95 protein-coding genes, 1 pseudogene and 1 riboswitch (2 of these 97 cut by a window edge) are annotated in these 115343 nt (G+C 74.0%); of the genes and pseudogenes, 64 read left to right on the top strand and 32 right to left on the bottom strand.

Translation table 11 applies throughout. The features are described 5' to 3' along the window. The 3 genes from PVK74_RS07775 to PVK74_RS07765 form a co-directional block, all read left to right on the top strand. Window positions 1-197, top strand: the end of a protein-coding gene (locus PVK74_RS07775; RefSeq protein WP_043323591.1) for a DUF5995 family protein. 574 nt of this gene lie to the left of the window's left edge; the window shows 197 of its 771 coding nt (coding positions 575-771); the start codon falls outside the window, past its left edge; it ends in the stop codon at window positions 195-197. A 96-nt stretch (window positions 198-293) separates the two neighbouring features. Further along, window positions 294-704, top strand: a complete 411-nt coding sequence (locus tag PVK74_RS07770; protein ID WP_069088544.1) for a hypothetical protein — start codon at window positions 294-296, stop codon at window positions 702-704. A gap of 65 nt (window positions 705-769) precedes the next feature. Further along, window positions 770-2866: an APC family permease gene (locus PVK74_RS07765; RefSeq protein ID WP_043323594.1), complete on the top strand. Its 2097-nt coding sequence runs from the start codon at window positions 770-772 to the stop codon at window positions 2864-2866. Window positions 2867-2874: 8 nt separating this feature from the next. Here PVK74_RS07765 and PVK74_RS07760 read toward each other — a convergent pair whose 3' ends face one another. The 6 genes from PVK74_RS07760 to PVK74_RS07735 form a co-directional block, all read right to left on the bottom strand. Then, complete coding sequence (locus PVK74_RS07760) at window positions 2875-3837, bottom strand: TIGR03557 family F420-dependent LLM class oxidoreductase (RefSeq protein ID WP_166455926.1); 963 nt, start codon at window positions 3835-3837, stop codon at window positions 2875-2877. A gap of 168 nt (window positions 3838-4005) precedes the next feature. Continuing rightward, a complete protein-coding gene (locus tag PVK74_RS07755) occupies window positions 4006-4212 on the bottom strand; it encodes a hypothetical protein (RefSeq protein ID WP_030504423.1) in 207 nt (68 codons plus the stop codon). Between the two features lie 121 nt (window positions 4213-4333). Beyond that, window positions 4334-5533 (bottom strand): low temperature requirement protein A, encoded by a 1200-nt coding sequence (locus tag PVK74_RS07750; RefSeq protein WP_210886108.1) that lies wholly within the window; start codon window positions 5531-5533, stop codon window positions 4334-4336. Window positions 5534-5753: 220 nt separating this feature from the next. After that, window positions 5754-6740, bottom strand: coding sequence for a helix-hairpin-helix domain-containing protein (locus tag PVK74_RS07745; protein ID WP_274478653.1), 987 nt, complete (start codon window positions 6738-6740; stop codon window positions 5754-5756). 243 nt (window positions 6741-6983) lie between these two features. After that, the gene (locus PVK74_RS07740; protein WP_030504426.1) at window positions 6984-7331 is read right to left on the bottom strand and encodes a TcmI family type II polyketide cyclase; all 348 of its coding nucleotides are present in this window, start codon (window positions 7329-7331) and stop codon (window positions 6984-6986) included. A 63-nt stretch (window positions 7332-7394) separates the two neighbouring features. After that, window positions 7395-8195, bottom strand: coding sequence for an AfsR/SARP family transcriptional regulator (locus PVK74_RS07735; protein ID WP_104115211.1), 801 nt, complete (start codon window positions 8193-8195; stop codon window positions 7395-7397). 429 nt (window positions 8196-8624) lie between these two features. Between PVK74_RS07735 and PVK74_RS07730 the strand changes: the two genes are divergently transcribed. The 21 genes from PVK74_RS07730 (at window position 8625) to PVK74_RS07630 (ending at window position 29468) form a co-directional block, all read left to right on the top strand. Continuing rightward, entirely contained in the window at window positions 8625-8978 is a 354-nt protein-coding gene (locus PVK74_RS07730) for a TcmI family type II polyketide cyclase (protein ID WP_043323608.1), read from the top strand. Beyond that, window positions 8975-10699 (top strand): acetyl-CoA carboxylase carboxyltransferase subunit alpha, encoded by a 1725-nt coding sequence (locus tag PVK74_RS07725; RefSeq protein ID WP_064445759.1) that lies wholly within the window; start codon window positions 8975-8977, stop codon window positions 10697-10699. Before PVK74_RS07730 ends, PVK74_RS07725 begins: the two co-directional genes overlap by 4 nt. Further along, window positions 10699-11178 carry an acetyl-CoA carboxylase biotin carboxyl carrier protein gene (accB, locus tag PVK74_RS07720; protein ID WP_043323610.1) on the top strand — a complete coding sequence of 160 codons (480 nt, stop codon included), beginning with the start codon at window positions 10699-10701 and terminating at the stop codon, window positions 11176-11178. Before PVK74_RS07725 ends, accB begins: the two co-directional genes overlap by 1 nt. Next, window positions 11178-12743 carry an acetyl-CoA carboxylase biotin carboxylase subunit gene (locus PVK74_RS07715; RefSeq protein WP_187693846.1) on the top strand — a complete coding sequence of 522 codons (1566 nt, stop codon included), beginning with the start codon at window positions 11178-11180 and terminating at the stop codon, window positions 12741-12743. Before accB ends, PVK74_RS07715 begins: the two co-directional genes overlap by 1 nt. Further along, entirely contained in the window at window positions 12740-13447 is a 708-nt protein-coding gene (locus PVK74_RS07710; RefSeq protein ID WP_274478651.1) for an SRPBCC family protein, read from the top strand. Before PVK74_RS07715 ends, PVK74_RS07710 begins: the two co-directional genes overlap by 4 nt. Further along, window positions 13444-13854: a cupin domain-containing protein gene (locus PVK74_RS07705; RefSeq protein ID WP_104115207.1), complete on the top strand. Its 411-nt coding sequence runs from the start codon at window positions 13444-13446 to the stop codon at window positions 13852-13854. The genes PVK74_RS07710 and PVK74_RS07705 overlap by 4 nt, the downstream gene beginning before the upstream one ends. Then, window positions 13851-15122: a beta-ketoacyl-[acyl-carrier-protein] synthase family protein gene (locus tag PVK74_RS07700; RefSeq protein ID WP_043323617.1), complete on the top strand. Its 1272-nt coding sequence runs from the start codon at window positions 13851-13853 to the stop codon at window positions 15120-15122. Before PVK74_RS07705 ends, PVK74_RS07700 begins: the two co-directional genes overlap by 4 nt. Further along, window positions 15119-16366 (top strand): beta-ketoacyl synthase N-terminal-like domain-containing protein, encoded by a 1248-nt coding sequence (locus PVK74_RS07695; protein ID WP_274478648.1) that lies wholly within the window; start codon window positions 15119-15121, stop codon window positions 16364-16366. The genes PVK74_RS07700 and PVK74_RS07695 overlap by 4 nt, the downstream gene beginning before the upstream one ends. A gap of 264 nt (window positions 16367-16630) precedes the next feature. Further along, window positions 16631-18028, top strand: coding sequence for a class I adenylate-forming enzyme family protein (locus PVK74_RS07690; protein ID WP_064446474.1), 1398 nt, complete (start codon window positions 16631-16633; stop codon window positions 18026-18028). Window positions 18029-18208: 180 nt separating this feature from the next. Beyond that, on the top strand, window positions 18209-18472 hold the full coding sequence (locus PVK74_RS07685; RefSeq protein WP_043323623.1) for an acyl carrier protein: 264 nt from the start codon (window positions 18209-18211) through the stop codon (window positions 18470-18472). Further along, window positions 18472-18717 (top strand): hypothetical protein, encoded by a 246-nt coding sequence (locus PVK74_RS07680; RefSeq protein WP_043323626.1) that lies wholly within the window; start codon window positions 18472-18474, stop codon window positions 18715-18717. The genes PVK74_RS07685 and PVK74_RS07680 overlap by 1 nt, the downstream gene beginning before the upstream one ends. Continuing rightward, window positions 18710-19840: a beta-ketoacyl-[acyl-carrier-protein] synthase family protein gene (locus tag PVK74_RS07675; RefSeq protein ID WP_209962127.1), complete on the top strand. Its 1131-nt coding sequence runs from the start codon at window positions 18710-18712 to the stop codon at window positions 19838-19840. The genes PVK74_RS07680 and PVK74_RS07675 overlap by 8 nt, the downstream gene beginning before the upstream one ends. A 146-nt stretch (window positions 19841-19986) precedes the next feature. After that, entirely contained in the window at window positions 19987-20427 is a 441-nt protein-coding gene (locus PVK74_RS07670; RefSeq protein ID WP_274478647.1) for a beta-ketoacyl synthase chain length factor, read from the top strand. Further along, window positions 20424-22043, top strand: coding sequence for a class I adenylate-forming enzyme family protein (locus PVK74_RS07665; protein ID WP_069088553.1), 1620 nt, complete (start codon window positions 20424-20426; stop codon window positions 22041-22043). Before PVK74_RS07670 ends, PVK74_RS07665 begins: the two co-directional genes overlap by 4 nt. Beyond that, on the top strand, window positions 22040-23302 hold the full coding sequence (locus PVK74_RS07660) for a beta-ketoacyl-[acyl-carrier-protein] synthase family protein (RefSeq protein ID WP_043323632.1): 1263 nt from the start codon (window positions 22040-22042) through the stop codon (window positions 23300-23302). Before PVK74_RS07665 ends, PVK74_RS07660 begins: the two co-directional genes overlap by 4 nt. Window positions 23303-23364: 62 nt before the next feature. After that, window positions 23365-24462, top strand: a complete 1098-nt coding sequence (hppD, locus tag PVK74_RS07655) for a 4-hydroxyphenylpyruvate dioxygenase (protein ID WP_274478645.1) — start codon at window positions 23365-23367, stop codon at window positions 24460-24462. Then, window positions 24459-25382 carry a phytanoyl-CoA dioxygenase family protein gene (locus PVK74_RS07650; RefSeq protein ID WP_166455917.1) on the top strand — a complete coding sequence of 308 codons (924 nt, stop codon included), beginning with the start codon at window positions 24459-24461 and terminating at the stop codon, window positions 25380-25382. Before hppD ends, PVK74_RS07650 begins: the two co-directional genes overlap by 4 nt. Before the next feature lie 2 nt (window positions 25383-25384). Continuing rightward, on the top strand, window positions 25385-26182 hold the full coding sequence (locus PVK74_RS07645; RefSeq protein WP_043323637.1) for a DUF3050 domain-containing protein: 798 nt from the start codon (window positions 25385-25387) through the stop codon (window positions 26180-26182). After that, complete coding sequence (locus PVK74_RS07640) at window positions 26179-27150, top strand: thiamine pyrophosphate-dependent dehydrogenase E1 component subunit alpha (RefSeq protein ID WP_104115197.1); 972 nt, start codon at window positions 26179-26181, stop codon at window positions 27148-27150. The genes PVK74_RS07645 and PVK74_RS07640 overlap by 4 nt, the downstream gene beginning before the upstream one ends. Continuing rightward, window positions 27150-28115: an alpha-ketoacid dehydrogenase subunit beta gene (locus tag PVK74_RS07635; RefSeq protein WP_064445768.1), complete on the top strand. Its 966-nt coding sequence runs from the start codon at window positions 27150-27152 to the stop codon at window positions 28113-28115. The genes PVK74_RS07640 and PVK74_RS07635 overlap by 1 nt, the downstream gene beginning before the upstream one ends. 3 nt (window positions 28116-28118) lie before the next feature. After that, a complete protein-coding gene (locus PVK74_RS07630) occupies window positions 28119-29468 on the top strand; it encodes an ATP-grasp domain-containing protein (RefSeq protein ID WP_274478643.1) in 1350 nt (449 codons plus the stop codon). 136 nt (window positions 29469-29604) lie between these two features. On the opposite strand, the gene PVK74_RS07625 is transcribed toward PVK74_RS07630, so the two are convergent. Genes PVK74_RS07625 through PVK74_RS07605 form a run of 5 tightly spaced genes read right to left on the bottom strand, consistent with a single transcriptional unit; the run spans window position 29605 to window position 34176 of the window. After that, a complete protein-coding gene (locus PVK74_RS07625) occupies window positions 29605-30285 on the bottom strand; it encodes an SGNH/GDSL hydrolase family protein (protein WP_043323645.1) in 681 nt (226 codons plus the stop codon). 41 nt (window positions 30286-30326) lie between these two features. Next, window positions 30327-30959: an HAD family hydrolase gene (locus PVK74_RS07620; RefSeq protein ID WP_113972835.1), complete on the bottom strand. Its 633-nt coding sequence runs from the start codon at window positions 30957-30959 to the stop codon at window positions 30327-30329. Next, window positions 30956-31348: an MmcQ/YjbR family DNA-binding protein gene (locus PVK74_RS07615; RefSeq protein WP_064445772.1), complete on the bottom strand. Its 393-nt coding sequence runs from the start codon at window positions 31346-31348 to the stop codon at window positions 30956-30958. Before PVK74_RS07615 ends, PVK74_RS07620 begins: the two co-directional genes overlap by 4 nt. Before the next feature lie 36 nt (window positions 31349-31384). Further along, window positions 31385-32605: an MFS transporter gene (locus PVK74_RS07610; RefSeq protein ID WP_069088558.1), complete on the bottom strand. Its 1221-nt coding sequence runs from the start codon at window positions 32603-32605 to the stop codon at window positions 31385-31387. Next, entirely contained in the window at window positions 32602-34176 is a 1575-nt protein-coding gene (locus PVK74_RS07605; protein WP_210886192.1) for a class I adenylate-forming enzyme family protein, read from the bottom strand. The genes PVK74_RS07610 and PVK74_RS07605 overlap by 4 nt, the downstream gene beginning before the upstream one ends. A gap of 285 nt (window positions 34177-34461) precedes the next feature. On the opposite strand from PVK74_RS07605, the gene PVK74_RS07600 reads away from it, so the two are divergent. From PVK74_RS07600 to PVK74_RS07575, 6 genes are all read left to right on the top strand, one after another. Then, window positions 34462-35772 carry an SGNH/GDSL hydrolase family protein gene (locus tag PVK74_RS07600; protein WP_043323654.1) on the top strand — a complete coding sequence of 437 codons (1311 nt, stop codon included), beginning with the start codon at window positions 34462-34464 and terminating at the stop codon, window positions 35770-35772. Between the two features lie 66 nt (window positions 35773-35838). Beyond that, window positions 35839-37062, top strand: coding sequence for a cytochrome P450 (locus PVK74_RS07595; protein ID WP_210886195.1), 1224 nt, complete (start codon window positions 35839-35841; stop codon window positions 37060-37062). Continuing rightward, the gene (locus PVK74_RS07590) at window positions 37059-38069 is read left to right on the top strand and encodes an alpha/beta hydrolase (RefSeq protein WP_247677534.1); all 1011 of its coding nucleotides are present in this window, start codon (window positions 37059-37061) and stop codon (window positions 38067-38069) included. The genes PVK74_RS07595 and PVK74_RS07590 overlap by 4 nt, the downstream gene beginning before the upstream one ends. Beyond that, window positions 38062-39195: an alpha-hydroxy acid oxidase gene (locus PVK74_RS07585; protein WP_210886198.1), complete on the top strand. Its 1134-nt coding sequence runs from the start codon at window positions 38062-38064 to the stop codon at window positions 39193-39195. The genes PVK74_RS07590 and PVK74_RS07585 overlap by 8 nt, the downstream gene beginning before the upstream one ends. A 1-nt stretch (window position 39196) precedes the next feature. Next, window positions 39197-40540, top strand: a complete 1344-nt coding sequence (locus PVK74_RS07580) for an aminotransferase-like domain-containing protein (protein ID WP_210886201.1) — start codon at window positions 39197-39199, stop codon at window positions 40538-40540. A 27-nt stretch (window positions 40541-40567) separates the two neighbouring features. Further along, a complete protein-coding gene (locus PVK74_RS07575) occupies window positions 40568-40819 on the top strand; it encodes a hypothetical protein (RefSeq protein WP_013286617.1) in 252 nt (83 codons plus the stop codon). A gap of 65 nt (window positions 40820-40884) precedes the next feature. Here the strand turns inward: PVK74_RS07575 and PVK74_RS07570 are convergent, their stop codons facing one another. From PVK74_RS07570 to PVK74_RS07550, 5 genes are all read right to left on the bottom strand, one after another. Beyond that, the gene (locus tag PVK74_RS07570; protein ID WP_030499908.1) at window positions 40885-42321 is read right to left on the bottom strand and encodes a glycine hydroxymethyltransferase; all 1437 of its coding nucleotides are present in this window, start codon (window positions 42319-42321) and stop codon (window positions 40885-40887) included. An 18-nt stretch (window positions 42322-42339) separates the two neighbouring features. Next, a riboswitch (ZMP/ZTP riboswitch) is annotated at window positions 42340-42429 on the bottom strand. Between the two features lie 123 nt (window positions 42430-42552). Continuing rightward, window positions 42553-43053, bottom strand: coding sequence for a hemerythrin domain-containing protein (locus PVK74_RS07565; RefSeq protein ID WP_030499909.1), 501 nt, complete (start codon window positions 43051-43053; stop codon window positions 42553-42555). Between the two features lie 107 nt (window positions 43054-43160). Next, window positions 43161-44645: a S8 family peptidase gene (locus PVK74_RS07560; protein WP_274478631.1), complete on the bottom strand. Its 1485-nt coding sequence runs from the start codon at window positions 44643-44645 to the stop codon at window positions 43161-43163. A 145-nt stretch (window positions 44646-44790) separates the two neighbouring features. Further along, window positions 44791-45654: an NAD(P)H-hydrate dehydratase gene (locus PVK74_RS07555; RefSeq protein WP_043323664.1), complete on the bottom strand. Its 864-nt coding sequence runs from the start codon at window positions 45652-45654 to the stop codon at window positions 44791-44793. Beyond that, the gene (locus tag PVK74_RS07550) at window positions 45638-46369 is read right to left on the bottom strand and encodes a histidine phosphatase family protein (RefSeq protein WP_043323666.1); all 732 of its coding nucleotides are present in this window, start codon (window positions 46367-46369) and stop codon (window positions 45638-45640) included. Before PVK74_RS07550 ends, PVK74_RS07555 begins: the two co-directional genes overlap by 17 nt. Before the next feature lie 135 nt (window positions 46370-46504). On the opposite strand from PVK74_RS07550, the gene PVK74_RS07545 reads away from it, so the two are divergent. The 7 genes from PVK74_RS07545 to PVK74_RS07515 all read left to right on the top strand — a co-directional run bounded on the left by PVK74_RS07545 (window position 46505) and on the right by PVK74_RS07515 (window position 58167). Beyond that, on the top strand, window positions 46505-46834 hold the full coding sequence (locus PVK74_RS07545; RefSeq protein ID WP_043323668.1) for a hypothetical protein: 330 nt from the start codon (window positions 46505-46507) through the stop codon (window positions 46832-46834). Window positions 46835-46901: 67 nt separating this feature from the next. After that, window positions 46902-50585, top strand: a complete 3684-nt coding sequence (locus PVK74_RS07540; protein WP_274478630.1) for a DUF4132 domain-containing protein — start codon at window positions 46902-46904, stop codon at window positions 50583-50585. Then, window positions 50582-51685: an AAA family ATPase gene (locus PVK74_RS07535; protein WP_274478629.1), complete on the top strand. Its 1104-nt coding sequence runs from the start codon at window positions 50582-50584 to the stop codon at window positions 51683-51685. Before PVK74_RS07540 ends, PVK74_RS07535 begins: the two co-directional genes overlap by 4 nt. Next, window positions 51682-53991 carry a DUF5682 family protein gene (locus PVK74_RS07530; protein ID WP_274478628.1) on the top strand — a complete coding sequence of 770 codons (2310 nt, stop codon included), beginning with the start codon at window positions 51682-51684 and terminating at the stop codon, window positions 53989-53991. The genes PVK74_RS07535 and PVK74_RS07530 overlap by 4 nt, the downstream gene beginning before the upstream one ends. After that, window positions 53988-55100 carry a VWA domain-containing protein gene (locus tag PVK74_RS07525; protein ID WP_274478627.1) on the top strand — a complete coding sequence of 371 codons (1113 nt, stop codon included), beginning with the start codon at window positions 53988-53990 and terminating at the stop codon, window positions 55098-55100. The genes PVK74_RS07530 and PVK74_RS07525 overlap by 4 nt, the downstream gene beginning before the upstream one ends. Window positions 55101-55109: 9 nt before the next feature. Further along, window positions 55110-57152 (top strand): hypothetical protein, encoded by a 2043-nt coding sequence (locus PVK74_RS07520; protein ID WP_274478626.1) that lies wholly within the window; start codon window positions 55110-55112, stop codon window positions 57150-57152. A 34-nt stretch (window positions 57153-57186) separates the two neighbouring features. Continuing rightward, window positions 57187-58167 carry a DNA polymerase domain-containing protein gene (locus tag PVK74_RS07515; protein WP_274478625.1) on the top strand — a complete coding sequence of 327 codons (981 nt, stop codon included), beginning with the start codon at window positions 57187-57189 and terminating at the stop codon, window positions 58165-58167. A gap of 5 nt (window positions 58168-58172) precedes the next feature. Here the strand turns inward: PVK74_RS07515 and PVK74_RS07510 are convergent, their stop codons facing one another. Further along, a complete protein-coding gene (locus PVK74_RS07510) occupies window positions 58173-58679 on the bottom strand; it encodes an Lrp/AsnC family transcriptional regulator (protein WP_030499924.1) in 507 nt (168 codons plus the stop codon). 72 nt (window positions 58680-58751) lie between these two features. Between PVK74_RS07510 and pdhA the strand changes: the two genes are divergently transcribed. From pdhA to PVK74_RS07490, 4 genes are all read left to right on the top strand, one after another. Next, complete coding sequence (gene pdhA, locus PVK74_RS07505; RefSeq protein WP_274479257.1) at window positions 58752-59951, top strand: pyruvate dehydrogenase (acetyl-transferring) E1 component subunit alpha; 1200 nt, start codon at window positions 58752-58754, stop codon at window positions 59949-59951. Further along, window positions 59951-60955: an alpha-ketoacid dehydrogenase subunit beta gene (locus tag PVK74_RS07500; protein WP_069088570.1), complete on the top strand. Its 1005-nt coding sequence runs from the start codon at window positions 59951-59953 to the stop codon at window positions 60953-60955. The genes pdhA and PVK74_RS07500 overlap by 1 nt, the downstream gene beginning before the upstream one ends. 110 nt (window positions 60956-61065) lie before the next feature. Then, window positions 61066-62400: a dihydrolipoamide acetyltransferase family protein gene (locus PVK74_RS07495; protein ID WP_043330072.1), complete on the top strand. Its 1335-nt coding sequence runs from the start codon at window positions 61066-61068 to the stop codon at window positions 62398-62400. Window positions 62401-62986: 586 nt separating this feature from the next. After that, window positions 62987-64258 (top strand): L,D-transpeptidase, encoded by a 1272-nt coding sequence (locus tag PVK74_RS07490; RefSeq protein ID WP_064445788.1) that lies wholly within the window; start codon window positions 62987-62989, stop codon window positions 64256-64258. Between the two features lie 29 nt (window positions 64259-64287). On the opposite strand, the gene PVK74_RS07485 is transcribed toward PVK74_RS07490, so the two are convergent. Together PVK74_RS07485 and PVK74_RS07480 are read right to left on the bottom strand one after the other, a co-directional pair. Then, a complete protein-coding gene (locus PVK74_RS07485; RefSeq protein WP_274478623.1) occupies window positions 64288-65088 on the bottom strand; it encodes an SMP-30/gluconolactonase/LRE family protein in 801 nt (266 codons plus the stop codon). A gap of 56 nt (window positions 65089-65144) precedes the next feature. Next, window positions 65145-65306: pseudogene (locus PVK74_RS07480) on the bottom strand (SMP-30/gluconolactonase/LRE family protein); the annotation flags it as partial. 174 nt (window positions 65307-65480) lie between these two features. Between PVK74_RS07480 and PVK74_RS07475 the strand changes: the two are divergent. Then, on the top strand, window positions 65481-65879 hold the full coding sequence (locus PVK74_RS07475) for an STAS domain-containing protein (protein ID WP_083297017.1): 399 nt from the start codon (window positions 65481-65483) through the stop codon (window positions 65877-65879). 74 nt (window positions 65880-65953) lie between these two features. On the opposite strand, the gene PVK74_RS07470 is transcribed toward PVK74_RS07475, so the two are convergent. Both PVK74_RS07470 and PVK74_RS07465 read right to left on the bottom strand, forming a co-directional pair. Beyond that, complete coding sequence (locus PVK74_RS07470) at window positions 65954-66322, bottom strand: FKBP-type peptidyl-prolyl cis-trans isomerase (protein ID WP_030499930.1); 369 nt, start codon at window positions 66320-66322, stop codon at window positions 65954-65956. A 154-nt stretch (window positions 66323-66476) separates the two neighbouring features. After that, the gene (locus tag PVK74_RS07465; protein WP_369799256.1) at window positions 66477-67058 is read right to left on the bottom strand and encodes a hypothetical protein; all 582 of its coding nucleotides are present in this window, start codon (window positions 67056-67058) and stop codon (window positions 66477-66479) included. A 217-nt stretch (window positions 67059-67275) separates the two neighbouring features. Here PVK74_RS07465 and PVK74_RS07460 point away from each other — a divergent pair, with 217 nt between their 5' ends. After that, the gene (locus PVK74_RS07460) at window positions 67276-67974 is read left to right on the top strand and encodes a CBS domain-containing protein (protein ID WP_030499932.1); all 699 of its coding nucleotides are present in this window, start codon (window positions 67276-67278) and stop codon (window positions 67972-67974) included. 14 nt (window positions 67975-67988) lie between these two features. Here the strand turns inward: PVK74_RS07460 and PVK74_RS07455 are convergent, their stop codons facing one another. Together PVK74_RS07455 and PVK74_RS07450 are read right to left on the bottom strand one after the other, a co-directional pair. Beyond that, window positions 67989-68708: a helical backbone metal receptor gene (locus PVK74_RS07455; RefSeq protein WP_274478621.1), complete on the bottom strand. Its 720-nt coding sequence runs from the start codon at window positions 68706-68708 to the stop codon at window positions 67989-67991. Between the two features lie 26 nt (window positions 68709-68734). Next, window positions 68735-69826 (bottom strand): DICT sensory domain-containing protein, encoded by a 1092-nt coding sequence (locus PVK74_RS07450; RefSeq protein ID WP_043323680.1) that lies wholly within the window; start codon window positions 69824-69826, stop codon window positions 68735-68737. Window positions 69827-69957: 131 nt separating this feature from the next. Here PVK74_RS07450 and PVK74_RS07445 point away from each other — a divergent pair, with 131 nt between their 5' ends. Together PVK74_RS07445 and PVK74_RS07440 are read left to right on the top strand one after the other, a co-directional pair. Beyond that, the gene (locus PVK74_RS07445; protein ID WP_274478620.1) at window positions 69958-70824 is read left to right on the top strand and encodes a hypothetical protein; all 867 of its coding nucleotides are present in this window, start codon (window positions 69958-69960) and stop codon (window positions 70822-70824) included. A gap of 270 nt (window positions 70825-71094) precedes the next feature. Further along, window positions 71095-72387 carry a hypothetical protein gene (locus tag PVK74_RS07440; RefSeq protein WP_069088576.1) on the top strand — a complete coding sequence of 431 codons (1293 nt, stop codon included), beginning with the start codon at window positions 71095-71097 and terminating at the stop codon, window positions 72385-72387. Window positions 72388-72621: 234 nt separating this feature from the next. On the opposite strand, the gene PVK74_RS07435 is transcribed toward PVK74_RS07440, so the two are convergent. Continuing rightward, window positions 72622-72969 carry a histone-like nucleoid-structuring protein Lsr2 gene (locus tag PVK74_RS07435; RefSeq protein WP_043330078.1) on the bottom strand — a complete coding sequence of 116 codons (348 nt, stop codon included), beginning with the start codon at window positions 72967-72969 and terminating at the stop codon, window positions 72622-72624. A gap of 245 nt (window positions 72970-73214) precedes the next feature. Here PVK74_RS07435 and lon point away from each other — a divergent pair, with 245 nt between their 5' ends. After that, window positions 73215-75551: an endopeptidase La gene (lon, locus tag PVK74_RS07430; protein ID WP_113972817.1), complete on the top strand. Its 2337-nt coding sequence runs from the start codon at window positions 73215-73217 to the stop codon at window positions 75549-75551. Between the two features lie 60 nt (window positions 75552-75611). On the opposite strand, the gene PVK74_RS07425 is transcribed toward lon, so the two are convergent. After that, on the bottom strand, window positions 75612-77369 hold the full coding sequence (locus tag PVK74_RS07425; protein WP_043323686.1) for a DEAD/DEAH box helicase: 1758 nt from the start codon (window positions 77367-77369) through the stop codon (window positions 75612-75614). Between the two features lie 118 nt (window positions 77370-77487). Then, complete coding sequence (locus PVK74_RS07420; protein WP_274478617.1) at window positions 77488-78315, bottom strand: hypothetical protein; 828 nt, start codon at window positions 78313-78315, stop codon at window positions 77488-77490. Window positions 78316-78447: 132 nt separating this feature from the next. On the opposite strand from PVK74_RS07420, the gene PVK74_RS07415 reads away from it, so the two are divergent. From PVK74_RS07415 to PVK74_RS07405, 3 genes are read left to right on the top strand one after another with little or no spacing between them, the layout of a single operon-like run. Continuing rightward, entirely contained in the window at window positions 78448-79593 is a 1146-nt protein-coding gene (locus tag PVK74_RS07415) for a sensor histidine kinase (RefSeq protein ID WP_064445795.1), read from the top strand. Further along, window positions 79590-80195 carry a response regulator transcription factor gene (locus PVK74_RS07410; RefSeq protein WP_064445796.1) on the top strand — a complete coding sequence of 202 codons (606 nt, stop codon included), beginning with the start codon at window positions 79590-79592 and terminating at the stop codon, window positions 80193-80195. Before PVK74_RS07415 ends, PVK74_RS07410 begins: the two co-directional genes overlap by 4 nt. Window positions 80196-80239: 44 nt before the next feature. Beyond that, window positions 80240-80773 (top strand): 2'-5' RNA ligase family protein, encoded by a 534-nt coding sequence (locus PVK74_RS07405; protein ID WP_274478616.1) that lies wholly within the window; start codon window positions 80240-80242, stop codon window positions 80771-80773. A 51-nt stretch (window positions 80774-80824) separates the two neighbouring features. On the opposite strand, the gene PVK74_RS07400 is transcribed toward PVK74_RS07405, so the two are convergent. Beyond that, a complete protein-coding gene (locus PVK74_RS07400; RefSeq protein WP_227457181.1) occupies window positions 80825-82843 on the bottom strand; it encodes a tachylectin-related carbohydrate-binding protein in 2019 nt (672 codons plus the stop codon). A 575-nt stretch (window positions 82844-83418) separates the two neighbouring features. On the opposite strand from PVK74_RS07400, the gene PVK74_RS07395 reads away from it, so the two are divergent. Further along, on the top strand, window positions 83419-93312 hold the full coding sequence (locus PVK74_RS07395; RefSeq protein WP_274478615.1) for a LamG-like jellyroll fold domain-containing protein: 9894 nt from the start codon (window positions 83419-83421) through the stop codon (window positions 93310-93312). 1052 nt (window positions 93313-94364) lie between these two features. Here PVK74_RS07395 and PVK74_RS07390 read toward each other — a convergent pair. Continuing rightward, window positions 94365-96176, bottom strand: coding sequence for a family 43 glycosylhydrolase (locus PVK74_RS07390; protein WP_274478614.1), 1812 nt, complete (start codon window positions 96174-96176; stop codon window positions 94365-94367). A 42-nt stretch (window positions 96177-96218) separates the two neighbouring features. Continuing rightward, window positions 96219-96548 carry a glycoside hydrolase family protein gene (locus PVK74_RS07385; protein ID WP_227457183.1) on the bottom strand — a complete coding sequence of 110 codons (330 nt, stop codon included), beginning with the start codon at window positions 96546-96548 and terminating at the stop codon, window positions 96219-96221. Window positions 96549-96671: 123 nt separating this feature from the next. Here PVK74_RS07385 and PVK74_RS07380 point away from each other — a divergent pair, with 123 nt between their 5' ends. The 5 genes from PVK74_RS07380 to PVK74_RS07360 all read left to right on the top strand — a co-directional run bounded on the left by PVK74_RS07380 (window position 96672) and on the right by PVK74_RS07360 (window position 101901). Then, window positions 96672-97415 (top strand): ArsR/SmtB family transcription factor, encoded by a 744-nt coding sequence (locus PVK74_RS07380; protein ID WP_274478613.1) that lies wholly within the window; start codon window positions 96672-96674, stop codon window positions 97413-97415. A gap of 55 nt (window positions 97416-97470) precedes the next feature. Continuing rightward, window positions 97471-98433, top strand: coding sequence for a cytochrome P450 (locus PVK74_RS07375; protein ID WP_227457184.1), 963 nt, complete (start codon window positions 97471-97473; stop codon window positions 98431-98433). Continuing rightward, window positions 98430-99224, top strand: coding sequence for an isocitrate lyase/PEP mutase family protein (locus PVK74_RS07370; RefSeq protein ID WP_274478612.1), 795 nt, complete (start codon window positions 98430-98432; stop codon window positions 99222-99224). The genes PVK74_RS07375 and PVK74_RS07370 overlap by 4 nt, the downstream gene beginning before the upstream one ends. 102 nt (window positions 99225-99326) lie before the next feature. After that, on the top strand, window positions 99327-100286 hold the full coding sequence (locus PVK74_RS07365) for a hypothetical protein (protein WP_274478611.1): 960 nt from the start codon (window positions 99327-99329) through the stop codon (window positions 100284-100286). A 4-nt stretch (window positions 100287-100290) separates the two neighbouring features. Beyond that, the gene (locus tag PVK74_RS07360; RefSeq protein WP_274478610.1) at window positions 100291-101901 is read left to right on the top strand and encodes an asparagine synthetase B family protein; all 1611 of its coding nucleotides are present in this window, start codon (window positions 100291-100293) and stop codon (window positions 101899-101901) included. A 6-nt stretch (window positions 101902-101907) separates the two neighbouring features. Here PVK74_RS07360 and PVK74_RS07355 read toward each other — a convergent pair whose 3' ends face one another. After that, window positions 101908-102783 carry a transglutaminase domain-containing protein gene (locus PVK74_RS07355; protein ID WP_274478608.1) on the bottom strand — a complete coding sequence of 292 codons (876 nt, stop codon included), beginning with the start codon at window positions 102781-102783 and terminating at the stop codon, window positions 101908-101910. A 122-nt stretch (window positions 102784-102905) separates the two neighbouring features. Here PVK74_RS07355 and PVK74_RS07350 point away from each other — a divergent pair, with 122 nt between their 5' ends. Both PVK74_RS07350 and PVK74_RS07345 read left to right on the top strand, forming a co-directional pair. Next, the gene (locus PVK74_RS07350; protein ID WP_166455891.1) at window positions 102906-103379 is read left to right on the top strand and encodes a DUF1203 domain-containing protein; all 474 of its coding nucleotides are present in this window, start codon (window positions 102906-102908) and stop codon (window positions 103377-103379) included. Window positions 103380-103427: 48 nt separating this feature from the next. Further along, the gene (locus PVK74_RS07345; RefSeq protein ID WP_069088584.1) at window positions 103428-104420 is read left to right on the top strand and encodes a carcinine hydrolase/isopenicillin-N N-acyltransferase family protein; all 993 of its coding nucleotides are present in this window, start codon (window positions 103428-103430) and stop codon (window positions 104418-104420) included. A gap of 104 nt (window positions 104421-104524) precedes the next feature. On the opposite strand, the gene PVK74_RS07340 is transcribed toward PVK74_RS07345, so the two are convergent. After that, window positions 104525-105967 (bottom strand): LVIVD repeat-containing protein, encoded by a 1443-nt coding sequence (locus tag PVK74_RS07340; RefSeq protein WP_369799352.1) that lies wholly within the window; start codon window positions 105965-105967, stop codon window positions 104525-104527. Window positions 105968-106114: 147 nt separating this feature from the next. On the opposite strand from PVK74_RS07340, the gene PVK74_RS07335 reads away from it, so the two are divergent. The 5 genes from PVK74_RS07335 (at window position 106115) to PVK74_RS07315 (ending at window position 112214) form a co-directional block, all read left to right on the top strand. After that, window positions 106115-106810: a DUF305 domain-containing protein gene (locus PVK74_RS07335; protein WP_274478606.1), complete on the top strand. Its 696-nt coding sequence runs from the start codon at window positions 106115-106117 to the stop codon at window positions 106808-106810. Window positions 106811-106949: 139 nt separating this feature from the next. Then, the gene (locus tag PVK74_RS07330) at window positions 106950-108152 is read left to right on the top strand and encodes a sensor histidine kinase (protein WP_420800517.1); all 1203 of its coding nucleotides are present in this window, start codon (window positions 106950-106952) and stop codon (window positions 108150-108152) included. Beyond that, window positions 108149-108814 (top strand): response regulator, encoded by a 666-nt coding sequence (locus PVK74_RS07325; protein ID WP_043323707.1) that lies wholly within the window; start codon window positions 108149-108151, stop codon window positions 108812-108814. The genes PVK74_RS07330 and PVK74_RS07325 overlap by 4 nt, the downstream gene beginning before the upstream one ends. 200 nt (window positions 108815-109014) lie before the next feature. Beyond that, window positions 109015-109728, top strand: a complete 714-nt coding sequence (locus PVK74_RS07320; protein ID WP_166456103.1) for an ABC transporter ATP-binding protein — start codon at window positions 109015-109017, stop codon at window positions 109726-109728. 5 nt (window positions 109729-109733) lie between these two features. Continuing rightward, window positions 109734-112214, top strand: a complete 2481-nt coding sequence (locus tag PVK74_RS07315; protein ID WP_274478604.1) for an ABC transporter permease — start codon at window positions 109734-109736, stop codon at window positions 112212-112214. A gap of 63 nt (window positions 112215-112277) precedes the next feature. On the opposite strand, the gene PVK74_RS07310 is transcribed toward PVK74_RS07315, so the two are convergent. Continuing rightward, window positions 112278-113660 (bottom strand): serine/threonine-protein kinase, encoded by a 1383-nt coding sequence (locus tag PVK74_RS07310; protein WP_166455887.1) that lies wholly within the window; start codon window positions 113658-113660, stop codon window positions 112278-112280. A 496-nt stretch (window positions 113661-114156) separates the two neighbouring features. Here PVK74_RS07310 and PVK74_RS07305 point away from each other — a divergent pair, with 496 nt between their 5' ends. Continuing rightward, the gene (locus tag PVK74_RS07305; protein WP_069088687.1) at window positions 114157-114792 is read left to right on the top strand and encodes an RNA polymerase sigma factor; all 636 of its coding nucleotides are present in this window, start codon (window positions 114157-114159) and stop codon (window positions 114790-114792) included. Between the two features lie 16 nt (window positions 114793-114808). Next, on the top strand, window positions 114809-115343 hold the 5' portion of the coding sequence (locus PVK74_RS07300; protein ID WP_274478603.1) for a hypothetical protein. 197 nt of this gene lie beyond the right edge of the window; the window shows 535 of its 732 coding nt (coding positions 1-535); it begins with the start codon at window positions 114809-114811; its stop codon lies beyond the right edge, outside the window.

Raw genomic sequence — 115343 nt, 5'->3', positions numbered from 1 at the left:
TGAACGGTGACATCGACGACTGGTACCAGGGCGAACTGGTGGAGTACACCCGGAACGTGGCCTGGCGCAACGCGCAGAAGATCTGGCGCTGCCGCCACGACCCGGAGGCCCGCGAGTGTGAGCGGACGCGGCTGGACGACAACGCCGCGCTGCTCGGCCGGCTGCTGCTGTCGCCCCTCGGGGCGTTCCTGCAGTAGCCGGGACGGGGGGTTCCCGCGTCCCGCCGTCCGGGCGCGGGACGCGGGAACGCCGCCGGCGGGTGTCGGCCCCGCCGGACCGGGTACGTCGCCGCCGTGCCGCGAGACGAACCGACCCGCCGTTTCCCGTTCCGCTTCGACCCGGTCTTCCGGCTGCCCCTGGCGCTGCTCGGGGTACGTCCCGCCACGGCCTGGGTCGACTGGGGCCCGGACGGTCTGCTCGTCCGGTTCGGCCCCTGGCTGCTGCGCACCACCAGGGACAACGTCACCGGCGCCGAGCTGAGCGGGCCGTACCGCTGGTGGCGGGCGATCGGCCCGCACCTGTCGCTGGCCGACGGCGGGGTGACCTTCGGCGCCGGCCTGGCCGCCGGGGTCTGCCTGCGGTTCGCCGAGCCGGTGCCGGCACTGGCGCCCGGTCCGTGGCTGCGGCACCCGGCGGTCACCGTCACCGTGGCCGACCCGGCCGCGCTGCGCGACGCGGTGACCGCCGGCGCAGCGGATCTTTGACCGGTTCGGCCGGGCCACGACCGGGACAACCCCTACCGTCTTTGCCAGGGGACGAAGGGGAACAGATGGGGCAGGCGGGGGACGCGGAACAGCCCAGGCGTACGCGGGAGCGGCGCCGGGAGGCGCACGCCGCCGCGGCCGCCCGGGCCGGCCGGCACGGCGACCACGCCGAGCGGTCCGGTCGTCCCGTGCCGGAGCTGCCGGAACGGGTGGCCGCCCCGGCCCGTCCGGCCCCGCCGCCCGGCCGGCTGCACCGGTGGCTGTTCGCCCACCGCGTCGAACCGGTCGGCCCGGAGGTACGGGAGCACCAGACCCGGTCGCACCCGTGGTGGCAGGTGATGTGCCTGACCGGCGTCGACTACTTCTCCACGCTGTCCTACCTGCCGGGCATCGCGGTCGTGGCGGCCGGCGCGCTCAGTCCGCTGGCCACCCTGCTGATCGTGGCGCTGACCCTGCTCGGGATGCTGCCGATGTACCGCCGCGTGGCCCGGGAGAGCCCGCACGGGCAGGGCTCGGTGGCGATGCTGGAGCGGCTGCTGCCGTTCTGGCGCGGCAAGGTCTTCGTGCTGGTGCTGCTGGGCTTCGTCGCCACCTCGTGGATCATCACGATCACGCTCTCCGCCGCCGACGCCAGCGTGCACCTGCTGGAGAACCCGGCCCTGCCGGCCGCGTTCCCGCACGGCCGGACAGCGGCGGTGCTGGTCACCGTGGCGCTGCTGCTCGTGCTCGGCGGCGTGTTCCTGCTCGGGTTCAGCGAGGCGGTGCAGGTGGCCATCCCGCTGGTGGCGGTGTTCCTGGCGCTGAACGCGGTGGTGGTGGTCGCCGGCGTGGCCGAGCTGGCCGCCGACCCGGCGCCGCTGGCCGACTGGACCGGCCGGCTGGCCGACGCCGGCGGACCCGGGGACGTCCTGGCCACCAGCGCGCTCGCGTTCCCGCTGCTGGTGCTCGGCCTGTCCGGCTTCGAGACCGGGGTGAGCATGATGCCGCTGGTGCGCGGCCGCGGCGCCGATCCGGAGCAGCGGCTGGCCGCCCGCATCCGCAACACCCGCCGGCTGCTCACCGCCGCCGCGCTGATCATGTCGGTCTACCTGATCGCCACCACGTTCGTGACCACCGTGCTGATCCCGCCCGAGGCGTTCGCGCCCGGCGGGCCGGCCAACGGCCGGGCGCTCGCGTTCCTCGCCCACGAGCATCTCGGCCAGGCGTTCGGCACCGTCTACGACATCAGCAGCATCCTCATCCTCTGGTTCGCCGGCGCCTCGGCGATGGCCGGGCTGATCAACATCGTGCCGCGCTACCTGCCGTCGTACGGCATGGCGCCGGAGTGGGGACGTGCGGTCCGCCCGGTGGTGCTGGTCTACACCGCGATCAGCGTCGCCATCACCATCGCGTTCGCCGCCGACGTCAACGCCCAGGCCGGCGCGTACGCCACCGGCATCCTGGCGATGATGGTCTCCGGCGCGATAGCGGTGACCATCGCGGCGCTGCGGGCCGGCAGCCGCGCGGCCGGCGCCGGGTTCGCGCTGCTCACCGCCGTGCTGCTGTACGCGCTGGCGGAGAACGTGGTGGCCAAGCCGGACGGCATCACCATCTCCGGGTTCTTCATCGCCGGGATCGTCGCGGTGTCGCTGATCTCCCGCGTCACCCGGACCACCGAGCTGCGCGCCGAGCGGATCGAGTTCGACGAGGCGGCCCGCCGGTTCGTCGACGAGTCGGTGGCCCGGGACGGGCGGCTGCACCTGATCGCCAACAAGCGGCAGCGCGGGTCGGTCAAGGAGTACCGGGTCAAGGAGCGGGCGCAACGGTCGATGAACCCGGTGCCCGGCGCCGCCGACGTGCTCTTCCTGGAGATCGACGTGAGCGACCCGTCGCAGTTCAGCCAGGTGCTGCGGGTGCACGGGGTGGAGGCCGGCGGCTACCGGATCCTGCGTGCCAGCAGCCCGGCCGCGCCGAACGCGATAGCCGCGATCCTGCTGGCGCTGCGCGACGCCACCGGGGTACGCCCGCACTGCCACTTCGAGTGGTCGGAGGGGAACCCGATCGCGCACCTGCTGCGCTACCTCATCCTCGGCCGGGGCGACACGCCGCCGGTGGTGCGGGAGATCATCCGCAAGTCCGAGCCGGATCCCACCCGCCGTCCCGGCATCCACGTCGGCGGCTGACCCGCCGGCTACGACCCGAGGGCGCGTACCCGGGCCAGCAGGTCGCGGGCGCAGAAGTCGAGGAAGCCGTCCGGGTCCGGGCCGGCGTTCTGCAGCACGATGTGGTCGAAGCCGGCCTCGACGTACGCGCGCGCCTTCTCCACGTGCGGCCCGGCGTCCGGGCCGACGGAGAACTGGCTGCGGATGTGGTGGTCCTCGACCCAGGTGGTGGCGGCGTCGAAGTTCACCGGGTTCGGCAGCTCGCTCATCACCTTCCAGCCGGTGACCGCCCAGCGGCTGGTCTCCTTCGCCGCGCGTACCGCCGACTCCTCGTCGGTGGCCCAGGCCATCGGCACCTCGGCGTAGCGGGGGCCCCGGCCGCCGGCGTTGCGGTACTGGTCGACGATGGACGCCTTCGGCTCGGTGGCGAACAGGCCCGTGCCCAGCTCGGCGGCCAGGCCGGCGGACTCCCGGCCGCTGGCCGCCACGGCGATCACCGGTAGATCGTCGGGCAGGTCCCAGATCCGCGCGTCCTCCAGCTTCAGGTGCCGGCCCTCGTAGGACCGGTAGCCGCCCTGCCAGAGCAACCGGATGATCTCCAGCGCCTCGCGCAGCCGCTCGTGCCGCCCCCGTACGCTGGGGAACCCCTGCCCGACGACGTGCTCGTTGAGCCGCTCGCCGGCGCCGACGCCGAGCGTGAACCGCCCGTCGGAGATCAGCGCCATGGTCGCGGCGGCCTGCGCGACGATCGCCGGGTGGTAGCGGACGGTGGGGCAGGTGACGCCGGTGGCGAGGCCGAGCGTGCTGGTACGGGCGGCGATCGCGCCGAGCGCGCTCCACGTGAAGCAGGAATGCCCCTGCGACTCCAGCCAGGGGTGGTAGTGGTCGCTCATCTCGACGAAGTCGAAGCCGACCTCCTCGGCCCGGATCGCCTGCCGGATGAGTTCCCGGGGCCCGAACGCCTCCGAGGCGAGCTTGTAGCCGATCCGCATGCCCGGTTCTCCGTTTCCGTCGTCGGCGAACCGCTGCCGTTCCCGCCCCTCCGCCGGGCAAACCCCGGCCAAACCCAGCCTCCTAGGACGCCTTAGGGGTGGTGGCGTGCCGCGCCCCGGGCACGGAACGGCCCGCGCTCGCCGGGCGGGCGCGGGCCGGGAGGCGGTCTACTTCGAGGGCTCGGGCAGCTTGCAGTCCACCTTCGGGTTGGCGCCGATGTAGTTCAGCGGGCCGGCCACGATGGTGACCAGGATCGTGCCCGCCTCCGCGCAGTTCGTCTCGTCGTTGCCGTAGTAGCCGCGCTGACCGGCGGCGATGGCACCGATGATGAGCCAGATGACGACCAGGACGCCGAATATCGAGGTGCCGCGCATCAGTTGCCTCCACTGGGGTTGTGGTGGATTCGAGGTGGAGGCCATGTACCCCGGGCGGGTGATCCGCCAAACGGCGCGCTGGTGCCCGGCGCGGCCGATTCCGATTACCGGCGGCGCCCGCTCAGTGCGGCGGCATCGGCTCCTCCGGCGGGCGGCCCCGGCTGCGGCGGTAGTCGGCGGACGCCACCCCGGCCAGCACCAGCATCGCCCCGGCCGAGGCGTAGACCGGCGCGAGGAACAACCCGGCCGGCGCGATCGTGAGCAGCGCCAGCACCCCGCCCGGCCGGGACGACGACACCCGGCTGAACACCTCGTACTCGAAGGCGGCCCGCCCGGTCAGGAACAGCGCCGGCCCGCCGAGGATCACCGCCAGCCAGGCCGGTGGCGTGTGCCCGGTCGGCTCCAGCAGCACCAGGTCGAAGCCCGCCGCGGTGGTCACCACGCCCGCCACCATCATCAGATGCGTGTACGGCGCGGTGTTGAGGAACCGGCTCGGCTGGGCGGCCCGGGCGATGGCGTGCGGCAGCAGCTCACCGGACTTGTGCACGTAGATGCGCCAGAGCAGCAGCGTGGTGGCGAACGCGACGGTGAAGGCGGCCAGGTTCTCCACCTCGGAGTGGTGCAGGCTGAACACGGTGCCGGCGACCAGCACGGCGTCGCCGAGCGCGATGATGAAGAACTGCTGGTACCGCTCGGACAGGTGCTCGGCGGTCACGTTGCGCTGGGAGTCCGGCACCGCGCCCAGGACCGGCACCGGGTACGCCAGCCGGAATCCGAGGTAGTCGATGGCCAGGGCGCCGAACCAGAGCAAAAGCCGTGCGGTGCCGTGCGCGGCCAGCGCGCCGACCAGCCAGGGCACTGCCGACACGGCGAACCAGACGAAGATGCGCAGGGCCCGCTGGTTGCTCTGCGGGTGCCGCCGTACGGCGGGCATGAGGAACAGGCCGCGTCCGAGATGGATCGCCACGTACGTGCCGGCGAACACCAGCCCTCGGGAGCTGAACGCCTCCGGGATGGCGGTGGTCATCAGCAGCGCGCCGAACATCACCGCCACGATCAACAGCTTGATCTCGGTGCGCTGCGGATCGTAGATGTCGGTGACCAGCGTGGTGATCGCCCAGGTCCACCAGATCGCCATCAGCATGACCAGGGACTCGGCGGCCCGCTCCCAGGACACCGACCCGACCAGGTGCCGTGAGATCAACGCGAGCGCGGCCACGTAGACCAGGTCGAAGAAGAGTTCGAGCAGCGTCACCCGGCGCGGCGCCTCCGGATCGCGGACCGGCGGTCGCCGGCCGGGCTCCGGCGCTGCGGTGGGCACGACATGCTCCTGCGGGTGGCGGTTCGTGCGGCGGGCCGTGAGGGCCCCTCACCGACCGTAGCGATGCCTGTCCGCAAGCGGTCAGTTTTCCGACATACCGGTCCGGGTGGGGGTTGATGGTCGCGCGGTGATGTCACCACTTCGGGGTTCTGGTGGGGCGGGAAACGCGCCGGGCCGGTGGCGACGATCGTCACCACCGGCCCGGAACACGGAGGAGCGTCTACTCGGCACCGGCCGGGAGCACCCGATCGGCCTCAGCGCCGGCACCCGCCAGCACCTTCGCCTGCTGCGGCCAGGTGGCCAGACCCGGCGCGGAGCGCAGGCCGGCGGCCTTCACCGTCTGCCGCAGTGCAGCCTCGTCCAGCTCGGCGAGCTGCCGGTAGGTGCGGATCCCGGCGTCCTGCAGGGCGGCGGCCAGCTTCGGCCCGATGCCCTGGATTCGCCGGAAGTCGTCCGACGCGTCGGTGTCCGCCGCGGCCGGGACATTCTCGACCGAAGTACGCGGCGCGGGCACGGCGACCGGCTCGATGGCCTCGACCGGCGCGGCCTCGGTGGCCGGCGCGTCGACGGCCGTGCCGACCGCGGGCTGCTTCTCCGTGGCGGGCTCGTCCTCGGCGAGGGTTGCCGAAGCCGCCACCGGCTCGGCGTCAACGGTGGCCGGAACCGTCACCGAGTCGGAGTCAACGACGGCCGGAGCCGGCTCGGCGTCGGCCACGGGCGCGGCAACCGGCTCGGCGTCGGCCGAGGGCGACACCGGCTCGGCACCGACGGGCTCGGACTCGACCCGCTCGGAGGCAACGGGTGCGGAGGCAACGGGCTCGGAAACGACGGGCTCGGCGCTGACCGGTTCGGACCCGACCGGCTCGGAGGCAGCGGGCTCGGACCCAATGGGCTCGGCGGCGACGGGCTCGGCAGCGACCGACTCAGACACGACGGGCTCGGCGGCAACGGGCTCGGCGGTGGCTACGGCCGGTTCGGCGGTCGCGGACTCGGTGGGGGCGGGCTCGGTCACGGTGGCGGTCGCCGGCGGCTCGTCGACCACGGCGACCGGACGCGGCTCGTCGACGGTGGCGGTCACCGCGGGGGCGCCCTCCACCGTGGGCGTCGCCGGGGCGCCGGGCCGGCGGCCGAAGAGCACCCAGCCGGCGACCAGTCCGATGAGCAGGGCCAGGATCACGAACAGCCACTGCCCGAAGCTCGACGGCATGGCCAACCTCCTTCTATGTACGTGCACGACGGTGGCGAAAGACTCGGGGCAGCTTCGCACACGCGCGCCGACGACGACAGGCAGGCTGGTGCCGGGGCGCGACTGCGGGACGGGTGGTGTCCGCCGGTGGCCGGCGAGTGACCGAGCGTGCGTCGGGAATCGAATGGTGCACGGCCGGGAGGCGCCCCGGAACCTGGGTGCCGTGCGTGGTTCCGGGGCGCCCCGTCCGTCGCCCGTGTCCGGTCAGCGGATCCGGTCGGGCGCAGGGGTGCCGGCGGCGGTCCAGCTGTAGAAGCAGCCGGCCACCGCGTCCCGGGGCGAGTCCCAGGTCGGCAGGTACGGCGAGGTGTGCGCGGACAGCCGCTTGTTCACCTGCTCGTAGAGCGGGTGGTCGCGTAGTTCCGCGGTCAGGTCGGGCGCCACGTCGACGGTCTCCATCAGATGGACGCACAGGTCGTGCAGGTAGTACAGGGACCGGTGCCGCACGCCGGTGAGGTGGGGCAGTTCCGTCGCGTCGGACTCGGCGAAGATCTGCGCCACCCGTCCCTGTGCGCCCGGCACGATCCGGCTGACCACCAACAGTCGACTCATCGTGTGACCCCCTCTGCCGCGCGGTGCTGGGCTCACCGTGCCGGTCGCGCTGTCACCTCGCCGTCACCGCGTACCCCGGGGGATTGATGGCGGTGCCGCCTTGGCGGCCCGGTCCGTGCGGCGCGGCGGCGGCGGTTCCGGGCGGCTGGCCCGCCGGATCGGCGCGAGCGTGTCGTCCAGCAGCGCGGTCATGGCCGGGGACGGTTCCAGGCGCAGTTCGCGCAGGAGCAGGTCACGGTAGACGTAGAAGGAGTGGACCGCCTCGAACGCGTTGCCCTCGGCCAGGTGGATGCGGACCACCAGGCGGTGCGGGGTCTCCCGCAGCGGTTCGGCGGCCATCGCTTCCAGCGCGGCCTCGAGCGCCTCGCCGTGCCGGCCGGCGGTGAGGTGGTTGCCGGCGAGTTCCTCCAGCATGTGCAGGCGCAGCTGGCGCAGCCGTTCGCGTTCCAGCAGCACCCAGTCGTCGTACCAGCCGGGGAGCAGGTCGTGGCGTCCGGCGCCGGCGGCGCCGCGGGGGACTGCGCCTTCGCGTACCCGGGTGGCCGTCTCCACCAGGTCGTCCACGTCGAGGCGGACGGTCGGTCCGAGGCGGACGGTGTCGCCGTCGGTGCGCAGCGGGCAGCACGGGTCCTGCCGCAGCCGCCACAGCGCGGTCCGCAGCGACGACAGCGCTCGCTCCTCGGGGGTCTCGGGCCAGAGCAGACCGGCGAGGTGGCTGCGGGTGGCGGCCGGGCGCAGGCCGATCAGGGCGATGACGCGCTGCAACCCCCGGGGTACGACCACCGGAGTGTCCTCGTGCAGCAACTGGAAACCGCCGAGCAGGTGCAGTGCCACCCGTGGGGCGGGTTCGCCCGCCGTCGGCATCCTCGATCCACCCGACACGGCGCACCCCCCAGCACCGGAACCCTCGTCCCGACCGTCGTCTCCCGGCCCGTCGCCCGCGACGCCGGTGTCGGAACGCCTCCACCACGGTCCGGAACCTCCACCGTGGCCGGGCTGACCGAGACGGAGAATATCAATGCCTGTTACTCTCAGTCAACGGTCGGTCGGCCACCTGACCGTCCGGCGCGGACCCGTAACACGCCTGTGATCTGCGAAAAAGTGTCGCCGCCCGGAATCCGGAAGGTGATCTTCCCATAGCTCACGCACAGCTCCCGTCAACGCAGCGTCACCATGTTTGTGGCGCGATGGGGTGCGGTTGACGCCCGGTAGACGGCCCTGGCGGCACCGTGTGGCAATCCGTGCGGCGCGACCGGTTCGCCGCGCACCGGGACGTACGCAGGGAGGCCGCGAATGGACCGTTCGCTCATCGTCGCCAAGGTGGTGCCCACGGCCGAGGACCGGGTGGCCGAGATCTTCGCCGAGTCCGACGCGACCGAGCTGCCCGGCCTGGTCGGTGTGCGGCACCGCTCGCTGTACCGGCTGCACGATCTCTACGTCCATCTGCTGGAGACGGAGACGCCGGCGCAGGGCGCGGTGGAGGACAACCGCGGGCACCCGGAGTTCATCCGGATCAGCGAGCGGCTGCGGCCGTACATCTCGCCGTACCTGCCGACCTGGCGCTCGCCCCGCGACGCGATGGCGCACTGCTTCTACCGGTACGACGCCCCGGCCCACCTGCACGACGCCGCCGGGCGGCTTCAGTGACCACCACCGCGCCGCGCGACGAGCAGCTGTGGTCCCGGTGCGACGGGTGCGCCTCGCTGCTCTACCGCAAGCGGCTGCGCCGCAACCTGGACGTGTGCCCGGAGTGCGGCTCGCACGCCCGGCTCGACGCGCCGGACCGGGTGGCGCAGCTCGCCGACCCGGACTCGTTCACGCCGCTGCCGGACCGGGCGGTACGCGTCGACCCGATCGAGTTCGTCGACGCGCTGCCGTACCCGCATCGGCTCGGCGCGGCCCGCGCGGCGACCGGCCTGGACGAGGCGGTGCTCTGCGGCACCGCCCGGGTGGGCGGGCACCCGGTGGCGCTGGCGGTGATGGACTTCCGCTTCCTCGGCGGCAGCCTCGGCTGCGCGGTCGGTGAGCTGATCACCCGGACCGCCGAGCGGGCCCTGGCCGACGACGTCCCGCTGGTGCTGGTGACCGCGTCCGGCGGCGCGCGGATGCAGGAGGGCGCGCTGTCGCTGATGCAGATGGCCACCGTCAGCCAGGCCCTCGCGGGGATGCGCGAGGCGGGTCTGCTGACGGTCAGCGTGGTCACCGATCCCACGTACGGCGGGGTGGCCGCCTCCTTCGCCACAAACACCGACCTGGTGCTCGCCGAGAGCGGCGCCCGGCTGGGCTTCGCCGGCCCCCGGGTGATCCGCCAGGTCACCGGCGCCACGCTGCCGGAGGGCTTCCAGACCGCCGAGTACCTGCTGCGCCACGGCCAGGTGGACATGGTGGTGCCCCGGCACGCGCTGCGCGGCCGGCTCGCCGCGCTGCTCGCCGCCGCCCACTCCGGCCGCCGCGCGCCGGCAGGTGCGCCCGCGCCGCGCCCGGCGCCGGCCGTGAGCACCGTGGCCGCCGCGCCGGACCGCGACCCGTGGGAGACGGTACGCACGGCGCGGCACCCGGGCCGCCCGACCACACTGGACTATCTGGAGACCGCGTTCGACGGGTTCGTGGAGCTGCACGGGGACCGGCTCGGCGCGGACTGCCCCGCCGTCGTCGGCGGCATCGCCCGTCTCGACGGCCGGCCGGTGATGGTGATCGGCCACCAGAAGGGGCACACCACCGCCGAGCTGGTGACCCGCAACTTCGGCATGGCCAGCCCGGCCGGTCACCGCAAGGCGCTGCGGTTGATGCGTCTCGCGGCGCGGCTGCGGCTGCCGGTGGTGACGCTCGTGGACACGCCCGGCGCGGATCCGGGGGTGACCGCCGAGCAGCAGGGCCAGGCGGCGGCGATCGCGGAGAACATCCTCGCGCTCACCGTGCTGCCCACGCCGGTGGTGGCGGTGGTCACCGGCGAGGGCGGCAGCGGCGGCGCCCTCGCGCTCGCGGTCGCCGACCGGGTGCTCATGCTGGAACACGCGGTCTACTCGGTGATCAGCCCCGAGGGCTGCGCCGCGATCCTCTGGCCGGACAGCTCGGCGGCGCCGCAGGCGGCCCGCGCGTTACGGCTCACCGGCGCCGACCTGTGTCGCCTCGGCGTGGTCGACGAGCTGGTGCCGGAGCCGCGGCCGGCCGCGCACGCCGACCCGGCCGGCGCGGCCGAGCTGCTGCGCCGGGCGGTCGCGGCGAACCTCGCCCCGTTGCTCACCGTGCCTCCCGCCACGCTGGTCCGCCGACGGCGTCAGCGGTTCCGCCGCTTCGGGGCGGCCCGCTCGGCCACCGCCGGTCCCGCCGCGACGGCGCGCGCCGCCGAGCGGCCGGAGGTGGCGTGATGGCCGACGTGGAGTCCGAGCAGGTGCTCGACGGGCTGCGCCGGCAGGCCCGCAAGCTCGTCGCCGACCTGGCCGGGCCGGTACGCCGGGTGCGGCTGCGCAGCGGCGAGTCGGTGCTGGAGGTCGAGTGGCACGACCCGGCGGCGCCGGCGCCGCGCGCCGGGACCGAACCGGTGGGCGCGCGCATCGAGGAGCCCGCCCGGCAGACGGCGCCGCCGGTCGACCGGCCGGCCGTGCGCTCGCCGGTGGTGGGCACGTTCTACCGGGCTCCCGAGCCCGGGGCGATGCCGTTCGTCGCGGTCGGCGACGTGGTCCGCCCGGGCCAGGTGGTCGGCATCGTCGAGGCCATGAAGCTGATGAACGAGGTGACCGCCGGCCAGGCCGGACGGGTGGTCGAGGTGCTTGTCGACGACGGCAAGCCCGTCGAGTACGACCAGCCGCTGATCGCCCTGGAACCGGTCACCGGACAGGACGGCTGATGTTCGACAAGGTGCTGATCGCCAACCGGGGCGAGATCGCGCTGCGGGTGCTGCGCGCCTGCCGGGAGCTGGGTGTGCGCACCGTGGTGGTGCACTCCAGCGCCGACGCCGACTCGCTGCCGGTGCGGCTGGCCGACGAGGCGGTCCGGATCGGCCCGGCGGCCAGCCGGCGCAGCTACCTCAACGCGGCGGCGATCGTGGAGGCGGCCCGGCAGACCGGCGCGCAGGCGGTCCACCCCGGGTACGGCTTCCTGTCCGAGGACGCCGACTTCGCCGAGATCTGCGCGGAGAACGGGTTGGTCTTCGTCGGCCCGCCGCCGCAGGTGATGGCCGCGCTCGCGGACAAGTCGACGGCGCGGGCGCTGATGAGCGCCGCCGGGCTGCCGCTGCCGCCGGGCAGCGTCCGGACACTGCCCACCGTCGCCGAGGCGCAGGAGGTGGCCGCCGACGTGGGCTACCCGGTGATCGTGAAGGCCGCTGCGGGCGGGGGCGGGCGCGGCATGACTGTGGTGCGCTCGGCCGCGGAGCTGCCCCGCGCGTACGCCCGCACCCGCGCCGCCGCGCAGGTCGCGTTCGGCGACGACCGGGTGTACGTCGAGCGGTACCTCGCCGACGCCCGCCACGTCGAGGTTCAGGTGCTCTGCGACGGCCAGGGCAACGGCGTGCACCTGGGCACCCGGGACTGCTCGGTGCAGCGCCGGCACCAGAAGCTGATCGAGGAGGCGCCCGCGCCCGCGCTGCGGCAGGCCACCCTGGACACCGTCGCCGAGGTGGCGCTGCGCGGCGCGCTGTCGGTCGGCTTCACCGGCGCCGGCACCGTGGAGTTCCTGGTGGACGAGGCGGAACGCTGCCACTTCCTGGAGATCAACTGCCGGATCCAGGTGGAACACCCGGTCACCGAGATGGTCACCGGCGTGGACCTGGTGCAGGAGCAGCTGCACATCGCGTACGGCACCCCGCTGCGCCTGCGTCAGTCCGACGTCCGGCTGACCGGCGTGGCGATCGAGTGCCGGGTCAACGTGGAGGACCCGGACCGCGACTTCGCGCCCGCGCCCGGCCGGCTGGACCGGTTCCGGCCGCCCGGCGGCCCGTTCACCCGGGTCGACACCCACGGGCACACCGGCTACCTGGTCAGCCCGCACTACGACTCGCTGCTGGCGAAGGTGGCGGTCTGGGCGCCGGACCGGGACGCCGCGCTGGACCGGCTCGACCGGGCGCTGGCCGAATTCGACGTGGCCGGTCCGGGTGTGCGTACCACGATTCCGTTCGCCCGGCGGGTGCTGCGCGACCCCGCGTTCCGGGCCGCCCGGCACACCACCGCCCTGGTGGAACGCCTGCTCACCCCGCCCGCCGTGGCCACCGACGGGCCCGTCGGGAGCGCCGCCGACGCCGGGAGCGCCGACAGCGCCCCGGCCGGCGAGCGGGCCGACGGCGCCCACGCCGGCGCCGTCGTACCGCGGCTGCGGTCGGCGGTGCCCGACCCGCGCGCCGAGGCCGACCCGGCCGGCCGTACCCCCGTTCGCGCCGTGCCCGCCGCCGGCCCGACCACCTGGAGGAACCGATGACAGTCGCCCCCGACCGCCCGCTCGCCCGCGAGATCACCGACATCCTGGTCACGCACTGCGGCCTGGACCCGGACGCCGCCGCCAGCACGCCCGCCGCGAGCCTGGAGGAGCTGGGCATGGACTCGCTGGCGCTGCTCGAACTGTCCGCGGTGGTGGCCGACCGGTGGCGGGTGAAGATCCCGGAACAGGCCGGGCAGCTCAGCATCGCCGGCGTCGCCGACCTGGTCGCCCGCAAGGCCGATCCGCCCGGGCACACCGAGAACGCGGTGGAGATCGACGCGCCGCTGCCGCTGGTCTGGGAGATCACCAACGACGTGGCCCGGTGGCCCGAGCTGTTCACCGAGTACGCGGTCGCCGAGATCCTGCACCGCGACGGCGACACGGTCCGCTTCCGGCTCACCATGCACCCCGACGAGAACGGCGTGGCGTGGAGCTGGGTCAGCGAACGTACCGCCGACCCGGCCACCCGCGAGGTGCACGCCCGGCGCGTCGAGACCGGGCCGTTCGAGTACATGCGCATCCACTGGCGGTACGAGGAGATCCCCGACGGCACCCGGATGACGTGGACGCAGGACTTCGCGATGAAGCCCGACGCGCCGGTCGACAACGCCGGCATGACCAACCGGATCAACACCAACAGCGCGATCCAGCTCGCCGTGATCAAGGAAAAGATCGAGCGGGCGTACGCGGGAGGCACGCGATGACCGACACCACCACCGCCCGGGTCTCCGTCCACGACGTACCGGCCGACCGCCGTCGCGGCGGGGAGCTGCGGGTGCTGCTCGGCCCGAAGACGGTCGGCAGCACCTCCGGTTTCATGGGCGTGGCCACGCTCGCGCCGGGGGAGCGGATCGCCGAGCACTACCACCCGTACAGCGAGGAGTTCCTCTACGTCGCCCGCGGCGCGATCACCGTCGACCTGGACGACGTGCCGGTGCCGCTCGCCGCCGGGGAGGCGCTCTACGTACCGAAGGACGTGCGGCACCGGCTGCGCAACACCGGCGACGAGCCCGCCGAGGTGGTGTTCCATCTCGGACCGCTCGCCCCCCGCCCGGAACTCGGCCACGTCGACACCGAGAGCGCGGCCCCGCCGCCACGGGAGCCGTCGTGACCGGCCGGCGCACCGTGGTCACCGGCGTGGGCGTCGTCGCGCCCGGCGGCGCCACCCGGGACCGGTTCTGGAAGACGATCACCGAGGGCCGCACCGCGACCCGGCGGATCAGCTTCTTCGACCCGTCGCCGTTCCGGTCGCAGATCGCCGCCGAGTGCGACTTCGACCCGGACGCCGCCGGGATCACGCTCGCCGAGCGGCAGCGCGCCGACCGGTACGTGCAGTTCGCGCTCGCCTGCTCCGCCGAGGCGCTCGCGGACAGCGGTCTCGTCCTCACCGACGCGCAGCGCGAACGCGCCGGGGTGGTGCTCGGCACCGCCGTCGGCGGGACCATGGCCCTGGAACAGGAGTACGTGCGGGTCAGCGACTCCGGCCGGCACTGGCTGGTCGACCACGCGCTCGGCGGGCCGTACCTCTATCAGGCGCTGGTGCCCAGCAGCCTGGCCGCCGACGTGGCGTGCCGGCACGGCCTGCACGGCCCGGCGCAGGTCATCTCCACCGGCTGCACCTCCGGCATCGACGCGATCGGGTACGCCCACCAGCTCGTCGCCGACGGCGAGGCCGACGTGGTGCTGGCCGGGGCGGCCGACTCGCCGATCTCCCCGGTCACCGTCGCCTCGTTCGACGCGATCGGCGCGACCAGCCCGGACAACGACGACCCGGAGCACGCCTCCCGGCCGTTCGACGCCGACCGGCACGGGTTCGTCCTCGCCGAGGGCGCCGCCGTGCTGGTGCTGGAGGAGGCCGAGCACGCCCGCCGCCGGGGCGCGCACGTGTACTGCGAGGTCGCCGGGTACGCCAGCCGCAGCAACGGCTTCCACATGACCGGGCTGCGCCCGGACGGCGCGGAGATGGCGGTGGCGATCAGCGACGCGCTGCGGCAGGCCCGGCTCGCCCCGTCGGCCGTGTCGTACGTCAGCGCGCACGGCTCCGGCACCCGGCAGAACGACAGGCACGAGACGGCGGCGTTCAAGCGGGCGCTGGGGGAGACCGCGTACCGGGTGCCGATCAGCTCGATCAAGTCGATGGTCGGCCACTCGCTCGGCGCGATCGGCTCGATCGAGATGGCCGCCTGCGCGCTGGCCATCGAGTACGGCGTGGTCCCGCCCACGGCGAACTGGACCACCCGCGACCCGGAGTGCGACCTGGACTACGTGCCGAACGAGGCGCGGGAGGTGCCGGTGGACGTGGCGCTGTCGGTGGGCAGCGGATTCGGCGGCTTCCAGTCCGCGATGGTGTTCCGCCGGCTGGCGGCGGTGCCGACATGACCGCGCGGGCCGTGGTGACGGGCATCGGTGTGGTCGCGCCCAGCGGGATCGGCGCCGAGGCGCACTGGAACACCGTGCTGGCCGGCACCCGGCGCATCGGGCCGATCACGCTGTTCGACCCGGAGCGCTACCCGACCCGGGTGGCCGGGGAGATGTCCGACTTCGACCCGGCCGGGTTCAGCGACACCCGGCAGCGGGTGCAGACCGACAGGTGGACCCACCTCGGCTTCGCCGCCACCAAGCTGGCGCTGGCCGACGCCGGGCTGCCCGAGGTGTCGCCCGACCCGTACCAGTGGGCGGTCACGCTCGCCAGTTCCTCCGGCGGCAACCTGTTCGGCCAGCGGGAGCTGCAGCGGCTGTGGGGCGGGCCGACCCGCACCGTCGGGGCGTACCAGTCGATCGCCTGGTTCTACGCGGCCAGTGTGGGCCAGCTGTCGATCCGCCACCAGTTCAAGGGGCCGTCCGGGGTGACCGTGTCCGAGTCGGCCGGCGGGCTGGACAGCCTCGCGCACGCGGTGCGCACCGTCCGCCGGGGCACGCCGGTGGTGATCGCCGGGGCCACCGAGTGCCCGCTGAGCCCGTACGCGCTCGCCTGCCAGCTGCGCTCCGGCCTGCTCAGCGACGTGTCCGACCCGCAGGCCGCGTACCGGCCGTTCGACGTCGCGGCCAGCGGCTACGTGCCGGCCGAGGGCGGCGCGGTCTTCGTGGTCGAGGAGCTGGGACACGCGCTGGCGCGGGGCGCGCGCGTCTACGGGGAGATCACCGGCTGGGCCGCCACCCACGACGCCGCGCCCACCGACCCGGCCACCGGCCCCGACCCGGCGCACTACGCCCGGGCGCTGCGGCTGGCGCTGGAACGCGCCGGGGTACGCCCGCACGACGTGGACGTGGTCTGGCCGGACGCGCTCGGGGTGCCCGCGTACGACCGGGCCGAGGCGACCGCGTTGCGTGCCGTCTTCGGCGACCGGACCCCGCCGGTGACCACCCAGAAGCCGCTGACCGGCCGGGCGCACCAGGGTGGGTCCGCGCTGGACGCGGCCACCGCGCTGCTGGCGTTCCGCCGCGGGATGCTGCCCGCCTCGGCCGGCCCGGACGAGCCCGCGCCCGGCTGCGAGCTGACGTTCCTGCGGCAGCCCCGCCCGCCGCGCAGCCGGATCGCGCTGGTCGGCGCGCGCGGCTTCGACGGGTTCAACAGCGCGCTGGTGCTGCGCGGCGCCGCGCCCCCACCGGCGGGCGAGCGCTGAGCGGGGCCACCCGGGAGCGTCGTCGCCCGCCGTCCGCGCGGGAGCCCGCGCGCACAGCATCCGGCGGCCGGCGGACTACCTTGCCGGCGTGGCCCCGATCCTGCCTGTCCGATCGAGCCTGAGCAATCCACCCAGCCGCTGTTTTGGATCTAGCCATTTGCATCTGGCGATGCAGAAGAGGGTCGTCGTAGGGTTCCGCCATACCCCGAACGACGTACCCGCTGGGCGGATCCGCCCAGTTCCTCATTGGAACGGTGGCTGGTCGTGACTGCACATCCCGTGGCAGAAGATCCTGCCTCGACGACGGTGGACTGGGTGGACGACATCCTGTTCACCGGCCGCGACACCGACGTCTGCCTGCGCCTGCCCGAACCGGTGGACAAGGGCACGCTGCGCCGGCTCGTCGGCGAGGCGCAGGACCGGCTCGCCGAGGCCGGGCTGCGCGCCGGAGGCGCCGCCGCGCTGCGTCTGCCGCCCTCGCTGGCGTACGTGGCGCACCTGCTCGCCACCTGGCGTACCGGCGCGCAGGCGGTGCTGCTCGACCACCGGCTCACCGACCACGAGGTCGACCAGGCGCTGCGCCGGCTCAGCCCGCAGGTGGTGGTCGCCCCGGTGCGCTCCGGCGGCGGCGCGCTGCGGATCTTCGTCGACGTCACCGCCGGCGTCAGCGCGTACTCCGACCGCCCGGCGGGCAGCCCGCACGCGGTGATCCAGCTCAGCTCCGGCTCCACCGGGCCGTCCAAGGTGATCGGCCGCACCGCCGCCGACCTGGTCGGCGAGGTGCGCCGCTACACCCGCATCGACGGCGTCGCGCTGCCCGGCGAGCGGATCATCCTGCTGCCCAGCATGGTGCACGTGCTCGGCCTGGTCGGCGGCCTGCTCTACGGGCTGCACGCGGGCGTCGAGCTGTGCCCGCCGGAGCGGCTCAGCGGCGACGCGATCCTCGCCGCCGTGGCCGCCCAGGACACCCCGGCCACTGTGCTCGGCGTGCCGTTCCACATCGGGCTGCTCGCCTCCACCACACCGGCCGGGCCGCTGCCGCAGCTCAAACGCATGACCACCGGCGGCGAGCTGGTGAGCGCCGCCGTGGCCAATGCCTTCACCGACCGCTACGGCGTGCCGCTGGGCAACATGTACGGGATGACCGAGGTCGGCGTCATCGGCACCGACCTGTACGGGCGGCACCGCCCCGCCATCGCGCCCGCCCCCGGCATCGAGGTGCGCGAGCGTGACGGCGAGCTGTGGGTCAGCTGCCCCGCCAACCCGTACGTCGGACTGGCCGACCCGACCCGGTGGGCCGACGGCTGGCTGCACACCCGCGACGCCGGGGTGGTCGACCCGGACACCGGCCTGGTCACCATCAAGGGCCGGCTGGACTCGCAGGTGTCGGTGGGCGGCCTGAAGGTCGACCTGACCGAGGTGGAGGCCACAGTGGCCGGGCTGCCCGGCGTCGTCGCCGCGGTGGTGGTCTGGGACGACGGCATCACCGCGTACGTCCAGGCCGACGGCTCGCTGACCGAGGAGACGCTGGACAAGCTCATCGCCGAGCGGCTGGCCGGCTTCAAGCGTCCCCGCACGCTGCGGCTGCTCGACCAGATGCCCCGCACCACCACCGGAAAGCTGGTCCGGTCGGTCCCGGCGCTGCGGGACGCGGCGTCGTGACCGGACCGCTGTACGAGCCGCGCAATCGCCGGACTCCCGCCGGACGTCCGATCCACCCCGATTCCCGACCCGCCCCGGCCGAGCGGCGCGCCACCCGCGCGTCCGAGCCGGCCGGTCCACACGCACACGGTGTCCCGACCGGGCACCGTCAGCCGGTACACGGAGAAGAGGTCTGAACCCATGCGAGACCAGGTCCGCACTTTCGTCGTCGAACAGCTCGCCGACATGAACTACGACGTGGACGAGCTCGACGACGACACCACGCTCGGCCCCTCCGGCGTCGACCTGGAGTCGCTGGCCCTGGCCGACCTCGCGGTCCGCGTCGAGGACCGGTACGGCGTGAAGTTCGCCGACGACGAGTCGGAGAAACTGGCGCTGATGACGGTCGGCGAGTTCACCACGATGGTCGCCGACCGGGTGGCCGCGAACAGCGACAAGTCCTGATGTCCGGTCAGCCCGACCTGGGGCGAGCTGACCTGGTGAGCATGCTCGCCGAACTGACCGCGAAACCCGCCGACCAGGTGCCGGACCGGCTCGGCTCGATGGAGCTGGCCTGGCTGGTGCACATGGTCGAGCAGCGCCACGACCGCCGGCTGGACCTGAGCGACGACGAACTCGCCGGCATCCGCACCGTCGACGACGCGCTCGCGGTGTTCCGCGGCGCGCTGACCGCTCCCGCAGATGGCTGAGCGGGAAACCGTACGGATCACCGGCACGTACGCGCTCAGCGCCCTCGGCAGGGGCGCGGACGCGCTGCTGGCCGGGGTGCTCACCGGCGCCCCGGCGTTCGGACCGGTGCGCCGTTTCGACACCACCGGCCGCCGGGTCACCGTGGCGGCCACAGCGCCGGACGTCGGCACGCTCGCCGACGAGCTGGCCGACGCGATCGACGCCGCCGCCGGGGCCGCCGGACTGGACCGGGCCGGGCGCGCCGGGTCGGCGCTGTTCCTGGCCACCCACGGCGGGCCGCACTCGCTGCCCGTACCGCAGGGGCGGGACGCTCCGACGGTCCCGGCGCTGGCCGGTCACCTGGCCGCGCGGTGCGGCCTCGGCGGGCGGACCCGGATCTACACCACGGCCTGCGTGTCGGCGAGCAGCGCGGTCGCCGACGCCGCCGCGCTGATCCGCCGGGGCGACCTGGAGCGGGTCGTGGTCGCGGCCGGTTACCTGGTCGAACCGGACCAGTACGCGCTGTTCGACGCCGGGCGGGCGCTCGCCGCCGACGGCGCGGTACGCCCGTTCAGCGCCGGCCGCAAGGGCCTGCTGCTGGGCGACGGGGTGGCCGCTGTGGTGCTGGAGTCGGCGAGTGCCGCCGCCCGGCGGGGCGCCGAGACGGTGGCGACGGTGGCCGGGTGGGGGCGGGCGGGGGACGCCTACCACGCGTGCCAGCCGCACCCGGAGGGGCTGGGGCTGGCCCGGGCGGTCGAGGCGGCGCTGCGCCGCGGCGGGCTGCCCCCGGACGCGGTCGGTTACGTCAACGCCAACGCCACCGGCACCCCGTTCAGCGACGCCTCCGAGGCGGCGGCGCTGACCCGGGTGTTCGGCGACGACGCCGGGCGGCTGCCGGTCAGCTCCACCAAGTCGGTGCACGGGCACGCGCTGGAGGCGTCCGGGCTGCTGGAACTGCTGGTCACCGTGCTGGCCCTGCGGCACGGCAAGCTGCCGGTCACCGCCGGCTGGCTCGGCCCGGACCCGCAGTGCCCGCTGGACGTCATCCGCGACGCCCCCCGCCCCGCGCGCACCGCACACGCCCTGACCCTCAACGCCGCCTTCGGCGGCGCCAATACCGCACTCCTGGTGAGCACCTCATGACCGCCTCCACCCCCAGCCCTCCGCGATCTTGCACTTCCGGCCCCGACGAAACGGGCACAACGCCCGCCGAGAGGGCGCCAACCGCAAGATCGCGCAGCGAAGCAGAGGGGCGGTGGCCCGAGGACGGGGATGAGGGGCCGGCGGGGGTGCCGGGGTTTGTGCACTCGGCGTTCGCGCCTCTCGTGGTGGCGGTGGCCGAGCGGTGCCTCGCGCGGCGCTACGGCACCGGGCCGCTGCCGCCGGACAACGGTACGGCGGTGGTGCTGGTCAGCGCCGGCGGGGACACGGCCAGCGCGGCGCACGTCCGGGCCGCGGTGGACGCCGGTGACCGGATCGGGCCGCTGTTCTTCTTCCAGTCGGTGCCGAACAGCGTGGCCGGGCACGTCGCGGCGCGCTGGGGACTGGACGGGCCGGTGGTGTGCCTGAGCCCGACCGGCGACCCGCGGGCCGAGGGGGAGGCCGAGGCGGGCCTGCTGCTGCACGACGGCGACGCCGCACAGGCGTTGCTGATCCTGATCGAACTGGCATCGGACGGTACGCCGGGCGAGGCGACCGCGGTGCTGCTGGGGGAGGGAACACGTCAATGAGGACGAAGGGACTGCGCGGCGCGCTCGCAGCCGACGCGGAACTGGGCGCGGGCAACGTGCTCGCCCGGGTGCTGGCCCACGGCGCCGACCCGGACGGGCCGGGGCTCACGTTCGACACCGAGGTCGACGGCCACCCGGCCGAGACCCCGCTGACCCTGGGCCGGCTCGACCGGATGGTCGCCGCCCGGGCCGCCTGGCTGCACGAACGCGGGGTGAAACCCCGCGACCCGGTCGCCGTCTGGGCCGGTACGGCCGCCGACATGGTGCTGTCGTTCCTGGCGCTGACCCGCCTCGGCGCCATCCCGGCGCTGATGAACGGCAGGCTGCGCCCCGAGATCGCCGCCGAGTACATCCGCCGGCTGCGCGCCGCCGGGGTGCTCGCCGACGCCGCGCACGCGCAGGCGCTGGCCGGGCACGACCTGGGCGCGCCGATGCTCGGCGAGCCCGCGCAGGCCGGGACCGGCGACCCGGACGCCGCGCCCGCGCACTACCGGCACCACCCGGACGACCCGATCGTCATCACCCACACCTCCGGCACCACCGGAGTGCCGAAGGCGGTGCTGCACTCGCACGCCAGCCTGTTCGCCGCGACCCGGCACCTGCTGTCCATGCCGCAGGCGCAGGGCACCACGCGCATCCTCAACGCGCTGCCCGCCCCGCACACCGCCACCGTGCTCATGGTCAACCAGGCGCTCGGCAACCGGGCGGAGATGTTCCTGCTCTCCGAGCAGGGCGGCGAGCGGGTGCTCGACGCGATCCAGCGGTGGCGCCCCGACGGCGTGTTCGGCTTCTCCGTCACCTGGGCCGAGCTGGCCCGCTTCGACCTGTCCGGCTACGACCTGGACTCGGTGCGGCTGTGGTTCAACACCGGCGACTGCTCGCACGAGCCGCACGTACGGCGGCTGGTCGCGGTGGGCTCCCGCGACGTGGTGACCCGTCAGGGCGTGACCCGGGTACCCGGGTCGGTGTTCATCGACGGCCTGGGCTCCAGCGAGATGGGCCACTCGATGTTCCACATCACGCACACCTCCGACACCGACAGGTACGGCCGCTGCGTCGGCCGCCCGTACCGGTTCACCAAGGTCGCCGTGCTCGACACCGACGGCAACGAGCTGCCGCCCGGGCAGGTCGGCTGGCTCGGCATCGACTCGCCGTCGCTGTTCCGCGGCTACTGGAACGACTCGGTCACCACGTACCGGTTCCGGCTGCGCGGCTGGTACCTCACCGGCGACCTGGTGTACGCCGACGAGGACGGCCGCTACTACCACCTGGACCGGGCGGTCGACTCGGTCGAGGCGGGCGACGGCAAACGGTTCTTCACCGCGCTGTCCGAGGAGCGCATCCTGGCCGCCAGCCCCGACGTGACCGACTGCACCGTGGTGATCGTCAAGGCGGACGACGGCACGGTCACCACCGACGTGCTGCTGGAACTGGCCGCCGGCGCCGACCCGGACGCGGACCGCACCGAGCGGATCCGTACCGCGCTGGGCCCGGACGTGGGCGCCACGCTTCGCCGGATCGTCCCGGTGCGCGCCGACGACATCCCGGTCACCGTCACCGGCAAGGTACGCAAGGTGGCGCTGCGCGAGCGCTATCTGACCGAGGCGCCGTCGTGACCGCCGTCGTCACCGGCATGGGCCTGTTCACCCCGGCGGGGCGCGGCGTGGCGGACACGTTCGACGCGCTGCTCACCGGCCGCTCCGGGCTGCGCCGGCCGCCCGAGGGACACCCGGCGGCGGGCAGCCTGGAGGTGGCCGGCGTGCTGCCGGACATCGACCCGCGCAGCGTCGCCTCCGGCCCGGAGACGAAGGTGCTCGACCGGGTGGTGCTGCTGGCCCTGATCACCGCCGCCGAGGCGCTCGCCGACGCGGGCATCGAGGTGGGCCGCGACGTCGACCCGGAGCGCATCGCGGTGATCGTCGGCGGTGTCGGCGGGATGTCCACGCTGGAGGGGCAGGTGCTGGCGCGGGCCGCCCGGGGCCGGGCGGCGGTCAGCCCGTACCTGCTCACCGGCATCCTGCCGAACATGCCGTCGGCGCGGATCGCCATCGCGCACGGCATCCGCGGTTACAGCTCGTCGGTCGGCACGGCCTGCGCCTCCGGCGCCCAGGCGGTCGCCGACGGGGTACGCCTCATCCGCTCCGGCGAGGCCGACGTGGTGGTGTGCGGGGCGAGCGAGGCGCCGCTGTTTCCCACGTTCGCCGACACGTTCGGCAACGCCCGGGCGCTGGCCCGGGGCTGGGACGAACCCACCGAGGCGAGCCGCCCGTTCGACAAGCGGCGCAACGGGTTCGTGCTGGCCGAGGGCGCGGCGCTGCTGGTGCTGGAGCGCGCCGGACACGCCGACGGTCGGGGCGTGCGCGGCTACGCCGAGGTCGCCGGTTTCGGGGCGAACACCGACGCGTACCACCCGACCGCGCCGCGCCCGGACGGCGCGGGAGCGGCCGCGTGCATGCGCCGGGCGCTGGCCGCCGGCGGGATCGGGCCGGGCGACGTCGGGTACGTCAACGCGCACGGCACCGGCACCAAGCTCGGTGACGTCGCCGAGACGATCGCCCTGGCCGAGGTGTTCGGCCTCGGCGGCGTCCCGGTCAGCTCCACCAAGGCGCTCACCGGGCACCTGCTCGGCGCATCAGGGGTGCTGGAGGCCGCCGCCACCGCGCTGGCGCTCGACAGTGGCCTGCTGCCGCCCACCTACCACCTGGACGACCCGGACCCGGAGTGCGAGGCGGACCACGTCCGCGCCGTGCCCCGGCCCACCCGGGCCGACCACGCGCTGACGAACTCGTTCGGGTTCGGCGGCCAGAACGTCAGTCTGCTCCTGCGCCGGCTCTCCGGGCCGGCCCGCCGGGCCGCCACCCCGGCCGCCGGCTGACCGGACTCCAGTCCCGGGCGTCCGTCCGGGTCGCGATCACGGGGGGAACAGGGGAAGCCCATATGACCATCAACGGGATAGATCATCTCGAACTGTACGTGGGAGACGCCCGGCAGGCGGCCTTCTACTTCGACAACGCCGTCGGTTTCCGGCTGCGCGGGCAGGGCGGTCCGGAGACCGGGCTGGACGGGCAGCGGTCGCTGCTGCTGGCCCAGGCCGGCATCCGGCTGCTGCTGACCACCGGGCTGTCCGCCGAGCACCCGGCGGCCACGTACGTGCACCGGCACGGCGACGGCATCGCCGTGGTGGCGCTCGCCGTCGACGACGCCGCCGGGGCGTACGCGGAACTGGTGGAACGCGGCGCGAGCGCGGTGAGCCCGCCGCGCACCTTCACCGGCGCGGACGCCGAGGTGGTGGTCGCCGAGGTCGGCGGTTTCGGCGACGTGGTGCACCGCCTGGTCGAGCGGCGCGGCGACCCGGAGGTGTTCCTGCCCGGGGCGATCGAGCCGGTGGCCGCGCCGGACGGCGACTCGCTGCTGGCCGAGGTGGACCACCTGGCCGTCTGCGTGCCGCCGGGGCAGCTCGACGAGACAGTCGCGCACTACGAGAAGGTGTTCGGCTTCGCCGACATCTTCACCGAGCACATCGAGGTCGCCGGTCAGGCGATGAACTCCAAGGTGGTGCAGAGCCCGTCGGGGAAGGTCACGCTGGTGCTGCTGGAGCCGGACACGAGCGCCCGGCCCGGCCAGATCGAGGACTTCCTGCGCTGGCACGCCGGCGCCGGGGTGCAGCACCTGGGGCTGCGCACCGACGACATCGTCACCGCCGTCGGCGCGCTCGCCGGGCGCGGGGTGCGGTTCGCCAGCACGCCCGGCGCCTACTACGACGGCCTGGAGCAGCGGGTCGGCCGCCTCGACGCGCCGGTGGACCGGCTGCGCGAGCTGAGCATCCTGGTCGACTCCGACCACGACGGGCAGCTGCTGCAGATCTTCACCGAGTCGATGCACGTGCGCCGCACCCTGTTCCTCGAACTCATCGAGCGGCGCGGGGCGCGCACCTTCGGCAGCGGCAACATCAAGGCGCTCTACGAGGCCAAGGAACGCGAGCTGGCCGCGGCGGGGGCGACCCCTGCTGCCGCGGCCGGAGGGGTAGGGGCATGACCACCATCGATCCCGGGCTGACCGCCGAGGAGGAGGCGCTGCTTCCCTCCGACGAGGACGTCCGGCACTACGCCGAGCACGGCTGGTACCTGTCGAAGAAGCTGCTCACCGACGACGAGGTGGACGAGCTGGTCGCCGCCACCGACAGCTACTACGCCGGGGAACGCGACCGGCGGCTGCCGGTCCGGCCGCCGAAGCTGGCCTACTGGGAGCCGGCCAAGGGCGACGTGCAGCGGCACAACGACTACGTCCACCACGAACACGACGGCATCGCGCGCATCCTGCGCAAACCGCTGATCGGGGCGGTCGCCGCCCGGCTGGCGCAGGCCACCGAGATCCGCATCTTCCAGTCCACGCTGATCTGGAAGCCGCCGATCGCCGGTGAGCCGTCGAACATCGTGCCCTGGCACTTCGACAAGCACTACTGGGCGTCCTCGTCGTCGGAGAACATGCTCACCGCGTTCATCCCGTTCCACGACTGCGGCGAGGAGATGGGCACCATCACCATGGTCGACGGCTCCCACCGCTGGCGGGAGATCGGCGCCGACGACACGGTGGTGCGGCACTTCGCCGACCGGGACCGCGACCAGCTCGAGGCGATGCTGGCCGAGAACGCGGCGTACAACGGGGCGACGATCCGCAAGATCCCCATGGTGATCCCCAAGGGACACATGAGTTTCCACCACTGCCGCACCTACCACGGCAGCGGTGCGAACGTCAGCGGACGGCCCCGCCGGGCCATCTCGCTGCACCTGCAGGACGGCGACAACGCCTGGCGGGAGTATCCGCTCTCCGACGGCACGCTCGCCGCGTACAACCACGACGTGCTGGTCCGCCGCACCCACGAGGGCCGGCCGGACTACGCGGACCCCGATTACTGCCCGGTCATCTGGCGCGACCGCGCCCAGCAGGGAGGCTGACAATGTCACGGTACGACTGGGGTAAGACGCACCCGGGCATCGAGCGACTCGAGCGGGCGGTGACCGAGCGCCGCGACGTGGTGGTCAAGCACCCGCTCTACGCCAACCTCGACACCCACGACGCGCTCGTCACGTTCATGGAGCACCACGTCTTCGCGGTCTGGGACTTCATGTCCCTGCTGAAGTCGCTGCAGCGGCAGCTCACCTGCGTCACGGTGCCGTGGATCCCGACCGGCCCGACCGGCAGCCGCCGCCTGATCAACGACATCGTCATGGTCGAGGAGAGCGACGAGCTCGGCGACGGCTACATCAGCCACTTCGAGCTGTACGTGCAGGGCATGACCGAGGCCGGCGCCGACACCACGGCCGTGAACAAGCTCGTCGACCTGCTGCGCGACGGCACGCCGGTCACCGAGGCGCTCGGCGCGGCGGGCGTACCCGCGGCGTCGGCCGCGTTCGCCGGCACCACCTGGCGGATCATCGAGACCACCCCGGTGCACTGCCAGGCCGCGGCGTTCGCGTTCGGCCGCGAGGACCTCATCCCGGAGATGTTCACCCAGGTCGTCGCCGTCAACGAACGCAGCAACCGGCTCAACAAGTTCGTCGACTACCTGGAGCGGCACATCGAGGTCGACGGCGAGCAGCACACCCCGATGGCCATGCAGATGCTGGCCGACCTGTGCGGCGACGACGACACCAAGTGGCAGGAGTGCGCCGACACGGTCAACGCCGCGCTGACCGCCCGCGCCCGACTCTGGGACGACATCCTCGCCGCCGTCAAGGAGGGCCGTCCGGCGTGACCGGCTCCGACCCGCTCCGGCTCTACCGGACGGTCCGGCTGATCCGCCGCTTCGAGGAGCGCGCGATCGAGCTGGTCCGCGCCGGACAGATCGTCGGTGGCATCCACCCGTACCTCGGTCAGGAGGGGATCGCCGCCGGCGTCTGCGCGGCGCTGGACCGCGAGGACCTGGTCACCGGCACCCACCGCGGGCACGGGCACGTGCTCGCCAAGGGCGCCGACCCGGCCCGGATGCTGGCCGAGCTGTGCGGCCGGGTCACCGGGCTCAACCGGGGCCGGGGCGGGTCGATGCACGCCGCCGACTTCGGCGTCGGCGTCCTCGGCGCCAACGCCATCGTCGGAGCCGCCGGCGCGATCCTCACCGGAGCGGTGTGGGAACGCCGGCGGCGCGGCGCCGACATCGTCGGCGTCACCTTCTTCGGCGACGGCGCGGTCAACGAGGGCATGCTGCTGGAGGCGTTCAACCTGGCCGCGCTCTGGCGGGTGCCGGTGCTGTTCGTCTGCGAGAACAACGGCTACGCCACCACCATGCCGGTCGAGGGCGCGGTCGCCGGCACCATCGCCGGGCGGGCCGCCGCCTTCGGCATGCCGGCGGTCGCCGTCGACGGGCAGGACCCCGAAGCGGTACGCGAGGTCACCGCCGCCGCCGTCGCGCGGATGCGCGCCGGCGGCGGCCCCGAGCTGGTCGAGGCCCGCACCTACCGCTTCGACGCCCACCACACGTTCGAACATCAGGTACGCCTCGACTACCGGCCGCCGGAAGAGGTGGCCGAGGGCCGGTCCCGCGATCCCGTCGACATCGCCGGAGCGCGACTCGACCCGGCGGTACGGGCCGAGGTGGACGCCGCCGTCGAGGCGGAACTGGACGCCGCCGTCGAATACGCGCTCGCCGGTCCGCACCCCGACCCGGCGACCGCCCTGGACCACCTGTACGCCAGCGGGCTCACCGCCCGGACCGGAGGTGGCTGATGCCCCGGCTCTCCTACCGCAGGGCGCTCACCCGGGCGCTCGCCGACGAGATGGCCCGCGACGAGTCGGTCGTGGTGCTCGGCGAGGACATCCGGGTGGCCGCCGCGAACGTCACCACCGGCCTGCTGAAGAAGTTCGGCCCGGAACGGGTCCGCGACACCCCGCTGTCCGAGCAGGCGTTCACCAGCTTCGCCACCGGCGCGGCGCTGGCCGGGGCCCGCCCGGTGGTGGAGTTCCAGATCCCGTCGCTGCTGTTCCTGGTCTTCGAACAGATCGTCAACCACGCGCACAAGTTCCCGCTGATGACCGGCGGCCAGTGCGCGGTGCCGGTCACCTACGTGGTGCCCGGCTCCGGCTCCCGCACCGGCTGGGCCGGGCAGCACTCCGACCACCCGTACGCGTTGTTCGCCCACGTCGGGGTGACCACAGTCGTACCGGCCACCCCGGCCGACGCGTACGGGCTGCTGGTCTCCGCGATCCGCTGCGACGACCCGGTGGTGGTCTTCGCCCCGGCCGGCGCGCTGGACCTGCGCGCCGACGTCACCGACCTGACGCCGGTGCCGCTGGGCCGCGGGATCGTCCGCCGCCCCGGCGCCGACGTGACGGTGGTGGCCGTCGGGCACCTGGTGCACGACGCGCTCGCCGTCGCCGAGGAACTCGCCGGGCAGGCGTCGGTGGAGGTCTTCGACCCCCGCACGCTCTACCCCTTCGACTGGGACGGCCTGGTCGAGTCGGTGAGCCGCACCGGGCGGCTGGTGGTAGTCGACGACGGCAACCGCTCCTGCGGCATCGCCGGGGAGATCATCGCCACCGTGGTCGAGCGGGTCCGGCTGGCCGCGCCACCCCGGCGGGTCACCCGCCCCGACGGTGCCGTGCTGCCCTTCGCCCCGGCCCTGGACCGGGCCGTGCAACCCGGCCGCGACCAGCTCACCGCCGCCATCCAACTGACCCTCAAGGACGGATGAACGATGGACCCGAACTACACGTGGCCGCCACTCGGCCAGGCGTGGACCGACCTGCCCGAGTCCACCCGTACCGCGATGGTGACCACCGGCGCCGCGGCCTGGGAGAAGATCTTCCACGGCCGGGCCACGTACAACAAGCAGTGGCGGCTGGCCCGTCCGCCCGTCTTCACCGCCGACGCGTTCGGCGAGCTGAACGAGGTCTGCGACCGCATCGCCCAGCTCATCCTGGAAGCCTGCCGGCGTCGCGCGCGTACCGCCGGTGAGCTGCAACGGCTCCTCGACGTGCCGGAGGGGGAAACCCGGCTGCTCGACCCGGAGGAGGAACTGCACGAGGGGCTGCTCGCCGCGTACCGGCCGGACGTGCTGTTCTCCGGCGGCGTGCCGTGCATCGTCGAGTACAACATCGACAGCAGCCTCGGCGGCGGCTTCGACGCCGACACCGTCATCCAGCGGTACGCCGAGCTGTACCGTACCCATGACCTGCTCGACGGCGCGCGGCCCGCGCCGTCCCTGCTGGACCAGCGGTTCGCCGCCATCCGGGACACGCTCGGCCTGGCCGACGGCGCGCGGGTGGCGCTGCTGATGGACTTCGACGCCGACTACCCGGGACTGGACGACCCGGAGACGTTCATCCGGATCCTGTCCCCGCTGATCGACCAGGCCCGCCCGTTCGGCATCGACCTGGTCATCGCCCCGGTCGCCACCGCCGGTCTGGACGCGCAGAGCCGCCTGGTCGTCGGCGGCGCCCCGGTGGACGCCCTGTTCCGGCTGTTCGTGCCGAACCGGGTCACCCCCAGCCCCGGCCTGGACGCGGTCGCCGGCGCGCTCGCCGCCGGCACGATGCCGATGTTCGTCAGCAGCGCCGCCTGGCTGCTCAGCAACAAGCTCAACTACGCCTGGCTCTGGGAGGATCTGGACCTGCTGCCGGAGGACGACCGGACGCTGATCCGCCGGTACGTGCCGCACACCGTCGCGCTCACCGCCGACCAGCTCGACCGGGCGCTGGCCGAACAGGCCGACCTGGTGGCCAAGCCGGCCGGCGGATCGGCCGGGCACGGGGTGCTGATCGGCCGCGAGATGACGGCTGTCGCGTGGGCGGACGGGGTGCGCGCGGCGATCGCCGAGGGCGGCAACATCCTGCAGCGCTACCACGAGGCGGACCGGGTGGCGATGGACTTCGTGCAGATCGAGACCGGTGAGACGGTCACCGCCGATGTCCCGTACAGCCTCGCCCCGTACCTGTTCGGCCGCACCGGTTCCGGCGCGCTGGCCCGGGTCGGCTACCCGGGCTGCGACGAGGTCCTCAACCTGGCCCGAGGCGTCCTCCTGACCGGCATCCTCCTAACCGACTGACCCCCTCCCCGCCTGCCCGCTTCGTTGATCAAGGAGTTCGTGTCCTCATCGGGGCGCGTCACCGACCCCAAACTCCTTGGTCAACAACGTGGATCCGGGCCGAGGGCGCCGGGCGCGGGCAAGGGGGAGGGCGCGGTCAGGGGTGGGGGAGGTGGGTGGCCAGGACTCTCAGGGTTTCGGCTGTGGCTATCGCGTCGCTGCGGGCGCTGCCGTGCCGCCCGTCGCTGCTGTACAGCGACGGGTCGGCCACCAGCGGATGGTCGGTCAGGTGCACGTGCAGCGTGCCCAGCCGCTCGGCCACGCCCCGGGTGTGCCGCGACAGCCGGCGCATCCGCTCGCCCAGGCCCGCGCGCAGCGTCTCCGGCACCGCCGGGCTGTGCGAGACGTCGAACATGCCCACCGTGATCACGTCCGCGCCGGCTTCCCGCAGCGCGGTGATCATGGCGGTCAGTTCGGCGTCGACCGAGTCCGGGTCGTAGGCGGACCGGAACGCGTCGTTGCCGCCGCACACCACCAGTGCGAGATCCGGCTCGAAGGCCAGCGCGTCGGCGAGCTGAGTGGCCCGCACCTCGTGCGCGCGCAGTCCGCGCCGCCCCAGATTCAGGTACGCCAGCTCCGGCCGGACGGCGCGCAGCTCGGCGGCGATCCGGTCGGCCCACTGGAGGTCCGGGTAGCCGTCGACCGGCTCGCACAGTCCTTCCGCGACGCTGTCGCCGAGCACCACGAACCGGCGCCACGGGTGCCCGCGCAGCAGCTCGGTGGCCTCGCCCGGACGCAGGCACCACGGATCAGTCGCCTCGGTCAACGTCGATGCCATGATCGGCAGGCTAGCCGAGCGCCCGGCGCGGCAAAAGAGGCTCAGCTCAGCAGGGTCAGCAGTTCGCCGGGCCGGGCCAGGTTGAGGTCGGCGGGTTCGGCCGGATCGTACTGATGGCCCCACGCGGCGGCCACCGCCACCGCGCCGCTGCTGCGGGCGGCCCGCAGGTCCAGCGGCGAGTCGCCCACGTACGCGGCCCGGCCGGCCGGCACGCCGAGCCGCCGGCAGGCCACCTCGACGCCCTCGGGCGCCGGTTTGGGGCGGGTGACCTGGTCGCCACCGAGCACGACCCGGAAGTGACCGAGCAGGCCGACCCGGTCGAGCATGATCTCCGCCGCCCGGTGGCTCGCGCCGGTGAACACGCCCACCGGCACCCGGGCGGCGAGGTCGGCGAGCATCTCCGCGACTCCGGGGTAGACGCTCACCCGCCCGGCCGTCGCGGCCAGTTCGGTGTGGTAGCGGTCGAGGTCAGCGGCGGTGGCGGGGCGCCGGAGCAGGTGCGTCAGCAGGTCGGACGGTGAGCCGATCGAGTAGCCGGCGATGACCTCGGCGTCGGTGTACGACGGGCCGCCACCGGCCCGCACCGCCGCCCGGTACGCCGCCGGCACCACCTCGTGCGACTCGATGAGCGTGCCGTCCATGTCGAAGACGACGGCGTCCACCGGGCGGCTCACGCGGCCCCGGCCCGGTGCGCGGCGGCGAGGCGCTTCGGCGCGCGGGCGTGCCACGCCTCGGTGATCAGCTCGGTCAGGTCGTCCACGGCGATCCGGTCGAGCCGGACCAGCACCGCCGGGTAGCCGTCGAGGTGCGGCGTGGTGAAGTAGACCGCCGGGTCGTCGGCGAGCAGCGCCTCCTTGGCGCCCAGGTCGGGCACCCGGGCGCCGAGGATCGGGCCGTCCGGCGCGGCGTCGCCGAGCGCCTCGAGGTCGCTGCGGCGCAGCGGCCGGTCCCAGACGAACATCTTGTCGCGCACCCGCCAGGCGGGCAGGTCGTCGTACGAGCCGCGCTCGGTGGTCTCCGGCAGGGCCAGCGCGATGCGCCGCACGTCGTCCCAGGTCGCCATGGCCCCGACCCTACCGCCGCCCACCGACACCCCGGCTCAGACCGGTGTGGGGGTCGCCGGTTCCGGGGCCGGGCGGTGGGACCCGCGGGTCAGCAGCAGCGGTCCCACGGTCAGCACCAGGCAGACCACCGACATCACCAGCAGCGCCGGGGTGAGGTCGAGCAGCGCCACCGACCAGCCGCCGAGCAGCGCGCCGACGGGCAGGCCGAGGAACGCCACCGACCCGGAGATGCCCAGCACCCGGGTCTGCAGCTCGCCCGGCACCCGCTGGTAGAGCGACGCGCCGAGCAGCGGGTTCACCGCCGCGATGCCGATGCCGGACAGGAACGTCACCACCAGCACCACGACCAGGTCGTCGCTGAGCGCCAGCGCGAGCAGCCGGGGCGCGCCGCTGAGCGTCAGCCCCAGCGCGAACGTCGTCCCGGCGGGCAGCCGGGTGCCGAACATCGTGAACAGCACGTTGCCCAGCAGCGCGCCGCCCGAGAACACACCGAGCAGCAGGCCGAAGCCGGCCGGGTCGCCGAGCACCTGGTTGACCCAGAGCGGGATCCAGACCGCGACGCTGGCGTTGGCGAACATGTTCGACACCGAGACCACGATCAGCATGATCATCAGCGTCCGGTCGGTGCGCAGGTACGCGAAGCCGCCGCGCAGTGCCCGCAGGTAGGGCTCCCGGGGCGCGGGTTGCGTCGGCGCGGGCGGCCGGACCAGCACGCCGATGAGCAGCGCGCAGACCGCGAACGTGGCCGCGTCGATCCAGATGGCCCGGGTCAGCCCGACCCAGTCGATGAGCAGTCCGCCGAGCACCGCGCCGAACAGCGTCATGCCCCGGGCCAGGCCGTCGTAGGCGCTGGTGAGCCGGATCAGCGGCACCCCGGCCCGCTCGGCGGCCGGTTTGAACAGCACGTGCTTGACCCGGTCGCCGATGCCGCGCAGCCCGCCGGCGACCGCCACCAGGACCAGCAGCGTGCCGAACCCGAGCCAGGGGGCCAGCGCCACCACCGCCATCGCGACAGCGCTCGCCGCGTCCACGAACACGGAGGTACGGCGTACCCCGAAGCGGTCCGCCCACGGCGTGGCCAGCGCGCTGGAGAGCATGTACGGCAGCGTCTCCGCCGCCGCGACGAGTCCCATCTTGGTGGGGCTGCCGGTGGTCTCCAGCACCAGCCAGGGGATGGCCACCACGGAGATCCGGGTGCCGAGGTTGGACAGCAGGTCGGCGCCGACCAGGGTGTACAATTCCCGGCGCGGGTTCATGCCGAGCTGCCGATCACGGTGCCCAGCGTGTCGGCGTCGGCGGGATGCGCGGCGGCGTACCGGGCCCGAAGCGCCCGTTTGTCCACCTTCGCGGACCGGTTCAGCGGCAGCGCGTCCACGAACTCCACGGCGCCGGGCGCCCACGTCTCGCTCAGCTCCCGCACCACCAGCGCGATCAGCTCCTCGCCGGTCACCGACGCGCCGGGCGCCGGCACCACGTACGCGTACGGCAGCTCCCCGGCCACCGGGTCCGGCACGCCGATCACGGCGGCGGCCCGCACCTCGGGATGGCCGGCGAGCACGTCCTCGATCGGGCGGGAGTAGATCGGCCAGCTGCGCGCCCGGGTGAGGATCCGGTCCTGCAACCGGTCGACCAGGTAGAGGTAGCCGTCGGCGTCGAGGTGGCCGATGTCGCGGGTGCGGACCCAGCCGTCGACGAGCGTCTCCGCGGTCAGCTCCGGCCGGCCGTGGTAGCCGGCGAAGCTCAGCTTCGTCCGGACCCACACCTCGCCGTCGTCGCCGGGCGGCAGCACCCGGCCGTCGGCGTCGCGGATCTCCACCGTCACGTCGCCGTACGGGCGGCCGCAGGAGCGCAGACGCTCCGGGTGCTCCGGGTCCTCGGTGAGCCCGGGCAGCGCGCAGATGACCACCGCCTCGCTGAGGCCGTACACGATGCGCAGGCACGGGCCGAAGCGGGCGATGGCCTGGCGCAGCCGGGCGGGCGCGGCGGGCCCGGCGCCCACGTTGAACATGAACATGGCGGAGAAGTCGGCGCCCGGCAGGTCGGGGTGGTCGAGCACCTCGTAGAGCATCGGCGGGGTGACGAATGTGGAGGTGAGCCGCTCGGCGTCCACTGTCGCGATGAACGCGGCCGGGTCCCACTGCTCGCGCAGGAACAGCACGCCGCCGGTGAACAGGTTGAACAGCGTGGTGATCTGGCCACTGGCCAGCCACATCGGTGAGTGCGACAGGTGCCGCAGCAGCGGGAACCCGGCGCCCCGGAAGTCGGCGGCCAGGGCGAGGATCTGCCGGTAGAAGCTCTCCCGGTGGTGCACCAGCTTCGGCGTGCCGGTGGTGCCGCTGGTCTGCAGGAACGACTCCGGCGCGGGTGCGTCGGCGGGCAGCTCAGCCGCCGGCTCGCCGGCCGTCGCGGTCAGGTCCGGTCCGGCGCCGCCGGGGCCGAGGCAGAGCACCGGTACGCCGGACAGCCCGGCCGCGATCTGGACCGCCTGCGGGTCGCGCGGGTCGTACACGAACGCCTCCGGCGCGGACAGCGCGACGAACTCGTCGACCTCCCGCCGCGAGGTCACCGGGGCGACCCACATGCTCCGGCAGCCCAGCAGGTGCAGAGCCAGTTGCAGCAGCGGACCCTCGACCGTGTTGCCGAGCATCACCAGCACGGCCGCGCCGGGGCGTACCCCGTGCCGGCGCAGCGCGGCGGCCAGGCCGCGCACCCGCGCGGCGACCTGGGGGTAGGTGAGGCGGCGTCCGCCGCCGACGAGCGCCTCCCGGTCGCCGAAGCCGGCGAAGAGCTCCAGCGCCTCGTGCACATAGTTCGGCCGGTCGGTCATCGGGCAGCCCCCATCATGGTCCGCGAGCGGCGTCCGGCCAGGTCAGGGCCGGGACATGACGGCAGGTGCCAGGTCGGCGACCGCACCGCCGCCAGCTTCCGAGCCTAGGCAGCGGCGGTCCACCGCGGACAGAGCCGATCGTCGCTGCGTCCCGCGACGTGGGCATTTGATCATGTCGATCAGGTTGATTGACGCTCGTCACCGCCGGAAGCTAGTTTCCGGTCCATCGCCCGGGCCGGTGCCGCCGACCGCGTCACGCCCGGGGCTGCCGACCATGGAGGATCGATGCCGACCCCGAAGAGATGGCACGTCATAGCTTCCGCCGTAACGCTGCTGATCGCCGCCACCCCGGCGGTCACCGCGAGCGCCGGCCCGACCGACACCGACCGCGCCGGGCACGGGCGCGCCGAGTGGGCCGGGACCTGGGCCGCGGCGGTGACCCGCGGGAACACCGTGGGCCTGACCGAGACCGGCCTGAACAACCAGAGCATCCGGATGACCGTGCAGACCTCGGTGGGCGGGCCGCGCCTGCGGGTGCGGCTGACCAACCTCTACGGCCAGCAGGCCATCCAGGTCGGCCGCGCCACCATCGCCCGGCCGAACACCGCCACCCCCGACGACCTGTCCGACATCGTCCCGGCCAGCGTCCGTCAGCTGACCTTCTCCGGCGCCGGTTCGGCGACCATCAACAAGGGTGCCGAGCTGCTCAGCGACCCGGTGGCCTTCCCGGTGGCCGAGCAGGAGGACCTGGTGGTCACCCTGTACTTCCCGGTGCTCACCGGGCCGGTCACGTTCCACGGCCAGTCCCGGGTCACCAACTTCATCGGCGCCACCGACCTCACCTCGGCGGCCGACGGCGCCGGCTTCACCATCCGGCCCAACTGCTGCTGGATGTTCCTGTCCGGCATCGACGTGGAGCGCAAGGTGACGCCCGGCTCCGTGGTGGTGCTCGGCGACTCCATCAGCGACGGCAACGGCAGCACCGTCAACGCCGACCGCCGCTGGCCGGACCTGCTCGCCAAGCGGCTGATCGACGCCCGCCCGGAGCCGCGTACGCCGGGCGTGCTCAACCTCAGCCTGGCCGGCAACCGGCTCAACCACGAGGGCACCGAGCCCGGCGCGGGCGACTTCCCCGGCTACTACGAGCTGGGCCCGAACGCGCTGGCCCGGCTCAACGAGGACGTGTTCCCGCAGACCGGGGTGCGTACCGTCATCACCCACCTGGGCATCAACGACATCTGGATGAACGGTGACAGCCCGGAGGCGATCATCGCCTCGCTGCGCCAGCTCAACCGGCAGGTCCAGGCGCGCGGCCTGACCAGCATCGCCGGCACGCTCATGCCGTACGAGGGCAACGGCGGGCCGGGCGTATGGACGCCGGAGAAGGACGCCACCCGGCAGGCCGTCAACACCTGGCTGCGCGGGCCCGGCCGGGCCGAGTTCGACGGCGTCGTCGACTTCGACGCGGTGATGCGCGACCCGGCGCAGCCCAGCCGGCTGCTGCCGGCGTACGACTCGGGTGACCACATCCACCCGAACGACACCGGAGCCGCGGCGATGGCGAACGCGGTGCCGTTGAAGCTGCTCGGACTGTGACACCGGGCGGGGGCGGCGGTCGACACGACGCCGCCCCCGCCGCCGTTTTCCTGGGGAGGAAAGACAGTGGACGTCAGCGAGATCCTGACCGGGCTCTACAGCGAACAGGGCCGGCAGAACCCCTATCCCTTCTACGCGGCCCTGCACGAGCACGGGCCGATAAACGCCGTTCCGGCCCGCGCCGAGCACAGCACCGTCAGCGCGGTGGCCGGCGGGTACGACATGGTGGACCAGATCCTGCGCGATCCCGGCTGGTACAAGGGCTTCCCGCCCGGCTGGGAGGAGCAGGAGATCCTGCGGACGTTCCTGACGTCGATGATGTTCGTCAACCCGCCCGACCACGCCCGGATGCGCGCGGTGTTCGCGAAGACGTTCACCCCGCGCCGGCTGGTCGCGCTGGAGCCGGTGATCGAGCGGGTCGTCGCCGAACGCCTGGACCACCTGGCCGAGGTGGGCGCCGACGGGCACGAGGTGGACTTCGTGGCCGACTTCGCGTACCCGGTCCCGGCGCTGGTGATGGCCGAGTTCATCGGCCTGCCCCCGGCCGACCTGGCCTGGTACCGGCAGCGGGTCGACTGGATCGACGAGTACATGGACGTGTCCGGCAAGACGCCGGAGCGGCTGGCCCGGGCCAACCAGGCCGCCGAGGAGCTGCGCGTCTACTACCGCGACCTGATCGCCCACCGGCGCCGTACGCCCGGTCACGACCTGATCAGCGGGCTGGTCGAGGTGCTCGACGCGGGCGGCGTCGACCTCACCGAGGACGAGTTGATCAGTAACCTGATCGTGCTGTTCAACGCCAGCTTCGTCACCACCGTCTACATGTTCAGCAACGGCCTGCCGCTGCTGCTGGAGCACCCGGACGTGACCGCCGCGCTACCCGGTGACGACGCGCTGGCCCGGGGCTGCGTGGAGGAGGTGCTGCGGATGGAGAGCCCGGTGCACTTCCTGGCCCGCTCCGCGCCCGCCGGCGTCGACCTCGGCGGCGTGCCGGTCGACCGGGACGACAACGTGCTGCTGCTGATCGCCGCCGCCAACCGCGACCCGGCCCGCTTCCCCGACCCGGACCGCTTCGACCCGCGCCGTCCCGGCCCGCCGTCACTGGCCTTCGGCGTCGGGCTGCACTTCTGCCTCGGCTCGGCGGTGTCCCGGCTGGAGGGCCGGCTGGCGCTGCCGCGCCTGTTCGCGCGCTTCCCGCGGCTGGCCGTCACCCAGCCGTACACGTACAGCGGGAGTCTGTTCCTGCGCGGCATCGACAAGCTCTTCGTCACCACAGGGGAGGCCGGATGACACTCGATCCGCAGGTGGTCGCGTGGCGGACCGCGCGGGCCGCCGCCGGGACCGTGCCGCTCTACACCCAGACCCTGGCCGAGGCCCGCGCCGCCGACCTCGCCGCGATCCGTGCCGGCTCCGGCGCGGTCGAGCCGGTCGCCGAGGTACGCGACACGACGGTGCCCGGCCCGGCCGGGCCGCTGCCGGTGCGGATCCACCGGCCGGACGGCGACGGCCCGCTGCCGACGCTCGTCTACTTCTTCGGTGGCGGCTGGACCCTCGGCAGCGTCGACACCGCCGACGGAATCTGCCGGCGGCTGGTCAACCTGACCGGCGCGCAGACCGTGACGGTCGGCTACCGGCTCGCCCCGGAGCACCCGTTCCCGGCGGCGGTGGAGGACTGCCACGCCGCGGTGCGGCACCTCGCCGCGCACGCCGCTGAGTTCCGCGTCGACCCGGACCGGCTGGCGGTCGGCGGGGACAGCGCGGGCGGGAACCTGGCCGCCGCGGTGACGCTGCTGGCCCGCGCCGACGGCGGTCCCCGGCTCGCCGCCCAGCTGCTGGTCTATCCGAACACCGACCAGCGGCCCGGGCACCGCCCCGGCGACGACGAGGACCCGATGCTGTTCAACAGGCACTCGGTGGGCTGGTACCGGAGCCACTACCTGGCCGACCCGGGCGACGCGGCGCACCCGCTGGCGTCTCCGCTGCTCGCCGAGGACCTGGGCGGCCTGCCCCCGGCGCTCGTGATCACCGCCGGGTACGACCCGCTGTGCGCCGAGGGCCTGCGGTACGCCGAGCGGCTGGGCGAGGCCGGCGTGCCCACCGAGACGGCCCACTACCCGGGGATGGTGCACGGGTTCTTCGCCATGCCCGGCGTGTTCGACGCGGGCCGGCAGGCCCAGGAGCGGGCCGCCGCCTTCCTGCGCCGCACGTTCGGGCTCGACCGCACGCCCGGCGCGGGCGAGTCCGCTGCGGGCGTGGACCCGGCCGGGAACACGGTGGGCGCGGGCGGCCATGGCTGACCCGGCACGCGACACGCAGCCGCCCGCCGACGCGGCGGACGGCTTCGTGCCGCCGGTCAGCCTGGCCGACTTCGCCGCGCTGGCCCGGGCGGTGCTGCCGCCCGACGTGTGGGACTTCGTCGACGGCGGCAGCGGCGCCGAGACCGCCCTGGCCGCGAACCGGGCCGCGCTCGATCGGGTGGCGGTGCTGCCCCGGATGCTGGCCGGCGTGGACGACCCGTCCACCGAGGCGGCGCTGCCCGGCGGCCGGGCCGCGTTGCCGGTGGCTGTCGCGCCGATGGCGTACCAGCGGTTGCTGCACCCCGACGGCGAGCCCGCGCTCGCGGCGGCGGCCCGCGCGGCGGGCGTGCCCTACGTGGCCAGCACGCTGGCCAGCACGCCGATCGAGGAGATCGCGGCGACCGGCGCGACGGTGTGGTTCCAGCTGTACTGGCTGCGCGACCGGGCGCTGGTGGCCGACCTGCTCGACCGGGCGTCGGCGGCCGGCTGCGCGGCGGTGATGGTGACTGTGGACGTGCCGGTGCTCGGGCGGCGCCTGCGCGACGCCCGCAACGGGTTCGCGCTGCCGCCGCACGTCACCGCCGCGAACCTGCCCGGCGGCCGGGACGACCTGGCGCACCAGGGCACCCCCGGCGTGTCGGCGGTGGCGGTGCACACCGGCGCGGTCTTCGCCCCGGCGCTGAGCTGGGCGGACCTGGAGTGGCTGCGGGAGCGTACCCGGGTGCCGTTGCTGGTCAAGGGCATCCTGGACGCGCGCGACGCGGTCCGCGCGGCGGACGCCGGCGTGGACGCCGTGGTGGTCTCCAACCACGGCGGACGGCAGCTCGACGCCGCCCCGGCCAGCGCGAGCGTGCTGCCCGAGGTGGTCGAGGCGGTCGACGAGCGGTGCGCGGTGCTGCTGGACAGCGGCGTCCGCGGCGGCGTCGACGTGCTGCGCGCGCTGGCGCTCGGCGCGGACGGCGTGCTGCTGGGCCGGCCGCTGCTCTGGGCCCTGGCCGCCGGTGGCCGGGCCGGCGCCGAGGCGGCGCTCGCGCTGCTCGCGGCGGAACTGCGCGACGCGCTCATCCTCAGCGGCTGCCCGGACCCGGCCTCGGCCCGGCGGCTGCGCACCCGGATCGGAGGCTGACGTGGAACCGGTCGACCTGGCCGTCACGGCGCTGCACGGCAGTGTCGGCGACCCGGCGCTGAACTCGATGAACTTCCTCAACGAGGTGGCGCAGCACTACCCGGACGCGGTGTCGCTGGCGGCCGGGCGGCCGTACGAGGAGTTCTTCGACTCGGCGGTGCTGCACACGTACCTGGACCGCTTCCGCCGCCACCTCGCCGAGGACGTCGGGCTGGACCGGGCCGGCGTGGACCGGACGCTGCTGCAGTACGGCCGGACCAAGGGCGTCGTGCACCACCTGATCGCCCGGCACCTCGCCGTGGACGAGGGGCTCACCGTCGACCCGGAGTCAATAGTGGTGACCGTCGGCTGCCAGGAGGCGATGTTCCTGGTGCTGCGCGCGCTGCGGACCGGCCCGGCGGACGTGCTGTTCGCTGTCGCGCCCACGTACGTCGGGCTCACCGGCGCGGCCCGCCTGGTCGACCTGCCCGTGCGCCCGGTGGCCGGCGGACCGGACGGCGTCGACCTGGCCGACCTGCGCGCCGGGGTGCGCCGCGCCCGCGCGGAAGGGCTGACGCCCCGGGCCTGCTACGTGATGCCCGACTTCGCCAACCCGTCCGGCGTCAGCATGGGCACCGGGCAGCGGCGGCGGCTGCTGGAGCTGGCCGCCGAGGAGGACCTGCTGCTGATCGAGGACAACCCGTACGGCCTGTTCCCGGCCGACGGCACCGCGCGGCGGCCCACGCTCAAGGCGCTGGACACCGCGCGCCGGGTGGTCTACCTCGGCTCGTTCGCCAAGACCGTGCTGCCCGGCGCCCGGGTCGGCTACGTGGTCGCCGACCAGCGGGTGGGAGAGGCCGACGGCACCGTGGTCCCGTTCGCCGACCACCTCGCGAAGATCAAGAGCATGGTCACCGTGAACACGTCACCGATCAGCCAGGCGGTGATCGGCGGCGCGCTGCTGGCGCACGACTGCTCGCTGGTGGCCGCGAACGTGCGGGAACGGGCCGCGTACGCCCGCAACCTGCGCCACCTGGTCGACGGCCTGGCCCGGCGCTTCCCGGCCGGCGGCCCGGTCACCTGGACCGTCCCGGCGGGCGGCTTCTTCGTGGTGGTGAGCGTCCCGTTCCCGGTCGACGACGCGCTGCTGCACCGCTCGGCTCGCGAGTACGGCGTGCTCTGGACGCCGATGGCCCACTTCTACGATGCGGGCACGCCGGTGAATGCGTTGCGGCTGTCGGTGAGCGCTGTCACACCGGAGTCGATCGATCTCGGGCTGGACCGGCTCGCCGCGCTGGTCACGGACACCATGGCCGGCAGCGTGACGCCGGAGTGTCAGGGTTCCGGCACACTACGTGTTTCCTGACGCCGTTCGTCTGTTGATAATGGACCAATGGTTGCCTGGGAGTACGCGTTGCTCGTTCGTCGGTATCAGGGTCAGGGACGCAATTTCCACGTCTCGTTCGTGTGGTACGGCCCGGACGGGTCACGCACCGACGTGACCGCGTACGGCGACACCGCCATCGCGCACCTGAACCGGGTCGGCCGGGAGGGCTGGGAACTGGTCTCCGCCGCCGAGGACGTGAACAACGTGCAGGGCAGCACCGAGGTCCACCGCTACCACCTGAAGCGCCCGCTGCGCTGACCCCGTAACCGCCGGCACCCCGGGAGACTCCTTCTCCCGGGGTGCCGCTTCGTGTTGTCGGGCGCTCAGCCCAGGTCGACCGAAGGGTAGAGCGGGAACGGCGTGAGCAGGTCGGCGGCCTGCTTGCCGACGGACTCGGCGACCGCCGGGTCCAGCACGTACTTCGCCTTCGACGGCGCGCCGTCCGGGCCGGTGCCGGGCGTGGTCTGGCTGAGCACGGTGTGGATCAGCTCGGCGGTGGCGTCCATCTCGGCGGCGCCGAGGCCCCGGGTGGTCAGCGCCGGGGTGCCGATGCGGATGCCGGAGGTGTACCAGGCGCCGTTCGGGTCCTGCGGCACCGAGTTGCGGTTGGTCACGATGCCCGAGTCCAGCAGCGCCTGCTCGGCCTGCCGGCCGGTCAGGCCGTACCCGGACACGTCGATGAGCACCAGGTGGTTGTCGGTGCCGCCGGTGACCAGCGTCGCGCCCCGGCGCAGCAGCCCGTCGGCGAGCGCCTGCGCGTTGTCCACGATCCGCTGGGCGTAGTCGGCGAAGTCGGGGCGTCGCGCCTCGGCCAGCGCGACCGCCTTGGCGGCCATCACGTGCGGCAGCGGCCCGCCGAGCACCATCGGGCAGCCCCGGTCGACCTGGTCGGCCAGTTCCGGGCCGCAGAGCACCATGCCGCCGCGCGGGCCGCGCAGCGACTTGTGCGTGGTGGTGGTGACGATGTGCGCGTGCGGCACCGGGTCGAAGTCGCCGGTGAAGACCTTGCCGGCGACCAGCCCGGCGAAGTGGGCCATGTCGACCATGAAGGTGGCGCCGACCGAGTCGGCGATCTCCCGCATGATCCGGAAGTTCACCTTACGCGGGTACGCGGAGTAACCGGCGACCAGGATCAGCGGCTTGAACTCGCGGGCCGCCTCGGCCACCCGGTCGTAGTCGATCAGGCCGGTGGCCGGGTCGGTGCCGTAGCTGCGCTGGTCGAACATCTTGCCGGAGATGTTCGGCCGGAAGCCGTGGGTGAGGTGCCCGCCGGCATCCAGCGACATGCCCAGCATCCGCTGGTTGCCCAGCTCGCGGCGCAGCGCGAACCAGTCGGCCTCGGTGAGGTCGTTCACCTGCCGGGCCTGCGCCTTGCGCAGCGCGGGGGACTCGACCCGGTCGGCCAGGATCGCCCAGAACGCGACCAGGTTGGCGTCGATGCCCGAGTGCGGCTGCACGTACGCGTGGGACGCGCCGAACAGCTCGCGGGCGTGCTCGGCGGCGAGCGCCTCGACCGTGTCGACGTTCTGGCAGCCGGCGTAGAAGCGGCGCCCGACGGTGCCCTCGGCGTACTTGTCGCTGAACCAGTTGCCCATGGCCAGCAGCGTCGCCGGGGAGGCGTAGTTCTCGCTGGCGATGAGCTTGAGCGACTCGCGCTGGTCGGCCAGTTCCGCGGCGATGGCGTCGGCGACGCGCGGCTCGACGCCGCGGACGACCTCCAGCGCACTGCGGAAGGCGGTGGACTCGGCGTTGCGCGACATGCGACCTCCAGGTGACGTGCGGAAGGCCCAGGCGCTCGGCATGCGTCCTCATGACGAGGCCGCTCCCCGATGGTGCTCCATCTCCACGCGCCAGTCACGGCCCGTGCCGATCCTACCGGCCCGGCCCGGACCTGCGGGGTTGGGCCGCCCGTCCCGGCGACTGAACCCCGCGACGCGAGCGGGACCGCCCCTCTGCCTCGGGGCGGTCCCGCTCGCGTCGCGCGGCCGGTGTCAGGCGACCACGGCATCGAGGGACTTCTTCAGCGCCTTCGGGGCGGTCGGCGTCTTCGGGGCCTTCGGGCGCAGGTCGAGCATCCGCTGGCCGATCTCCTGGAGCTGGTTACGGCCGAGCGCCTCCCGGACCTTCGGGAACCACTCCTGCTCCTCCTCCTCGACGTGGTGCAGCACGTTCTCGATCAGCACCGTCGTCTTGGCGTTGAACCGCTCGTCGTCGGCGTCCATGGTGAACAGCTCGAAGCAGAGCACGTCCGCGACGTGGTGCTCCTCGTACGACTCCAGGATGTCGTCCTCGACGTCGGGCACCAGCTTGCGGACCTCCGGGTACATCACCTCGTTCTCCAGGTAGGTGTGCACCGTCAGCGCCTCGAGGATCTGCTCGACGATCTTCCCGCGCTTGCTCGCCGGTCCCTCCTCGGCCTCCTGGAAGGCCTTGAACAGGCGGCGGATCTCCTTGTGGTCCTCCTTGAGCAGGACGATCGCGTCGGTGGACACCGGTTACCTCCTATAGTCGGCTGACGCTGCCCCCCTACCCGGGGCCCGACCAGGACAAACAGACCGGGCCCGGCGCGTTCGCCGGGCCCGGTCCACGCGGGTACGGGTTACTTCACCGCGTTGTACGCGTCCACGACACCGGCGCCGTAGAACCCGTTGCGCTTCCCGCCGGAGCAGGTCGCGTCGTACGCGTTCGGGCCCGCCGGGATCAGCGGCACCGGGTTGTACACGCCCGCCGGGCAGGACTTCGCCACCGCCGTGCGCTCCAGGAACGAGGAGAGCTGGCCCGGCGTCATGCCCGGGTGCGCGGACAGCGCCAGCGCCGCGACGCCGGCGGCGTGCGGGCCGGACATCGAGGTGCCCTGCTTGTAGCCCCACCCGTTGGTACGGGTGGCGGTGTTGAAGGTGGTGGACAGGATGCCGTCGGTGGACGTCGAGCGCGCGCCCTGGGTCCGGAACCGGGTGTCGCCACCGGGTGCGGTCACGTCGATCACGCCCTGGCCGTACGAGGAGTAGTAGCTCTTGTCACCGGTCGGGCCGACGGCGGCGACGGTCACCACGCCCGGCGCCTCGGCCGGGAGGACCAGGCAGGCGTTGGTGAGGTTCGCGCGCTCCTCCGGCGTGCCGTTGTTCGGGCTGCCGGTGTCGGTGATCTTGTGGGCCAGGTCGAAGTTCGCGTTGCCGGCCGACGCCACGTGCAGCACGCCCTGCGACTGCGAGTAGCGCAGCGCCCGCTGCACGGCCTGCCACACCGGACGCTGGCGGGCGTCGTTGCGGCAGTTCAGCTGCCACGGGTCGATGTAGTAGCTGTTGTTGGTGAGCTGGAAGCCGTGCTCGGCGGCCCACATGAACCCGCAGACCGCGGCCTCCGGGAAGATGTAGCCGTCGTCGTTGACCACCTTGACGGCGGCGACCTTGACGCCCGGGGCGACGCCGGTGACGCCGACGCCGTTGACCGCGGCGGCGATGGTGCCCGCCACGTGGGTGCCGTGGTCGCTGGTGGTCGGGTTCCACGCCGGCTCGGCGGTGTCGGTGACGCCGCCGATGCAGGACGTGCTCTTGTCCTTGGCGATCTGGGTCGCCAGGTCCGGGTGGCTGCTGGAGATGCCGCTGTCCAGCACGCCCACCACGACCGACGGGCTGCCGCCGGTGACCGCGTGGGCCTGCGGGACGCGGATCATGTCCATGTCCCACTGCTGGCCGTACAGCGGCTCGGCGGTCGGGTCGCCCGCGGCGCGGACCACGACGGCGGCCGGGACCTCGACCGTCTCGCCCTCGTCGAGGGCGGTGCCCAGACCGGCGGTGGAGGCGACCGACTCGACGCCGGCACCGGCCACGCGGGTGGCGAAGTCCGGGGCGGAGGAGCGCGCGACGAGCACGCCGATCTTGTCGTACGCGGCCACGACAGTGCCGTCGGCGGCGGCCACCCGCGCGGCGGCCTTGGCGGTGCCGTTGCCCTGCGGGGCGAGGACGAGGTACGACGTCTCCGGTCCGGCGGCCGCCACCGGCGCCGGGACGCCGATCAGGGCGAGACCGGCGCCGAGCGTCACGGCGGACGCGGCGGCGAGTGTCTTGCGACGGAGATTGTTCACATAGACTCCCAGGGGGTTGGTGCGGCCGGGCCGCTCCCTGGACGGGGGTACGGCCCGGTGGAGACGCGCAGGCTGCACGCCTCGCCGCAACAGCGCCCACCGACGGCGGGGTGTTACACGCCTCACCCCGCCGAGCTGTGGATCGTCAGACCGTGGCGATCGTGTACGGGATCTCGTCGAGCAGTTCCCGGGCGAGGAAGCCGATCCGCCCGTACCGGGGGACCAGCCGCTGCCCGCTGACCGCGTGCGCGAACGCCGCCCAGCAGGCGGCCTGCGCCGGGTCGGCGCCCCGGGAGAGCAGGCCCGCGAGCAGCCCGGAGCGCACGTCGCCGCTGCCCGAGGTGCCCAGCCCGGCGTCACCGCTCTCCTCCCGCCAGGCCCGGCCGTCCGGCGTCGCGATGTGCCCGTAGAGCGAGACGACCGCGTCGTACCGGCCGGCCAGTTCCACCGCCTCGGCGTCCAGGTCGTCGCCCGGATCGCGGCCCAGCAGGTGCTTCGCCTCGGTCAGGTTGGGGGTGAGCACCGCCTTGCGGCCGGACCCGGCCAGCAGCTCCGGCGCGTGGCTGAGCGCGCCGAGCGCGTACGCGTCGAGCACCAGCGCGGTCTCCCGGCCGGCCGCGTCCAGGACCAGGCGCAGCAGCTCCCCGGTGGTCTCGATGTCGGTCAGGCCGGGTCCGACCGCCACCACGTCGGCCTCGGCGACCAGGCCGCGGAGCAGGTCGCCCGGGTCGCCGCGGACCGCGCCGTCACCGGTCTCCGGCAGGCCGACCACGAGCGCCTCCGGCACCTGGATGCTCAGCGACGCCGCCGTCGACTCGGCCGCGGCGAGCTGGAGCACGCCGGCCCCGGCGCGCAGCGCGGCCACCCCGGCGAGCAGCACCGCGCCGGGGGTGAACCGGGAGCCGCCGACCACCAGCACGGTGCCGCGCGCCTCCTTGCCGCCGGTGGGCACCGGCAGCGCCCAGTCCCGCAGCAGCGCGGGGGTGATCACGTCAGACCGGCTCGGCATTGACCTCGTCCTCCCTGGTGGGCGTCGCCCCCTGCCGGTGCAGGTGGGCGACGTCGTTGAACACGTCCGGCACGAGCCGGCCGGTGTCGTCGGCGTGCCAGCCGGTGACCGAGCAGTTGGCGATCACGTGCTCGCGGGTCAGCGCCATCAGCTCCGCCTCGGTGAGCCCCTCCACCAGGTAGCGCAGCAGGAAGACCAGCGCGTCGTGGCCGAACAGCAGTACCCGGCCCCCCTCGTGGTCGCGGCGCAGGTCGCCGAGCAGCGCCCGCAGCCGCAGCGCCACGTCGGTCCAGGACTCGCCGCCGGGCGGGCGGTAGTAGAACTTGCCGAGCCGGGTGCGCCGCCGCGCCTCCTCCGGGTAGCGCCGGTTCACGCCGTGGCCGGTGAGCCCGTCGAGGACGCCCAGCTCCCGGTCGCGCAGCCGCTCGTCGACGCTCGCCGGGATCCCGGTGCCGTGCAGCGCCAGCTCGGCCGTGCGCACCGCCCGCAGGTACGGCGACACCACCGCGACGTCCGGCCGTTGCGAGTCCGGCAGCCCGGCCAGCCACCGGCCGGTCGCCCGCGCCTGCTCCTCGCCGGTGGGCGACAGCGGGACGTCCGCGTCCCGGTGGCTGAGGTCGATCAGCTCGGCGCCGGACGTCTCGGCCGCCGTGGCCGCGACGTTCGCCGTGCTCTCGCCGTGCCGGACGATCCAGAGCGATGCCAACTCCGCCATGCGGCTCCCGGTACCCGGGCTCGACCGGGGATAACCGTGCCGGACCGGCCCGGCGCGGGACTGCGCGGCCGTGCATCGACCCGGCACAATGTCCCACGACGCGGGACGGACGGCCCGGGTACGAGGGAGGCGCGCATGGCGACTGTGGTGCGGGGGCTGCGGGAGGCGCTGGTGCTCTTCCTGATCGCGGTCCTGGTGATCGCGGCGGCGGTCGGCATCTGGGTGGCCGTCGGCGGCGGCGACTTCACGCACCGGCTCGGCGTCGCGTTCATGATCGTCGGCGCCGTGATCGGGATGACCGGTGACCTCACGTTGAGCCGCATCGGCATGCTGCCGGCCCGGTCGGCGTTCGGCCTCGCGCCGGAGCGGGAGGACGGCGGCGGCGGGCGGGTGCTCACCGGCGTCGGCATCTTCCTGTTCGTCTCGGTGCCGCTGATCGTCGTCGGGGCGCTGCTGATCACCTGAGCGGTTCTCACGCTGTCGGTGCCGCCGGTTATGGTCCCCGCACACTGCGGGCGATCAAGGAGACGGTGTGCGCAGATTCGAGTTCGTGGGCGGCGGTTCGGCCAAGTTCTGGGAGGTCGGGCAGCGCGACGCGACGGTGACGGTCCGCTATGGATCCCTCGGCGCGCAGGGCCGCACCCAGGTCAAGGAGCTGGGTTCGCCGGCCGAGGCCGCCGCGCACGCCGACCGGCTGATCGCGGAGAAACTGCGCAAGGGGTACGCCGAGGCGACCGCCGCGCCCTCCGCCGGGCACACCGGCGCGCCGGCCGTCGGGCCGGCCGGGCCGAGCCACGAACCGGAGGCGACCGTCGCCGATCCGGCCGGCGCTGGTTCGGCCGGCAGCGACCGGGCCGGGACGCCGTCGGCCGCGTCGCCCGCCGGCGACCTGCCGGACGAGGACGCGTTCGAGGTCCCGGCCGGCTGGCGACGGATGCTGGCCCCGCGCCGGGGCGGCGCACCGGGCCCGGCCCTGCCCAGCGCCGCGAAGGGGCGGGCCGCCGGGCGGAAGGTGCTGGACTCGGTGGCCGACCAGGTCGCCGCCATCGCCCGGGCCACCACCGACCCGGAGCTGGGTCCGGCGCTGCGCGGCTACCTCGACGGCGAGCCCGGTCCGCTGGGCGGTGCCGCGCTGGTGGCGGCGGTGGCCATGGCGCTCGGCTATCACGGGCGCGACCAGCAAGGGCTGGCCCTCGGCGACCTGCTGGCCGCCGATCTCGGTCCGGCCGGTGCGGCCGTCGCCGCGACCGAGCAGATCACCGTGGCTGCCGCCGGGTCGATGTCCCCGCTGCCGCTGAACCGCATCAGGGCGGAGAAGTCGCAGAACTACGGTCACTGGCGGCTGCGCCAGTCCGTGCTGCGCCGGGTCCGCGCCCATCTCGCGGCGGCCGGCGACGACGACTACGCCGCGGCCCGCGCCGCGCTGGTCCCGTACCGGTCCGGGGCGTTGGCGACGCGGGTGGTCACCTCGTTCCTGCTGCCCACCGAGCGGGAGTGGGTGGCCCGGGACGCCGCCGACGTGGCGCGCGACGGGGGCCCGCTGCTCGCCGAGCTGCTGCTCGGCGCGGTCGACGAGGTGGACGCGATCCACGCCCTCAGCGGGCACCTGGCGGTCTACCGGCTGATGTACGACCAGGCGCCGATCGTCACCGCCACCGCGGCGGTCGGGTCGCCGATCGCGCCGCTGCTGACCGAATGGTTCGACCACGAGCACGCCGGCGCGGACGCGCGGCAGCGGCTGGCGTCGCTGCTGGCGGCCCTGCCCGGCGACGAGCCGATGGCGGCGCTGCTCGACCGGCTGGACCGTAGGTACGTGCCGCCCGCGGTGACGGAGATGCTGCGCCGCTTCCCGGTGCGCGGCGTGCGCCTGCTGTCCGCCGCCGCCGAGGGGCGCAGCCCGGCTGCGCGGGAGGCAGCCACGTTGCTGCGCGCCCACGTGCTGGCCAACCCGGCCGCTGTCGAGGCGGCGCTGCCGACGCTGGCCCCGGCGCAGCGGGAGCGGATCGAGCGGATCCACGACGACGCCTCCGCGCTGCCGGCCGCCGGGCCGGACCGGCTGCCGCCGGTGCTGGTGTCCCCGCCCTGGTCGGTCCGCCGCCCACGTTCCGCCCCGCCGGTGGTGGACGGGCTGGCCCGTCCCGCCGGGTCCGCCACGGCCTGGCTGCCGGGCGAGCGGGAGCGGTGGGCCGCGGTGGTGCCCCGCTGGTCCGGCTGGTGGCGGGGTGACGACCTGACCGTGCTGGCCGCCGAGGTCGCCGCGGGGCGAGCCGGATCGTCAGCGGCGATCCACTTCTTCGTCCGGGCCACCGAGGAACTGGCCCGGCCGCTGCTGCCGGCCTGGCGGCCCACCGAGTCCTGGGGCGCCGACGAGTGGATGTCCCGCCTCGCCGGGCGCTACGAGCTGGACGCGCTGCCCACCGCGCTGCACCTGGCCCGTACCGCGCCGAAGAGTGTCGGCGAGGTGCTGCTGCCGTACGCCGACGGCGAGGTCGCCGACCTGATGGCCGACTGGCTCGACCGGCTCAAGACGGCCCGCCCGGTCGCCCGGGCCTGGCTGCGGCGGCACCCGGAGTACGCCGTGCGGGCGCTGCTGCCGGCTGCCCTGGGCGCGCCCGGCCCGCGCCGCCGGGCCGCCGAGCGGGCGCTGCGCCTGGTCGCCGCCGAACACCGCGACACGCTCCTCGGCGTGGCCCGCGAGCACGGCGAGGAGGCGCTCGCCGCCGCCACGGCGATGCTCGACGCGGACCCGCTGGCGCAGCTCCCGGCCCGGATGCCGAGCCTGCCGGCGTGGCTGGACCCGGCGGTGCTGCCGCAGGTGCTGCTGCGGGACCGTTCGGCGGCGCTGCCCGCCGAGGCGGTACGCCACCTCTGCACGATGCTCGCCATCTCCGCGCCCGGCGAGCCGTACCCGGGGGTGGAGATCGTCCGCGCGGCGTGCGACAGCGACTCCCTGGCGGAGTTCGGCTGGGCGCTGTTCGAGAGCTGGCAGGCCGCCGGGGCGCCGTCGAGGGACGGCTGGGCGTTCACCGCGCTGGGTCTGCTCGGCGACGACTCGACCGCGCGGCGGCTCGCGCCGTTGGTCCGGGCCTGGCCGGGTGAGAGCCAGCACGCCCGGGCGGTGACCGGCCTGGAGGTGCTGGCGCAGATCGGCACCGACGTGGCGCTGATGCACCTGTACGGCATCTCGCAGAAGGTGAAGTTCCGCGGCCTGCGGGAGCAGGCGGCCCGCAAGGTCACCGAGGTCGCCGACGGGCTGGGGCTGACGCCCGAGCAGCTCGGCGACCGGCTGGTGCCCGACCTCGGGCTGGACGCCGACGGCAGTCTGGTCCTCGACTACGGGCCGCGCCGGTTCACCGTCGGCTTCGACGAGCAGCTCAAGCCGTACGTGGTGGACGGCACCGGCGCCCGCCGCAAGGACCTGCCCAAGCCCGGCGCCCGGGACGACGCCACGCTCGCGCCCGCCGCGCACAAGCGCTTCGCCGGCCTGAAGAAGGACGTGCGCACGCTCGCCGCCGATCAGATCCGCCGCTTCGAGACGGCCATGGTGACCGGGCGGCGCTGGCCGGCCACGGACTTCCGCCGCTACTTCCTGTCCCACCCGCTGCTGTGGCACGTCGTGCGCCGGCTGGTCTGGGCCACTGTGGACGACGCCGGTCAGGTGGTCACCGCGTTCCGGGTCGCCGAGGACCGCACGCTCGCCGACGCCGACGACGAGACGTACGCGCTGCCGGATGACGCCACCGTCACCATCGCGCACCCGCTGCGCCTCGGCACGGCGGTGCCGGCCTGGGCGGAGGTCTTCGCCGACTACGAGATCCTCCAGCCGTTCCCGCAGCTCGGCCGCGACGTGCACCGGCTGGACGAGGCCGAGCGCGCGGAGAAGCTGCTGCGGCGGCACGCGGGCGTCACGGTCCCGGCGGGGCGGCTGCTCAGCCTGGAGCGGCGAGGCTGGCGGCGCGGCGACCCGCAGGACGCCGGCATCCAGAGCTGGCTGGAACGCGAGGTCCCCGGCGGCGGGGCGGTGGTGATCGACCTCGACCCCGGCATCGCGGTCGGGATCGTCGACATGTTCCCCGACCAGAAGATCGAGGCGATCTGGGTCAACGACGTGCCGTACGGCGGCTGGTTCCAGCGCGACGGCAAGGTCCGCCTCGGCGACCTGGACGACGTCACCGTCTCCGAGGTGCTGCGCGACCTGGCGGAGGTGACCCGGTGACCGCGCTCGACCCGACCGCCGAGCGGGCGCAGCGGCCTCCGGCCGAGGTGCGGTACGCCGACGAGCTGGCCGCGCTGGCTGCGAACGACAGTGACCCGCGCCCGCCGGGCTGGCGGCTGAGTCTGCGCGCCGCGCGCCGGTTCATCCTCGGTGACCTGGCGGCCGGGATCCGGCGCAAGTTCGTCGGCGACCCGTCGCTGATCGACAGGGCGCTGGTGGCGCTGGCGACCAGCCGCGGGCTGATGCTCGTCGGCGAGCCCGGCACCGCCAAGTCGCTGCTGTCCGAGCTGCTCGCGGCCGCGGTCAGCGGCGACTCCACGCTGACCATCCAGGGCGGCGCGGCCACCACCGAGGACCAGATCCGCTACTCGTGGAACTACGCGCTGCTGGTCGCCGACGGCCCGTCGCCGCGCGCGCTGGTGCCGGCGCCGCTGCTGCGCGGCATGGCCGAGGGGCGGGTGGTCCGCTTCGAGGAGATCACCCGCTGCCCGCTGGAGGTGCAGGACTGCCTGCTCTCCCCGCTGTCGGACCGCGTGCTCGCCATTCCGGAGCTGCCCGGCGCCGACGCCATGGTGTTCGCCCGCGAGGGCTTCAACGTGATCGCCACCGCGAACACCCGGGACCGGGGCGTCAACGAGATGAGCGCCGCGCTGAAGCGGCGGTTCAACTTCGAGACCGTCTTCCCGATCCCCGACCTCGGCACCGAGCTGGAACTGGTGGAGGCCGAGGCGGGCGAGTTGCTGCGCCGCTCCGGCGTGACCGCGCCGCCCCGCCGGGACCTGCTGGAGGTGCTGGTCACCACGTTCCGGGAGCTGCGGACCGGGATCACCGAACGTGGCGACGCGATGGAGCGGCTGTCGGCGGTGATGAGCACCGCCGAGGCGGTGTCGGTGGCGCACGCGGTCGGGCTGCGCGGCTGGTTCCTGCGCGGCGAGCCCGGCGACGCCGCCGACCTGGTCGCCTGCCTGGCCGGCACCGCCGCGAAGGACGACGCGGAGGACCTGGCCCGGCTGCGTCGCTACCTGGAACAGCAGGTGTCCCGCCGCTCCGGCGCGCAGTGGCGGGCGGTGCACGACGCCCGGCACCTGCTGCCCGGGTGAGCACCGTCGAGGCGCCCGGCGGCGTCACCTTCCTCGGCGTCCGGCATCACAGCCCGGCCTGCGCCCGGCTGGTCGCGGCCACGGTGGCGCGGCTGCGCCCGGCGTACGTGCTGGTGGAGGGGCCGGCGGACCTGAACGGGCGGATGGACGAGTTGCTGGGAGACCACGAGCTGCCGATCGCCGTGTTCACCGCGCACCGCGACGGCAACCGGCGGCACGCCTCCTGGAGCCCGTTCTGCGCGTACTCGCCGGAGTGGGTGGCGCTGACCGCCGGACGTGAGGTGGGCGCGCAGCTGCGCTTCATCGACCTGCCCGCGTGGCATCCCGCGCTGTCCGGCCGCGCCAACCGGTACGCCGACGCCGACCAGCGGTACGCCGAGGGGGTGCGCCGGCTCTGCGCCACCCTCGCCGTGGACAACGTGGACGCGCTCTGGGACCACCTGTTCGAGATCGGCCCGGACGACGGGCTGGCCGAGCGCCTCGACACGTACTTCGACGTGCTGCGCGGCGAGTCGGCGGCCGGGGCGGACGACACGGCCCGGGAGGCGTACATGGCCCGCTGGGTACGCGCCGCCCGCCGCCGGGCCGCCGGCCGCCCGGTGCTGGTGGTGACCGGTGGCTTCCACCGTCCCGCCCTGGTCCGGCTCACCGCCGGGGCGGGGGACGACGGACCGGAGGACGAGGACTGGCCGGAGGTGCCCGCCCCGGTTCCGGAGGCGGTGGCGGGCAGCTACCTCGTGCCGTACTCGTTCCGGCGCCTCGACGCGTTCGTCGGCTACCAGTCCGGGATGCCGTCCCCGGCGTACTACCAGTGGGTCTGGGAGGACGGCCCGCGCCGGGCCGCGGAGGCGCTCACCGAGGCGGTGGCGGCCCGGCTGCGTGCCCGGCGGCAGCCCGTCTCCACCGCCGACCTGATCGCCGCCCGGACCATGGCCGGCGGCCTGGCCCGGCTGCGCGGCCACGCCCACCCGGGCCGGGTCGACGTGCTCGACGCTCTGGTGTCCGCGCTGGTCACCGACGCGCTCGACCAGCCGCTGCCGTGGGCGACCCGGGGCACCCTCGCGCCCGGCGCGCACCCGGTGGTGGTGGAGATGGTCGCGGCGCTCAGCGGCGACCGGGTCGGCCGCCTGCACCCGGACACGCCACTTCCGCCGCTCGTGCACGACGTCGACGCCGAGCTGGCACGGCACCGGATCGATCCGCAGGAGACGGTCGAGCTGGACCTGACAGTCTCCGGCGACCTGGCCCGCAGCCGCCTGCTGCACCGGCTGCGGCTGCTCGACGTACCCGGTCACAGCCGCGAGAGCGGCCCCCGGGTGGGCGCGGACGCGCTGCTCACCGAACGCTGGACGCCCGCGCCGTCGGCGGACCGGCTCGCCCGGGTGATCGAGGCCGGTGGGTACGGGCCGACCGTCACCGACGCCGTCACCGCCCGGATCGAGGAGCGGGTGACGCTGCTCGGCGCCGACGTCGACGCGCTCGCCACGACGCTGTTCGACACCGCGCTGGCCGGGCTTTCCGAGCATTCCACCCGCACGCTCACCGCGATCACCCGCGCCACCGGCACGGTCACCGACCTGCGGGCGCTGGGCCGGGCGCTCGCCGTCGCGCTGGCGCTGTGGCGGCACGACCGGCTCCTCGGCAGCGCCGGAACCGCACCGCTGGGCGCGCTGATCACCGCCGCCGTACGCCGGGCGCTCTGGCTCGTCGAGGGCGTGCGGGCCACGGCCGCGCCGGCCGACCCGGGACGGCTGGCCGCGCTCGTCGCGGTCCGGGACGCGATCCGCCACGCCGGTCCGGCGCTCGGGCTCGACCGGGACGGCGCGCTCGCGGTGGCCGGGCGGGTCGCCGCCGACGCGGCGGCGCCGCCGGACCTGCGCGGCGCGGCGCTGGGCCTGGCCTGGTCGCTGGGCGACGTGCCGGACGCCGCCCGCGCGGTCCGGGCCGTGGCCGCGCCGGACACGCTCGGTGACTGGCTGTCCGGGTTGTTCGCGCTGGCCCGCGAGGAGGTGGTGGCGGGCGACGCCGCGCTGCTCACGGTCGTCGACGAGCTGCTGGCCGGGATGGGCGCGCACGACTTCCTGGTGGCGTTGCCGGCGCTGCGGCAGGCGTTCGGCTGGTTCCCGCCGCGGGAGCGGGCGGAGGTGGCCCGGCACGTGCAGGCGCTGCACGGCGGCGACGCGCCGCCCGGTGATCTGCTGCGGCTGGACGCCGACCCGCTGCTGGTGGCCGCCGCCCGCGCGGTGGAGGAGCGGGTCGACGCGGTGCTGGCCCGGGAAGGGCTGTGGGAGGGGGAGCGGGCGTGACGGACCCGATGCGGGAACGCTGGCGGCTGGTGCTCGGCGACGCCGCGCAGGACAGCCTGGGCGGTCTGTCGGCGGAGGCGGCCGGCCGGGACGCGGCGCTGGACTGGCTCTACGGCCGCGACGCCGACCTCGGCCGCCGCGACGTGCGGCGCGGCGGGTCCGGCCCGTCCGTGCTGACCACTGTGGACTGGCTGGACGGGATCACCCGGCTGTTCCCGAAGGAGACGGTGCAGCGGCTGGAACGCGACGCGGTCGAGCGGTACGGCATCCACGAGGTCGTCACCGACCCGGCGGTGCTGGCCCGGGTCGAGCCGAACCCGGCGCTGCTGCGCGCGGTGCTGCGGACCAAGCACCTGATGGACCCGGAGGTGCTGCGCCTGGCCCGCAAGCTGGTCGAGGCGGTGGTGCGGCAACTGGTCGAGCGGCTGGCCGCCGAGGTGCGGCAGTCGTTCTCCGGGCCTCGGGCGCGACGACCCAGCCGGTTCCGGCAGGCCCGCAACTTCGACGTCCGGCGCACCATTCGGGCGAACCTGGCGCACTGGCGGCCGGACGAGCGCCGGCTGCACGTACGGCACCCGCACTTCTTCTCCCGTACCCGCCGCCACCTGGACCGCTGGCAGGTGATCCTGCTGGTGGACCAGTCCGGTTCGATGCTCGGCTCGGTGATCTACGCCGCGGTGACCGCCGCCTGCCTGTGGGGGCTGCCGGGCGTGCGCACCCACCTGGTCGCGTTCGACACCGACGTGGTCGACCTGACCTCCGACGTGGACGACCCGGTGGAGCTGCTGATGAAGGTGCAGCTCGGCGGCGGCACCGACATCGCCCGCGCGGTCGCGTACGGCGCGCAGCTCGTGGAGAACCCGCGCCGGGCGATCGTCGCGCTGGTGTCCGACTTCTACGAGGGCGGGGACGCCGGGCGTCTGGTCCGGTCGGTGCAGCAGCTCGTGGAGCAGGGTACGCACGTGCTGGCGCTGGCCGCGCTGGACGAGGAGGCCGACCCGGCGTACGACCGGGCCACCGCCCAGCGGCTGGCCGACGTGGGCGCGGCGGTGGGCGCGATGACGCCGGGCGAGCTGGCCGCGTTCGTGGCCGAGCACGTGGGCCGGTAGGGGGACCGGATGACCCGTGACGACCTGATCGCGCTCACCCCGGACGTGCTGGCCGCGCTGAGCAACAGGGGCCTGGTGAAGCGCGCCACCAGGGAGGTCGACGCCGGTGAGCGGCCGGTGCTCACCGAGGACGCCGACGGCGCGGTGCGCGCCGCGTACCCGGACGGGGTGACGGTGACGCTGCCCGTGGGTGGCGGCCTCGCGGCCGGGATCTGCTCCTGCCCGGCGCCCGGCGTGTGCCGGCACCTGCTCACCGTCGTGCTGACCTACCAGCGCACGCACGCCGACGCCCCGGCCCGCGAGGCCGCGCCGGACGGGGAGGCCGCCTTGGACGGGGAGGCCGCCCCGGACACGGGTGCCGCGCCGGGCCGGGAGGACGCCGGCTCCGGCGGCGAGCCGTGGCGGTGGTCGCCGGGCGACGTCACCGACGAGGAACTGGCCGCCGCGATCAACGCCCCGGCGCTCGCCGCCGCGAAGCGACGGCTGCGCCGCGGCTACACCGCCGTGGTCCACCGGCCGGACGCCGCCGACCCGGTCCCGCGCGTGGAGCTGCCCACCGGCACGGTCCGGTTCCTCGTGCCCCACCAGATCGGGTACGCGCGCGGCGACGCCGCCGACGACGGCGGAGAGTCGATCGCGCTCGCCGTGTGGGCGTGCCGGGCGGCCGACCGGGAACACCCGGACCGTCCCGAGGCGCAGGTACGCGTCGGCGGACCGGCCACCGTGACGGATCACCCGGCGCTGGACGCGGCGGTGGCGCTGGCCGCCGACGTGCTGCTGACCGGCGCCGCGCACCTGGGCTCCGGCGTGGACGCCCGGCTCGCGGCGGCCCGGCGTGACCTCGACGCGGCCGGTCTGCGCTGGCCGCTGCTCGCGGTGGAGGACCTGGCCGGGCAACTGGAGGCGTACGCCGCGCGCGGCGCCCGGTACCGGCCGGAGACCCTCGCCGACCTGCTCGCCGAGCTGCCCGCGCGGCGGCGCGCGGTGGTCAACGCCGGGGCCACCCCGCCGGAGCGGGTACTCGGCACCCACGAACCGGCGGAGACGCCGCTGCGGCGGGTACGGCTGACCGGCCTCGGCGCCCGGGTCCGGTCCAGCGGCGGCGAGGTGGGCGTGGACGTGGTGCTCGCCCACCCGGCCGCCGTCTCGGTGCTGGTGCTGCGCCGCGCCTACCCGGTCACCGGCGACGACCCGCCCACCGGGCGCGAGCTGGCCGGGCGGCGGATCACCGGCGCCACGCTCGGCGCGCTCGCCGGCGGCAACGTGGTCTCCGAGTCGGCGGTGCGCAGCGCCGCGCACCAGCTCCGGTTCGCCGCCGGCCGGCTGGCCCGCACCACTGTCACGCCCGGCGCGGGAGACTGGTCCGGCCTGCCGCCGGGCCTGCTCGCCCGCGACCCGGACGCGCTCGCCGCCGAGCTGGCCGGACGGCCACCCCGGCTGCTGCGTCCCCGGACCGCCGCCGAGTCGGTGCGGGTGCTCGCGCTCGGCGAGGTCCGCGCCATCGGGTACGCGGCCGGCGAACAGCGCCTGCACGCCACGGTGACCGGGGTCGACGGCGGCACGGCGACCGTCACCGCCACTCACCACGCCGCCGCCCCGGGTGCACTCGACGCGCTCGCGGCGGCAATGGACGGCACACACGGGCCGCCGCGCTACGTCAGCGGGACAGTCCGACGGGGCGCCGACGGACTCGTCGTCGAGCCGCTGGCGGTGGTCGCCGACACTGTGGTCGTACCCGATCTGGCGCCTGGGGTGGGTGACGGGCGGCTGGCCGGCGCGGTCGACGCCCGGCCCGACCCGGTCGCCGCGGCGCTGGGTGCGGCGGTGGCGCTGCTCGCGCAGGCCGCGCACACCGGCCTGCGGCATCTGCCGGCCGCCTTCCCGGAGCGGCTGCGCGCGACGGCGGCCGGGCTCGCCGCGGTCGGCCTGGACCGCTGCGGCGCGACAGTGTCCGGCCTGGCCGGCGCGCTCGGCGCCGACCCCGGCGAACCGGCGGTACGGGCCTGGGTGGACGCCTGGATCCGGCTGTCGGTCACCGGGGAGTCCCGGTGAGCCGGTCCCCACGCCCGGCCAGGATCGCTACGGTGTGACGGTGGCGACCACGGCGGCGCAGGAGATCCAGGTGGGGGAGCGGCTGGTCCGCGTCTCCAGCCCCGACAAGCCCTACTTCCCGGAGCGCGGGCTGACCAAGCTGGACGTGGTCAACTACTTCCTGTCCGTCGGCGACGGCATCCTGCGCGCGCTGCGGGACCGGCCGACCATGCTGGAACGCTGGCCGCGCGGCGTGTTCGAGGGCGCCAAGGTGGCCACCCGGCAGACCAACAAGGGCGACGCGTTCTACCAGAAGCGGCTTCCGGCCGGCGCGCCCGACTGGGTGCGCACCGCGCACATCACGTTCCCCAGCGGCCGTACCGCCGACGAGGTGGCCCCGAGCGAGCTGGCCGTGGTGATCTGGGCGGCCAACCTGGGCACGCTGCGGTTCCACCCGTGGCCGGTGTCGAAGGGCGACGTGGAACGCCCCGACCAGCTGCGCATCGACCTCGACCCGATGCCGGGTGTCGACTTCGCGCAGGTGGTGCCGGTGGCGCACGAGGTACGCGCGTACCTGGCCGAGCTGGGCCTGGAGGGCTACCCGAAGACCACCGGCGGGCGCGGCATCCACGTGTACGTCTCGATCGAGCCGCGCTGGAGCTTCGGCGAGTGCCGGCGGGCGGTGCTCGCGCTGGGCCGGGAGATGCAGCGCCGCCTGCCCGATCTGGTCACCACCACCTGGTGGCGCGACCAGCGGGACCGGCCGGTCTTCGTCGACTACAACCAGATGGCCCGCGACCACACCATGACCTCGGCGTACTCGATCCGGCCGACACCGGCGGCGCTGGTCTCGGCGCCGCTGGAGTGGTCCGAGCTGGACGACGCCCGCCCGGAGGACTTCGACGTGGTCAGCATGCCCGGGCGGTTCGCCGACCGCGGCGACCCGCACGCCGGGCTGGACGGGCGGCGGTACTCGCTGGAACCCCTGCTGGAGCGGGCCGACGCCGAAGGGCTGGAGTCGCCGCCGGAACGCTGAGGCGGTCAGTCCCAGGGGCTCTGCGTGCCGTCGAACTCCTCGAACACCAGCCAGGTACGTGTGGACAGCACCCCGGCGATGCTCTGCACCCGGTCCAGCACCACGTCCCGCAACGTCGCGTTGTCCGGCGCCCGGACCAGCGCGAGGACGTCGTGCTCGCCACTGAGCAGCGCCGCGTGCTCGATGTAGCGCACCCGGGCCAGCTCGGCGGAGACCTCCCGCCAGGTGTTCTGCTCGATGGTCAGCGCGATGTACGCCGACGTGCCCAGCCCGGCCGGCTCCGGCGCGACCCGCGCGGTGAACCCGGTCAACACGCCGTCGCGCAGCAGCCGCTCCACCCGGGCGTACGCGTTGGTACGCGAGACGTGCACCCGTTCGGCCAGCGTACGGATGGACGTGCGGGCGTCGCGGACCAGCTCGCGCAGGATCCGCCGGTCCACCTCGTCCAACGGCCCGGCCGAACGTCCCGTTCCGCCCGCCGCGCCCGGTGTGGTGCCGGTCTCCTGGCTCACCGCAGCCGCCTTCCCGTGCCATTCGTCCCGCGTTCATCCCGCATGTTGAGTCAATCATCCACGACCGGGAGCATAGGGCCACCACACGTCCAGGAGGTCCCCGCCGTGACGACCACACCCCAGGCGGTCCGCAGGGCATCCCCGCGCACCCGCCGGAAGACCACCCCGGCCGCACCCGACCCGTCGGCCGGCTTCATGCCGCAGCGGGAACCGGTCCGGCTGCTCGAACCCGACGGGACCCCGCTGCCGGCCCGCGACGACTACCCGGAGCCGCCGGTCGAGACGCTGCGCGAGATGTACCGGCGGATGGTCGTCGGCCGCCGCTTCGACGTGCAGGCCACCGCGCTGACCAAGCAGGGCCGCCTCGCCGTCTACCCGTCCGCGCGCGGCCAGGAGGCGTGCCAGATCGGCGGCGTGCTCGCGCTGCGCGAGGACGACTGGGTGTTCCCCACGTACCGCGAGTCGATGGCGCTGACCGCGCGCGGCCTCGACCCGGTCGAGGTGCTCACGCTGCTGCGCGGCGACTGGCACTGCGGGTACGACCCGGCCGCCACCCGCACCGCGCCGCAGTGCACCCCGCTCGCCACCCAGTGCGTGCACGCCGCCGGGCTGGCCTACGGCGAGTCGTACCAGGGCCGCGACACCGTGGCGCTGGCGTTCATCGGCGACGGCGCCACCAGCGAGGGCGACTTCCACGAGGGCATCAACTTCGCCGCCGTGTTCAAGGCGCCCGTCGTCTACCTGGTGCAGAACAACAAGTACGCGATCAGCGTGCCGCTGTCCCGGCAGACCGCCGCGCCGAGCCTCGCGTACAAGGGCGTCGGCTACGGCGTACCCAGCGAGCAGGTCGACGGCAACGACCCGGTCGCCGTGCTCGCGGTGCTGGAGCGCGCCGTCGCGCACGCCCGCGCCGGCAAGGGCCCCTACCTGGTCGAGGCGCACACGTACCGGATGGAGCCGCACACCAACGCCGACGACCAGACCCGCTACCGCGACGCCGACGAGGTCGAGGCGTGGCGCGACCGCGACCCGATCGCCCGGCTCGAGGCGTACCTGCGGGCCAAGGGCGTCCTCGACGACGACGCCGTCGCGGCGATCGCCGAGGAGGCCGAGGAGTACGCCGCCGCGCTGCGCCGCCGGATGGACGACCAGCCGACGGTGGACCCGCTGAGCCTGTTCGACCACGTGTACGCCGAACCGACGCCGCAACTGGTCGAGCAGCGCGAGATGGTCCGGGCCGAGCTGGCCGCCGACGCGGAGGGGGACGCCTGATGGCCACCATGACCATGGCGAAGGCGCTCAACGCGGCGCTCGCCGACGCGATGCTCGACGACGAGCGGGTGGTCGTCTTCGGTGAGGACGTCGGCCAGCTCGGCGGCGTCTTCCGGATCACCGACGGGCTGCAGGCCCGGTTCGGCGACAAGCGCTGCTTCGACACCCCGCTCGCCGAGGCCGGCATCGTCGGGTTCGCGGTCGGCCTGGCCATGTCCGGGCTGCGGCCGGTCGTGGAGATGCAGTTCGACGCGTTCGCCTACCCGGCGTTCGAGCAGATCGCCTCGCACGTGGCGAAGCTGCGCAACCGCACCCGCGGCGCGTTGAGCGTGCCGATCGTCATCCGCGTGCCGTACGCCGGTGGCATCGGCGGCGTGGAGCACCACTGCGACTCGTCCGAGGCGTACTACGCGCACACGCCCGGCCTGAAGGTGGTCACGCCCGCGACCGTGGACGACGCGTACTCGCTGCTGCGCGCCGCCATCGACGACCCCGACCCGGTGGTGTTCCTGGAGCCCAAGAAGCTCTACTTCACCAGCGCCGAGGCGGAGCTGCCGGCCCGTACCGCGCCGATCGGCAGCGCCGTGGTGCGCCGCCCCGGCACCGACGCGACGCTTATCGCGTACGGGCCGGCGGTGCCTGTGGCGCTGGCCGCCGCCGAGGCCGCCCGCGAGGAGGGCTGGGACCTGGAGGTGGTCGACGTGCGCAGCATCGTGCCGTTCGACGACGCCACGGTCACCGCCTCGGTACGCCGTACCGGCCGGTGCGTGGTGATCCAGGAGGCGCAGGGCTTCGCCGGTGTCGGCGCGGAGATCGCCGCGCGGGTGCAGGAGCGCTGCTTCCATGCGCTGCACGCGCCGGTGCTGCGGGTGTCCGGGCTGGACATCCCGTACCCGGCGCCGATGCTGGAGCACACCCACCTGCCCTCGGTCGACCGGGTGCTGGACACCGTGGCCCGCCTGCAGTGGGACGACCAGCCCGACACGAGGTGGGTGGCGGCATGACCGAACGCACCGAGCGGAGCGAGGGCCGTGAGGGCATGCCCAACCAGCGCGGCATGACCGAACGCACCGAGCGGAGCGAGGGCCGTGAGGGCATGCCCGGCCGGCACGGCATGAGCACGGCTGTGGGGACCCGCGACTTCCTCCTGCCCGACCTCGGGGAAGGGCTGAGCGAGGCGGAGATCGTCGAGTGGCGGGTGGCCGTGGGCGACGTGGTCACCGTGGACCAGAGCGTGGTCGAGGTGGAGACCGCCAAGGCCGTCGTCGACGTGCCGTGCCCGTACGCCGGACGGGTCGTGGCCCTGCACGGCGCGGCCGGTGAGGTACGCCCGGTCGGTCAGCCGCTGATCACCATCGCCCCGCTCGACGACGCCCCCGACCCGCACGCCACCTACCGCGAGGAGGAGCGGGCCGGGTCCGGAAACGTCCTGATCGGCTACGGCACCGGCCACGGCGGCTCGGGCCGGCGGCGGCGTCGGCCGCGTCTGGCGCTCGCTCCCGAGGCCGCGCCGGCGTCGGTCGACCCGGCGCGGACCGGCGGACCGGCGGCGGCGCCGCTTGTCATCTCGCCGATCGTGCGGCGGCTGGCGAAGGAGCACGGCATCGACCTGGCGTCGCTGCGCGGCACCGGGCCGGGCGGCGTGATCCGCCGGGCCGACCTGGACGCCGCCGTGGCCGCTGCTGCTCCGGCGGCCCGGCTGGCCGCGGTGCCGGACGCCCCGGCCGCCCACGTCGGGCTCGCCCCGGCCGGCGACGGTGACACGGTCATCCCGCTCACCGGCATCCGCAAGGTGATCGCCGACAAGCTCTCCCGCAGCCGCCGGGAGATCCCGGAGGTGACCATCTGGGTCGACGTGGACGCCACCGGCCTGCTGGAGACGCGCGCCGCGATCAACGCCGCCGCGCCGGAGGCGCCGGTGAGCATCCTGGCCCTGCTGGCCCGGATCTGCCTCAGCGGCCTGCGGAAGTTCCCGCAGCTCAACGCGCACGTCGACACCGAGGGGCAGCGGATCATCCAGTCCGCGGGCGTGCACCTGGGCATCGCCGCGCAGACCGACAGGGGCCTGGTCGTGCCGGTGCTGCGTGACGCGCAGCGGCTGACCACCCGGGAGCTGGCCGCCGCGCTCGCCGAGACCACCGCGGCGGCCCGGGCCGGCACGCTGCCCCCGGCACGGCTGACCGGCGGGACATTCACGCTCAACAACTACGGCGTGTTCGGCGTCGACGGCTCGACGCCGATCATCAACCACCCGGAGGCGGCGCTGCTCGGCGTCGGCCGGATCGTGGACAAGCCGTGGGTGGTGGACGGGCAGCTCGCCGTCCGCAAGGTGACCCAGATCAGCCTCACCTTCGACCACCGGGTCTGCGACGGCGGGGTGGCGGGCGGCTTCCTGCGCCACGTCGCCGACTGCGTCGAGCAGCCCGCCCTGCTGGTCGCCAACGTCTGACCGGTCAGGCTCCCGGCCCCGGCCCTCCCCACGGAGGTCCGGGGCCGCGCCGCGTCCCCGCCCCCGCCCCGGGCTCCCCGTCCCCCGCTCGCGATCTTGCACTTGCGGCCCTCGACGTGCCCGATTCGCACCCTTCTCCGGGGCCGCAACTGCAAGATCGCCGCGGCGGCGCGGGTGACGCGAGCGAGGGAGTCCAGCGCTGGCCGTCTTGCGGGAACCTTGTTCCGGTGCGTGGGATCGGTCGAGGTCTTGGTAGCAAAGTGGCCCTGTGGAGGCCGTTTCGTACCAAGATCTCGCCGGGTCGGAACCTCACGGCGCCCTCTCTTCGTCGATCATGAGGTTGACGCGGACAAAAAGGACGCCGCGCGCCGTCAACTTCATGATCGACGGACAAGGGGCGGTCACGAGGTGAGGAGGGCGGTGGTGGGAACCGGGCGGAGGGCGCGTGCGGCGCAAGCGGGGACGGGAATTACCTGTCCGGCACGATTCTCCGCAGCCTTTTCCGAGCAATTCCGCCGAAGGTGCCACGGCGTGATCCCGGGCCTACAGAATGTGGGCGAGAGGGTTCGGAAATGGGGGGCGAAATATGTTTGCGAGGCGCCGACTGACGCTTTTCGCGATGACTGTCGCAGCCGCGCCGCTGGCGGTCGGCGCGTGCACCGCCGGCCCGAAGTCGGTGGCGAAACAGGCCGAGGCGTCGCCGCCGTCGGTCACCGTGACACCCGCCGATCGCACGAAGAACGTGCCGATCAGCGCGGAGGTGGGCACGAAGGTCAGCAACGGCAAGGTGACAGCCGTCAAGCTGACCGACGACAAGGGCAACGCCGTACCGGCCCAGCCGCGCGAGGACGGCTCCGGCTGGGTGCCGGACCGTCCGCTGGCCAATTCCCGGACGTACACGGCGGAGGTGACCGCGACCGGCGATTCGGGGAAGACCGCCACGCAGAAGACGACGTTCACGACGATGGCCAAATCCACCAAACCGGCCGTCACCAGCGAATTGTATTTCCGGCCGAATCAGACGTACGGGACGGCGATGCCGGTGGTGCTCGGATTCGACCCGCCGATTCCGAAGGAGGCCCGCGCGGACGTGCAGCGCCGGCTGTTCGTGAAGACCGACCCGCCGCAGCCCGGCACTTGGTCGTGGGTGGCCGACGGCAAGCAGGCCGAGTACCGGGCGCCGGACCGCTGGAAGCCGGGCACGACGATCAGCGTGCGCAGCGCGTTGCAGGGGCTGCCCATCGGCAAGGAGGCGATCGGCGACTCCGACCGGGTCGCGACCGCCAAGGTCGGCCGGCAGGTGACGCTCGACATCGACAACGGGACCAAGCAGATGACCGTCTACGAGGACGGCAAGGTGCTCAAGAAGATCCCGGTCAGTCTCGGCAAGGAGAGCACGCCGACGTCCAGCGGCACCATGGTGATCATGGAGAAGCACGAGCACACCACGTTCGACACCCGGGGTGAGCCCAACGGCGGCTACGTGGTCGACGTGGACGACGCCCAGCGGCTGACCTGGGGCGGCGAGTTCATCCACTCCGCGCCGTGGTCGGAGGGGGAGCAGGGCTACACCAACACCTCGCACGGCTGCACGAACGTGTCGGCCACGGCCGCGGACTGGCTCATGGGCGTCACGCAGGTCGGTGACCTGGTGACAGTGCGGGGCACCGAGGTGAAGCTCGACCAGGGCAACGGCTTCACCGCCTGGAACGTCAGCTGGGACGAGTTCGCCAAGGGCAGCGCGCTGCCCGTACCGGCGGGGCTGAAGCCCACGCAGAGCGCCACGCCGCACCCGGGCGCGGTGGCCGGCGGGTCGGCGCCGGCGCCGGCGCCGTCGCGGAGCAACAGCGGCGGCTGAACCTGGGGAGGAACGGCCCCGTGCCGTGCTCAGTCCAGGTCGACGCGGGCCACCCCGGCCGCGGTCAGGCTGCCCAGCCAGAGCCGGCGGCCGTGCTGCCGCACGCCGGTGACCATCGGGTACGCCCCGCTCGGGCCGTGCAGCGTCCGTAGCACCCGCCCCGCGCCGTCGACCAGCGCGACCAGCCCGTAACGGCGCGGCCGGGGCTGCACCGCGCCGGGCAGCAGCGCGACGATCTGGCGTACGCGCGGGTGCGGCAGCAGCCGTTCCATCGCCGCCAGCCGAGGGCTGGGCAACGCGACCCAGTACGTCCCGTCACCCACCGCGGAGATGTTGTCCGGGTACGCCGGCAGGTCGGTCAGCACCGTGGCCCGCCCGCCCGGCAGGTCGATCCGGAGCAGCCGGTGGGTGGCGGTCTCGGCGAGCATCAGCGCCGACTCGTCCGGGGTGAGCGCCAGCCCGTTGGGGAAGTAGAGCCCGTCGGCCACCACGTCGGTGCGCCCGGTGCGCCTGTCGTAGGCCAGCACCCGCCCGTTGGGCCGGTGCTCCAGCAGGTCCCGCTTCCAGTGCGACAGCGGGAAGCGGTCGGAGGAGTCGTGAAGTAGACGGTGCCGTCGCTCGCGACCGCCGCGTTGTCGGCCAGGTGCACCGGCGGGGCGGTCCCGGTCAGTTCGTGCACCGCGCCGGCGGGGTCGACCCGCAGCAGTCCCCGGTACGCGTCGCAGACGAGCAGCCCGCCGTCGGCCGGGTCCCGTTCGATGCCCAGCGGCCGTCCGCCGGTCTCGGCCAGAAGCGTGGGCCGGGTGCCGGCCGGCGCGTCGGCGGGCCACCACCAGAGCCGGCCGTCCTCGTCGCCGCTGACCACCCGGCCGTCGGCGTCGACCACCACGTCCTCCGGCCCGTGCCCGCCGGCCGGCAACGGCAGCAGGTCGGCCCGGTCGAGCCGGGTGTCGGCGGGCGTCCAGGGCCCGGTCAGCGGCGGCGGCACGGTCGCCGGCTCGCGGACCGGCCGGATCAGCAGGGGCGCACGCGGGCGGGGGACGGCCATCGGCTCATTGTGGCCCGGCGGCGTCGCGAAGGGCAGTGCCCGACGGCGTTTCGCGCCCGTGGCGCGGCGGCTGCGGGATGACCCTGAGACGGCTCGGGGTCGGTTCCCGGACAGTACCCGGAACCCCCGCCGCGAGGCCCGGAAATGTCGGTGGGGCCGGGTAGGTTTGGCCGCATGGTACACAGCGTTGAGCGCTTCCACGTGGCGATGGACGTGCACGATCACGTGGTCGAGCTGCGTCCGGTCGGCGAGATCGACATCGCCACCGTGACGGCGTTCCGGGCCGCGCTCTGGGCCGCGCCGGCGCGGCCGGTGCTGCGGGTCGACCTGTCGGGTGTGCGGCTGCTGTCCGCCGCCGGGGTCCGCGCGCTCGTCGCCACCCACCTGCGGGTCCGGGCCCGCGGTGGCGAGCTGGTGCTCGTCGACCCCGACCCGGTGGTGGCCCGGGTGCTGCGGGTGACCGGCCTGCACCGGGTGCTCCCGGTGCGCTGCTCCGACCGCTCGCAGGACGTGCCGAGCCGTGCCCACGACCGGTCCGGCCGCACCCACGAGATGGTGGCCTGCGCGGCCTGAACGGGAGCGGGCCGCCGGGCACACGACGGGCCGCCGGCGCGAGTGCCGACGGCCCGACGTGAACGGCGCTGCGCTCAGCGCACGCCGAGCAGGTCCACCACGAAGACGAGCGTCTCGTTCGGCTTGATGACGCCGCCGGCGCCGCGGGCGCCGTAGCCCAGGTGCGGCGGGATGGTGAGCTTGCGCCGGCCGCCGACCTTCATGCCGACGACGCCCTGGTCCCAGCCGGCGATGACCTGGCCGCCGCCGAGCGGGAACTCGAACGTCTCACCCCGGTTCCACGAGGCGTCGAACTCGCGGCCGTTCGAGTGGGCCACGCCCACGTAGTGCACGCTCACCAGTTGGCCCGGGCGGGCCTCCGGGCCGTCGCCGACGGTGATGTCCTCGACGACCAGATCCGCGGGCGGCGCGCCCTCGATCGGGCCGACCTGGGGCTTGTCCATGAACGGTCTCCTCGGTGCTGACGGTGTGGTCACCGTCGATCCTGCCGGATCGCGACCGGCCGATACGCGCCGGTCCCCGCACACCGGCGTGGCGGGGACACGAGAAGGGGGCGGGCGCCGCCTGTCGGCGACGCCCGCCCCGCAGCGGGCTGGTTCACTTCAGCCAGGGGAGACGCTGGACCAGGGGGAGCTTCGCCCAGATCCGGCCGAGGCCGAGGGTGTTGCCGGCGCCCACCAGGGCGAGACCGGCCAACAGGCCCGCGTAGATGAGGTGGTCGTCCATGAAGGGGTTGTTCGCCGGGGGCAGCACGGCCGTCCACATCAGGACCAGGAGCAGTCCGCCGGCCACGGCGGCGATCCGGATGCCGATGCCGAGCATCAGCGCGACACCGATGCCGAGCAGGCCGAGCATGAACAGCGTGTCCGCCCAGGCCGCGCCGGCGATGTTCCGGTAGAGGTCCGCGAACGGGCCCTCGACCGCGTTGCCCAGGAAGCCCTTGGTCGGGCTGCCGCCGTTGATCCAGGCGTTCTTCGCCGCGGTCTCGTGGCCGAGGCCGAACATCTTGTCGAGGAAGGCCCAGAGGAAGATCCAGCCCAGCGCGAGCCGCAGGCCGGCCCACACGTACCGGGTGGCCTTCTGCCGGGTGGTCTCGATGTGCGCCGCCGGAGCGGTGGTGGCGGCGGGGGTCCGCTTGACGGCGGGGGTCCGCTCGATTGTCGCGGTCATGGTCTCCACGTCCCTTCCTGTGCCTCGCACCGCGCTTCCCGGTGGCACATTCATTCCACCGCCGCGCCGCCTCCTGGAGCAGGGTCTACCGGTGCCCTGATGACCGGGTCATTGGTCCCGTCCGTACCCGGTCCGGTCGGCCCCTCCCCGCCGGTCCGCCGCCCCTGACCAGGGCGTTTGCGGCGGCCTATCGTCGCCGGTGAAGGCCCGGTACGAGGAGGTCGTGATGAGGACGTGGCAGGTGGCCGACGTGATGACCAGGGACGTCGCGGCGGTGACGGAGCAGACCCCGTACCGCGAGATCGTCGACGTGCTGGTGCGTAAGCGGATCAGCGGCGTGCCGGTGGTCGACTCGTTCCACCGGGTGCTCGGCGTGATCTCCGAGGCGGACCTGCTGCACAAGGTGGAGCGGGCCGGTCACCCGGACGAGCGCCGGGTGTTCGAGGGGCGGCGGCGCCGTACCGCCCGGGAGAAGGCCGACGCGCTGGTGGCCGGGGACCTGATGACCGCACCGGCGGTCACCACCCACGAGCGCGCCTCGCTGGCCGCGACGGCTCGGCTTATGGACCGCGAGGCGGTCAAGCGGGTGCCGGTGCTGGACGACCTGGGCCGGCTGTCCGGCATCGTCACCCGTGGTGACCTGCTCCGGGTGCACCTGCGTACCGACGCGGAGATCCGCGAGGAGGTGGTGCACGAGGTGCTGCGCCGGGTGCTGTCGGTCCGCGACGGCCTGGTCACGGTGCAGGTCCGCGGCGGCGAGGTCACCATGGACGGTCGGCTGGACCGGCGCAGCGCCGTCGAGCTCGCCGGTCGCCTGGCCGGACAGGTCGCGGGCGTGGTCGCCGTGCACAACGCGATCGGGTACGACCTGGACGACACCACGCTGATGGAGCTGGACCCGGTGCACGCCACCCCGGTTGCCTGAGCGTGCCGGCGCGGTCAGGCGGTGGCGCTCGCGAGCTGGGCGGCGAGCAGCGCCGGGGCCTCGGCCAGCGACGGGCCGTACCAGGTGAGGTGCCGGCCGGACACCAGCGCCGCCGGCACCCCCGGGAACGCCTCCGGCCCGTCGTCGGCGGTGAACCGGTACGGCTCGTCGGGCAGCACCACCAGCTCCGGTGACCGGGCGCGCAGCTCGTCGAGAGCGGGCCGGGGATAGCGTTCCGCGTCCCCGGCCCAGCCGTTGAGCACGCCGAGCCGGGCCAGCACGTCCCCGGCGAACGTGTCCCGGCCGAGCACCACCCACGGGCGCCGCCACACCGGCACCACAGCGGTGCGGACGCGCGCCGGCGTGCCCAGGGCCGCCCAGGCGCGACGGGCCGCCGTCAGCCACGGCGGCTCGGCCGGCGCGCCGAGCGCGACCACCAGCTCTCCGAGCTGGTCGAGCGCCTCCGGCACGGTACGCGGGAACGTGACCCGCACCGGCACCCCGGCCGCGCGCAACGCCTCGGCGTCGGCCAGCCGGTTCTCCTCCTCGTTGAGCAGCACCAGATCCGGTTTGAGGGCGAGCACCCGGTCCAGGTCCGGATACTTCGTCCCGCCGACCCGGGCGACGTCCAGCCCGGCCGGATGGGTGCACCAGTCGGTCGCCCCGACCAGCACCTCCGGGCGGGTGGCCGCCACCGCCTCGGTCAGCGACGGCACCAGCGACACCACCCGCACGGCGTGTTCTCCCCTCGTACCGCGGATCAGCGGGCCGGCGCGGTCGCGGCGTCGGCCGTCTCCGGCGGCAGGCCCGCCACCGGCAGGCCCTTGCGGGCCGCCCAGTCGACGGCGGCGCGCAGGTCCGCGGTGGGCAGCGGCCGCCGGGTGCTCACCCCGACCGCCGCGTGCATCGTGTAAACCAGGAACGGGTACGACTTGGCGAGCGCGGCGATCGCGTCGTGCAGGCGGCGCACCACCTCGAGCGCGGCCGGCTCGTCCAGCCCGGGGAGCAGGAGCTGGTACTCGTTCTCGGCGACCCGCAGCGCGCGGTCGACCGGGCGCAGCGCGCCGGTGACGGCGGCGAGCACGGCATGGCCCTCCCGGGCGCCGTTGCGCCGGCCGAACCGTTCCGGCGAGCCGGGCGGCTCGTCCACCCGCAGGCCGACCAGCGCCACCGGCAGCGTGCCCGAGGCGGTCACCCCGTCCATGCCGGCCCACCGGCGCAGGCCCGGCTCGTCCAGGAACGCCTCGGCGGGCTGGACCGGCGGCGTGACCCGGTCGGCGCGGCGGGCCAGCAGCCGCAGCGCCGCCTCGGCGCGCGGCTCGCCCGGTCCGGCCGGGATGTCGCGCACCCGGGCGATCGCCTCGTCCAGCGCCGTGCGCGCCTCGGCGGGCAGCCGCTCGGCGAGTTGTTCGCGCAGCCGGATGGCCTCGTGCAGCGCCTCGTCCCGGCGGAATCCCCAGCGGCCGTCGAAGAGCCGGCCGGCTTCCAGCGTCGGCGCGGGCGTCGCCTCGGCGCGGTCGTGGGCCACGAGGGTGGCGCCGAACCGGGGGCTCAGCACCACCACGCTCCACTCGCGGGCCAGCTCCTCCGCCTCGTCGAGCGTCACGCCGTACGTGCGCTCGGGCAGGTCGGGCGGCGGGCCGCCGACCATCGCCACCACCGTCGCCGCGGCGCGGCCGGCGATGCGCCGGTAGACCTCGCGCTCCCGGTCGAAGTACGGCAGCCGCTGGAACAGGGCGAACACGATCAGCGGGCCGTCCTCGGCCTCGGCGAGCGCGGCCCGCTCGATGGCGTGGGAGAGGGCGACGAGACTGCGTTTGGTGAACTGCTCCGGGGTCCGTCCGCTGTGCACGGGCAGAGCCTAGAGGCACGGACGCGGCTGCGCACCGGTCGGCGGGCCCCGGCGTGCTCCACCGCACCGCCGGAGCGGACGCCCGACGCCCTACACTCGGGCGTCGACCGGACGATGGGGGGCGGGGCGAGATGACGAACACCGGCAGCGTGACCGCCTCCTGGCTGCGGCCGGTCCCGTCCGGCGCGACGCCGTGCCTGACCCGCCACGGGCACGTCGGGTACGCCGGCCGGCGGCTCGGCGAGCTGGTGCAGGGCCGTCCGCCGGGGGTCACCGGCAACCAGTGGAGCACGGCCGGGCGGGCGCCGCTGGACCTGGTGGTCGGCGCCGCCGACACCGGCCTGCCGCGCTTCGCGGTGCGGTTCACCGCGCCCGCGTCCGACGGGTCGCCCGCCCGCCGGGAGGAACGGCTGACAGACGCGGTGTCCGCCGCCGTCGGCCTGCCGCTGCTGCGGGTCGAGTCACCGACGCTGCGCGGCGCCGATCACGTCCGCCGCTTCGTCGAGTACGTCCTGGACGCGCGGGCCTATGCCGAGGGCACCGACCCGGACGCCGGGGACGCGGTCGGCTTCCGGGACATCATCGGCCGGCTGCCGGACGGCCGGCGTGGACCGGTGAACGACCTCGGGGCGCTCGCGCGGGTCGAGGCGGTCGAGGCGTACGTGGCCGGCCGGATCGCCGACCCGATCGTGCGCGGGCTGCACGTGCGCTGGGCCGGCGGCCCGGCGGAGGGCTGGTGCTGGGTCGAGGTGCGGCCCGGCGGCTGCCTGCTGGAGCGGGTACGGCTGACGTCGCGGGGATTCTCCTGCGGCGTGGACCCGGGCCGGCTCGCCGAGGACCTGGCCGCGATGGCGCTGGGGGAGCGACTGCGCGATCTCGACGCCGCCGGGGCGTCCCTGGTGGACCGGGAGGAGCTTCGCGGTCGGGTGCGCGCGCTCGCGGCCCGGCGGGACTCCTTCGACGGCGGCTTCGCCTTCGACCACCTCTGCGCGGACTGAATCCTTCCTGGCCGCGGCGCCGAGCCGACCCCGGCCCGGCACGTCCCGATTTTTTTCGATCTCCGGTTGAACCTTCGCCGACGGCGCTCCGTACCTCATCGGGAATGGACGCAGACTTCCCCGCCGCGCCCGGACGGCGCGGAGACGATGCGGAAAGGGCATCGTCGGCCATCGACGCGCGACCCGAGCGTCGCAGTGATCTCACACCCCGAATTCATCGGTCCGCCGGGATCACCAGTCAACTACCGGATCGAGAAGGAGAGCAATTCGATGCGCAGGTCCACACGGGCGCGCCGGTCATCCGGTAACGCGCGGAGCAAGCGGGTGCTGGCAGTGGTCGGCACGCTCGCGGTCTTCGGCGGCATCGTGGCCGTCACCCAGATCTCGTCCGCCCAGGACCGGCGGACGACCACGCGCGCCGCCTCGGCGTCCTGTGTGCCCGCCAGCCCGGGGGCGACCGCCCCGGACGGCCAGGGCAGCAGCACCCGTACCTGGCAGAACGGCCGCTGGGTCCGTAACCACTGGGGCGACGGCCAGATGTCGCCGGCCGAGTGCCAGCAGACGACCGCGGGTGGCGCCGGCGCCGGCACTCCGACCGTGACCTGCCCGGACGTCCGGGGTCGGCTGCCGCAGGTGCCCGGCCGGGCCCGTGCCGAGGTGGATCGAGAACTGGCGGCGCTGACGTCCCAGATCGCTGAGGCGAACCGGCGGCTCGCGGCGGAGGGCCGCAACGGGGGCGAGTTCATCAACAACGCGATCCTGGGTCCGCTCGCGGACAAGCGGACCGCGGCGCTGAACCGGATCGCCACCGCCATCGGCCGGTTCGGCCAGCGCCCGCAGGGGCTGGACCAGTTCGCCCGGTGCGCGTTGACCGACGTCCCCGGCAACGGTGGGGGTCAGAACGGCGGGGGTCAGAACGGCGGCAACAACAACGGCGGTCAGAACGGGGGCCAGAACGGCGGGAACAACGGCGGCGGGAACAACAACGGCGGCGGCCAGAACAACGGTGGCGGCAACGGGCTGAACGTGCTCGCCAAGGACTGCTCCGGCAGCCAGCTGCAGGGGCACGACGGCTTCCAGAACGGCAACCGGTGCGTCAGCACCGCGTTCGGTGAGGTGGGCGCCGCGGCGAACAACCCGTCGCTGCTGATCACGCAGTTCCCGAACCAGGTGCGGCGCAACCAGCCGTTCACGCTCCGGGTGACCACCAAGAACCTGGTGCGGGACCGCTTCCTCGCGGCCGGGCAGGGCGGCTACTACCTGGAGAGCTCGCTGCTCAACGGTCAGGGCCTGGTGCGCGGCCACTTCCACACCGCCTGCCGGATGCTCGGCAGCACCCGGCAGCCCCCGAACCCGCAGGACGTGCCGGCGTTCTTCGTCGCCACCGAGGACGGCCGCGGCGGCAACCAGCCGGACGACGTGCTGATCCAGATCCCGGGCCTGGCGCAGTCGGGCGTGGCGCAGTGCGCGGTCTGGGCCGGTGACGGCTCGCACCGCATCCCGATGATGGAGCGGGCGAACCAGACTCCCGCCATCGACGTGGTGCGCATCCGGGTCAACTGAGGACACGCGACGGCCGCGGCCGCCCGGGAACCGTCCGGGTGGCCGCGGCCGTGTCGTGTCCGCGTGGTGGGTACGCGAGGCGGGTCCGGCAGGGGAGCGTGGGAATCGTTCCGGGAAGAAGTTTCGTGCCGTCGGACTCCAGCCCGATGAAAGTCACCGACAACACAAAAGGCCGGCCGGGCGCTGCGATTTCTCAGCGTGACCCTGGGATACCCGACGGTGAGTGTTTAGCGCTCAGCGGTTCTTGTACGCCTCGACGACCGACACCGGGATGCGCCCGCGCTCGGAAATCTCGTACCCGTTCTTGGCTGCCCATTCGCGGATGGCGCGGTTCTGCTCGCGGTCCATTCCCGAGGTGCTCGGCCGGCCCGCGCGCCGGGTGGCGCGGGCGACCTCGGTGGCGCCGCGGCCGATCCGCCTGCCAGCGCTGATGTACGGGTCCAGCGCCTTGCGCAGAACGCCCGCGTTCTCGTCGGACACGTCGATCGTGTACGCCACGCCGTCCAGGCTGAACTCGACGGTCCGATCGGCCTTTCCGCCGTCGAGGTCGTCGGTCAGAACGGTGATTACTTTCCTTGCCATCGCCATTACTCCCTGTGTCGGGCGGGGTGTGCTAAGAGTCTGACTTACCTCACGGTAATTTCGCAACAATACCCGCCTCTTTGCATTCGGCGGGTCGTGCCAGGTAAGCGTCGCGGCCAATAGAGGACCGGTGCGCGAACAGGCGTCGGGAAGGCCGGACAGTGGCGTGGGTCACAACCCGGAACAAGGGACACCTTTTGTTACTTGAGCCAGGCACGCTCAACCAACGTGATGGCAGGTGTCCGATGGCAACTCTTCCGGTACTTCCCCTGACCGACACCGTCCTGCTGCCCGGGATGGTCATCCCGGTCACCCTCGACCCGACCACCCAGGCCGCCGTCGACGCGGCCCGCGCCACCGGCGACAAGGAACTCCTGGCCGTGCCCCGCCTCGACGGCGAGTACGGCTCCGTCGGCGTGGTCGCCACGATCGAGAAGGTGGGCCGGCTGCCCAGCGGCGAGCCGGCCGCCGTGATCCGCGGTCTCGTCCGGGCCCGTATCGGCTCCGGCGTGCCCGGTCCCGGCGCCGCGCTCTGGGTCGAGGCCGCGACCCTCGACGAGCCCGCCCCGGCGGGCCGCGCCCGGGAACTCGCCCGCGAGTACCGCGCGCTCATGACCTCGGTGCTCCAGCAGCGCGGCGCCTGGCAGGTGATCGACGCGATGGAGCGGATGACGGACCTGTCCGAGCTGGCCGACTCGGCCGGCTACGCGCCCTGGCTCAGCCTGGCGCAGAAGACCGAGCTGCTCGCCGCGCCGGACGTCACCGCCCGGCTGGAGCTGCTGGTCGGCTGGGTGAAGGAGCACCTGGCCGAGCAGGAGGTCACCGAGCAGATCAACAGCGACGTGCGCGAAGGGCTGGAGAAGTCCCAGCGCGAGTTCCTGCTCCGCCAGCAACTCGCCGCGATCCGCAAGGAACTCGGCGAGGACGAGCCCGACGGCTCCGCCGACTACCGCTCCCGGGTGGAGTCCGCCGACCTGCCGGAGAAGGTACGCGAGGCGGCGCTGCGCGAGGTCGGCAAGCTGGAACGGGCCAGCGACGCCTCACCCGAGGCGGGCTGGATCCGTACCTGGCTGGACACCGTGCTGGAGATGCCGTGGAGCACGCGTACCGCTGACAACACGGACCTGGCCGCGGCGCGGGCCGTGCTCGACGCCGACCACGCCGGCCTGGCCGACGTGAAGGACCGCATCCTGGAGTACCTCGCGGTGCGCAACCGGCGCGCGGAGCGCAACCTCGGCGTGGTCGGCGGACGCGGCTCCGGCGCGGTGCTCGCCCTGGCCGGCCCGCCCGGTGTCGGCAAGACCAGCCTCGGCGAGTCGGTCGCCCGGGCGCTGGGCCGCAACTTCGTCCGCGTCTCCCTCGGCGGCGTCCGGGACGAGGCGGAGATCCGCGGCCACCGGCGCACCTACGTCGGCGCGCTGCCCGGCCGGATCGTGCGGGCGCTGCGCGAGGCCGGCTCGATGAACCCGGTCGTGCTGCTCGACGAGGTCGACAAGCTGGCCGCCGGCTACTCCGGCGACCCGGCGGCGGCTCTGCTGGAGGTGCTCGACCCGGCGCAGAACCACACGTTCCGCGACCACTACCTGGAGGTCGACCTCGACCTGTCCGACGTGCTGTTCCTCGCCACCGCCAACGTGGTGGAGGCGATCCCCGGCCCGCTGCTGGACCGGATGGAGCTGGTCGCGCTGGACGGCTACACCGAGGACGAGAAGGTGGCCATCGCCCGCGACCACCTGCTGCCCCGGCAGCGGGAGCGGGCCGGGCTGACCGGGGAGGAGGTGAGCGTCGCCGACGACGCGCTGGCGCTGATCGCGGGCGAGTACACCCGGGAGGCCGGTGTCCGGCAGCTCGAACGGGCCCTGGCGAAGATCCTGCGCAAGGTGGCCGTCGCGCTCGCCACGGACGCCGCGCCGGTACACGTGGACGCCGGGAACCTGGCCCGCTACCTGGGCCGGCCGAAGTTCACCCCGGAGTCGGCCGAGCGGACCGCCGTGCCCGGCGTGGCGACCGGCCTGGCCGTCACCGGCGCCGGTGGCGACGTGCTGTTCATCGAGGCCACCACCATGGAGGGCGAGCCCGGGCTGACGCTCACCGGGCAGCTCGGCGACGTGATGAAGGAGTCCGCGCACATCGCGTGGTCGTACCTGCGATCGAACGGGCGGCGCTACGGGCTGGACCCGAACGCGCTGGCCGGGCGGCGGATCCACCTGCACGTCCCGGCGGGCGCGGTACCGAAGGACGGCCCGAGCGCCGGCATCACCATGGTGACCGCGCTGGCCTCACTGGTGACCGGGCGTCCGGTGCGGCCCGAGTTCGGGATGACCGGCGAGGTGACGCTCTCCGGCCGGGTGCTGCCGATCGGCGGGGTGAAGCAGAAGCTGCTCGCCGCGCACCGGGCCGGTCTCACCGAGGTGATCATCCCGAAGCGCAACGAGCCGGACCTGGACGACCTGCCGGCGCAGGTGCGGGAGGCGCTGACCGTGCACACCCTGTCCGACGTGGCGGACGTGCTCGCGCTGGCGCTGCGCCCAGCCGAACTCGACACGCAGGCGCTGGACGGCCCGGCGCTCGCCGCGGCCTGACGGCCGTCGCCCCGGCCACCGTACGCACGGTGGCCGGGGCGACGCCGTGTCCGCCCGCGCTCAGCGCCGGTCGCGCCGCTCGTAACCCCGGTCGCGGCGCTCACCGGAACCGTCGCCGTCCCGGTCCCGGCGTACGGTCGCCTTACGGCCCTTGATCGTGGTGCCCCGCAGCCCTGAGATGATCTCGTCGGCCACCGCCTGCGGCACCTCGACCAGCGAGAACCGGTCGGCGATCTCGATCGAGCCGATGTCCCGGCCACTGATCCGGGTCTCCCCGGTGATCGCGCCGACCAGGTCCTGCGGCCGTACCCCGGCGCGTCGGCCCAGCCCGATGAAGACCTGGGTGGTCCCCCCGGTACGCGGACGGCCCGGGCCCCGGCGCTCGCCCCGCCCACCGGTCTCCGGGCGGCCCTCGCGCGGGCCCCGGACCGGAACCTGCGGGATCTCCTCCTCGTCGTCCGAGCCGGGCGACGTCGCCTCGTGCGCCAGCTTCACCGCCGCCAGCGCCACCTCCACCAGGTCGAACTCGTCGGTCAGCGACTCGACGATCACCCGGTACGGGTCGAGGTCGTCCTCCAGCAGGCTCTCCCGCAGCGCGCCCTGGGTCAGCTCCAGCCGCCGGGTGCGCATGTCCGCCACCGTGGGGATCTTGTCGATGGTGATCCGCTGGCCGGTGACCCGCTCGATGGTCTTGAGCATCCGGTGCTCGCGCGGCTCGGCGAGCGTGATCGCCACACCCTCCCGCCCGGCCCGGCCGACCCGGCCGATCCGGTGCACGTACGACTCCGGCGCCGACGGGACGTCGTAGTTGACCACGTGGGTGAGCTGCTCGACGTCCAGCCCCCGGGCGGCCACGTCGGTGGCGACCAGCAGGTCCGCCGTACCGGCGCGCAGCCGGCCCATCACCCGGTCCCGCTGCTCCTGGCTCATCCCGCCGTGCAGCGCCTCGGCCCGGTAGCCCCGGCCGTTCATCGTCTCGGTGAGCCGGTCGACCTCCTCGCGGCTGCGGCAGAACACGATCGCCGCGGTCGGCGACTCCACGTCCAGCACCCGGCCCAGCGCGGCCGGCTTGTGCCCCCGGGCCACGATGTACGCGCTCTGCCGTACCCGGGGCGCCTCCCCGGCGACCGGCCGCTCCCGCTCGATCTGGATCCGGACCGGATCGGTCAGGTGCTGCCGGGCCAGCCCGTCGATGCGAGCCGGCATGGTGGCCGAGAACAGCACCGTCTGCCGGCCGGCCGGCGCGTGCTCCAGGATCGCCTCGATGTCCTCGGCGAAGCCCATGTCGAGCATCTCGTCCGCCTCGTCCAGCACCACCGTGGCCAGCGCGCCCAGCCGCAGCGTGCCCCGGGCGATGTGGTCCAGGGCCCGGCCCGGCGTCGCGACCACCACGTCGACCCCGTGGTCGAGCGCGCGCAGCTGCCGGCCGATCGGCTGCCCGCCGTAGATCGGCAGCACCCGGGCGCCCAGGTCCTTGCCGTAGCGGTGGAACGCCTCGGAGACCTGCACGGCCAGCTCACGGGTCGGCACCAGCACCAGCGACACCGGGTCGCCGTCCGGCCGTCCCACCGGCATCCGCTGCAGCAGCGGCAGCGCGAACGCGGCGGTCTTGCCCGTACCGGTCGCCGCCTGTCCCAGCAGATCCTGCCCGGCCAGCAGCGGGGGGATCGCCTCCCGCTGGATCGGGGTGGGTTCCTCGTAGCCGAGCGCGGCCAGCGCGCCCAGCAACTCGGTGCGCAGCCCGAGATCCGCGAAGGCGGTGGCGTCCTCGGCGTCGGCGGGAATGGCGGGGTCGGTCGGGGTCGGTGCGGCGGTCATGCGACAAGTTTTTCATCACCGCCGCGCGGCGGTCGCGGCGACCGGGCCAAACGTTCGCCGCGCCACCTGCGTGCCGTCCCCTCCGGGTGGTCCGGCGTGGCCCCGTGCCCCCGCCGGATCACCGGGACAGGACGGCCAGCAACGTGGTGAAACCGACCGCGACGTCGAACACCGCGCACCACAGCGCGTACCCGCGCGGCACCACCGCGCCGGTGCGGTGGTACCAGGCGTCCCAGGCGGCGTGGACGAGCCAGCCCACGCCGACGAGCACCCCGGCGACGTCGGCGGACGCGACCGTCGCCACGACCGCCAGGCCGCCCCATCCGGCCGCCCCGGCGAGCTGCGCGGCCAGCGCGCGCCGGTCGCCCCACTGCCGCCGCCAGGTGCCGATCAGCAGGTAGCCGGCCGGCAGGACCAGCAGCGTCCACGGCGCGAAGACGGTCGGCGCGAACCACATGTCCACGGTCATGAGCAGCGCCAGCCCGGCCGGCCACCCGCGCGCCACGGCTGCCGCGACCGGGTGTCGGCGGGGCGGCGCGGCGGACGTGTGCCGGTGCCGCAGCGCCACCAGCAGCATCGCCGGCACCATCAGCAGGTGGCCGCCGAGCAGCAGCGCGTCGTCCCCGGCCCACCCCGCCCACCAGGGCGGGAGCAGCAGCAGGAACGGCACGTACATGGCCGCCGACATCTCCGCGGTGGCGGCCCGCCCGTACCCCCGGTGCCACATCCACGCGGCCATGCCCGCCGCCATGTTCGTCGCCATCACCAGCGCGCCCACGTCCGGCCGCGCCAGCACCGCCGCGCCGCCCAGCACGTCCGCGCCCACCCGCCACAGCGGCCCGAGCAGCACCATCCCGGCCAGCATCGCCACCACCATCGCGGCCAGGTGCCGCGTCCGCGCCCACCCGGCCCACCGCCGGGGTACGACCACAGTCATCTCCGTCATGCCCCGACCCTGCCGCCGCCGGGCGCACCGGAGAAGGCGCGTCAGTCATCGGGAAACCGTGCGGATCGCACGGCCCGGCCGTGACGTTTCTCAGGAGTGGGCGGACCGGTGCACGCCCTAGGATCAGCGGGCATGAGCGTCGATCCGGCGGACCACCGGCTGCGCCGGGCCCGGCGGGTCACGCTGCTGTCGCTGGCCACGAACGTGTGGACGACGGTGCTGCTGCCAGCGGTCGGACTGGCCCGCGAACCCGACCCGGTACGCGTCGCGCTCGGCGCCGCCGGGCTGCTCGTGTTCACCGCCGCCCAGGTCGCGGTGCTGCACGCCGCCGTCACGCCGTGGCTGCCCGTGCCGGCGCGCCGCCGCCGGCACGCCGCGCTGACCGTGGCGGCGCTGCTCAGCCTGCCGCTGCTCGGCCCGGTCGCGGCCGGCTCCTGGCCCACCTGGGCGTGGCTCGGCGCGTCGCTGGTCGGCATGACGCCGCTGCTGTTCCGGCCCGTCGTGGCGGCGGTGGCGGCGGCCGGCGTCCTCGCGGCGTCCGCGGCCGTCACCTGGTGGACCGATGGCCCGCTGACCACGGCGCTGCTGGTCACCGGCCTGGTGGGGGCCGGGATAGCCGCGCTCACCTGGGTCCAGGTCTGGTTCTGGGACCTGCTGGTCGAGGCCCGGCAGGGGCAGGCCGCCCAGGCCCGGCTGGCCGCCGCCGAGGAACGGCTGCGCTTCGCCCGGGACGTGCACGACCTGCTCGGCCACGACCTGACGGTGATCGCGCTGAAGGCCGAGCTGGCCGAGCGGCTGGCGCCGACCGACCCGGACCGGGCCGCCCGGGAGGCGGCGCAGGCGCGGCGGCTCGCCGCAACGGCGCTGACCCGGGTACGCGCGGCGGTGCACGGCTACCGCGCCGTCGACCTGGCCGAGCAGGCCGCCGCGGTGGGGGAGGTGCTGCGCTCCAGCGGCGTACGCACGACTGTGGTCCCGCCGTCCGGCGAGGTGCCCGGTCCGGTCGCCGCCGACCTGGCCGCGGTGCTGCGTGAGGCCGGGACGAACGTGCTGCGGCACAGCCGGGCCGGCTGGTGCCGGATCGAGATCACCCGGGAGGACACGGCGGTGACGCTGACCGTACGCAACGACGGCGTGCGTGACGGCGACGGCCCGGACCGGCTCAGCGGCGGCCTGCGCGGCCTGTCCGACCGGCTCGCCCCGGTCGGCGGCCGGGTCCGGGCGGACGCCGCCGACGGCGTGTTCAGCCTGGTCGCGACCGTGCCGGTGGCGCGATGATCCGGGTGCTGCTGGCCGACGACGAGGAGCTGATCCGGCTCGCCCTCGCCGCGCTGCTCGACCTGGAGCCGGACATCGAGGTGGTGGCGCACGCGGGCGACGGGCGCGCGGCCCTGGACGCGGCGCTTGCCCACCGGCCGGACGTCGCCGTGCTCGACCTGGAGATGCCGGCGCCCGGCGGGGTCGAGGTCGCCGCCGAGCTGACCCGGGCGCTGCCCGGCTGCGCCCCGGTGATCCTCACCGGACACGGCCGCCCCGCCCAGCTCCGGCCGGCGCTGGCCGCCGGAGTGCGCGGCTTCCTCGCCAAGGGCGCTCCCGGCGGCGCGCTGGCCGACGTGATCCGCCGCGTGCACTCCGGCGCCCGGTACGTCGATCCGGCGCTCGCGGCCGACGCGCTCACCCTGCCCGAGTGCCCGTTGACACCACGCGAGCTGGAGACGCTGCGCCTGGCTGAGCTGGGCACCCCGGTCGCGGTGATCGCCCGGCGTACCCACCTGGCCGCCGGGACGGTCCGCAACCACCTGAGCGCCTGCGTGCAGAAGCTCGGCGCCGCGAACCGGGCCGAAGCGGTACGGCTCGCCCGCGAGGCCGGCTGGCTCTGAGGTACGGGACGTCGTGGCACGCTGCCGGCGGCTAGCCTGATCACGTGCGGACGGTCGAACTGCTCTGCTCATCCGAACTGGAAGCGGCGGTTCGCGCTGCCTGGGACCGGCTCGCCGCCGCCGGGCTGCCCAGCCTGGCCCGCAACACGCACCCGACGAACCGGCCGCACCTGACGCTCGCCTCCGTCGAGGAGTTCCCGCCCGGCGCCGAGCAGCGACTGGCCGACCTCTGCGACGCGGCGCTGCCGCTGCCGGTGCGGCTGGACCGGGTGGCGGTGCTCGACGGCACCGCGCCGCTGGTGTGGCTGGTCCATCCGACGCCGCAGCTCGCAGCGTTGCACGGCGCGGTCTGGGACGTGCTCGCCGAGGCGTCCGGTGCGCGTTCGTGGCATCTGCCCGGTCGCTGGATTCCCCACCTGAGCCTGGCGTTGCGCTTCGGCGGCGCGGACCGGCGCCGGGCCCGGGCGGTCGCCGGAGCGGGCCGCCCGGCCGGGGCGTTCGTGGCGGCGCGCAGCTACGACGCCGACACCCGCACGATCAGCGAGCTGACCGCCGCCTGCCCGCGTCCCGGCGGCTGACCGGACGCGCGCCGGCCGGCGGACCTGATGCGGTCCGCCGGCCGGTTCAGGTCAGCGCTTGAGCTGCGGGACGGTCGCCCGGGTAAAACCGGGGGCGCCCGTGCCGCGGGCCAGCGCGTTCACGTCCTGCGCCTGGAAGGCGGCGACGGAACCGTTGAGGGTACGGCTCACGAACGCCACCGTCGTGCCGTTGCTGTTCTGGAAGGTGAACAGGGTCGGGTCGGCGGGGTAGGTCGGGCCCGATTCCGCGCTGCCGTAGACCGCCCAGTCGCCCCACACCTCGGAGCCCTGCGCGGTCTCCCACGAGGACGCCAGCGTGTTGTCGGTGGTGCGGGTCACCACCACGACCCGGCCCAGGTTCGGGTCGAGGATCGCGCTCGGGTTGCCGGCGGCCGTGACCGTCGCCGGGCCGACCGCGCTCCAGGTGCCACTCCAGGTGCCGTCGGCGTTCTGGTACTGCCGCTTGACGGTGCCGTCGTCGCCGCGGGCGAAGACCATCGCCCGCCGGCCCGGCATCATCACCACGGCCGGGGTGCCGGTGAGCCCGCTGCCGCCGATGCTGGTGAACGGCGTGGTCAGCGCCCGGTTGCGGTAGGTCGCGGTCTGCACGGCGCCGGTCCCGTCGACCGCGGTGATCGTGGCCGACCCGTCGGTGCCGACCGTGACAGCGGGGTTGCCGGTCAGACCCGAGCCGCCCAGCTTCGTCCAGCCGATCAGGTCGCCGTTGTCGCCGTCCTGCGGACGGACCCAGAGCGCCCCGCTGGCGTCCAGGCCGAACAGGGCGAGGGTGTCGTCGGAGAGACGGACCGCGACCGGCTCGGACTGCATGCCGCCGGCCAGGCCCGCCCACGAGCCCCACGCGGGGCTGCCGGGCGCGCTCTGGGTGAGCATGCGGATGTCGCTGGTGGCCTGGTGGGCGAAGAGGCGGACGTTGCGGGACTTGTCCGCCACCAGCGAGGGCTTGCCGGTGGAGCTCTCGACGCTCTCCACCGGGGTCCACTGGATCGACGAGAACGCGTCGGGGTTGGTCTGCCGGCCGTGGATCGTCCGGCCGATGTTGTCGACGTATGAGTACTCGACGGCGCCGAGCTGGGCGCCGTCGGCTGGTGGCGCCTGCATCACCGAGATCGGGCTGTGCTGCTGCGTCGGGGTCGACGGCTTGACCGGGCCGACGAGCGCCCCCTGGTGGCAGATGTTCGTGGTGGCGAGCACGTTGGGGAAGTTCATCCCGTCGATGCTCTGTGACTGCACCGGCCACCCGCCGGCCTCTTCGTCGTACCGGTACTGGATCACCTTGCCCGTCGACTGGACGCCGAACAGGGTGTCGCCGCCGGCGGTGAAGAGGCCCTTGGTGAAGCTGGCGAAGCCGCTGCTGCCGACCAGCTTGTCGCGCATCAGCCAGCGCTCGGTCGACGGGTCGAACCGGTAGCGGTGCAGCGTGCCGCCGCTGGCCAGCCGGGCGTACAGCACGCCGGGGCTGGTGGCGACGACCAGGTTGTACTTCTCCCAGCCGGTGTCGATCACCTTGCCGGAGATCACCCACTTGCGGCTCGGCTCGTCGAACCGGTACCAGCGCAGCTTGCCCGCGTTGTCGATCAGGTAGAAGTCGCCCGCCTCGTCGACGGTGATCTTGTCGCGGAACGCGGCGGTCGCGTACCCGGTGAAGCTGGAACTGATCAGCCAGTTCTGCTTTCCGTCCACCAGTTCCCAGGAAGTGCCGACCCGGCGGTAGCGATTCAGGCCGGTGGAGTTGATGGTGTAGATGCGGCCGCCGGGGCCGCCGAGGATCCGGCCGAACGTCCAGCCGCTCGAGCCGATCTTTTCGTCGGCACCCCAGGACAGCGACGGGGTGAGCGGATTGCGCAGGTCACGACGGTAGAGCAGCCCGGTTGTGGTGTTGTAGAAGAACGGCACCGCGCCGGTGCAGCTGAATGCGTCGGCGGCCTGTGCCGGAGCGGCGTGGAACGGAGCCGTCAGCGCTCCGGCAGCAATTGTCAGCGCCGTACCGAAACCCAGAAGGGTGCGACGGCGTGCACCATTTCTCCACAGCGTCCGATGACGTTTGTCCACTTTCCACTCTCCCCGATAATTGGCGCACGGAAAAGCCGCGCGGATATGCGTCGATCCCGCGACCGATGCGTGGCTGCCCCGTTTGTCAGGTCGGCCCAACGCCGACCGAGCGTCATGATGCACGACACCCACGGTTTCCGCTACCGCCCGCGTCCGGTCCGGTCGACGGGTTGCCGGGTCGTACATAAGGGACTTATGGCCGACAGTTGTCGCTCAGGGTGACTTTTCCTGTCCTCGGCGTTGCGATCGGTCATCTCGGCGGTCGGCCTTGACAGTCCGCTGTGGTGCTGTCACTGTACAGCGGCGCATTGATGAGTAGCAGCACACGGGGGTGTGAAGCTGTGGCTATCTGTCCGTCTGTTTTCTGCTGGAGACCGTGCGGCGAACGGCCTATTGCCGTCGCCCGGGGCGTCGCGTCCAAGCCGACGCCGACCGGAATTTCCTGAGCTTTTTCACCACGGCCGGCTCCTTCTGCCCGGCCGGACAGCCGTGCCGTTGACGAACCGCCGCCACGTGGCGCGGTTCCGCCGCCGCACGCCCGCCGGCACCGTTCCGTCTCCCGACCAGGGGTCTCCATGCCACTCCGCCCGCCCCGCCTGTCCGACCTGCGCGCACGCCTGCTGCGGGACCCTTCCCGGGCCCGCCGGCGGTCGCCGCTGGGTGCCACCGCCGTCCGGTCGGCGGTGGCCGTCGCCCTGGTCGGCACGCTGACGCTCAACCTCGGCGGCAGCGGCGTGCCCGCGCTCTCGGCCGACGCGGCCCGGGAGGCACGAGCCGGCAGCGGCCGGATCGACCCCGGCGCCAAGCCCGGCCAGCGGTGGGGGTCGGCGGCAGGGCGGTCGCACGTCGAGCCCGGGTCGGTGAACCGGGACGTGCCGCGGTCGACGCGCAGCAGGTTCCCGCTGCACACGTTGGACACCAAGGCGCCGGCGGGCCGGAACACCGCGCGTGTCGCCACCGCACCCGTCGCCGAGGCGCGCGGCTACGACAAGCGCACCAGCCGGGAACGCGCCACCGAGCGCACTGCCGGCCAGCGGGTCTACGACAACGCCGACGGCACGCAGACCACCGAGTTCTCGTCCACGCCGATCAACTACCGCCGCGCGGACGGCAGTTGGGCTCCGATCGACCTCGACCTGGCGCCGGTGACCGACGGGTGGCGTACCAAGGCGGACTCGGTCGGTCTGCGGCTCGGCGCCCACGGCGCGGTCCCGGACGTCGCCCGGCTGTCGTTCGACGGTGACACCGAATTCTCCTTCGGCCTGTCCGGGGCGTCCGCCGTCCCGGGTCGCGCCGAAGCCCGGGCGGTCACCTACCCCGGCGTGCTCGCCGGGGTCGACCTGCGCCTGGAGCCGCGCGCGGGTGGCGTGAAGGAGACGCTGGTGCTGCGTTCGGCGGCGGCGCCGACGAGCTACCTCTTTCCGCTGCGCCTGCGCGGCCTCACCGCGAAGCTCCTCGACGGCCACGTCGTCCTGACCGATCGGCAGGGCCGCGAGCGGGGGATCATCCCGCCCGGCTACATGATCGACTCAGGGGCCGGTGCCGCCGGTCCGGCCACCTCCACCGGCGTGACCTATCAGCTGGTGACCGAGGGCGGGCAGCCGGCGTTGCGGATGACGCTCGACCGGGCGTGGCTCGCCGACCCCGCCCGGGTCTTCCCGGTCGAGGTCGACCCCACGGTCGGCCCGGCCGTCGACCCGATCACGTCCGACAGCAGCATGTACGTCCACGGTGGCAGCTCCACCTCCGGCGGCAGTGAACTGCTGGTCGGCCGCTCGGGTGGCCAGAGCGCGGCGGCGTACCTGAAGTTCGGCAGCCTGGTCAGCCGGCTGCAGAACCACACGATCCTGGGCGCGGCGCTGTCGGTGGTCAACTTCGACGCCGCCTCCTGCAAGGCGCGGGCGGTGTCGGTGCACCCGGTGACCGGGTCGTGGACCGCCGGCACCGGCTACTCGTACCCGGGTCCGGCCGTCGGCGGCGCGCTCGCCACCCGCTCCTTCGCCCACGGATACGTCGCCCTCGGGCAGTCCCAGTCGGCGTGTCCGGCGGCGGGCGAGATGTTCGACCTGGGCGCCGGGGGCCGCAACCTCGTGCAGCGCTGGGCCAACGGGACGCAGGCGAACAACGGGCTGTCCCTGCGCGCCTCCGCCACCGACGGCACGGCCTGGAAGAAGTTCGCCGGCACCGGAACCGCCAACCCGCCGGCGCTCTACGTCACCCACACGCCGTACAACGCCGCGTACGCAATACCGAAGCCGACGCCCGAGCCGCCGGTCCTGCGCAACCAGGACGGCAAGGTCAAGGTCACCGTCACCAACCTCGGCGCCGAGGCGTGGTCGCCGAGCAACTACTACCTGGCGTACCGGGTCTACAACGCGAGCACCGGCGCGGCGGTCACCCAGCAGCGCGCGGCCAGCCTGCCGGCCACCCTGGCGCGCGGCGCCAAGGTCACGCTGGACGCCACCGTCAAGGCGCTGCCGCCGGGCTCGTACTTCCTCGACTTCACCATGGTCCGCAACGGCGGGATCGTCTTCACCGACCAGCAGGTGCCGCCCGGACGCATCGTGCTCCAGGTCTTCGACGTGCCGCCGGTGGTGCAGGAGCTGTACCCGGGCAACGGGTACCAGGCGGGCACGCTGACCCCGCTGCTCTGGGCGCGCGCAGTGGACACCGACGCGCCGCCCGGTTCGTCGCTGTCGTTCAAGTTCGAGATCTGCGACCGCACCGACGCGGGCGCGGCCACCAACTGCACCAACTCCGGTTACCAGAACAAGCAGTCCTGGGCGGTGCCCACCGGCCGGCTGGCCTGGAGCAAGAACTACATGTGGCGGGCGTACGTCAAGGACACCGCCAGTGAGGTGATCTCGCCGTACTCGGTGCTGACCGCCGCCGTGCCGCAGCCGGACCTGCTGTCCCGGGTGGGCACGGCGCCCGGCGCGGAGCAGGGACGCGAGTTCGACGCGCAGACCGGCAACTTCTCCACCGCCGCGATCGACGCCACGGTCGCCACCGTCGGGCCGGAGCTCAACCTGGGCCGCACCTACAACAGCCTCGACCCGCGCACCACAGGGGTGTTCGGCGCCGGCTGGTCCAGCCGGTACGACATGGCCCTGGTCCCGGACGACGACGGTTCCGGCAACGTGGTGATCCGCTACCCGGACGGGCAGGAGGTGCGTTTCGGCCGCAACAGCGACGGCACCTACGCCGCGCCCGCCGGCCGGGTCGCCAAGCTCACCGTCGACTCGACCAAGTGGACCCTGCTCGACCGGTCCGGCGTGACGTACGTGTTCTCCCTGCTCGGCAAGCTCCAGAAGATCACCGACATCTCGTCCCGTTCGGTGCTGCTCAGCTACGACCTGATGACCGGCAAGCTGACCAAAGCGCAGGTGTCCAACAGCCTGACCAACACCGCCGGCCGGTACCTGACCTTCGCCTGGACCGGGAACCGCATCACGTCGGTCAGCACCAACCCGGTCGACGGCGCGTCCCTCACCTGGACCTACACCTACACCGGGGACCTGCTCACCAAGGTCTGCGGCCCGGGCTCGGCGTGCACCAGCTACGAATATGCGGCCGGGTCGCACTACCGGTCCGCCGTTCTGGACGCCAAGCCGGACTCGTACTACCGGCTCGGTGAGTCCGAGGGCACCGCGGCGGGCAGCGAGGTGGCGATCAACCTCGGCAAGGACGCGGCTGTCTACCGCAACGTCACGCTGGCGCAGCCGGGCGTCGTCGAGGGCACCACCGGCACCGCCGCCGCCTTCAACGGCACCTCGGCCTACCTGGAACTGCCGAAGGGGCTGGTGAAGAAGAGCCGGGACGCGTCGGTCGAGCTGTGGTTCAAGATCGGGCTCACCCAGACCGGCGGGCCGCTCGTCGGCTACCAGGACAAGGCGGTCGGCACGGCGGCGACGAGCGGCGTACCGGTCCTCTACACCGGCACCGACGGCAAGCTGCGCGGACAGTTCGCCACCGGGACGATCTCGCCCATCACCTCCACGACGACTGTCAACGACAACAAGTGGCACCACGTCGTGCTCTCCGCGATGGCCAACACCCAGACCATGTACCTCGACGGGGTCAAGGTGGGGCAGTTGACCGGGCAGACCATCGACGCGGGCGCGCTGACGTTCAACCAGGTCGGCCTCGCCACGGCCACCACGCCCGCCTCCTGGCCGGCCTGGGGCAGCACCGCGCAGCGGTACTTCGCCGGCGCGGTCGACGAGGTGGCGGTCTACTCGCGGCCGCTGGGCCCGGCCACCGTCGCGGCCCACTACCAGTACGCCCGCCCGGCCGCGCAGCAGCTCACCCGGGTGACCCTGCCCAGTGGACGGGTCGCCACCGAGGTGGAGTACGACACGTCCACGGACCGGGTCAAGGAGTACACCGACGACGACGGCGGCACCTGGAAGCTCGGCCAGCCCACCGTCTACGGCGGCGACGCCGACCTGCGCCGCAGCGTCCAGGTCCTCGACCCGGCGAACCGCCCCTACCTGTACGAGTACGACGCGCTCGGCGGGCAGATGCTGCGCTCCGGCACCCCGCTGGGCATCGAGACCCGGCCGGAGGACCAGCCGAGCCAGCCGACCCCGTCGCCGAGCCCCAGCCCCACGCCGACCTGCTCCCAGCCGGACCCGAACGACCCCGCCTTCTGCACCGTCATCCCGGACGACGCGGACGGACCGGTCTTCGTCCGGCACCCGCTCGACGGGATGGCGATCCGCTCCTTCACCTACGACGAAAAGGGCATGCAGACCAAGGTCACCAACGAGAACGGTGACACGGTCGAGATGACCTACGACGGCGAGGGCCGGATGGCCACGCGGAAGAACTGCCGCACCGCCACCCAGTGCTTCACGAACTACTACACCTACTCGGCGACGATCACCAACCCGTTCGACCCGCGCAAGGACCTGGCGGTCGAGACGCGCGACGGCCGGTCCGACAACGCTACCGACACCAGGTACCGCACCTCCATGGAGTACGAGGCCAGCGGGCAGCTGAAGAAGCAGACCAACCCGGACGGCAGCGAGGTCAACCACAGCTACACCACCGGCGCGGAGGCGGCCGTCGGCGGCGGCAACGTCCCCGCCGGCCTGCTCGCCAGCAGCACCGACGCCCGCGGCAAGGTCACCTCGCTGGCCTACTACAGCAACGGCGACCTGGCCCGCAGCACCGATCCGCTGGGGCTGGTCACCGAGTACACCTACGACGCGCTGGGCCGGCGGCTCACCGAGAAAACGATCTCCGACACCTACCCCGCCGGCGTCACCACCACCATCACCTACGACAAGCACTCCCGCGTCGCCACCGTCACCGGCCCGGTCACCACCGACGCCGTGGACGGCACCCGGCACCAGAGCCGGACCACCACGGAGTACGACGCCGACGGCAACCAGACCAAGGTGACGGTCGCCGACCTGCTCGGTGGTGACACCGAACGGGTGACCACCACCGAGTACGACGACCAGGGCCGCCCGTCCCGGGTGGTCGACGCCGAGGGCAACGAGACCACCTACGGCTACGACCGCTTCGGCAACAAGACCACCATGACCGACGCCAACGGCAACCGGTACGACTGGGCGTACACGGCCCAGAACAAGGTGGCCGAGGTGCGGCTGCGGGACTGGCGCAGCGACCCGGCGGGCTCGCCCGGCACCGGCACCGGCGACTACCTGGTGCTGCACTCCTACTCGTACGACTTCGCCGGGCGGCTGGCCAGCGACACCGACGCGATGGGCCGGCGCCTGGAGTACGAGTACTACCGGGACGACCTGCTCCACAAGATCACCCTCAAGGGTTTCCGCAACCCGGACGGCACCCGGCGCGACTACGTCGTGGAGGAGAACACCTACGACGGCGCCGGAAACGTGACGCGCAAGGTGGCCGGCAACGGCACCCAGGTCACCGACTACACGCCGGACCGCTCCGGCAAGGTCACCAGCTCCGTCGTCGACCCCAGCGGCCTGCGCCGCACCACCACCCTCACGTACGACGAGAACGGCAACGTCACGAAGTCGGTGCGTACCGGCAACCCGTCGAACCTGCCATGGACCGTGGCGGTCACCTCGGAGACGGTCGAGTACACCCACGACAACGCCGGAAACGTCCGCACCGAGAAGGTCGTGGCCGACGGTCAGTCGCGGATCACCAGCTACACCTACGACAAGCGCGGCCTGCGGCTGACCGAGACCGACCCACGCGGCAACGTGACCGGCGCGGACCCGGCCGCCTACACCACCACCTACCGGTACGACGAGCTGGGCCGTCAGGTCGCCGTGGTCGGTCCGACCGTCGCCGCGGAGAGCAACGGCGGCGCGGCCACCCAGACCAGCCCGACCAGCACCGTCGGCTACAACACGTTCGGCGAGGCGACCGGGATGCGCGACGCGCGCGGACTGGTCAACCGGGCGGAGTTCGACAAGCTGGGCCGGCTGGTGCGCAGCGTCGCCCCGACGTACCAGGCGCCCGGCGTTACCCAGCCGGTCACCCCGGAGGTGCGGCGCTCGTACGACCCGGTCGGCAACGTGGTCGAGGAGATCGACCCGGCCGGCACCACCCGCTTCACCTACGACCAGCTCAACCGGATGGTCACCCGCGACGAGCCGGCGAAGACGAACGACGACCGGGCGGTCACCAGCTACACCTACACCCGCACCGGCGAGGTCCTCTCGGTCACCGGACCGACCGGCGTGCGGACCGAGTCGACCTACGACGACCTCGACCGGCAGGTCACCCAGACGCTGGTCGAGCGGCAGCCGACCACGCGCAATCTGGTTACCCGGATGACCTACGACGACGCCGGCAACATCACCTCCGTCGTCTCACCGAGCGGCGCGACCACTGTCAACACCTACGACTCGGTCGGCGCGATCACCCGTACCACCAGGCCGACCGGCGAGGCCAACCTCTTCGGGTACGACCACGTCGGACGGCAGGTCCGCGTCTCCGACGGGCTGGGGCGCGCCAACCGGACGACCTTCGACCTGTTCGGCAACCGGGTCGCCGAGAGCGACCTGAAGCCGGACGGCTCGGTGCTGCGGTCGCAGAGCTACGGCTACGACATCGCCGGCAACGTGGTGTCGGCGACCGACCCGTACAACACGGTCACCAGCTTCGAGTACGACGCCGCCGACCGGCTGGTGAAGCAGATCGAGCCGGTCACCGCCACCGAGTCGATCACCACCACGTTCGGCTACGACGCAGCCGGCAACCGCACCCGCTACACCGACGGCCGGCTCAACTCCACCATCTTCACGTACAACAGTCTGGGCCTGCCGGAGTCGGCGATCGAGCCGGCGACGGCGAGCCACCCGGCGCCGGCCGACCGCACCTGGACCATCGGGTACGACTCCGACAGCAACCCGGTGCGGCTGCTCGCACCCGGCGGGGTGAGCCGCACCCGCGACTACGACGCGTCCGGCCGGCTGATCGGGGAGACCGGCTCCGGCGGCGAGACGGCCACCACGGCCCGCACGCTGGGTTACGACAGGGCCGGCCGGCTCACGAAGGTCGCCGCCCCGGGCGGCGACAACACCTACACCTACAACGACAGGGGCCAGCTGCTCACCGCGAGCGGTCCGTCGGGGTCGGCGAGCTTCGGGTACGACGACGACGGCCTGATGACCAGCCGCACGGACGTCACGGGCACGGCGAGCTTCGGGTACGTCAAGGGCCGCCTGGACACGGCCACTGACGGGATCACGGGGCAGCGGCAGAAGTACGGCTACAACGCGGCCGGCGACGTCCAGTCGATCGACTACGGCGCGGGCCGGGTACGGACGTTCGGGTACGACGACTACGGCCGGGTCGACAGCGACGTGCTGCGCAACTCCGCCAACCAGGTCGTCGCGTCGGTGAGCTACGGCTTCGACCTGAACGGCCATGTCACCAGCAAGAACACCACCGGCACCGCGGGCGCCGGCACCAACAGCTACACCTACGACAAGGCGGGCCGGCTGACCGGCTGGACGTCGGCGGCGGGCACCGTCGCCTACGCCTGGGACGCCAGCGGCAACCGGGTCAGGGCCGGGTCGAAGACGGCCAGCTTCGACGAACGCAACCGGCTGATCTCCGACGGCGACTACACCTACACGTACACCCCGCGTGGCACGCTGCGGTCGCGGACCAGCTCCGGCCTGACCGAGCAGTACTCGTTCGACGCCTTCGACCGGCTCACCGCCGCCAAGGACCAGACCTACCAGTACGACAGCCTCGACCGGGTGCTGGTCCGCTCCGGGACGCCGTTCGTCTACGCGGGCCTGACCGACGACGTGGTGCACGACGGCGCCGAGTACTACGGCCGGGGGACGGGCAACGAGCTGCTCGCCACCGGTATCGGCTCGGACAAGCGGCTGTCGCTCACCGACGCGCACGGTGACGTGATCGCCGCCATCAACCCGGGCGACACCCAACTGTCCAGCTTGAGTGACTCCACCGCGTACGACCCGTTCGGCAAGCGGACCGCCAGCGTCGGCAACACCGGCCGGCTGGGCTACCAGGGCGACTGGACCGACCCGGCCACCGGCCAGGTCGACATGGGCGCCCGCTGGTACGACCCCGGCACGGGCGGGTTCACCTCCCGGGACAGCGTCAACTACGTCAAGGGCGACTCGATCCTGGCCAACCGCTACACGTACGCCGCCGGCGCCCCGCTGGACTTCGACGACCCGGACGGCCACTGGCCCCGGTTGCTGAAGCGGATGGCCAGCGCCGCGACGTCCGTGGTGCAGGCGACGGTCAGCGTGGTGACGGCCACGGTGAATTTCGTCGACTCCGCGATCCGTGTCGCCGGTGCCCTGGTCTCGCTGGGGGCCAGCTGGGTGGCCGAGAAGGCGAGGAGCGCAGGGAGGCTCCTCGGCCAGGCGGTCAAGGCTGTGCGGGCCAGCATCAGCGAGAAGATCGACTGGGCGAAGAAGAAAGCCAGCGCCGCGATAGTGCAGGCGCAACAGCTCAAGAAGGTCGTCCAGGCGAAGGCCCAGGCGGCCACGAAGAAGCTAGTCCAGTTCACGAAGCTGCCCGTGGTGCAGGCATTGACCAAGCCGCTCATCGGGCTCGGGAAGATCGTTTCGACCGGCTTCAAGATGCTGCCGGCCATCGTGTCGGCCACGACGATGGCCATCAAGGATCCGCAGAAGTTCAAGCAGAAACTGTGGCTCGACGCGGCAAAGGCGGTCGGCTCGATCACCGAGGGTGTCTCGGCCGTCTGGGACAAGGCGACGCAGTTCGTCGAGGACCACAAGGCTGACATCGCCGGCTTCGTCGCCGGCACCGTCGTCGGCCTGGGCTGTGGCGCAGCGATCGGCTGGACCGGCGTGGGCGCGGTCGCCTGTGGTGCGCTTGCCGGCGCGGTCGGCTCCGCGGTCACCGGCTACATGAACGGCAAGCGGGGATGGGACCTGGCCGGAACGGCGGCGCTGGGTGCGGTGACCGGCGCGCTCGGCGGGGCGCTCGGCTCCATCGGCGGTGCGGCGATCAAGGCCGGGCTGGGTGGCCTCAGCGGTGGGCTGCGGTCGGCCGGTGGCAAGGCGGTCAGCGCCGGTCTGGGCGAGGCGCGGGCGATCGTGGGGCAGACCCGCTCCCTGGGCAGCAAGATCCTTGGGCGCGGTGGCTGCGGGAACAGCTTCACCGGGGAGACCCGGGTCCTGATGGCCGGCGGCAAGACCAAGCCGATCAGCGAGGTCAAGGTCGGGGACCGGGTCGTCGCGACCGATCCGACCACCGGCCGCACCGAGGTGCGGGTGGTGACCGCACTGATCATCGGCACCGGCGTCAAGAAGCTCGTCCAGGTGACAGTGGACGTGGACGGCAAGCAGGGCGACCGCACCGAGAAGTTGACGGCTACGGACAGGCACCCGTTCTGGGTCGCCAGCGAGGGCCGCTGGGTCGACGCCAAGGACATCCGGCCGGGCTACGTCTTCGAGACCGGCGACCACCGGCCCGCCACGGCGGTGCGTACGACCGAGTCCTCCGAGTGGGAGACGGTCTACAACCTGACCGTCGACGGCCTGCACACGTACCATGTGCTCGCTGGCGACGAGCCGCTGCTGGTCCACAACTGCAGCGGCGGTGTCGCGCCGAATGGAGTCGCATGCACCTGCAACGGATCTACCAACCCTTCCGATGCAGACCTCATCCAAGCAATCGCGACACGGGCTGAGCGCAAGATCGGTGGAAGTGGAGCTGTTGCAGGTACGGCGAAGCATGCCTACGCAGACAAGCTGCTCCAGCGATACCAAGGCATTTACGGCAACCGGGGTCTGGTTACTGAGCAGAGCTATCTGGGCGGCCTTCCGGTGCCTCGCGGGACGGCAGGTAGTGCCCGCCCAGATGTCTTCGATCCCGCCAGTGGTATTATCTACGACTACAAGTTCGTTCTCCGGCCGGGGCGAGGGATTGGCAGGGCGCAGGCGGACAACAACGCGGATAATGTGCCGGGCGCGTGGCTTACGATTGAGGTAAATCCATGAGCAGGGGCAGTGCGTCTAAAAAGAGTGTGACATCAGATTGGGCCGGAGCATTTCCCGGTTTCAGTAAATGGCGACCGCTGCGCCTTGTTCGCCGCATCGGACCCGTGCTCCAGGGAATCGCACTGGATCTGTCTACCGCGGGAGATTCGTACTTTCCCACCGCCCACGTCCACGCTCTGACGCGCGAATTCCCAGTCGTCACGCTGACGATGTCTCGTCGACTTAGTCGAAGCTCCGGGATTCAGGAGTCGATAGGCTTTGATCGGCACGAAGAGGTGCGTCTGGATGCGTTCCGTCGAATGTCTGAGCAGAGTCCACTTTCTCTTGGAGATCCTCCGTCAATTGAAGAAGTCATTGAGGAGTATCATCGCTTCGTGCGGGAGCGGGCTGAATGTGGTTTGCCTCCCGCTGTAAGCGAGGTTGAAGATGCTGTCCTTGTTCCTGCTGCGGCAGGTCGGCTTGATCTGACTGAGAGAGGGCTTGGGTTGGCCGAAGAATTGTCGGAAATATGGCCGGCGGCTCGGCTTCCTTTGGGCTGGGTGGGTCGGGACTGCTGGTTGCAGCAGTTGCGTCATTCGGCCGGCAATTCTCAGGCCCTTCAACTAATTGTTGACGGCCAGGTCCACAAGCACAAGCTGGTTAGTGTGAATAGTTGCCCGTTGTAGCGGGGCTAGTATTCGCAATGCGGTCGAAGGTGAATAGCTCAATTCAGTGTCCGTGTGTTGGGCGGTTAGACGTCGGCCGGCTGACACATCGTGATCCGCCTATGTGTTCGCTTGCGGGTGTCGTCAATTCAAAGCAGCCTGGTCGTCGGGTTTGCTTTTTTGATTCTCTTAAGTTGATTGAATTCGGGCCCTGGTTGTCGTTGTCTGACCGATTAGTGCGATTCAGAATGCGGTCGGGTACTCGTCGTCGATGGCCTTCCTTCCAGGATGCGTGCACCGGGGGAGTCAGCCCGTCACGTGAAGCTCGCGGCTGTTCACTGAGCATCGGCCCCGCCTTGACCGAGGCGGGGTCGATGCTCGTGGGCACACACGACTCTCAGTCGAGCGTCAGCGGTGGAAGCGCAGGTAGTCGAACTCCGCCGTCACCGCCGGAGTCGCTCCGCCGTGCGCCACCAGCCCGATCCGGGGCGTCGTGTCCGCCGGGAACGTCCACACCGCGCCCCACGTCCAGCGCTTCCCGTCCCGGCTGGACCCGGCCCGGAACTCGTGTTCGCCGTTCACCGGGTCGACCCGGTGGGCCAGCCGCAGCCAGGTGGTGGTGCCGGGGGTGCCGACGATGCTGCCGCCGTACACGGGCTGACCGGCGACGGGCAGTTCGTAGCCGTACTCGACCTGCCGGGTGTTCCAGATCGCCACCTGGGTCAGCCGGGCGAAGCGGTCGTCGTCGACGTACGCGATAAGGCCCGCCTGCTGATAGTTGCGCACGCTGTCCTCGCCCAGGTCGAGCGTCACCTTCGTCTCGGCGACGTAGTTCCCGGCCGGCGCGTCGCGCAGCAGCACCCCTGCGGTGTTGCCGGTGCCGGACAGGTCGGCGTTCTGCACCGGCCAGCGCAGCGCGCCGCCGCTCACCGTGGCGGCCGGGTCCTGGCGTACCCACTGCCAGGCCGGGTCGAGCCCGCCGGTGAACTCGTCGGAGTAGCCGCGCAGCACCGGGCCAACCCGGGGGTCCGGGACGGCGTGCCGGACGGGACGGTACAGCCGGACGGCGCTGACGTTGTCGAACTCGGCCGGGCCGCCCTCGGCGCGCACGGACAGGTTGCCCGCCGCGGGGCGGGGGAGCCGTGTCGTCACCTGGGCCACCGGGTCGCCGAGGCGCGACGGGCTGAGCGTGGCGACGAGCTGCTGTCCGCGTACCTCGATCGCGAGGTTGTGCCGGTCGCGCAGGTCGAGGCCGGCGGGCAGCGCGGTGGACGCGGCGCCCGCCGTGAGCCGGCCGCGCCCGACGCGGACGTCCACGCCGTGACGCCGCAGGCCGACGGTGGCCGCGCCGGTCAGCCGCAGGTCGGTCTCCGCGCGCAGGTCACCGCCGATCCGGGTACGCGAGGTGAGCGTGCCGGTGCCGGTCAGCGCTCCGCCGGTGGCCTGCCAGCGGCCGTGTTCGGCGCGCCAGCCGCGCAGGTCGGCGGTGGCGAAGCGGGCGTCGATCGGGCCGGTGGTGACCGGCGCGGTGCGGGCGGTGTCGGAGGGGCCGGCGCCCGCGTTCACAGTGGGCCATCCGTCGATCCAGTCGAGCCGGTCCAGCAGCATCGGCCGCTCGTTGACGCCGAACGGCTCGTCCAGGTGCGGGTCGGCGCGGTCGATCGCGTGGTAGGCGATCCAGTCCTGTCCGGACAGGTCGGTGAGGACCGCGTTGTGCCCGGTGCCGATCCAGCGGTTGCCGTTCTGGGTGAGTACCGGCGTGCCGCCGGCCCGGGAGGCGTCGAGGCGCTGGCCGTCGCGGTCGGTGAACGGGCCGCGCGGGTCACGGGACCGGCCGACCTGGACGGAGTAGCCGGTGGCCGGGCCGGCGCAGCAGTTCGCGGTGGACGCGAACAGGTAGTACCAGCCGTCGCGGCGCAGCACGTACGCGCCTTCGAACTTGTTGTCGATCGCGACCGGCGTCGGCGTGCCGACCGCGCGCAGCCCGTCCGGGGACAGCTCGGTGACCGAGATGCCGCCGTAGTAGAGCCAGTGGCGTCCGTCGGCGCCGGTGAGCTGGCTCGGGTCGATGGTCCACGGGTAACCGCCGCCCGCGCCCGGTCGCGGGGCGACCACCGGCGTGTCGGCGAACGTCCACGGGCCGGCCGGGCTCGGCGCGGTGGCCACGCCGACCGCGGTGTCGAACGTGTCGTCGGAGACGCATGTGTCGGTGACGGTCATGTACATGACCCACCGGCCCGCCACGCGCCGCACGTCGGGCGCTCAGAACGCCGAGCCGGGCGCGGCGTAGGCGGGCCGTTGGTCCGGCGTGAACGCGTCGCCCACGAAGGACCAGTCGACCAGGTCAAGTGAGCGGGCGATCGGCACCCGGTGCGCGCGGCCCCCGCCCTCGCGCAGCTGGTCGGAGGTGCCGAAGGCGTACCAGAGTCCGCCGTCGCCGCGCATCACGACCGGGTCGGCGAAGGTGTCGGCGAACCCGGCGGAGACCGGGTTGCGGTAGCGGTCGGGCCCGGCGGCGGACGCGGGCGCCGCGCCGGCGAGCAGAAGCGTGAGTACGGCGGCGAGCGCGCCACCGCGGCGGAGGTGTCCCATCGGGCCTGCCCTCGGGAAGAGACGGAGGTGCGTACCACCGCTTTGCAACGTTGGAGAGGCGTGTGTAAAGAGCCCCGGCACCGTTCGGCGCGACCCGAACCGTGGCCGTGCCAGCATGGGCGGATGACCATCCGCGCCGACGGCCGAGGGCTGGCCGGGTTCGCCGCGCTGCTCGCCGACCCGACCCGGGCCGGCTTCTGCCTCACGCTGCTCGACGGGCGCGCCTGGACCGCCGGGGAACTCGCCCGCGCCGCCGGGGTCACTCCGTCCACCGCCAGCGACCACCTCACCCGGCTGGTGACGGGCGGCCTGCTGGTCGAGGAGCGGCAGGGCCGCCACCGGTACGTCCGCCTCGCCGGCCCGGCCGTCGCGCAGCTCGTCGAGGACCTGGCGGCGCGGGCGCCCGCCCCGGCGACCCCGCCCCGCACGTTGCGCGCCGCGTCGGCCGCCACCGCCCTGGCGTACGCCCGCACCTGCTACGACCACCTGGCCGGGCGGCTCGGCGTGCTGCTGCACGACGCGCTGCTCGACCGCGGCGTGCTCGACCGGTCCGGCGGCCTGGCGCTGACCGGTGCCGGAGTGTCCTGGCTGGACGGTCTGGGCGTGCCGGTGGAGCCGCTGCGCGCCGCCCGGCGACCGCTCGTACGCGACTGCCTCGACTGGACCGAACGGCGTCCGCACCTGGCCGGGGCGCTCGGGGCGGCCCTGTGTCGGCGCTTCTTCGACCTCGGCTGGACGACGCGGGGCGCCGGGCGGGCGGTGCGGCTCACCCCGGCCGGGCGGGACGCGCTGGCCGAGGCGCTCGCGCTCGACCCGGCGCTGCTGGCGCCGCCCGCCACCCGGGACACCGGCCCGGCGCGCGCCTGAGGGCCGCGCGGATCGTTCGGCCGGGACCGAACTGTCCGCGCCATACGGTCGGGCGATGGACCTACCTACGATCATGGCTGCTCCGGGCACCCCGCCCTGCGGGCCGCCGACGCTCGGCGACGACGGCTGGGTGCTCACCCGGTACGCGGACGTCGTCGCCGCCCTGACCGACAGCCGCTGCGTGGTGCCGGCGGCACCGCCCGGACCGGAGGGCACCCTCGCCTGGCTGCGCGGCACGGTGAGCCGGTTCAGCCCACCCGACCGGCACGCCGCGCGCCGCGCACTCGGGACGGCCGCGCTGGACACTCTCGACCCGGCGGAGCTGAGCCTTGCCGCCGCGCGGCTGACCGGGCAGATCCTCGACGGCGCGTCGCGCGAGGACGTCGTGGAGGTGACGGGTGAGCCGGCTCGGCGCGTACCCGTTGAGGTGCTGGCGGAGCGGCTCGGCCTGGCCGACCCGGCGGCGGCCGTCGCGGAGGTGTGCGCGGTGGCCGCCGCCTACCACCCGGGCGCCGACCCGGCGACGGTTGAGGGGGCGAACCGGGCGGTCGCGGCGCTGGTGGCGATGTCGCCGCCGGGCCCGGCCGAGGTGACCGCGAACCGGCTCGGGCTGCTGGTGCAGGCCGCCGACGCCACCGCCGGGCTGATCGACGCCGCCGTCCGGCACGGACGCGCCGCGCCGGACGGGCTCGCCACGACCACGCTGCTCGCCGAGGTGCTGCGCCTCGACCCACCGGTACGGGCCACCCGCCGGGTCGCCACCGAGGCGCTGAGCCTGGGCGGCCGGGCGGTACGGGCGGGGGAGCGGCTGCTGCTGCGGTTCGACGCGGCCAACCGCGACCCGGCCGTCTTCGCCGAGCCGGACCGGTTCCGGGCCGACCCGGCGGACGCGGTGCTGACCTTCGGCGCCGGTGCCCGTGGCTGCCCGGGGCAGCGGCACGCGCTCGCCCTGGCGGCCGGCGTGGTCGGCGTGCTGCGCCACGCCTCCGGCGCGCTGATCGAGGGGGGCCGGCGATGACCGACAGGTACCGCGCGTTCCGTGACCTGCACCGGCCCGGCGACCCGCTGCTGCTGCCGAACGCCTGGGACCACGCCTCCGCCGCGGCGCTCGCCGACCGGGGCTTCCCAGCGATCGGCACGACGAGTCTGGGCGTTGCGGCGGCCGCCGGCCGGCCGGACGCGGTCCGGGCGACCCGGGCCGAGACGCTGGAACTGGCGTACCGGCTGCGGCGCCTGCCGGCGCTGCTCACCGTCGACATCGAGGACGGCTTCCACGACGAACCGGCCGAGGTGGCGCGCTACGTCGGTGAGCTGGCCGCGCTCGGCGTGGTCGGCGTGAACCTGGAGGACGGCCGCCCGGACGGGCGCCTGGCCCCGGCGGAACACGTGGTCGCCACGATCGCGGCGGTCCGCGCGGCCGTACCGGGGATGTTCGTCAACGCCCGCACCGACGCCTGGTGGCTGGAGGTCCCGTCGCCGCTGGACGAGGCGCGGCGACGGGCGGCGGCCTACCGTGCGGCCGGGGCGGACGGCCTGTTCGTGCCGGGCGTGCCCGACGACGTGGTGGGCGGGCTGGCGGCCGAGGCCGGGTTGCCGGTGAACGTGCTGTACCGGCCGGGCGGCCCGGACCCGGCCGCGCTGGGCCGGCTCGGCGCCGCCCGGGTGAGCACCGGCTCGCTGCTGTTCCGGGCGGCCCTCGGCGCGGCGCTGCACCTCGCGGACGCGATCGCCGCCGGGCACGACGCGGGACTGCCGGCGCCGCCCGGATACGACGAGGTGCAGGCGCTGACGCGGCGGTTCGCCACCTGATCGGGCGCCTTCGGCAGAGATGGGAGATTCTCACCCTCTTTGGTACTTACGGTGTGCGCAGATCCCATCACGCCGTGTCCCGACCGAGAGGGGACGGAGACCATGCGAGTGCCCAGCCGCAGCCCCGGTCGCCAGCCCGGTCCCGCCGCCACGTCCACCGCTCCCGCCCGCCGGGTGCCCGCAGCCGGCCGGCGCGCCGACGCCGTCCCGGACCTGTCCGCGTACCGGGCGGCGGTGGCGGACCTCCTGGTCGAGGTGGGCGCGCTCGCCGACGCGCCGTCGGCCACCGCCCGCCAGGTGCTGCTCGACCAGCGGCTGCGCGAACCCGCCATCGCCGCCGTCCTCGACGCCACGCCCCAGGGGCTGATCGGGGCCCGGGAGACGCTGCTGCTGGAGATGGCCCGCTACCAGCCAAACGCGCGCAGCTCGGCGCAGGACCTCACCGCGCTGGTGCGGATCTACCTGCTCTCCCGCGTCGACGTGCTCTGGTGGCGGGACGCCCCGACGTTCCTCACCGACGACCAGGTCCGCACCAGCGCCGAACTCGTCGACCTGGAGTGGCTGCGCCGGCGCGGGCTGATCGAGTTCCGCTATCAGGAGCAGCCCGCCACCGTCGTGGGGCGGGGCCTGCGCGCGGTGCGCCGCCGGCTGCTTCCGGCCGCCACCCCGCGTACCGCCGGCCTGCTGTTCCGCCGGGCCCGCCGCGAGATGATCGCGTTCCTCAACGACCTGGCCCGGGAGTTCGCGGCCGTCGCACCGGACCGCACGCCGCCGCTCTGGGTGACCAGCCTGGCCCGCAGCGCCGAGCACCAGTACCGGCTGCGGCGCCTGGGGTACGCCGCGATGGTGCCCAGCGGGCACTGTCTCGGCTGGGCCGCCGACGTCGAGCTGGAGTGGTACGAGCGCTTCGGCGCCCGTTCGGCTCTCGCCGGGCTGCTCCTGGCCCGCCAGGACGCCGGTGAGGTGAACGTGGTCGACGAGGGACAGGCCTGGCACGTGTGTCTCGCCCCGGACGCCCGCCGCCGCTACCGGCGGGCGTACGAGGCCGAGATGGGGGTGTGACCCGGTGTGCGGCATCGCGCTGAGCATCGGCCCCGAGGCCGACCCGGCGACCTTCCGCCGGATGCTCGCCGCGCTCGCGTCGCGCGGTGAGGTCACCGAGACCCGCCAGGAGAACGGCCTCCTGGCCGGCGTGCGGCGGCTGAAGATCGTGGACCGGGAACGGTCCGTCCAGCCCTGGATGTCGCCGGACGAGCGGCACCTGCTCTGCTACAACGGCGAGATCTTCAACCACCACGAGCTGCGCGCCGAGCTGACCCGGCTCGGGCACGAGTTCCGCACCACCGGCGATACGGAGGTCGTGCTGACCGCGTTCCGCCAGTGGGGCGAGAACGCGGTACGCCGGCTGCGCGGGGAGTACGCGTTCGTGATCGTCGAGCGGGACAGCGGTCGGGCGTACCTGGCCCGGGACCCGCTCGGGGTCAAGCCGCTGTACTGGTCCCGCCTGCCCGGCTGCCTGCACCTCGCCTCCGAGGTCAAGGCGCTCGTCGGGCACGGCGCGCCGATCGGCGAGGTGGCGCCCGGGCATCACGGCTGGGTCGAGCCCGGCGAACCGGTCCGGCCGCGCCCGCACGTCGACCTGCTCACCCTCGGCGACGGCCTGCCGGTGATCGACGACCCGGACGAGGCGGCCCTGCTGGTCCGCATCGCGCTCACCGACGCGATGCGGGCCCGGCTGGACACCGACCTCACCGTCGGCGTGGTGCTCTCCGGCGGCCTGGACAGCTCGCTGGCGCTGCTGCACGCCCGGGAACTGCACCCGGACTGCGTGGCGGTCACCATCGGCGTGCCGGAGAGCCCCGACGTCGCGTACGCCCGGCGGCTCGCCGCCGACCTCGGCGTGCCGCACGAGGTGGTCGAGCTGCGCCCGCGTGACATCCGGCTGGCCGACGTACGCGAGGCGATCCGGGTCTCCGAGCTGACCGAATACGGCGACATCATCAACGCTGTCGTCTCGGTGCCGATCTTCCGGCGGCTGCGCGAGCTGGGCGTACGGGTGGTGCTCACCGGCGACGGCTCCGACGAGCTGTTCGGCGGCTATCCGATGTACCACCAGGTCGGGCCGGAGCGGTCCCGCCGGCTGTTCCTGCACAAGATCCGCAACCTGTGCCGGACCGAGCTGCAACGGGTGGACCGGGCCAGCATGGCGCACGGGGTGGAGGCCCGGGTGCCGTTCCTCGACCTCAGCGTCGTCGAGCTGGCCATGCGGCTGCCGCTGGACCTCAAGCTGCGCGACGGGCAGGAGAAGTGGATCGTCCGGCAGGCCTTCGCCGACCTGCTGCCTGCCTACGTCCGGCAGCGGCCGAAGAACCCGATGTCGTACTCGTCGGGACTGCACGAGCGGGCCCGCCTCTACAAGCCGCTGTTCGCCCGGCTGCACCGCTCCTTCGGCTACGACCTGCTGGAACCGGTCCGCCGTGACTTCGACAGCGTGCTCACCCGCTGCGGCAACGACCTCGACCGGGCCATCGCCGAGGGCATGGCCCGGCCCGACTACACCGTGCTGGAACACGCCCGGGACCTGGTCGGCGCGGCCCGGTGGAACGCCGCGCCGATGGTCCGGCGGCTGGTCAACCCGCGCCGCACCCGAGGCGACGAGGCGCCCCTGCCCGGGTGAGCCCGGTCAGTGCCGCAGGTCCACGTCGGCGCCCACGCCGGTGACCGGGTCCATGCAGTGCACCGTCGGGCCCGGACGCAGCCGGGCGTCCGAGGCGTACCGCCGGGCCAGCTCCCGCGCGGCGGCGGCGTCGCCGTGGTCGGCGGCCACCAGCAGCGCGGCGACCTCGTCGACGAGCGTGAGGTCGGCGCCGGTCAGGTCCTCGGTCATCGCCCCGAACCCGTCCCAGAGCAGCACCTCGTCCTTGTGCCGGTGGGCCAGTTCCAGCAGCACGTAGTCGTGGATGAACCAGTCGCCCCGGATCGGCAGCGACGGGTCCACGCCGTAGGTGTCCGGGTCGAGCCGGCCCGCCCGGTACGCCAGCCACACCCGGGCCGCCGACTCGAAGTGCCCGGCCTCCGGGTCGATGTCGTAGCCGTCGAACGGACGGTCGCCGGCCGGGTCCAGCTCGGGGTCGGACCAGACCCACCGCTCGCCGTCCCACCACTCGGCGAGCACATGGTCGTGGTGCCAGCCGGGCTCGAAGTAGCTCACGAACCCGACCCGGCTGCGGGCCGGGACGCCGTGCTGGCGCAGCGCCGCGACGGTGAGCAGCGTGTGGTCCCGGCAGCACCCGGCGACCCGCTCGGCGGCCGGGCGCTCGGCGGTCAGCGGCAGCGGGAACCGGGACTGGTCGGCGTCGAGGATGCGGTCCGTCCAGCGCAGATTCACCTCGGCCTGGCGGACGTCCGGCAGCTCCACCCCGCCGGCCCGGTAGTGGATGATCACGTTGCGGGCGGTCGCCGCGACGGTGGGCAGGTCAGCCGGCACGGCGTCGAGCAGCGCCGCGTGGTGGCGGGGATCGCTGTACGGGGAGTGGGTCCGGTAGTCGTCGACGTCCATCCGGCCATTGTCGGCGCGGGACGCGGCCGGCGGGTGCCCGCTCGGCGCGCAATCTCGCGGCGCCCGAATGCCAGGTCCGATCACCGCCAGCGCCGCGGTCCGGGCCGCGCCAGGCTGGGACCGTGACGACCACCCGTACCGCGTTCCGGATCCGCCCGCTGCCCGCGGGGACGCTCGCCGAGCTGCGCCGCACCGGCCGCGACGCCACCGGGCAGCCGCCCGAGCACCTGCACGCCACCGGGGGCGAGCCGCTGCGCTGCTGCCTGCGCGACGCCCGGCCGGACGAGACGCTGCTGCTGTTCGGGTACGCCCCGCCGCTGCCGCCGAGCCCGTACCGCGAGGTGGGACCGGTGTTCGCGCACGCCGCCGAATGCGCCGGCCCGCACGACGTGACGGCGTACCCGTCCCAGTGGCGCGGACGGGAGCAGGTGCTGCGCGCGTACGACAGCCGGGGTCGCATCGTGGGCGGACGGCGACACGACGGCGGCGACCCGGAGGCGGTGGTCGCGGAGCTGTTCGCCGACCCGGCGGTGGACCTGCTGCACAGCCGCAACGTCGTGTACGGCTGCTGGATGTTCGCTGTCGTGCGGAGTTGACCGGGTCCCGGATGGACATCGGCGGACGCCTCTTCTAGCGTCGCTGTCATGCGGAGGACCCTCATCGCCGGCGGGCTCGCGTTGCTCCTGCTCGGCACGGCCTGCGGGGAGAGCCGCCGGTCCGACCCGCCGGCCGCGGCCGGCTCGCCCACCGCCTCCCGGCAGGACCCGGGCCAGGTCGAACGGACGCTGGCCAGCCTCCGCAAGATCGACGACCTGCCGATGTACGAGATGACGTACGACGGCGACTACGACCCGACCGCCGGGCTGGCCGGGTCGACGCCGCCGAGCCCGTTCGGCTGCTCGCTGTTCGCCGCGCTCGGCGATCGGGAGCGGCCGGTGTTCGCCCGCAACTTCGACTGGGAGCCGAACCCCGCGCTGGTGCTGCGCACCGACCCGCCGGACGGGTACGCCTCGATCTCGCTGGTCGACATCTCCTACCTGGGGGTGGCCGCCGACCCGACGGGGGACCGGCGGCTGCTGGACGCGCCGCTGCTGCCGTTCGACGGCATGAACGAGCGGGGTCTCGCGGTCGGGCTGGCCGCCGACGACGGGGCGCGCGCCGAGCCGGTGCCGGGACTGCCGAAGGTGGGCTCGGTGCGCATCCTGCGCCTGGTGCTCGACTCGGCCGCGACCGTGGACGAGGCGGTCGCCGTGTTCAAGCGCTACAACCTGGACTTCGACGGCGGGCCGCCGCTGCACTACCTGCTGGCCGACGCGACCGGCACGTCGGCGGTGGTGGAGTTCGTCGACGGGAAGATGACTGTGGACCGGCGCAGCGGCCCGTGGCAGGCCCTGACGAACGTGCCGGCCGTCGGTGTGCCGGACCGGGAACTGCGCCAGGACCGCAGGTACGGGGTGCTGGCGAAGGAACTGGACCGTGCCGGTGGGGTGGTCGACGCGGCCGGGGCGCTGCGGCTGCTGAACGCGGTACGCCAGTCGCACACCCGCTGGTCGGTCACGTACGGGCTGCGCAGCGGCGAGGTGCGGGTGGTCACGGCCGGTGGCGGCACCCGTGACTACCGCCTGCCGATGAGCTGATCCGGGCCGGGTGGACCGCTCCGGCCGAGGTCGTCGGCGCTGACAACGCACCGGGCCCGGCGGCCCCCGCGAGGGGAGCGCCGGGCCCGGGACGGGTCAGCGGGTCACCAGCTCAGGTAGCCCGCCTGGGTCTGCACGTTCAGCTCGGGAACCAGCAGGAACTGCGCCAGCCAGGTACGCGGGTCACGCAGCTCCAGCACGTCCAGTCCCTTCTGGATGTCGCTGGAGTAGATGTGGCCGTTGTACCAGTACGCCGACCAGGACCCGCCGGTACGCAGCTGCGTGGCGTCCAGCGGACCGCGCTCCCAGTAGGCGATCTCGGTCGGCTTGCGGGAGTTGGTGAAGTCCCACACCGAGATGCCGCCCTGGTACCACGCCTGCACCATGATGTCGCGGCCGGGCACCGGGATCAGCGAGCCGTTGTGGGCCACGCAGTTCTCGGTGTCGGCGTTGACGCGCGGGATCTTGTAGTAGCTGCGGAATTCCAGCTTGCGGGCGTTGCCGCGGCCGGTGATGTCGTAGATGGCGTCCGCGCCACGGTTCGGGCCGACCACCTCGTTGCAGGTGGCCGCGCCGCCGCCGCCCAGCTCGTCGGTGAAGACGACCTTGGTGCCGGAGTTGTTGAACGTGGCCGAGTGCCAGAACGCGAAGTTCTCGGCGTCGGTCACCCGCTCGATCACCCGGGGCGCCTCACGGTCCTTGATGTCCAGCAGGATGCCGTCACCCATGCACGCGCCGGCGGCCAGGTCCTTCGCCGGGTACGCGGTGATGTCGTGGCAGCCGGTGGTGGCCGACGACTGACCGGGGATGCCCGGGTAGCCGCCGTCCGGGAACAGGTTCGGCGTGGCCACCACGGAGGCGGTGGTGGGGTTCTTCACCGGCACCTTGACGATGGAGATGGAGTCGTGCGGCGGCTGGCAGTCCGGGAAGTCGGCGCGCGGGCTGTACGACGAGACGTACAGGTAGACGTTGCGCTTGTCCTTGCCGGGCACGAGCGTGTGGGTGTGCGAGCCGCATGCCGTCTCGACCGACTTGATGTAGCGCGGGTTGCGCTTGTCGCGGATGTCGAAGATCTTGATGCCCTCCCAGGACTCCTTCACCGACGCCGGCTGGCTGGTGCTGGCGCAGGAGTCGTCGCTGCGGGAGGAGTCGGTGGACAGGAAGAGCAGGTCGCCGTGGACCGAGATGTCGTTCTGCGAGCCGGGGCAGAGCACCTGCGACACGATCGTCGGGCGGCTCGGCCGGAGGATGTCGTAGATGACGAACCCGTCGTAGTTGCCGACGAACGCGTACCGCCCCTGGAAGGCGATGTCGGTGCCGAGGGCTGCGGTGGTGTCGAACGGCGCCTGCTTCGGCAGGTTGGCCACCTGCCGCAGGTTGGGGCTGCTGGAGATCTCGTCGACACCGGGGACGGCGCTGTCCACGGTGGCCGGCGCGGCCTGGGCGCGGGGGATCTCCTGGGCGCTGCTCGGCGGCGCGGCGACCACGCCGGCGAGCAGCAGGCCGGCGGCGGCGAGGCTGATGATGCGGGTGCGGGACGTGCGGATGCTGATCACCGGCAACACCCTTCGAAAGGGGATGATGATTCGCCAAACCTTACCTATCGGAGACCGTCATCAATGTGACCTGGGTCACACTGGGGAACTTTTATCTATGTATAGGATCGCCTTCACCTTGACCGGAGGAGGCGTCGTATGACCAGCCGGCAGGCGCGCGTGTGGGTGGGCGTCACAGCGCTCGTCATGCTCGTGGTGATCGGCGGGCTGGCGCTCGCCGGGCGCGACGACACCCGGCCCGAGGCCGCGGCGGGCAACGCCGCGACGGGCGCGCCGAGCCCGAGCGCCACCACCTCGGCGCCGCCGCTGCTGGTCCCCGGCCGCCCGGGGGAGTCGGCCGCCACCCGTGCGCCCGATCAGGTGCGGGCAGCGTCGACGCCCCGGTTCAACAGCCTCGACGTCTGGTACGTCCGGATGATGATCCCGCACCACGAGCAGGCGCTGGAGATGGCGACGCTCGCCCCCGACCGGGCCGCCGACCCCCGCATCCGCGCCGTGGCCGAGCGGATCCGCGCCGCCCAGGGGCCGGAGGTCGGCCTGCTGCGTGCCTGGCTCAGCACCCGCGACCTGCCCGCCGACGTGCCGGGGCACGACCACGGCAGCATGCGCGGGATGCAGTCCGCCGAGGCGATGCGGCAGCTCGCCGACGCAAGGGGCGCGGCGTTCGACCGGATGTTCGTGCGGATGATGACCGATCACCACCAGGGCGCGATCGTGATGTCCACCGACCTGCTGAAGGTCGGCGCCGACCAGTCCATGCAGGAGTTCGCCACCGGCGTGGCCGTCGAGCAGTCCGCCGAGATCACCCGCATGCGAGCCCTCCTGCTCTCCTGACCCCCGCACCCCGCCGATCCTCGCGGTGATCATGAGGTTGGCGGCGACAAATCGGACGACGACGCCCGTCAACCTCATGATCACCGCGAGGTGGGGCGGCGGGGGAGGGGTGGGGAGAGCGGGCCTAGGCTGGGGAATCGTGGCTCGCCTCATCCTCGGCCGTCCGCTGCGCGGCATCGCCTTCGACACCGCCGTCTGCGGGCTGGTCGTGTTCTTCGCCGTCTCCGCGTACGTCGCCGGCCAGATCGGCGTACCGGCGTTCGCGGTCGGGCTGGCGGCGGCGGTGGCGGTGTTCTTCCGGCGTACCCACCCGACGGCGGTCGCCGCCGCGGTGGCCGCGCTCGCGCTGGTCCAGGTGATCGCCGGCTGGGGTCCGCTCGCCTACGACATCGCCGTGCTGATCGCCCTCTACAGCGTGGTCAAGTACGCCGACCGGCTCCGTGACGGCATCGTGGCCGGGGTCGTCGCCGTGCTCGGCGGGGTGCTCGCCGCGCTCCAGACGCCCGGCGCCGGGCCCTGGTGGATGGGCGCGTTCTTCTACGCCCTGATCGTCGGCGCGGTCTGGCTGGCCGGGCTGAACCTGCGGACCCGCCGGCTCTACGTGCTCAGCCTGGAGGACCGGGCCGCGACGCTGGAACGGGAACGGGAGGCGCAGGCGCGGGCCGCGGTCGCCGAGGAGCGCACCCGGATCGCCCGCGAGCTGCACGACGTGGTCGCCCACAGCATGGCCGTGATGATCGTGCAGGCCGACGGGGTGCGGTTCACGCTCGACCGGGATCCGGCCACCGCCCGCGAGGCGGCCAAGGTGGTGGCGGACACCGGCCGGGCGGCGCTGGAGGAGATGCGGCGGCTGGTCGGCGTACTGCGGGAACCCACAGCGACGCAGCCGGACCCGGCGGACGGGCCCGCGCACCGCCGGCCCGCGCTGGTGGAGCTGCCCGCGTTGCTCGACCGGTTCCGCGCCGCCGGGCTGCGGGTCGCCTGCGGCGGCGCCGGCGCGCCGCCGCCGCTGCCCCCCGGCCTGGAGCTGACCGTCTACCGGGTGGTGCAGGAGAGCCTGACCAACACGCTCAAGCACGCGGGCGTCGGCGCGTCGGTGGAGCTGACGCTGGACTGGAGCGCCGACGCCGTCGTGATCCGCGCCGTGGACGACGGGCGCGGCCGTCCGGTCGACGGCCCGGCGCCGTCCGGCGGTCACGGCCTGGTCGGCATGCGGGAACGGGTCGGGGTGTACGACGGCAGCCTCGCCGCCGGACCCACACTTGCCGGTGGCTGGCGGGTGCGGGCGCGGCTGCCGCTGGCCCCGGCGGCCGGCACCGGGGAAGGGAGCGCGGCGGCGTGACGGTACGGGTGATGATCGTCGACGACCAGGCGCTGGTACGCGCCGGGTTCCGGATGGTGCTCGACTCCCAGCCCGACCTGGCGGTGGTCGCCGAGGCCATCGACGGCGCGGACGCGCTGCGGGTGCTGGACCGGGTCGCCGTCGACGTGGTGGTGATGGACCTGCGCATGCCGACCATGGACGGGGTGGAGGCGACCCGGCGGATCTGTGCCCGGCGCGACGACGGGCGCCCCCGCGTGCTGGCGCTGACCACGTTCGACACGGAGGCCGACGCGTTCGCCGCGCTGCGCGCCGGGGCGAGCGGGTTCCTGCTCAAGAACGTGCCGCCGGAGGAGCTCATGGCCGCGATCCGGGTGGTCGCCCAGGGCGACTCGGTGGTGGCCCCGTCGATCACCCGGCGGCTGCTCGACCGGTTCGCCGGGCAGCTCGGCCCCGCGCCGGCCGCCGATCCCCGGCTGGCCCAGCTCACCGAGCGGGAACGGGAGGTGCTGCTGCTGGTGGCGCAGGGGCTCTCCAACGCCGAGATCGCCGCCCGGGTGCACGTCGCGGAGGCGACGGTGAAGACCCACGTCGGCCGCATCCTGGCCAAGCTCCAGCTGCGCGACCGGGTCCAGGCGGTCGTCCTGGCGTACGAGAGCGGCCTGATCACGCCCGGCGGCTGACCCGGCGTACGCCTCAGGTCGTACGGGTTTCCCCGGTGGGGGACGACCTCCGTCGCATCGAGGTCGAGCGCGCAGGTGGAGATCAACCAGGTGGTGCCGCCCCTAGCGTCGGAACTGTCAGAAAAGCCGTGTCCGACAGGAGCACCTCAGTGTCCGCACCACCGACCACCGGCGTCGCCCTCGCCGCCCGCGCGCTGCGCATGGAGTACGGCGCCGGGCAGTCCCGCGTCGTCGCGCTCGACGGCGTCGACCTCGACCTGGCCGCCGCCCGGTTCACCGCCGTCATGGGCCCGTCCGGCTCCGGCAAGTCCACCCTGCTGCACTGCCTCGCCGGCCTCGACCGGCCGACCGCCGGGGCGGTGCACATCGGTGACGCCGACCTGACGCGCCTGGACGACCGGCGGCTCACCCGGCTGCGCCGGGACCGGATCGGCTTCGTCTTCCAGAAGTTCAACCTGCTGCCCACGCTCAGCGCGCAGGAGAACATCGTCCTGCCGCTGGCGATCGCCGGCCGTCGCCCGGACCCGGCGTGGCTGGGGCAGGTGGTGGCCGCGGTGGGCCTGACCGACCGCCTCGGGCACCGCCCGGCGGAGCTGTCCGGCGGGCAGCAGCAGCGCGTCGCGGTGGCCCGCGCGCTGATCACCCGGCCCTGGGTGATCTTCGCCGACGAGCCGACCGGCAACCTCGACTCGCGTTCCGGCGCCGAGGTGCTGCGGCTGCTGCGCGAGGCGGTGGACATGCTCGGTCAGACCGTCGTCATGGTCACCCACGACCCGGCCGCCGCCGCGTACGCCGACCGGGTGGTCTTCCTGGCCGACGGCCGGCTGGTCGACGAGCTGCACGCGCCCACGGTCGGCGCGGTCCGGGACGCGCTCAGCCGGCTCGACCCGGCCGTCGCGCCGGCAGGGCGGTGACCGGGATGCTGCGCCTGACCCTGCGCCAGGTCCGCGCCGACGGCCTGCGCCTGCTGCTGTCCTCACTGGCGATCGTGCTCGGCGTCGCGTTCGTCGCCGGCACGCTGATGTTCACCGACGGCATGCGCGCCGGGGCGTACGAGCGCGCCGGTGAGTTCGACAGACACACCGACCTGGCCGCGTACGCCGAGAGCGACCCGCTGCCCCCGGCGCTCGTGGACCGGGTACGCGCCCTCGACGGGGTGGCCGCCGCCGCGGGCGAGCTGACCGGCTCCGCCGGGGTGGTCGGCGCCGACGGCCGTCCCGTGCTCGGCTACGCGGTGCTCGCCGCCGTCCCCACCGAGGCGGCCCTGCAGTCCTACGACGTGGTGGCCGGGCGGCTGCCGCAGCGCCCCGGCGAGGTGGTGCTCGACGACGAGACCGTCGCCGAGGAGCGCTTCACCGTCGGCGGCCCGGTGTCGATCGGCGGACGCGACGGCGCGGCCCGGCCGTACACGCTTGTCGGCACCGTCGACGTGGACGGCAGCTCCCGCGACGTCGGCGGCCCCTACATCGGGCTGACCGGCCCGGACGCGCTGGCCGTCAGCGGCGAGAAGGGCTACGGCCGGATCATGGTGGCGGCCCGTGCCGGGGTGGACACGGCGGCGCTGGCCGACCGGATCCGCGCCGTGGTGGGACCGGACGTGACGGTCCGGGACCGCGACGCCATCCTCGACGCGGCCGTCGACGACGCGGTACGCGACCTGCGGCAGTTCGGCATGCTGCTGGGCACGTTCGCCGCCGTCGCGGTGGTGGTGGCCGGCTTCGTGATCGCCAACACCTTCGCTATCGTGCTCGCCCAGCGCTCCCGGCGTACCGCGCTGCTGCGGCTGGTCGGCGCCACCCGGGGGCAGATCTACCGGGCCACGCTGTCCGAGGCGGCGGTGACCGGCCTGCTCGCCTCCGTCGTGGGGGTGCTGGCCGGCGCGGCGGTGGCCGGCGGCCTCGGCGTGCTGCTCGCCGGCACCGGCGCGCCGCTGGGCGGCGGGCTCACCCTGACCCCGCGTACGCTGCTGCTGTCGCTGGGGCTGGGGACGCTGCTCACCGTGGCGTCGGCCGCGCTGCCGGCCTGGCAGGGCACCCGGGTCGCCCCGGTGGCCGCGCTCACCGACGCGGCGGTCAACCCGGTCCGTCCGGCCGGGCGGATCCGGCTGGCGGTCGGCGCGCTGGCGCTCGCCGCCGGTGTGGCGGCGCTGGCCGGCGCCGGCGCCACCGGCCAGGTGGTGCTGGTCGCGGCCGGCGGGTTGCTGGCCTTCGGCGGCATCGTGGCGTTCGGCCCGGTGCTGGTGCCGGCGCTGGTACGGGTGCTCGGCGGGCCGTTCCGCGCGGCGTTCGGCGCCACCGGCGGGCTGGCCGTGTCGAACGCGGTGCGCAACCCGCGCCGGGTCGCCGCCACCGCGACGGCCATGGTGATCGGCATCGGGCTGGTCTCCGCCTTCGTGGTCGGCGCGGCGAGCGTCAAGTCCGGCATCGAACGCGCGGTGGACGCCCGGATCGGCGTGGACTTCCTGGTCACCGGCATCGGCGGGGACCTGCCGGCCACCGTTGCCGGCGAACTGGCCGCCCGCCCGGAGCTGGGCGTGGTGCACGAGCAGCGCAGCCGGGTGGTCGGCGACGTGCAGCTGCGCGCCGCGCACCCGGCGCTGGTCCGGCGCACGCTGTCCGCCGTCGACGCCGGTGACCCGGCCGGCCTGGGGCCGGGAGCGGTGCTGGTGCACCGCGAGCTGGCCGCGACCAAGGGCTGGACGGCCGGTTCCACGATCACGCTCGCCGGGCGGCCGTTGCGGGTCGCCGCGGTGGTGGCCGACGAGGAGCCAATCCTGGCCGGGAGCCCGGTGCCCCCAGGGCACCTGGTGGACGTGCTGGACGCCGACTTCACCGCCATGTTCCCGGCCGTGCGCGGCCACCTGGCCGAGGTGGATCCGGCCGCCGGGGTGAGCGTCGACGAGGCCCGGACCGCCGTCGAGTCGGTGCTGGCGCGCTACCCGACGGTGAACGTGATGGACCAGGCCGCGTACAAGAAGATGCTCACCGGCACCGTCGACCTGGTGCTGGGGTTCGTCACCGCGCTGCTCGGCCTCGCCGTGGTGATCTCGCTCGTGGGGGTCGCCAACACGCTCAGCCTGTCCGTGGTGGAACGCACCCGGGAGACGGCGGTGCTGCGCGCGGTCGGACTGAGCCGGGCCGGGATGCGGGGTGTGCTGGCGGTCGAGGCGGTGCTCACCGCGCTCGTCGGCACGCTGCTCGGCATCGCGCTCGGCACCGGGGCGGCCGCCGGGGCGATGGCAGTGGTGGCCCGCATCGGCGGGGACTTCACGCTCGTCCTGCCCTGGGCGCGGATCGGGCTGATCGTCGCGGTGGCGGTGGTGGCCGCGCTGCTCGCCTCGGTCCTGCCGGCCCGCCGGGCGCTGTCCCGGCCGGTGGTGGCGTCGCTCGGCGCGGACTGAGCACCACCGCCCGGACACGCCGAGGAGCCGGCTCCGCCGCGGGCGGGGCCGGCTCGTCGTGGGTCAGGGTTGGGTGGCCGGCTGCCCGCCGGTGTCACCGCCGCCGGTGCCGGGGTCGGCGGTGGTCGGTTCGGGTGCCGGCGTAGTGGTGGGCGCCGTCGTCGCCGGCGTGCTGGGCGGCGTGGTGGTCGGCGCGCCGGTGGGCGCCGGCTCCTCGCTGACGCTCGGCTGCGCCGACGGGACCGTCGAGGCGCTCGGCGTCACCGACGGCGTGGCCGACGGTCGGCCGCCCGGGCCGACCGGCCGGTAGGTGTAGTCGTCGCCGGCCGTCGGCTCGTCGACGACCGGCTCCGCGGCCGGGTCGCTCGGCGCCACCGCGGGCGCCGTCTTGTCGATCTTCGTGGCGGGTTCGGCGGTGTCGTTGGCGGCGGCCACCAGCGCGCCCAGCGCGCCCATCGCCACCAGCACCGCGCCCAGCGCCCCGACGAGCGTGCCGCGCCGGCCCCGCCGCCGCGACGTCGCCACCGCGGCGCCCGGCCGGACCGCCGGCTGGTCGTCGCGGGACCGCGCCGGGCCCGCCGCGCCGCGCAGCGCCATCGTCGCGGTCGGTGAGTCGGTACGGGCGGCCCGCGCCGCGTCGGCCATCGCCGCGGCGCTCGGGTAGCGGTCGGCCGGGTCCTTGGCCAGCGCCCGGGACACCAGCTCGCGCACCGACGCCGGGATCTCCGCCGGCAGCTCCGGCGGCTCGTCGTCGAGATGGCGTACGGCCACCTGCAGCGGGTTGTCACCGGTGAACGGCGGGCTGCCGGTGAGGCAGCAGTACGCGACCGCGCCGAGCGCGTACACGTCGGTGGCGCCCGAGACCGGCCGGCCGGCGGCCTGCTCCGGCGCCATGTAGAGGGCGGTGCCGGGCACCGCGTTGGTGCTGGTGATGCTCGTGACGTTGGTCGAGCGGGCCACCCCGAAGTCGACGAGCACCACGGTGCCGTCGTCCTGCACCAGCAGGTTGCTCGGCTTCACGTCGCGGTGCACGATGCCGCGCCCGTGCGCCGCGTGCAGCGCCTGCGCCACCTGGGCCACGATCGACATGGTCTCGGCGACCTCGAGGCACCCCGCGTCCTCGATCCGCCGCGACAGCGGCTCACCGGCGACGAACTCCATCACCAGGTAGTCGGCCCGGCCGCCGCTGGGCAGCTCGTCCTCGCCGCAGTCGAAGACCTGGACCACGCCGGGGTGGCGCAGCGAGGCCATGATCCGCGCCTCGGAACGGAAACGGGCGATGAAGTCGGGGTCGGACACCAGGGCGGGAAGAAGCACCTTCACCGCGACCGGACGACCGAGGACCAGGTCGGTGGCACGCCAGACGTCGCCCATGCCGCCGGTGGCGACACGGTCTTCCAGGCGGTACCGACCGCTGAGTACGACGTCTGAGGACAGCACCCCCATACCGTACCCACAGCGGGCGCGAAGTATTTCCCGCGATCTCGGCGCGGGATCGAAAGCCTTCAGCGGGGCGTTCCAGCAGCCGGGACGCTGATCGGCGCACCGTGACCGGACCGGCACGATCGGCCAGAATGTGACAGCACGTCGCTGTCCGCCCGCGGGGCCCGCCGCGATCGGTTGCGCCGGGGAGCGTCGATTCCGTACGTTGCGTTACCTCGACACGCCGGTGACGGGCGTAGACATTTCTCTCTCTTCCTCCGGCCCTGACGTCTTGCCGGAGCGCCCCGCGTTCCCAGGCGTCGGCCCGGCTCCCGGCCGCCCCGAGCCGTCGGTACCGTATGTCCGCCGACGCCCGTGCCGCGCGGCAATGTCCATGGCTCATCGCACCCGTGTGCGAGTGTCAGATCAACTCACCGGGGGGCGGGGTGCGGATGGCGGTGTGGCCACTGGCTCCCCGGCGTGCCCGGTGCCCGCACACGACCCGGTCCGGACGGCGACCGTGACGGCCGAGCTGAACGAGGCGGTCGCCGCGGCGCAGGCCGGCGACGAGGAGGCGTTCCGGTTCCTCTACCGCAGCCTGCAGCCCGCCCTGCTGCGCTACCTGACCGCTCTCGTCGGCGCCGACGCCGAGGACGTGGCCTCCGAGGCATGGCTCCAGATCTCCCGCGACCTGCCCTCCTTCACCGGTGGCGAGTTCCGCGCCTGGGCGGTCACGATCGCCCGCAACCGGGCCATGGACCATCTGCGCCGGCAGCGGCGGCGTCCGTCGGTGCCGGTGCCGGTGCAGGCGCTCAACGACCTGGCCGCCGACGCGGACACCGCCGACCGGGCCGGCGAGGCCATCGCCACCGAGAGCGCGCTGGCCCTGATCCGTACGCTGCCACCGGCCGAGGCGGAGGCGGTGATGCTGCGGGCCGTCATCGGCCTCGACGCGGAGACCGCCGGGCGGGTGCTGGGACGGCGGGCCGGAGCCGTGCGCACCGCGGCGCACCGGGGCCTTCGCCGGCTGGCTGCCATGCTGGAGCGCTCGGCGGCGGACACTGCCCCGGACGACTCCCGGGGCGCCCTCGCGCCGCGTCCCCGTACCGACCGCCAGGTTCCGCACGCGCCCGAGGCCGAGCCGGCGGAGGGCTGACGTGAGGAGAGACGGCATGCACCCTCGCCGGTCCGGCGGGCCCGCCGACCGGGCGGAATCCGATCGTCTGCTCGACGCCGCGCGCGCCGGGTCGCCACCGGGGCCGCAGACCGACCCGCTGACCCGGCTGCTGTCGGCCGCGGCCGGCCCGGCCACCGCCGGTGAGATCGCCGGCGAGGACCGGGCGGTCGCCGCCTTCCGGGCCGCCCGCGCCGCGCCCGCGCCGGGGCCCGTGCCCGCGGTCCGGCCGCGCCGGCGCCTGCGGATCGCCGCCGCGCTGTCCGGGCTGGCCGCCACCGCGGTCGCCGGGGTGGCCTTCGCCGCCGTACGCCTGGACCGCCACCCGGACCCGGTGATCCCGCCGGCGCCGGCCACCAGCGGCCCGGGCGTCACCGGCCCCACCGCCACCGGGCCGTCGCGGCCGGCGCCGAGCACACCGGCCGGCGAGGCGTCGGGCGCGGCGTCCCGGCCGGCCCGCGACGTGACGCCGACGCCGACGTCGACGCCGAGCTTCCCGGCCGCGCCGCCCGCGCCCTCGGCGGGGAACAACC

Origin of the sequence: Micromonospora chalcea, from assembly GCF_028768405.1 — a bacterium.
GTDB lineage: Bacteria > Actinomycetota > Actinomycetes > Mycobacteriales > Micromonosporaceae > Micromonospora > Micromonospora chalcea.
This window is presented reverse-complemented; position numbering and strand designations above follow the sequence as displayed.

Coding starts and splice junctions, on each gene's coding strand:
- PVK74_RS07600 (WP_043323654.1), top strand. CDS start 34,462: ATGCCGACCCCGAAGAGATGGCACGTCATAGCTTCCGCCGTAACGCTG.
- hppD (WP_274478645.1), top strand. CDS start 23,365: ATGACCATCAACGGGATAGATCATCTCGAACTGTACGTGGGAGACGCC.
- PVK74_RS07635 (WP_064445768.1), top strand. CDS start 27,150: ATGCCCCGGCTCTCCTACCGCAGGGCGCTCACCCGGGCGCTCGCCGAC.
- PVK74_RS07645 (WP_043323637.1), top strand. CDS start 25,385: ATGTCACGGTACGACTGGGGTAAGACGCACCCGGGCATCGAGCGACTC.
- PVK74_RS07365 (WP_274478611.1), top strand. CDS start 99,327: ATGCGAGTGCCCAGCCGCAGCCCCGGTCGCCAGCCCGGTCCCGCCGCC.
- PVK74_RS07705 (WP_104115207.1), top strand. CDS start 13,444: ATGACCGACACCACCACCGCCCGGGTCTCCGTCCACGACGTACCGGCC.
- PVK74_RS07470 (WP_030499930.1), bottom strand. CDS start 66,322: ATGGACAAGCCCCAGGTCGGCCCGATCGAGGGCGCGCCGCCCGCGGAT.
- PVK74_RS07590 (WP_247677534.1), top strand. CDS start 37,059: ATGACACTCGATCCGCAGGTGGTCGCGTGGCGGACCGCGCGGGCCGCC.
- PVK74_RS07420 (WP_274478617.1), bottom strand. CDS start 78,315: ATGACGGAGATGACTGTGGTCGTACCCCGGCGGTGGGCCGGGTGGGCG.
- PVK74_RS07310 (WP_166455887.1), bottom strand. CDS start 113,660: ATGGGGGTGCTGTCCTCAGACGTCGTACTCAGCGGTCGGTACCGCCTG.
- PVK74_RS07575 (WP_013286617.1), top strand. CDS start 40,568: ATGGTTGCCTGGGAGTACGCGTTGCTCGTTCGTCGGTATCAGGGTCAG.
- PVK74_RS07555 (WP_043323664.1), bottom strand. CDS start 45,654: ATGCCGAGCCGGTCTGACGTGATCACCCCCGCGCTGCTGCGGGACTGG.
- PVK74_RS07415 (WP_064445795.1), top strand. CDS start 78,448: ATGAGCGTCGATCCGGCGGACCACCGGCTGCGCCGGGCCCGGCGGGTC.
- PVK74_RS07585 (WP_210886198.1), top strand. CDS start 38,062: ATGGCTGACCCGGCACGCGACACGCAGCCGCCCGCCGACGCGGCGGAC.
- PVK74_RS07385 (WP_227457183.1), bottom strand. CDS start 96,548: ATGGGACACCTCCGCCGCGGTGGCGCGCTCGCCGCCGTACTCACGCTT.
- PVK74_RS07760 (WP_166455926.1), bottom strand. CDS start 3,837: ATGCGGATCGGCTACAAGCTCGCCTCGGAGGCGTTCGGGCCCCGGGAA.
- PVK74_RS07380 (WP_274478613.1), top strand. CDS start 96,672: ATGACCATCCGCGCCGACGGCCGAGGGCTGGCCGGGTTCGCCGCGCTG.
- PVK74_RS07370 (WP_274478612.1), top strand. CDS start 98,430: ATGACCGACAGGTACCGCGCGTTCCGTGACCTGCACCGGCCCGGCGAC.
- PVK74_RS07715 (WP_187693846.1), top strand. CDS start 11,178: ATGTTCGACAAGGTGCTGATCGCCAACCGGGGCGAGATCGCGCTGCGG.
- PVK74_RS07520 (WP_274478626.1), top strand. CDS start 55,110: ATGACCCGTGACGACCTGATCGCGCTCACCCCGGACGTGCTGGCCGCG.
- PVK74_RS07460 (WP_030499932.1), top strand. CDS start 67,276: ATGAGGACGTGGCAGGTGGCCGACGTGATGACCAGGGACGTCGCGGCG.
- PVK74_RS07610 (WP_069088558.1), bottom strand. CDS start 32,605: ATGAACCCGCGCCGGGAATTGTACACCCTGGTCGGCGCCGACCTGCTG.
- PVK74_RS07435 (WP_043330078.1), bottom strand. CDS start 72,969: ATGGCAAGGAAAGTAATCACCGTTCTGACCGACGACCTCGACGGCGGA.
- PVK74_RS07500 (WP_069088570.1), top strand. CDS start 59,951: ATGGCCACCATGACCATGGCGAAGGCGCTCAACGCGGCGCTCGCCGAC.
- PVK74_RS07570 (WP_030499908.1), bottom strand. CDS start 42,321: ATGTCGCGCAACGCCGAGTCCACCGCCTTCCGCAGTGCGCTGGAGGTC.
- PVK74_RS07335 (WP_274478606.1), top strand. CDS start 106,115: ATGACCAGCCGGCAGGCGCGCGTGTGGGTGGGCGTCACAGCGCTCGTC.
- PVK74_RS07665 (WP_069088553.1), top strand. CDS start 20,424: ATGAGGACGAAGGGACTGCGCGGCGCGCTCGCAGCCGACGCGGAACTG.
- PVK74_RS07545 (WP_043323668.1), top strand. CDS start 46,505: ATGGCGACTGTGGTGCGGGGGCTGCGGGAGGCGCTGGTGCTCTTCCTG.
- PVK74_RS07675 (WP_209962127.1), top strand. CDS start 18,710: ATGGCTGAGCGGGAAACCGTACGGATCACCGGCACGTACGCGCTCAGC.
- PVK74_RS07490 (WP_064445788.1), top strand. CDS start 62,987: ATGTTTGCGAGGCGCCGACTGACGCTTTTCGCGATGACTGTCGCAGCC.
- PVK74_RS07730 (WP_043323608.1), top strand. CDS start 8,625: ATGGACCGTTCGCTCATCGTCGCCAAGGTGGTGCCCACGGCCGAGGAC.
- PVK74_RS07315 (WP_274478604.1), top strand. CDS start 109,734: ATGCTGCGCCTGACCCTGCGCCAGGTCCGCGCCGACGGCCTGCGCCTG.
- accB (WP_043323610.1), top strand. CDS start 10,699: ATGGCCGACGTGGAGTCCGAGCAGGTGCTCGACGGGCTGCGCCGGCAG.
- PVK74_RS07755 (WP_030504423.1), bottom strand. CDS start 4,212: ATGCGCGGCACCTCGATATTCGGCGTCCTGGTCGTCATCTGGCTCATC.
- PVK74_RS07765 (WP_043323594.1), top strand. CDS start 770: ATGGGGCAGGCGGGGGACGCGGAACAGCCCAGGCGTACGCGGGAGCGG.
- PVK74_RS07320 (WP_166456103.1), top strand. CDS start 109,015: ATGGAGTACGGCGCCGGGCAGTCCCGCGTCGTCGCGCTCGACGGCGTC.
- PVK74_RS07745 (WP_274478653.1), bottom strand. CDS start 6,740: ATGCCGTCGAGCTTCGGGCAGTGGCTGTTCGTGATCCTGGCCCTGCTC.
- PVK74_RS07625 (WP_043323645.1), bottom strand. CDS start 30,285: ATGGCATCGACGTTGACCGAGGCGACTGATCCGTGGTGCCTGCGTCCG.
- PVK74_RS07410 (WP_064445796.1), top strand. CDS start 79,590: ATGATCCGGGTGCTGCTGGCCGACGACGAGGAGCTGATCCGGCTCGCC.
- PVK74_RS07695 (WP_274478648.1), top strand. CDS start 15,119: ATGACCGCGCGGGCCGTGGTGACGGGCATCGGTGTGGTCGCGCCCAGC.
- PVK74_RS07680 (WP_043323626.1), top strand. CDS start 18,472: ATGTCCGGTCAGCCCGACCTGGGGCGAGCTGACCTGGTGAGCATGCTC.
- PVK74_RS07685 (WP_043323623.1), top strand. CDS start 18,209: ATGCGAGACCAGGTCCGCACTTTCGTCGTCGAACAGCTCGCCGACATG.
- PVK74_RS07740 (WP_030504426.1), bottom strand. CDS start 7,331: ATGAGTCGACTGTTGGTGGTCAGCCGGATCGTGCCGGGCGCACAGGGA.
- PVK74_RS07605 (WP_210886192.1), bottom strand. CDS start 34,176: ATGACCGACCGGCCGAACTATGTGCACGAGGCGCTGGAGCTCTTCGCC.
- PVK74_RS07650 (WP_166455917.1), top strand. CDS start 24,459: ATGACCACCATCGATCCCGGGCTGACCGCCGAGGAGGAGGCGCTGCTT.
- PVK74_RS07390 (WP_274478614.1), bottom strand. CDS start 96,176: ATGACCGTCACCGACACATGCGTCTCCGACGACACGTTCGACACCGCG.
- PVK74_RS07495 (WP_043330072.1), top strand. CDS start 61,066: ATGAGCACGGCTGTGGGGACCCGCGACTTCCTCCTGCCCGACCTCGGG.
- lon (WP_113972817.1), top strand. CDS start 73,215: ATGGCAACTCTTCCGGTACTTCCCCTGACCGACACCGTCCTGCTGCCC.
- PVK74_RS07355 (WP_274478608.1), bottom strand. CDS start 102,783: ATGGACGTCGACGACTACCGGACCCACTCCCCGTACAGCGATCCCCGC.
- PVK74_RS07710 (WP_274478651.1), top strand. CDS start 12,740: ATGACAGTCGCCCCCGACCGCCCGCTCGCCCGCGAGATCACCGACATC.
- PVK74_RS07375 (WP_227457184.1), top strand. CDS start 97,471: ATGGACCTACCTACGATCATGGCTGCTCCGGGCACCCCGCCCTGCGGG.
- PVK74_RS07615 (WP_064445772.1), bottom strand. CDS start 31,348: ATGGCGACCTGGGACGACGTGCGGCGCATCGCGCTGGCCCTGCCGGAG.
- PVK74_RS07550 (WP_043323666.1), bottom strand. CDS start 46,369: ATGGCGGAGTTGGCATCGCTCTGGATCGTCCGGCACGGCGAGAGCACG.
- PVK74_RS07630 (WP_274478643.1), top strand. CDS start 28,119: ATGGACCCGAACTACACGTGGCCGCCACTCGGCCAGGCGTGGACCGAC.
- PVK74_RS07445 (WP_274478620.1), top strand. CDS start 69,958: ATGACGAACACCGGCAGCGTGACCGCCTCCTGGCTGCGGCCGGTCCCG.
- PVK74_RS07345 (WP_069088584.1), top strand. CDS start 103,428: ATGCGGAGGACCCTCATCGCCGGCGGGCTCGCGTTGCTCCTGCTCGGC.
- PVK74_RS07735 (WP_104115211.1), bottom strand. CDS start 8,195: ATGCCGACGGCGGGCGAACCCGCCCCACGGGTGGCACTGCACCTGCTC.
- PVK74_RS07395 (WP_274478615.1), top strand. CDS start 83,419: ATGCCACTCCGCCCGCCCCGCCTGTCCGACCTGCGCGCACGCCTGCTG.
- PVK74_RS07425 (WP_043323686.1), bottom strand. CDS start 77,369: ATGACCGCCGCACCGACCCCGACCGACCCCGCCATTCCCGCCGACGCC.
- PVK74_RS07440 (WP_069088576.1), top strand. CDS start 71,095: ATGCGCAGGTCCACACGGGCGCGCCGGTCATCCGGTAACGCGCGGAGC.
- PVK74_RS07475 (WP_083297017.1), top strand. CDS start 65,481: ATGGTACACAGCGTTGAGCGCTTCCACGTGGCGATGGACGTGCACGAT.